The 115,343-nt window shown below is 35.3% G+C and carries 116 protein-coding genes (1 of these 116 running past the window's edge); 37 read left to right on the top strand and 79 right to left on the bottom strand.

Annotation, left to right across the window (positions count from 1 at the left end; all coding sequences use genetic code 11):
* The 36 genes from VK161_RS11240 to rpsL all read right to left on the bottom strand — a co-directional run.
* Nucleotides 1–1,387, bottom strand: partial view of a tetratricopeptide repeat-containing sensor histidine kinase gene (locus VK161_RS11240; RefSeq protein WP_324214877.1) — the 5' portion only. It extends 575 nt beyond the left edge of the window; the window shows 1,387 of its 1,962 coding nt (coding positions 1–1,387); the start codon lies at nucleotides 1,385–1,387; its stop codon lies beyond the left edge, outside the window.
* Between the two features lie 153 nt (nucleotides 1,388–1,540).
* Nucleotides 1,541–4,582, bottom strand: a complete 3,042-nt coding sequence (locus tag VK161_RS11235) for a DUF7619 domain-containing protein (RefSeq protein WP_324214876.1) — start codon at nucleotides 4,580–4,582, stop codon at nucleotides 1,541–1,543.
* A gap of 170 nt (nucleotides 4,583–4,752) precedes the next feature.
* Nucleotides 4,753–6,045 (bottom strand): phosphopyruvate hydratase, encoded by a 1,293-nt coding sequence (gene eno, locus VK161_RS11230; protein ID WP_324214875.1) that lies wholly within the window; start codon nucleotides 6,043–6,045, stop codon nucleotides 4,753–4,755.
* Between the two features lie 237 nt (nucleotides 6,046–6,282).
* On the bottom strand, nucleotides 6,283–7,404 hold the full coding sequence (gene carA, locus VK161_RS11225; protein WP_324214874.1) for a glutamine-hydrolyzing carbamoyl-phosphate synthase small subunit: 1,122 nt from the start codon (nucleotides 7,402–7,404) through the stop codon (nucleotides 6,283–6,285).
* A gap of 247 nt (nucleotides 7,405–7,651) precedes the next feature.
* Entirely contained in the window at nucleotides 7,652–8,179 is a 528-nt protein-coding gene (gene rplQ / locus VK161_RS11220; RefSeq protein ID WP_324214873.1) for a 50S ribosomal protein L17, read from the bottom strand.
* Nucleotides 8,180–8,209: 30 nt separating this feature from the next.
* Nucleotides 8,210–9,202, bottom strand: a complete 993-nt coding sequence (locus tag VK161_RS11215; protein ID WP_324214872.1) for a DNA-directed RNA polymerase subunit alpha — start codon at nucleotides 9,200–9,202, stop codon at nucleotides 8,210–8,212.
* Nucleotides 9,203–9,223: 21 nt separating this feature from the next.
* Nucleotides 9,224–9,829, bottom strand: a complete 606-nt coding sequence (gene rpsD / locus VK161_RS11210; RefSeq protein WP_324214871.1) for a 30S ribosomal protein S4 — start codon at nucleotides 9,827–9,829, stop codon at nucleotides 9,224–9,226.
* Between the two features lie 118 nt (nucleotides 9,830–9,947).
* Nucleotides 9,948–10,331, bottom strand: a complete 384-nt coding sequence (gene rpsK, locus VK161_RS11205) for a 30S ribosomal protein S11 (protein ID WP_324214870.1) — start codon at nucleotides 10,329–10,331, stop codon at nucleotides 9,948–9,950.
* An 8-nt stretch (nucleotides 10,332–10,339) separates the two neighbouring features.
* Nucleotides 10,340–10,714 carry a 30S ribosomal protein S13 gene (rpsM, locus tag VK161_RS11200; protein ID WP_324214869.1) on the bottom strand — a complete coding sequence of 125 codons (375 nt, stop codon included), beginning with the start codon at nucleotides 10,712–10,714 and terminating at the stop codon, nucleotides 10,340–10,342.
* A 2-nt stretch (nucleotides 10,715–10,716) separates the two neighbouring features.
* Nucleotides 10,717–10,833, bottom strand: a complete 117-nt coding sequence (gene ykgO / locus VK161_RS11195; protein ID WP_002987490.1) for a type B 50S ribosomal protein L36 — start codon at nucleotides 10,831–10,833, stop codon at nucleotides 10,717–10,719.
* Between the two features lie 12 nt (nucleotides 10,834–10,845).
* Nucleotides 10,846–11,061 (bottom strand): translation initiation factor IF-1, encoded by a 216-nt coding sequence (gene infA, locus VK161_RS11190; RefSeq protein ID WP_007136545.1) that lies wholly within the window; start codon nucleotides 11,059–11,061, stop codon nucleotides 10,846–10,848.
* Nucleotides 11,062–11,066: 5 nt separating this feature from the next.
* Nucleotides 11,067–12,404, bottom strand: a complete 1,338-nt coding sequence (gene secY, locus VK161_RS11185; RefSeq protein WP_324214868.1) for a preprotein translocase subunit SecY — start codon at nucleotides 12,402–12,404, stop codon at nucleotides 11,067–11,069.
* A gap of 12 nt (nucleotides 12,405–12,416) precedes the next feature.
* A complete protein-coding gene (gene rplO / locus VK161_RS11180) occupies nucleotides 12,417–12,869 on the bottom strand; it encodes a 50S ribosomal protein L15 (RefSeq protein WP_324214867.1) in 453 nt (150 codons plus the stop codon).
* 12 nt (nucleotides 12,870–12,881) lie between these two features.
* Complete coding sequence (rpmD, locus tag VK161_RS11175; protein WP_324214866.1) at nucleotides 12,882–13,064, bottom strand: 50S ribosomal protein L30; 183 nt, start codon at nucleotides 13,062–13,064, stop codon at nucleotides 12,882–12,884.
* An 11-nt stretch (nucleotides 13,065–13,075) separates the two neighbouring features.
* Nucleotides 13,076–13,600: a 30S ribosomal protein S5 gene (gene rpsE, locus VK161_RS11170; RefSeq protein WP_324214865.1), complete on the bottom strand. Its 525-nt coding sequence runs from the start codon at nucleotides 13,598–13,600 to the stop codon at nucleotides 13,076–13,078.
* A 6-nt stretch (nucleotides 13,601–13,606) separates the two neighbouring features.
* Nucleotides 13,607–13,960: a 50S ribosomal protein L18 gene (rplR, locus tag VK161_RS11165; protein WP_324214864.1), complete on the bottom strand. Its 354-nt coding sequence runs from the start codon at nucleotides 13,958–13,960 to the stop codon at nucleotides 13,607–13,609.
* An 11-nt stretch (nucleotides 13,961–13,971) separates the two neighbouring features.
* Nucleotides 13,972–14,514: a 50S ribosomal protein L6 gene (gene rplF, locus VK161_RS11160; protein WP_324214863.1), complete on the bottom strand. Its 543-nt coding sequence runs from the start codon at nucleotides 14,512–14,514 to the stop codon at nucleotides 13,972–13,974.
* A gap of 14 nt (nucleotides 14,515–14,528) precedes the next feature.
* Complete coding sequence (rpsH, locus tag VK161_RS11155) at nucleotides 14,529–14,927, bottom strand: 30S ribosomal protein S8 (RefSeq protein ID WP_324214862.1); 399 nt, start codon at nucleotides 14,925–14,927, stop codon at nucleotides 14,529–14,531.
* A 140-nt stretch (nucleotides 14,928–15,067) separates the two neighbouring features.
* Nucleotides 15,068–15,337 (bottom strand): 30S ribosomal protein S14, encoded by a 270-nt coding sequence (gene rpsN, locus VK161_RS11150; protein WP_014085011.1) that lies wholly within the window; start codon nucleotides 15,335–15,337, stop codon nucleotides 15,068–15,070.
* Nucleotides 15,338–15,340: 3 nt separating this feature from the next.
* Complete coding sequence (gene rplE, locus VK161_RS11145; protein ID WP_324214861.1) at nucleotides 15,341–15,892, bottom strand: 50S ribosomal protein L5; 552 nt, start codon at nucleotides 15,890–15,892, stop codon at nucleotides 15,341–15,343.
* Nucleotides 15,893–15,894: 2 nt separating this feature from the next.
* Complete coding sequence (rplX, locus tag VK161_RS11140; protein ID WP_324214899.1) at nucleotides 15,895–16,209, bottom strand: 50S ribosomal protein L24; 315 nt, start codon at nucleotides 16,207–16,209, stop codon at nucleotides 15,895–15,897.
* A gap of 11 nt (nucleotides 16,210–16,220) precedes the next feature.
* Nucleotides 16,221–16,589, bottom strand: a complete 369-nt coding sequence (rplN, locus tag VK161_RS11135; protein ID WP_007803649.1) for a 50S ribosomal protein L14 — start codon at nucleotides 16,587–16,589, stop codon at nucleotides 16,221–16,223.
* A gap of 2 nt (nucleotides 16,590–16,591) precedes the next feature.
* Nucleotides 16,592–16,849, bottom strand: coding sequence for a 30S ribosomal protein S17 (rpsQ, locus tag VK161_RS11130; RefSeq protein WP_023570336.1), 258 nt, complete (start codon nucleotides 16,847–16,849; stop codon nucleotides 16,592–16,594).
* A gap of 13 nt (nucleotides 16,850–16,862) precedes the next feature.
* The gene (gene rpmC / locus VK161_RS11125) at nucleotides 16,863–17,051 is read right to left on the bottom strand and encodes a 50S ribosomal protein L29 (protein WP_324214860.1); all 189 of its coding nucleotides are present in this window, start codon (nucleotides 17,049–17,051) and stop codon (nucleotides 16,863–16,865) included.
* 12 nt (nucleotides 17,052–17,063) lie between these two features.
* Complete coding sequence (gene rplP / locus VK161_RS11120; protein ID WP_324214859.1) at nucleotides 17,064–17,483, bottom strand: 50S ribosomal protein L16; 420 nt, start codon at nucleotides 17,481–17,483, stop codon at nucleotides 17,064–17,066.
* 19 nt (nucleotides 17,484–17,502) lie between these two features.
* Nucleotides 17,503–18,246 carry a 30S ribosomal protein S3 gene (gene rpsC, locus VK161_RS11115; RefSeq protein WP_324214858.1) on the bottom strand — a complete coding sequence of 248 codons (744 nt, stop codon included), beginning with the start codon at nucleotides 18,244–18,246 and terminating at the stop codon, nucleotides 17,503–17,505.
* Nucleotides 18,247–18,254: 8 nt separating this feature from the next.
* Nucleotides 18,255–18,665, bottom strand: coding sequence for a 50S ribosomal protein L22 (gene rplV / locus VK161_RS11110; RefSeq protein ID WP_324214857.1), 411 nt, complete (start codon nucleotides 18,663–18,665; stop codon nucleotides 18,255–18,257).
* Nucleotides 18,666–18,671: 6 nt separating this feature from the next.
* Nucleotides 18,672–18,950, bottom strand: coding sequence for a 30S ribosomal protein S19 (rpsS, locus tag VK161_RS11105; RefSeq protein ID WP_007136562.1), 279 nt, complete (start codon nucleotides 18,948–18,950; stop codon nucleotides 18,672–18,674).
* 10 nt (nucleotides 18,951–18,960) lie between these two features.
* Nucleotides 18,961–19,785 (bottom strand): 50S ribosomal protein L2, encoded by an 825-nt coding sequence (gene rplB, locus VK161_RS11100; RefSeq protein WP_324214856.1) that lies wholly within the window; start codon nucleotides 19,783–19,785, stop codon nucleotides 18,961–18,963.
* 9 nt (nucleotides 19,786–19,794) lie between these two features.
* Nucleotides 19,795–20,085, bottom strand: a complete 291-nt coding sequence (gene rplW, locus VK161_RS11095) for a 50S ribosomal protein L23 (protein ID WP_324214855.1) — start codon at nucleotides 20,083–20,085, stop codon at nucleotides 19,795–19,797.
* 6 nt (nucleotides 20,086–20,091) lie between these two features.
* Nucleotides 20,092–20,721 carry a 50S ribosomal protein L4 gene (rplD, locus tag VK161_RS11090; RefSeq protein ID WP_324214854.1) on the bottom strand — a complete coding sequence of 210 codons (630 nt, stop codon included), beginning with the start codon at nucleotides 20,719–20,721 and terminating at the stop codon, nucleotides 20,092–20,094.
* Complete coding sequence (gene rplC, locus VK161_RS11085; RefSeq protein WP_324214853.1) at nucleotides 20,721–21,338, bottom strand: 50S ribosomal protein L3; 618 nt, start codon at nucleotides 21,336–21,338, stop codon at nucleotides 20,721–20,723. Before rplC ends, rplD begins: the two co-directional genes overlap by 1 nt.
* A 97-nt stretch (nucleotides 21,339–21,435) precedes the next feature.
* Nucleotides 21,436–21,741 carry a 30S ribosomal protein S10 gene (gene rpsJ, locus VK161_RS11080; RefSeq protein WP_023579610.1) on the bottom strand — a complete coding sequence of 102 codons (306 nt, stop codon included), beginning with the start codon at nucleotides 21,739–21,741 and terminating at the stop codon, nucleotides 21,436–21,438.
* Between the two features lie 11 nt (nucleotides 21,742–21,752).
* A complete protein-coding gene (fusA, locus tag VK161_RS11075) occupies nucleotides 21,753–23,909 on the bottom strand; it encodes an elongation factor G (RefSeq protein ID WP_324214852.1) in 2,157 nt (718 codons plus the stop codon).
* Between the two features lie 10 nt (nucleotides 23,910–23,919).
* Nucleotides 23,920–24,396, bottom strand: a complete 477-nt coding sequence (gene rpsG / locus VK161_RS11070; RefSeq protein ID WP_324214851.1) for a 30S ribosomal protein S7 — start codon at nucleotides 24,394–24,396, stop codon at nucleotides 23,920–23,922.
* Nucleotides 24,397–24,421: 25 nt separating this feature from the next.
* Nucleotides 24,422–24,805 carry a 30S ribosomal protein S12 gene (rpsL, locus tag VK161_RS11065; RefSeq protein ID WP_293874503.1) on the bottom strand — a complete coding sequence of 128 codons (384 nt, stop codon included), beginning with the start codon at nucleotides 24,803–24,805 and terminating at the stop codon, nucleotides 24,422–24,424.
* A 280-nt stretch (nucleotides 24,806–25,085) separates the two neighbouring features.
* Here rpsL and VK161_RS11060 point away from each other — a divergent pair, with 280 nt between their 5' ends.
* From VK161_RS11060 to rlmB, 6 genes are all read left to right on the top strand, one after another.
* Nucleotides 25,086–26,732 (top strand): ShlB/FhaC/HecB family hemolysin secretion/activation protein, encoded by a 1,647-nt coding sequence (locus tag VK161_RS11060; protein ID WP_324214850.1) that lies wholly within the window; start codon nucleotides 25,086–25,088, stop codon nucleotides 26,730–26,732.
* A 93-nt stretch (nucleotides 26,733–26,825) separates the two neighbouring features.
* A complete protein-coding gene (locus VK161_RS11055) occupies nucleotides 26,826–30,014 on the top strand; it encodes a SusC/RagA family TonB-linked outer membrane protein (protein ID WP_324214849.1) in 3,189 nt (1,062 codons plus the stop codon).
* 47 nt (nucleotides 30,015–30,061) lie between these two features.
* Entirely contained in the window at nucleotides 30,062–31,462 is a 1,401-nt protein-coding gene (locus tag VK161_RS11050) for a SusD/RagB family nutrient-binding outer membrane lipoprotein (RefSeq protein ID WP_324214848.1), read from the top strand.
* Nucleotides 31,463–31,476: 14 nt separating this feature from the next.
* A complete protein-coding gene (locus tag VK161_RS11045) occupies nucleotides 31,477–32,235 on the top strand; it encodes an immunoglobulin-like domain-containing protein (RefSeq protein WP_324214847.1) in 759 nt (252 codons plus the stop codon).
* Between the two features lie 11 nt (nucleotides 32,236–32,246).
* Nucleotides 32,247–32,741 (top strand): lipid-binding protein, encoded by a 495-nt coding sequence (locus VK161_RS11040; protein ID WP_324214846.1) that lies wholly within the window; start codon nucleotides 32,247–32,249, stop codon nucleotides 32,739–32,741.
* A 67-nt stretch (nucleotides 32,742–32,808) separates the two neighbouring features.
* Entirely contained in the window at nucleotides 32,809–33,543 is a 735-nt protein-coding gene (rlmB, locus tag VK161_RS11035) for a 23S rRNA (guanosine(2251)-2'-O)-methyltransferase RlmB (protein ID WP_324214845.1), read from the top strand.
* A gap of 142 nt (nucleotides 33,544–33,685) precedes the next feature.
* On the opposite strand, the gene VK161_RS11030 is transcribed toward rlmB, so the two are convergent.
* Entirely contained in the window at nucleotides 33,686–34,450 is a 765-nt protein-coding gene (locus VK161_RS11030; RefSeq protein WP_324214844.1) for a rhomboid family intramembrane serine protease, read from the bottom strand.
* Nucleotides 34,451–34,667: 217 nt separating this feature from the next.
* Between VK161_RS11030 and VK161_RS11025 the strand changes: the two genes are divergently transcribed.
* Nucleotides 34,668–35,945, top strand: a complete 1,278-nt coding sequence (locus VK161_RS11025) for a replication-associated recombination protein A (protein ID WP_324214843.1) — start codon at nucleotides 34,668–34,670, stop codon at nucleotides 35,943–35,945.
* Between the two features lie 3 nt (nucleotides 35,946–35,948).
* Here the strand turns inward: VK161_RS11025 and VK161_RS11020 are convergent, their stop codons facing one another.
* Genes VK161_RS11020 through radC form a run of 6 tightly spaced genes read right to left on the bottom strand, consistent with a single transcriptional unit; the run spans nucleotide 35,949 to nucleotide 40,553 of the window.
* Nucleotides 35,949–36,722, bottom strand: coding sequence for a hypothetical protein (locus VK161_RS11020; RefSeq protein ID WP_324214842.1), 774 nt, complete (start codon nucleotides 36,720–36,722; stop codon nucleotides 35,949–35,951).
* Nucleotides 36,722–37,411: a YjjG family noncanonical pyrimidine nucleotidase gene (locus VK161_RS11015; RefSeq protein WP_324214841.1), complete on the bottom strand. Its 690-nt coding sequence runs from the start codon at nucleotides 37,409–37,411 to the stop codon at nucleotides 36,722–36,724. The genes VK161_RS11020 and VK161_RS11015 overlap by 1 nt, the downstream gene beginning before the upstream one ends.
* A 3-nt stretch (nucleotides 37,412–37,414) precedes the next feature.
* Nucleotides 37,415–37,897 (bottom strand): hypothetical protein, encoded by a 483-nt coding sequence (locus tag VK161_RS11010; RefSeq protein WP_324214840.1) that lies wholly within the window; start codon nucleotides 37,895–37,897, stop codon nucleotides 37,415–37,417.
* Complete coding sequence (locus tag VK161_RS11005; RefSeq protein ID WP_324214839.1) at nucleotides 37,890–39,179, bottom strand: ABC transporter permease; 1,290 nt, start codon at nucleotides 39,177–39,179, stop codon at nucleotides 37,890–37,892. The genes VK161_RS11010 and VK161_RS11005 overlap by 8 nt, the downstream gene beginning before the upstream one ends.
* 1 nt (nucleotide 39,180) lies before the next feature.
* On the bottom strand, nucleotides 39,181–39,831 hold the full coding sequence (locus tag VK161_RS11000) for an ABC transporter ATP-binding protein (RefSeq protein ID WP_324214838.1): 651 nt from the start codon (nucleotides 39,829–39,831) through the stop codon (nucleotides 39,181–39,183).
* 38 nt (nucleotides 39,832–39,869) lie between these two features.
* Nucleotides 39,870–40,553, bottom strand: a complete 684-nt coding sequence (radC, locus tag VK161_RS10995; RefSeq protein ID WP_324214837.1) for a RadC family protein — start codon at nucleotides 40,551–40,553, stop codon at nucleotides 39,870–39,872.
* 105 nt (nucleotides 40,554–40,658) lie between these two features.
* Here radC and VK161_RS10990 point away from each other — a divergent pair, with 105 nt between their 5' ends.
* The 3 genes from VK161_RS10990 (at nucleotide 40,659) to VK161_RS10980 (ending at nucleotide 45,190) form a co-directional block, all read left to right on the top strand.
* On the top strand, nucleotides 40,659–41,294 hold the full coding sequence (locus VK161_RS10990; RefSeq protein ID WP_324214836.1) for a DUF1287 domain-containing protein: 636 nt from the start codon (nucleotides 40,659–40,661) through the stop codon (nucleotides 41,292–41,294).
* A gap of 68 nt (nucleotides 41,295–41,362) precedes the next feature.
* Nucleotides 41,363–42,103 carry an outer membrane lipoprotein-sorting protein gene (locus VK161_RS10985; RefSeq protein ID WP_324214835.1) on the top strand — a complete coding sequence of 247 codons (741 nt, stop codon included), beginning with the start codon at nucleotides 41,363–41,365 and terminating at the stop codon, nucleotides 42,101–42,103.
* 12 nt (nucleotides 42,104–42,115) lie between these two features.
* Entirely contained in the window at nucleotides 42,116–45,190 is a 3,075-nt protein-coding gene (locus VK161_RS10980) for a WD40/YVTN/BNR-like repeat-containing protein (RefSeq protein ID WP_324214834.1), read from the top strand.
* A gap of 43 nt (nucleotides 45,191–45,233) precedes the next feature.
* Here the strand turns inward: VK161_RS10980 and bla are convergent, their stop codons facing one another.
* From bla to VK161_RS10965, 3 genes are all read right to left on the bottom strand, one after another.
* Nucleotides 45,234–45,950, bottom strand: coding sequence for a BlaB/IND/MUS family subclass B1 metallo-beta-lactamase (gene bla, locus VK161_RS10975; RefSeq protein WP_324214833.1), 717 nt, complete (start codon nucleotides 45,948–45,950; stop codon nucleotides 45,234–45,236).
* Nucleotides 45,950–47,305: a UDP-N-acetylmuramate--L-alanine ligase gene (locus VK161_RS10970; protein ID WP_324214832.1), complete on the bottom strand. Its 1,356-nt coding sequence runs from the start codon at nucleotides 47,303–47,305 to the stop codon at nucleotides 45,950–45,952. The genes bla and VK161_RS10970 overlap by 1 nt, the downstream gene beginning before the upstream one ends.
* A gap of 63 nt (nucleotides 47,306–47,368) precedes the next feature.
* On the bottom strand, nucleotides 47,369–48,055 hold the full coding sequence (locus VK161_RS10965; protein ID WP_324214831.1) for a tetratricopeptide repeat protein: 687 nt from the start codon (nucleotides 48,053–48,055) through the stop codon (nucleotides 47,369–47,371).
* A gap of 142 nt (nucleotides 48,056–48,197) precedes the next feature.
* On the opposite strand from VK161_RS10965, the gene VK161_RS10960 reads away from it, so the two are divergent.
* Together VK161_RS10960 and VK161_RS10955 are read left to right on the top strand one after the other, a co-directional pair.
* Nucleotides 48,198–49,682: a hypothetical protein gene (locus VK161_RS10960; RefSeq protein ID WP_324214830.1), complete on the top strand. Its 1,485-nt coding sequence runs from the start codon at nucleotides 48,198–48,200 to the stop codon at nucleotides 49,680–49,682.
* Nucleotides 49,598–54,700 (top strand): MG2 domain-containing protein, encoded by a 5,103-nt coding sequence (locus tag VK161_RS10955; protein ID WP_324214829.1) that lies wholly within the window; start codon nucleotides 49,598–49,600, stop codon nucleotides 54,698–54,700. Before VK161_RS10960 ends, VK161_RS10955 begins: the two co-directional genes overlap by 85 nt.
* 181 nt (nucleotides 54,701–54,881) lie before the next feature.
* On the opposite strand, the gene VK161_RS10950 is transcribed toward VK161_RS10955, so the two are convergent.
* The 6 genes from VK161_RS10950 to hpt all read right to left on the bottom strand — a co-directional run bounded on the left by VK161_RS10950 (nucleotide 54,882) and on the right by hpt (nucleotide 62,505).
* Nucleotides 54,882–57,032, bottom strand: coding sequence for a S46 family peptidase (locus VK161_RS10950; RefSeq protein ID WP_324214828.1), 2,151 nt, complete (start codon nucleotides 57,030–57,032; stop codon nucleotides 54,882–54,884).
* 318 nt (nucleotides 57,033–57,350) lie between these two features.
* A complete protein-coding gene (locus VK161_RS10945; protein ID WP_324214827.1) occupies nucleotides 57,351–58,640 on the bottom strand; it encodes a zinc-dependent metalloprotease in 1,290 nt (429 codons plus the stop codon).
* Nucleotides 58,641–58,708: 68 nt separating this feature from the next.
* Nucleotides 58,709–59,710: a GTPase ObgE gene (obgE, locus tag VK161_RS10940; protein ID WP_324214826.1), complete on the bottom strand. Its 1,002-nt coding sequence runs from the start codon at nucleotides 59,708–59,710 to the stop codon at nucleotides 58,709–58,711.
* Between the two features lie 88 nt (nucleotides 59,711–59,798).
* Nucleotides 59,799–61,025 (bottom strand): hemolysin family protein, encoded by a 1,227-nt coding sequence (locus VK161_RS10935; protein ID WP_414655425.1) that lies wholly within the window; start codon nucleotides 61,023–61,025, stop codon nucleotides 59,799–59,801.
* Between the two features lie 340 nt (nucleotides 61,026–61,365).
* Nucleotides 61,366–61,938 (bottom strand): adenylate kinase, encoded by a 573-nt coding sequence (locus VK161_RS10930; RefSeq protein WP_324214824.1) that lies wholly within the window; start codon nucleotides 61,936–61,938, stop codon nucleotides 61,366–61,368.
* 36 nt (nucleotides 61,939–61,974) lie between these two features.
* A complete protein-coding gene (hpt, locus tag VK161_RS10925; RefSeq protein WP_324214823.1) occupies nucleotides 61,975–62,505 on the bottom strand; it encodes a hypoxanthine phosphoribosyltransferase in 531 nt (176 codons plus the stop codon).
* A 292-nt stretch (nucleotides 62,506–62,797) separates the two neighbouring features.
* Between hpt and VK161_RS10920 the strand changes: the two genes are divergently transcribed.
* The 15 genes from VK161_RS10920 (at nucleotide 62,798) to VK161_RS10850 (ending at nucleotide 72,610) form a co-directional block, all read left to right on the top strand.
* Nucleotides 62,798–63,331, top strand: coding sequence for a hypothetical protein (locus tag VK161_RS10920; protein WP_324214822.1), 534 nt, complete (start codon nucleotides 62,798–62,800; stop codon nucleotides 63,329–63,331).
* Between the two features lie 31 nt (nucleotides 63,332–63,362).
* Nucleotides 63,363–63,602, top strand: coding sequence for a hypothetical protein (locus VK161_RS10915; RefSeq protein WP_324214821.1), 240 nt, complete (start codon nucleotides 63,363–63,365; stop codon nucleotides 63,600–63,602).
* On the top strand, nucleotides 63,599–63,898 hold the full coding sequence (locus tag VK161_RS10910) for a hypothetical protein (protein WP_324214820.1): 300 nt from the start codon (nucleotides 63,599–63,601) through the stop codon (nucleotides 63,896–63,898). Before VK161_RS10915 ends, VK161_RS10910 begins: the two co-directional genes overlap by 4 nt.
* A gap of 46 nt (nucleotides 63,899–63,944) precedes the next feature.
* On the top strand, nucleotides 63,945–65,102 hold the full coding sequence (locus VK161_RS10905) for a 5-(carboxyamino)imidazole ribonucleotide synthase (RefSeq protein WP_324214819.1): 1,158 nt from the start codon (nucleotides 63,945–63,947) through the stop codon (nucleotides 65,100–65,102).
* A gap of 65 nt (nucleotides 65,103–65,167) precedes the next feature.
* Complete coding sequence (gene purE / locus VK161_RS10900; RefSeq protein ID WP_324214818.1) at nucleotides 65,168–65,653, top strand: 5-(carboxyamino)imidazole ribonucleotide mutase; 486 nt, start codon at nucleotides 65,168–65,170, stop codon at nucleotides 65,651–65,653.
* A 23-nt stretch (nucleotides 65,654–65,676) separates the two neighbouring features.
* Nucleotides 65,677–65,904: a hypothetical protein gene (locus VK161_RS10895; protein WP_324214817.1), complete on the top strand. Its 228-nt coding sequence runs from the start codon at nucleotides 65,677–65,679 to the stop codon at nucleotides 65,902–65,904.
* Complete coding sequence (locus tag VK161_RS10890; RefSeq protein ID WP_324214816.1) at nucleotides 65,904–66,191, top strand: type II toxin-antitoxin system RelE/ParE family toxin; 288 nt, start codon at nucleotides 65,904–65,906, stop codon at nucleotides 66,189–66,191. The genes VK161_RS10895 and VK161_RS10890 overlap by 1 nt, the downstream gene beginning before the upstream one ends.
* A 58-nt stretch (nucleotides 66,192–66,249) precedes the next feature.
* Entirely contained in the window at nucleotides 66,250–68,280 is a 2,031-nt protein-coding gene (locus tag VK161_RS10885; protein WP_324214815.1) for a M3 family metallopeptidase, read from the top strand.
* A 477-nt stretch (nucleotides 68,281–68,757) separates the two neighbouring features.
* The gene (locus VK161_RS10880; protein WP_324214814.1) at nucleotides 68,758–69,264 is read left to right on the top strand and encodes a GbsR/MarR family transcriptional regulator; all 507 of its coding nucleotides are present in this window, start codon (nucleotides 68,758–68,760) and stop codon (nucleotides 69,262–69,264) included.
* A 56-nt stretch (nucleotides 69,265–69,320) separates the two neighbouring features.
* Nucleotides 69,321–69,638, top strand: a complete 318-nt coding sequence (locus VK161_RS10875) for a hypothetical protein (protein ID WP_324214813.1) — start codon at nucleotides 69,321–69,323, stop codon at nucleotides 69,636–69,638.
* The gene (locus VK161_RS10870) at nucleotides 69,635–70,456 is read left to right on the top strand and encodes a DCC1-like thiol-disulfide oxidoreductase family protein (RefSeq protein ID WP_324214812.1); all 822 of its coding nucleotides are present in this window, start codon (nucleotides 69,635–69,637) and stop codon (nucleotides 70,454–70,456) included. The genes VK161_RS10875 and VK161_RS10870 overlap by 4 nt, the downstream gene beginning before the upstream one ends.
* A 2-nt stretch (nucleotides 70,457–70,458) precedes the next feature.
* Entirely contained in the window at nucleotides 70,459–71,367 is a 909-nt protein-coding gene (locus VK161_RS10865) for a TIGR01777 family oxidoreductase (protein ID WP_324214811.1), read from the top strand.
* Nucleotides 71,364–71,708: a hypothetical protein gene (locus VK161_RS10860; protein ID WP_324214810.1), complete on the top strand. Its 345-nt coding sequence runs from the start codon at nucleotides 71,364–71,366 to the stop codon at nucleotides 71,706–71,708. The genes VK161_RS10865 and VK161_RS10860 overlap by 4 nt, the downstream gene beginning before the upstream one ends.
* Before the next feature lie 12 nt (nucleotides 71,709–71,720).
* A complete protein-coding gene (locus VK161_RS10855) occupies nucleotides 71,721–72,107 on the top strand; it encodes a hypothetical protein (RefSeq protein ID WP_324214809.1) in 387 nt (128 codons plus the stop codon).
* 53 nt (nucleotides 72,108–72,160) lie between these two features.
* Nucleotides 72,161–72,610 carry an SRPBCC family protein gene (locus VK161_RS10850; protein WP_324214808.1) on the top strand — a complete coding sequence of 150 codons (450 nt, stop codon included), beginning with the start codon at nucleotides 72,161–72,163 and terminating at the stop codon, nucleotides 72,608–72,610.
* A 60-nt stretch (nucleotides 72,611–72,670) separates the two neighbouring features.
* On the opposite strand, the gene VK161_RS10845 is transcribed toward VK161_RS10850, so the two are convergent.
* The 5 genes from VK161_RS10845 to VK161_RS10825 all read right to left on the bottom strand — a co-directional run bounded on the left by VK161_RS10845 (nucleotide 72,671) and on the right by VK161_RS10825 (nucleotide 77,412).
* Nucleotides 72,671–73,351: a hypothetical protein gene (locus VK161_RS10845; protein ID WP_324214807.1), complete on the bottom strand. Its 681-nt coding sequence runs from the start codon at nucleotides 73,349–73,351 to the stop codon at nucleotides 72,671–72,673.
* 273 nt (nucleotides 73,352–73,624) lie between these two features.
* On the bottom strand, nucleotides 73,625–74,371 hold the full coding sequence (locus VK161_RS10840) for a response regulator transcription factor (protein ID WP_324214806.1): 747 nt from the start codon (nucleotides 74,369–74,371) through the stop codon (nucleotides 73,625–73,627).
* Nucleotides 74,364–76,091, bottom strand: a complete 1,728-nt coding sequence (locus VK161_RS10835; RefSeq protein ID WP_324214805.1) for a tetratricopeptide repeat-containing sensor histidine kinase — start codon at nucleotides 76,089–76,091, stop codon at nucleotides 74,364–74,366. The genes VK161_RS10840 and VK161_RS10835 overlap by 8 nt, the downstream gene beginning before the upstream one ends.
* A gap of 43 nt (nucleotides 76,092–76,134) precedes the next feature.
* Nucleotides 76,135–76,554, bottom strand: a complete 420-nt coding sequence (locus tag VK161_RS10830; RefSeq protein ID WP_324214804.1) for a hypothetical protein — start codon at nucleotides 76,552–76,554, stop codon at nucleotides 76,135–76,137.
* A gap of 84 nt (nucleotides 76,555–76,638) precedes the next feature.
* Complete coding sequence (locus VK161_RS10825) at nucleotides 76,639–77,412, bottom strand: hypothetical protein (RefSeq protein ID WP_324214803.1); 774 nt, start codon at nucleotides 77,410–77,412, stop codon at nucleotides 76,639–76,641.
* Between the two features lie 199 nt (nucleotides 77,413–77,611).
* Here VK161_RS10825 and gcvP point away from each other — a divergent pair, with 199 nt between their 5' ends.
* The 5 genes from gcvP to VK161_RS10800 all read left to right on the top strand — a co-directional run bounded on the left by gcvP (nucleotide 77,612) and on the right by VK161_RS10800 (nucleotide 83,569).
* Nucleotides 77,612–80,455, top strand: coding sequence for an aminomethyl-transferring glycine dehydrogenase (gene gcvP, locus VK161_RS10820; protein WP_324214802.1), 2,844 nt, complete (start codon nucleotides 77,612–77,614; stop codon nucleotides 80,453–80,455).
* An 81-nt stretch (nucleotides 80,456–80,536) separates the two neighbouring features.
* Entirely contained in the window at nucleotides 80,537–80,911 is a 375-nt protein-coding gene (locus tag VK161_RS10815; protein ID WP_324214801.1) for a group III truncated hemoglobin, read from the top strand.
* 127 nt (nucleotides 80,912–81,038) lie between these two features.
* Nucleotides 81,039–82,097, top strand: coding sequence for a ketoacyl-ACP synthase III (locus VK161_RS10810; protein WP_324214800.1), 1,059 nt, complete (start codon nucleotides 81,039–81,041; stop codon nucleotides 82,095–82,097).
* Nucleotides 82,098–82,177: 80 nt separating this feature from the next.
* Complete coding sequence (locus VK161_RS10805; protein WP_324214799.1) at nucleotides 82,178–82,699, top strand: methyltransferase; 522 nt, start codon at nucleotides 82,178–82,180, stop codon at nucleotides 82,697–82,699.
* Between the two features lie 21 nt (nucleotides 82,700–82,720).
* Nucleotides 82,721–83,569: a glycosyltransferase family A protein gene (locus VK161_RS10800; RefSeq protein ID WP_324214798.1), complete on the top strand. Its 849-nt coding sequence runs from the start codon at nucleotides 82,721–82,723 to the stop codon at nucleotides 83,567–83,569.
* Nucleotides 83,570–83,624: 55 nt separating this feature from the next.
* Here the strand turns inward: VK161_RS10800 and VK161_RS10795 are convergent, their stop codons facing one another.
* Entirely contained in the window at nucleotides 83,625–87,014 is a 3,390-nt protein-coding gene (locus tag VK161_RS10795) for a DUF7619 domain-containing protein (protein WP_324214797.1), read from the bottom strand.
* Between the two features lie 303 nt (nucleotides 87,015–87,317).
* Here VK161_RS10795 and VK161_RS10790 point away from each other — a divergent pair, with 303 nt between their 5' ends.
* Together VK161_RS10790 and VK161_RS10785 are read left to right on the top strand one after the other, a co-directional pair.
* Entirely contained in the window at nucleotides 87,318–88,067 is a 750-nt protein-coding gene (locus VK161_RS10790; protein WP_324214796.1) for an ABC transporter permease, read from the top strand.
* Nucleotides 88,064–88,840 carry an ABC transporter ATP-binding protein gene (locus VK161_RS10785; RefSeq protein ID WP_324214795.1) on the top strand — a complete coding sequence of 259 codons (777 nt, stop codon included), beginning with the start codon at nucleotides 88,064–88,066 and terminating at the stop codon, nucleotides 88,838–88,840. The genes VK161_RS10790 and VK161_RS10785 overlap by 4 nt, the downstream gene beginning before the upstream one ends.
* Here the strand turns inward: VK161_RS10785 and VK161_RS10780 are convergent.
* From VK161_RS10780 to VK161_RS10760, 5 genes are all read right to left on the bottom strand, one after another.
* Nucleotides 88,826–92,587, bottom strand: a complete 3,762-nt coding sequence (locus VK161_RS10780; RefSeq protein ID WP_324214794.1) for a gliding motility-associated C-terminal domain-containing protein — start codon at nucleotides 92,585–92,587, stop codon at nucleotides 88,826–88,828. The two genes, VK161_RS10785 and VK161_RS10780, sit on opposite strands and share 15 nt — an antisense overlap.
* Before the next feature lie 59 nt (nucleotides 92,588–92,646).
* Nucleotides 92,647–96,093, bottom strand: a complete 3,447-nt coding sequence (locus VK161_RS10775) for a gliding motility-associated C-terminal domain-containing protein (protein ID WP_324214793.1) — start codon at nucleotides 96,091–96,093, stop codon at nucleotides 92,647–92,649.
* Between the two features lie 69 nt (nucleotides 96,094–96,162).
* Complete coding sequence (locus VK161_RS10770; protein WP_324214792.1) at nucleotides 96,163–97,224, bottom strand: mannose-1-phosphate guanylyltransferase; 1,062 nt, start codon at nucleotides 97,222–97,224, stop codon at nucleotides 96,163–96,165.
* Between the two features lie 127 nt (nucleotides 97,225–97,351).
* Nucleotides 97,352–97,954: a SprT-like domain-containing protein gene (locus VK161_RS10765; RefSeq protein ID WP_324214791.1), complete on the bottom strand. Its 603-nt coding sequence runs from the start codon at nucleotides 97,952–97,954 to the stop codon at nucleotides 97,352–97,354.
* Between the two features lie 2 nt (nucleotides 97,955–97,956).
* Nucleotides 97,957–98,634: an SDR family NAD(P)-dependent oxidoreductase gene (locus VK161_RS10760; protein WP_324214790.1), complete on the bottom strand. Its 678-nt coding sequence runs from the start codon at nucleotides 98,632–98,634 to the stop codon at nucleotides 97,957–97,959.
* Nucleotides 98,635–99,095: 461 nt separating this feature from the next.
* On the opposite strand from VK161_RS10760, the gene VK161_RS10755 reads away from it, so the two are divergent.
* Together VK161_RS10755 and VK161_RS10750 are read left to right on the top strand one after the other, a co-directional pair.
* A complete protein-coding gene (locus VK161_RS10755) occupies nucleotides 99,096–101,972 on the top strand; it encodes a sensor histidine kinase (protein ID WP_324214789.1) in 2,877 nt (958 codons plus the stop codon).
* Nucleotide 101,973: 1 nt separating this feature from the next.
* Nucleotides 101,974–102,717, top strand: coding sequence for a LytTR family DNA-binding domain-containing protein (locus VK161_RS10750; RefSeq protein WP_324214788.1), 744 nt, complete (start codon nucleotides 101,974–101,976; stop codon nucleotides 102,715–102,717).
* On the opposite strand, the gene VK161_RS10745 is transcribed toward VK161_RS10750, so the two are convergent.
* The 15 genes from VK161_RS10745 to VK161_RS10675 all read right to left on the bottom strand — a co-directional run bounded on the left by VK161_RS10745 (nucleotide 102,714) and on the right by VK161_RS10675 (nucleotide 113,708).
* On the bottom strand, nucleotides 102,714–103,355 hold the full coding sequence (locus VK161_RS10745; RefSeq protein ID WP_324214787.1) for a hypothetical protein: 642 nt from the start codon (nucleotides 103,353–103,355) through the stop codon (nucleotides 102,714–102,716). The two genes, VK161_RS10750 and VK161_RS10745, sit on opposite strands and share 4 nt — an antisense overlap.
* The gene (locus tag VK161_RS10740) at nucleotides 103,355–104,389 is read right to left on the bottom strand and encodes a D-alanine--D-alanine ligase (protein ID WP_324214786.1); all 1,035 of its coding nucleotides are present in this window, start codon (nucleotides 104,387–104,389) and stop codon (nucleotides 103,355–103,357) included. Before VK161_RS10740 ends, VK161_RS10745 begins: the two co-directional genes overlap by 1 nt.
* 25 nt (nucleotides 104,390–104,414) lie before the next feature.
* A complete protein-coding gene (locus tag VK161_RS10735) occupies nucleotides 104,415–105,125 on the bottom strand; it encodes an NRDE family protein (RefSeq protein ID WP_324214785.1) in 711 nt (236 codons plus the stop codon).
* The gene (locus tag VK161_RS10730) at nucleotides 105,113–105,601 is read right to left on the bottom strand and encodes a DinB family protein (RefSeq protein ID WP_324214784.1); all 489 of its coding nucleotides are present in this window, start codon (nucleotides 105,599–105,601) and stop codon (nucleotides 105,113–105,115) included. The genes VK161_RS10735 and VK161_RS10730 overlap by 13 nt, the downstream gene beginning before the upstream one ends.
* A 62-nt stretch (nucleotides 105,602–105,663) precedes the next feature.
* Nucleotides 105,664–106,053 carry a DoxX family protein gene (locus VK161_RS10725; protein WP_324214783.1) on the bottom strand — a complete coding sequence of 130 codons (390 nt, stop codon included), beginning with the start codon at nucleotides 106,051–106,053 and terminating at the stop codon, nucleotides 105,664–105,666.
* 51 nt (nucleotides 106,054–106,104) lie between these two features.
* Nucleotides 106,105–106,563, bottom strand: coding sequence for a YHS domain-containing (seleno)protein (locus VK161_RS10720; protein WP_324214782.1), 459 nt, complete (start codon nucleotides 106,561–106,563; stop codon nucleotides 106,105–106,107).
* 97 nt (nucleotides 106,564–106,660) lie between these two features.
* Nucleotides 106,661–107,098: a YHS domain-containing (seleno)protein gene (locus VK161_RS10715; RefSeq protein WP_324214781.1), complete on the bottom strand. Its 438-nt coding sequence runs from the start codon at nucleotides 107,096–107,098 to the stop codon at nucleotides 106,661–106,663.
* A gap of 11 nt (nucleotides 107,099–107,109) precedes the next feature.
* Complete coding sequence (locus VK161_RS10710) at nucleotides 107,110–108,006, bottom strand: hypothetical protein (protein ID WP_324214780.1); 897 nt, start codon at nucleotides 108,004–108,006, stop codon at nucleotides 107,110–107,112.
* A 1-nt stretch (nucleotide 108,007) separates the two neighbouring features.
* Nucleotides 108,008–108,427: a DM13 domain-containing protein gene (locus VK161_RS10705; protein WP_324214779.1), complete on the bottom strand. Its 420-nt coding sequence runs from the start codon at nucleotides 108,425–108,427 to the stop codon at nucleotides 108,008–108,010.
* 133 nt (nucleotides 108,428–108,560) lie between these two features.
* Complete coding sequence (locus VK161_RS10700; RefSeq protein WP_324214778.1) at nucleotides 108,561–109,598, bottom strand: Omp28-related outer membrane protein; 1,038 nt, start codon at nucleotides 109,596–109,598, stop codon at nucleotides 108,561–108,563.
* Between the two features lie 122 nt (nucleotides 109,599–109,720).
* Nucleotides 109,721–110,317 (bottom strand): peroxiredoxin-like family protein, encoded by a 597-nt coding sequence (locus VK161_RS10695; protein ID WP_324214777.1) that lies wholly within the window; start codon nucleotides 110,315–110,317, stop codon nucleotides 109,721–109,723.
* 157 nt (nucleotides 110,318–110,474) lie between these two features.
* Complete coding sequence (locus VK161_RS10690) at nucleotides 110,475–111,029, bottom strand: carboxymuconolactone decarboxylase family protein (RefSeq protein WP_324214776.1); 555 nt, start codon at nucleotides 111,027–111,029, stop codon at nucleotides 110,475–110,477.
* A 104-nt stretch (nucleotides 111,030–111,133) separates the two neighbouring features.
* Nucleotides 111,134–111,724 (bottom strand): Crp/Fnr family transcriptional regulator, encoded by a 591-nt coding sequence (locus VK161_RS10685; protein ID WP_324214775.1) that lies wholly within the window; start codon nucleotides 111,722–111,724, stop codon nucleotides 111,134–111,136.
* Between the two features lie 3 nt (nucleotides 111,725–111,727).
* Nucleotides 111,728–112,405, bottom strand: a complete 678-nt coding sequence (locus VK161_RS10680; protein WP_324214774.1) for a Crp/Fnr family transcriptional regulator — start codon at nucleotides 112,403–112,405, stop codon at nucleotides 111,728–111,730.
* Between the two features lie 166 nt (nucleotides 112,406–112,571).
* Nucleotides 112,572–113,708, bottom strand: coding sequence for an acyl-CoA dehydrogenase (locus tag VK161_RS10675; RefSeq protein WP_324214773.1), 1,137 nt, complete (start codon nucleotides 113,706–113,708; stop codon nucleotides 112,572–112,574).
* Nucleotides 113,709–113,801: 93 nt separating this feature from the next.
* Here VK161_RS10675 and VK161_RS10670 point away from each other — a divergent pair, with 93 nt between their 5' ends.
* Nucleotides 113,802–114,866, top strand: coding sequence for an anhydro-N-acetylmuramic acid kinase (locus VK161_RS10670; protein WP_324214772.1), 1,065 nt, complete (start codon nucleotides 113,802–113,804; stop codon nucleotides 114,864–114,866).
* Between the two features lie 50 nt (nucleotides 114,867–114,916).
* On the opposite strand, the gene VK161_RS10665 is transcribed toward VK161_RS10670, so the two are convergent.
* Nucleotides 114,917–115,343: T9SS type A sorting domain-containing protein (locus VK161_RS10665; RefSeq protein WP_324214771.1), on the bottom strand; the 427-nt coding region annotated here is incomplete at its 5' end.

Raw genomic sequence — 115,343 nt, 5'->3', positions numbered from 1 at the left:
CTAAGCAATTGAATACAAAATGCGGATTCATTTGTAAATGCAAGGCTTTCTGCTCGTATTCGGCTAATTCTTTTTGAAGAGTTAGGGTTTTCTTCAGTTGAATTCTATTGTAAATTAAAAATCCTATTCCGAAAAGCAATAAACCAAACAATAGAGCAAAAAACAATTGCATTGTATTGCGTTTGGATTCTTCTTTAAGTAGGATTTCTTTTTTTTCCAATTCTTTTTTATGAAGCGCTTCTTTCTTGTCAAATTCGAAATTCATTTCGGCTTCAACACTTTTTCGGGTAGTTTCTTCATTAACCAAACTGTCTTTTGCTTGATTGTACAATTTGTAATGCACTAAAGCCAATGTTGGATTGTTTTGCTTAGAATAGCAATCACTCAGCAGTTTTTGAGAAAGCATACGTTGCTCTAAAACACCTAATTCGTTAGCCAATTGCAGTGCTTTTTGTGCCATTTGAATGGCTTTTTGAGTCTGATTTTGTTCCAAGTACAATTGCCCTAAATGAAGATAGGTATCGGCAACACCAAATTTATCATCAATAGTTTGAAAAGTTGTAACTGCTGAATTCCAGTTTTCTATCGCTTTACTCGTATTTTTTGTTTCTTTAAAAAACAAGCCAAAATTATTGTACCATTCGCCCAAAGCACGCGGATTCGGATTTGCATCCAAACTTTTCTTAGCCTTTAGATAGTAATCAAAAGCCTTGTCGTAACTTTTCTGTTTTAAATAGGAATTGGCAATGTTGGTGAGTGTAATTCCAATATTGGGATCATTGAGTGTTTCCTGTATCTGCTGTGCCTTGAGGAAATATTCGAGTGCTTTAAAATCGGACGCTTGAGATTTGTAAACAATTCCGATGTTGTTGTACAATTTAGCACATTTGGAAGCGTCTTTTAAATCTTCGTAAATTTTGACTGATTTCAAATAATAGTGCAATGCTTTGGAATAGTTGCTTTGTTCAGAAAAAACAATTCCCATGCTACCAAAGGCTTTGGCTAAACCTTTTTTTACGTCGGTTGCATATTTGGAATTGGAATCTTTTTCATCTTCAAAAAGCTCTGATGCTGAAGTAAAATTTTGAAGTGCGATTGGGTAGTTTCCCGAGATAATATTTGCATTCCCAATGTTGAGATAGGCATTTCCTTCGGCTACTTTGAATTTAATTTTTTGAGCTAACAGAAGTGCTTTTTGTGCAAATTGCATCATCTTTTTGGGGTCAGACGTTTTGTATTCGTCGGCAATTGCATTTAAGATTTGGGCTTTATCAATATCATTTTTCGTCCGATTCAACACATTAGTCAAGCTATCTATTTTACTATTCTGTGCATAAATAGAAAGCGAAAATGTGATAAAAAAGAGTAAAACTAATTTTGATTTCATTGAATTGAAATGGATACTCAAAGATACTACTTCCTTAGTGTGAAAAAAGAGCAAATTAGAATTTGAGGGTTTTGAATGAGAATTTGATGCATTCAAATAAAAAACCTGACCAATTGAGAATTGGTCAGGCATATTCTGAAGGCAAATTATAATTTATTCCTTTATGATTTTTTCAATTTTAGTCCCATTTTCAGTGGTGACTTTCACAAAATAAATTCCGTTGGTATAATTCGAAACATCAACCGATGATTGAGAATCGTTTGCCAGTTGCGTCATTAAAACTCGTCCTTGAACATCGTATAATTCGATGGATTTGATAGTGTTATTGCAGTTGACATTGATACTGTTTTTTGTCGGATTAGGTGCAATCACAACTGAATAATCCGTTGCAAACTCTCCATTAGAAAGCGTTTGAAAAGTGGTTGATGTGGTATTCGTTTCGATTGGAAAATTATAATCAAAATAAATATTGGCGTTGTTAGTTACTGTGTTTCCTTCTACCAAAGTGGATTTGGTTTTGATTTTGAAGACAACATTTCCGTGTTGATTCGAATCCAAATTAATATCATCAAAAATAAACTCTACTTTGTTTCCTGCAATTCTGGTTTCCATCGGATGAGAAGCATTCAGAACTTGTAGTGTTGACACATCAAATTTAGTTGCATCAATCATGTCTTTTACCACTACAAAAGTAGCCGGGAAAGTTCCCGTATTTTCAAAATTGATGTTGTAATGCAAAAAATCACCGATTTTTGAAGTGGAAACCACATCTCCTTCTAAACAAACTTTATTATTAGGGTCAAAAGAACCAACTACGATTTGACTAAATGTAAAAGTGTTATCGAAAGGTAGTTCATCTCCAGAAATTGGATTTATTACTGCTGAATAACTCAAAACATCACCAATATTTACAGCGGGTGTATCTGTAGGTGAATTGACATTCAAAAGAATCGTAAAGCTTCTACTTTCAAAAGGTAGTAAATTGCTATAATTCCAATTCAAATTTCCGGTACTTTGAGAACTTATAGCCAGTGTTGATGAGATATAATCCATGACTGAATCATCATATTGGAAATTAATACTACCCGATATCGTTTGATTACCCTTGTTTTTAAATATTATTTCATAACTAGCATCAAAACCTGGTCGTGCAAATTCTATTGGGACAATGACTATTTCAACATCAGTATGAACTCCATTTGCAGCAATACAAAAGTTTTGAGTTTGCGTACTACCATCTACAATAGGAAAATTAATTGATGTTGATGATGGTGTAATTGTAAAATAGCTTGGATTCTCTAACTGTGAGGTCAATGTATGATTTCCTGAAGCGGTATAGAGTGAATACAAGCCATTAGTATTTGGGAAAACCTCGCTGGTGATTGTGTCGTTGGTTAATTTCAAATGAACACTATTAGGCAGTAGAGCATCATTCGAATCACATCCGTTGAAATCGCCATCAAATCGAACTTCACCCGCAACTGAGTTATAAATTCCACCTGGTGTAAAACTACAATACGTACTTACTAATGCTGAAGGAACAAGTAATTGTAAATTAGCCACTTGAACTTCATCAGCACAGATATAAACCAAATTAGGATTATTATTAATTGTAATTGGCGACTCTATTTTTCCGTTTTTAATAAATAATGACGATAAGTTATTATAACTACAATTCAATTGAACGAGTTTGATCTGATTCGACAAATCAAGAGTAGTTAACTGATTATTGTTGCATCTGACTTGAGTCAATTCTGAGTTTTGAGTTAAATCTAAAGCAGTCAATTGATTGTTTGTACAGGTCAATAGATTCAACATTGTATTTTGACTTACATCTAAACTTGAAATGGGATTATAGCTACAATTCAATGAAGTCAAATTAGGACAGTTACTCAAATCCAAAGAAGAAATAGAATTGGAATCACAATGCAAAGACCTTAACTGCAATTTATCGCTTAAATCCAAACTACTAATTTGATTTCCTTCGCATTGTAAAAGCACTAAATCGGGGAAAAAAGACAAATCCAAACTGGTTAAATTATTGCTGTAACATTTCAAACCAGTCAACTTAGTTAAATTATTAATACTCAATGATATTAATGGATTTGCCGCTGGTGCAAATTGGGTTAGATTGTTCAAACTACTTACATCAATTGTTGTTAAATTATTTGACTGTAATTCAAGAATTCTTAAGTTAGTTAGGTTGTTTACATAAAGAGATGAAATATTACAGTTGGCTAAATTGAGTGTCTGCAAATTACTTAAGTTGTAAAAAGCATACTGACTAAAAGTAGCGAATTGATTGTCTGAAGCAAATAAGTAAATTAAATTATTGAAAGCTTCAATACCAGTGATGTCTGCTATATTATCAGTTGATGAATAAGTGTCCAAATTCAAATAATAAATCTTACATGCTTCCGACATTTGAATTTCTCCATCACCATTAAGATCAATTATTGCCGAACTATTGCCTTGTATGTTGTCTCCTGCTATTCCGTTCGACCAATTTGCCGATAATAAAATGGATTTAAAATTGGCATCAGGAATTGTTACTATTGAATCGGGTTGAACATTAAGATTGAAACTTGCTATTTTATAACAACCCGTACTAGGATTTTGAACTCTAAAATAAATGGTCTCATTATAATATACCGTGTAATTTCCTATATTAGTTATAGGATTCTCATTATTAATTGCATCAAAATAATTGGTGTAATAAATAACATCATAATATACAGGAGTATTAGTATTTATTACATTAGACTGATCGTACAAATTGAATTCTGCAATGCCATCATATGGTTCTTCATAAACATTTAGCTGGGATAACATTCTAAAATCAGGTAGTTCATTAACGCCCAAAGTTAGGCTTGTAAGTGAAAAATTAGTTGTATTAGCATTTTCCCATACTCTTACATAAATGGTTTGTGAAAAAGCAGTTGTATTGACAAAACTTGCTGGCGATGTAATTTGATTTTGGTCGTTTTCTGCATCATTGAAAGTTAAATAATAAGCAACTGTGTAGTCTGAAGAATTTAAACTTCCCAATATCTCTGTACTCTTTGATGTTAAGTCATAACTTTCAAAACCATCTTCATTTTGATCACACGTTTTTAGAGGAGAAGGATTAGTAATTGAAATTTGGGCATTAAGAACGCCTGTTAACAACATCAAAAGCAGTAGTATTTTTTTCATAGTCAATATATTACAAAGTAAATATAGAAAAAATAGTACAAAATGGTGTTGCGAATGAGTATTTAATGATTTTGAATGAGAATTTGATTTGGAACGCGTACCAAACGAATAAAAAAACCCTTTCAGAATGTAAAACTCTCAAAGGGTTGATATAAAAACGTTTATTAATTTTATTTCTGTTTGAATGCTTTCAATCCAGGGAAATAAGCGGTGTTCGCTAGTTCTTCTTCGATGCGTAACAATTGATTGTATTTGGCCATACGATCCGAACGCGAAGCCGAACCCGTTTTGATTTGACCACAGTTCAACGCCACGGCTAAATCAGCAATGGTGTTGTCTTCGGTTTCTCCGGAACGGTGCGACATTACCGAAGTATAACCTGCATTGTGTGCCATGTTTACGGCTGCAATCGTTTCGGTCAAGGTACCGATTTGGTTTACTTTTACTAAAATCGAATTGGCAATTCCTTTTTCAATTCCGGTTGACAAACGTTCCACATTAGTTACGAATAAATCATCTCCTACTAATTGTACTTTATCACCAATTAATTCGGTTAGGTATTTCCAACCGTCCCAATCGTCTTCGTACATTCCGTCTTCAATCGAAATGATTGGATATTTAGAAGCCAATTCGGCCATGTATTCGGCTTGTTCTCTTGAAGTTCGTACTTTTCCGTTTGGACCTTCGAATTTTGAATAATCGTATTTTCCGTCTACATAAAACTCAGAAGCAGCACAGTCTAAAGCAATCATTACTTCGTCACCAAATTTATAACCTGCATTTTCAACAGCCGTTTTAATTGTGTCTAAAGCATCTTCAGTTCCACCTGCTAAATTCGGAGCAAAACCACCTTCGTCACCAACTGCAGTTGATAAATTTCTGTCGTGCAATACCTTTTTCAAATTGTGGAAAATCTCCGTTCCCATTTGCATAGCATGCGTGAATGAAGTTGCTTTTACAGGCATAATCATGAACTCTTGAAACGCAATGGGCGCATCCGAGTGTGAACCACCGTTGATGATGTTCATCATTGGAACAGGTAATGTATTAGCTGAAACTCCGCCAACATAACGGTACAATGGCAACCCTAATTCGTTCGCAGCTGCTTTGGCTACTGCCAAGGAAACTCCTAAAATAGCATTAGCACCAAGATTGGATTTATTTGGAGTTCCATCCAATTCAATCATGGTTTGATCAATATGATTTTGTTCAAAAACCGACGTTCCTAATAATTCAGGAGCGATTTTAGAGTTGACATTATCTACGGCTTTCAAAACACCTTTTCCCATATAATTTTTTCCGCCATCGCGTAGTTCAACTGCTTCGTGCTCACCTGTTGAAGCTCCACTCGGAACTGCAGCGCGACCTAAAACACCGTTTTCAGTTACTACATCTACCTCGATGGTTGGATTTCCTCTTGAATCCAAGATTTGTCTTGCGTGTACTTTAATTATAATACTCATTAGTTATGATTTTATTAATTTTTAATTCGCTTTTTTGTCAATACCACAAATTTAAACAATCTAAAAAACACCGATTCACTAATTCAAAAAAACTTATAAACGCAAACGATTTAGTGATTTTTTTGAGCGAATGGCTTGGGCTTCTTTGCAATCCATTTTCCTGCTTTCCCTCCAAGTTGTGTTCCCGAAGTTTCGGGCACACAAGCTTTCCGTCCTATCAGGGCTAAAAAACAAACCTTAAACCTCTTGTAACCTTTTGGCTTTTTCGATATTGGCAATGAATTCATCAAACAAATAGGATGAATCGTGTGGTCCTGGACTGGCTTCAGGATGGTATTGTACAGAGAAGCAACTTTTTGATTTCATTCGCATTCCAGCCACCGTGTTGTCGTTCAGATGATAATGGGTAATTTCTAAATCGGTGTGATTTTCTAATTCTTCTCTGTTGACTGCAAATCCGTGGTTTTGAGAAGTGATTTCACCTTTTCCTGTCAAGATATTCATCACCGGATGGTTAATTCCGCGGTGACCATTGAACATTTTATACGTTGAAACTCCGTTGGCCAAACCGATGATTTGATGACCCAAACAAATTCCGAAAACAGGTTTGTCGGAAGCAATCATTTGCTGAGCCGTTTCAATTACTTGCTCTAACGGTTCAGGATCGCCCGGACCATTGGATAAGAAGTAACCATCGGGTTCAAATGCTTTTAAATCGGAAAAAGGAGTGTTGTAAGGATATACTTTGATGTAACAGTCTCTTTTGGCAAGGTTGCGTAGAATGTTGCGTTTGATCCCTAAGTCGAGAGCTGCAATTTTGAAGGTTGCCTTTTCGTCACCGAAAAAATACGGTTCGGTAGCCGATACTTTTGACGCCAATTCCAAACCTTTCATATCGGGAACGTTGGCGAGTTGTTGTTTTAAGTCTTCTATTGAAGTTCCATCTGTACTGATTACCGCGTTTTGTACGCCGTGATCACGGATGTAACTTACTAAAGCGCGAGTATCGACATCAGAAATGCACACTAAATTTTGCTTTTCGAAGTAATCGTAAAGATTACTTTCTGAATCGGGACGTGAGTGATTGAAGCTAAAGTTTTTGCAAACTAGTCCTGAAATCATGATTTTATCCGATTCGACTTCGTTGGCATTGACACCATAATTTCCAATGTGTGGATTTGTGGTTACCATGATTTGTCCGAAATACGATGGATCGGTGAAGATTTCTTGATAACCTGTCATTCCGGTGTTGAAACAAACTTCTCCGAAAGTAGTTCCAGCAATTCCGATGGATTTTCCGTAGAAAATGGTTCCGTCAGCGAGTAGTAAAATGGCTTGTGGTCGTGTTGTGTACTTCATTGTTTTGTGTGCGTAGTTAGTAGTGGTACAAATTTAAATGATTCACTATAAAGTCTAAAATTGATTTATTAAAGTTTATAAACATTCCTAAAGTTGTTATTCAGCCCCGATTGAAGTGGATCCCGATTTTTCATCGGGAGGAACGTAAAGCGGGACAACTGTTGCAAAGAACATCAGTATTTTTGCTGCATAAAAAAAGGATAAACTTAAAAAAAGTTTATCCTTTATAGTTACGAGAGCGTTTTCATTATTCTGCGCTTTCTGTAGTTTCTTCTGAAGAAGTCTCTGGAGCCTCAGGCGCTTTTGCTTCTGGTGCTGGAGTAGCTTCTGGAGCAGGAGTTGACTCTGCTTTTTTCGCTTTACCACCACGACGGCTTTTTGATTTTTTCTCTTCTTTTTTACCACCGTTGTATAGTTCGTTGAAGTCAACTAACTCGATCATGGCCATATCAGCGTTATCTCCTAAACGGTTACCCATTTTGATGATACGTGTATATCCACCTGGACGATCTCCTACTTTTGCAGCTACTTCTCTGAACAATTCGGTAACACCGTATTTGTTACGTAAGTAAGTGAAAACGATACGTCTATTGTGAGTTGTGTCTTCTTTTGACTTAGTGATTAAAGGCTCAACGAATTGTTTAAGCGCTTTTGCTTTAGCCACAGTAGTGTTAATACGTTTGTGCTCGATAAGAGAACAAGCCATATTAGCCAACATAGATTTTCTATGTCCTGTCTGTCTGCTTAAGTGATTGAATTTTTTTCCGTGTCTCATTTTAAATTCTTTTTAATTTGGATAAAGCGACTAGTCTTTATCTAATTTATATTTTGATAAATCCATTCCGAACGTTAAGTTTTTGTTGGCAACTAATTCGTCTAACTCAGTTAGCGATTTTTTACCGAAGTTACGGAACTTCATTAAATCGTGTTTATTAAAAGAGACTAGGTCTCCTAATGTATCAACTTCAGCTGCTTTTAAGCAATTTAGTGCTCTTACCGACAAGTCCATATCAACAAGCTTAGTTTTAAGCAATTGTCTCATGTGTAATGATTCTTCGTCGTATGAATCGGTTTGTGCAATTTCGTCAGCCTCAAGAGTGATTCTCTCATCAGAGAATAGCATGAAGTGGTGAATTAATACTTTAGCTGCTTCTGTTAGAGCATCTTTTGGATTGATTGAACCATCCGTTTTGATTTCAAAAACTAATTTTTCATAATCGGTTTTTTGTTCAACACGGAAATTTTCAATAGCGTATTTCACGTTAACCACTGGAGTGAAAATAGAGTCAGTAAAAATAGTTCCCATAGAAACATTTTGCTTTTTATTTTCCTCAGCTGGTACGTAACCTCTACCTTTTTCGATGGTTAATTCCATATTGAAATTAACTTTGCTTTCAAGATTACAGATTACTAGTTCTGGGTTCAATACTTGAAAACCAGAGATGAATTTTTGAAAATCACCAGCAGTAATTTGTTCTTTTCCAGTGATTGAAATGGTAACTGATTCATTATCGATATCTTCGATTTGACGTTTGAAACGCACTTGTTTAAGATTAAGGATAATTTCAGTCACGTCTTCTACTACACCAGAGATTGTTGAAAACTCATGCTCAACACCTTCAATTTTGGTTGAAGTGATAGCATAACCTTCTAAAGCAGAAAGTAAAACTCTTCTAAGTGCATTACCAACGGTCAATCCGTAGCCAGGTTCTAAAGGTCTGAATTCAAACTTACCTTCAAAATCGGTTGAATCGATCATGATAACTTTATCGGGCTTCTGAAAATTAAATATTGCCATAATTTAGACTACTGTCAATTATTATTTGTTGTACAACTCTACGATTAATTGTTCTTTGATATTTTCTGGAATTTGCAAACGAGCTGGAACAGAAACAAAAGTACCTTGTTTGGTATCATTATTCCAAGTAATCCATTCGTATACATTATTAGAGTTTGCTAATGAGCGCTCGATAGATTCTAACGATTTAGATTTTTCACGAACTGCAACAACATCACCTGCTTTTAAGTGGTACGATGGAATGTTTACTAACTCTCCATTTACAGTGATGTGTCTGTGAGAAACAATTTGTCTCGCTGCTCTTCTTGAAGAAGCGATACCCATTCTGTATACAACATTATCTAAACGAGCTTCACATAATTGTAAAAGGATTTCACCTGTTACACCTTTAGAAGCAGCTGCTTTTTCAAAAAGGTTTCTAAATTGTTTTTCAAGAATACCGTAAGTGTACTTCGCTTTTTGCTTTTCCATTAACTGTACTGCGTATTCTGATTTTTTACCTCTTTTTTTAGCCATACCATGTTGGCCTGGAGGATAATTTCTTTTTTCGAAGGCTTTGTCTTCTCCGAATATTGCTTCGCCGAATTTACGAGCAATTTTTGTACTTGGACCAGTATATCTTGCCATTTTAAATTGTTTTTAGATAGAGATTATGAATTCAGGTCAAATCCTTCGATAATCTGGTTTCTATCTTTTGTTATACTTACTAAAATTTATAAAGATGTTGAAATTAAATTCAACAGCATTATACTCTACGTCTTTTAGGAGGACGACATCCGTTGTGTGGCATTGGAGTAACGTCGATGATTTCGGTTACTTCAATTCCTGAATTGTGTATTGATCTGATAGCAGATTCTCTTCCGTTACCTGGACCTTTAACGTAAACTTTTACTTTTTTAAGACCAGCCTCTAATGCTACTTTTCCACAATCTTCTGCTGCCATTTGAGCTGCATATGGAGTATTCTTTTTAGAACCTCTGAAACCCATTTTACCAGCTGAAGACCAAGAGATAACTTCACCTTTCTTATTAGTCAAAGAAATGATAATGTTATTGAAAGTGGCATTAATATGAGCTTCGCCTGAAGATTCAATAATAACTTTACGTTTTTTTGTACTTGCTTTAGCCATACTACTTATTATTTAGTTGCTTTTTTCTTGTTAGCAACAGTTTTTCTTTTACCTTTTCTTGTTCTAGAATTGTTTTTAGTTCTTTGTCCACGTAATGGAAGACCTGATCTATGACGAATTCCTCTGTAACAACCGATATCCATTAAACGTTTGATGTTTAATGAAGTTTCAGAACGAAGTTCTCCTTCAATTTTGTAGTACGATACAGCATCACGGATTGCTCCAATCTGATCGTCATTCCAATCTTGAACTTTAATATCTTGGCTAACTTGAGCTTTTTCTAAAATCTCAATAGCTCTACTTTTACCTATTCCGAAGATATAGGTTAGTGCTATAACACCTCTCTTGTTTTTAGGTACATCTACCCCTGCTATTCTTGCCATAATTATCCTTGTCTTTGTTTAAATCTAGGATTCTTTTTGTTGATTACGTATAATCTACCTTTTCTTCTAACGATAATGCATTCTGCACTACGTTTTTTTACTGATGCTCTTACTTTCATATTATATAGCTATTAGTATCTATAAGTGATTCTTGCTTTTGACAAATCGTAAGGACTCATTTCTAGTTTTACTTTGTCACCAGGTAACAACTTGATGTAATGCATACGCATTTTTCCAGAAATGTGAGCGATAACGATGTGTCCATTTTCTAACTCTACACGAAACATTGCATTCGAAAGTGCTTCGATGATTGATCCGTCTTGTTCTATTGCTGATTGTTTTGCCATAAAAATTAAGCTACTGCTTTTCTATTTTTACCACTTTTCATTAAACCATCATAATGTTTATTCAGCAAATACGAATTGATTTGTTGAATAGTGTCAATTGCAACTCCTACCATAATAATTAATGAAGTTCCACCATAGAACATTGCCCATGATTGTTGTACACCAATACTAACTACAAAGGCTGGGAACACAGCAATTAAAGCTAAGAATAATGCACCAGGGAAAGTAATCAATGACATGATTTTATCTAAATAATCAGAAGTTTCTACACCGGGTTTAATACCTGGTATGAACCCGCTGCTTCTTTTCAAATCATCAGCCATTTTATTAGTTGGAACTGTAATTGCTGTGTAGAAGAATGTGAAGATGATGATCAACAAGGCAAAAACCACATTGTACCAAACACCAAACATATTACTAAAAGCACCTGCAATAGATTGAGAAGCTTCAGACTTAGACAATCCAGCTAAAGCTGCGGGAATGAACATAATTGCTTGAGCAAAAATGATAGGCATTACACCTGCAGAGTTTAACTTAAGTGGAATCCATTGTCTGTTACCTCCATCTTGTTCAAATTCACCTGTAGTCGTTCTACGAGCGTATTGTACTGGAATTTTTCTGATAGCCATCACAAGTAATACACAAGCGATGATCACCAATAACCAAACAATAACCTCAATAACTAATAACATTGGACCTCCGTTATTATTAGTAACTCTTGAAGTAAACTCTTGAGTTAACGACTGTGGTAAACGAGCTAAAATTCCAACCATGATTAAAAGTGAAATACCGTTTCCAATACCTTTATCAGTGATTTTTTCACCCAACCACATGGCAAAAATTGTACCTGTAGTTAAGATTAAAACTGAAGAAAATAAGAATGGAAATGAATCTGCTCCTAGTAAAAATGCATCACTTGGAACCGTTCTGTACAAGTTGTAAATGTAGCTTGGTCCTTGAAGAAGAGTGATACCAATAGTCAACCAACGCGTAATCTGGTTGATTTTCTTTCTACCACTTTCTCCATCTTTTTGCAGTTTTTGCAAATACGGAATAGCAATACCCATTAATTGTACAACGATGGAAGCTGATATGTAAGGCATAATTCCCAAAGCAAAAATAGATGCTTTTGAGAATGATCCACCTGTAAACATATCAAGAATAGAACCGATACCTTCTTTGGTTTGACCTTCTAAGTTCGCCAATTGAGTTGCATCGATACCCGGAAGAGTAACGTGCGATCCAAATCGATACACTAGAAGTAACCCTAAAGTAATAAGAATTCTATTCTTTAGTTCTTCAATTTTCCAAACATTTTTGATTGATTCAATAAAATTCTTCATATAGTCAGAAAATTATAATGTTACTGCTTCTCCACCAGCAGCTTCGATAGCAGCTTTTGCCGTTGCAGTAAATTTGTGAGCTGTTACTTTTAATTTTGATTTTAATTCACCTCTACCTAAAACTTTTACAAGTTCATTTTTAGTAGCAAGACGAGCAGCAACCAATACCGAGAAATCTACAGTATCAGTAACAATTCCGTTGTCTACTAATGATTGAAGCGTGTCAAGATTTACACCTTGATAATCAATTCTATTAATATTTTTAAATCCAAATTTAGGAACACGTCTTTGAAGTGGCATTTGCCCTCCTTCAAAACCGATCTTTTTAGAATATCCTGAACGAGATTTAGCTCCTTTGTGACCTCTTGCAGCAGTTCCACCTTTACCTGATCCTTCTCCTCTACCTACTCTTTTGTTTTGGTTGTGTGTAGAACCTTCTGCTGGTTGTAAGTTACTTAAATTCATAGTTTATTGCTATTATTTAGCTTCTTCTACAGAAACTAAGTGTTTTACTTTATTTACCATTCCAAGGATAGTTGAAGAAGCATCATGCTCAACAGTTTGTCCTAATCTTTTTAGACCTAAAGCCACTAATGTTCTCTTTTGTGTTTGAGGACAATTAATCTGACTTCTTACTTGTTTTACTATAATCTTTGCCATTTTTCCTTGAATTAACCTTTAAATACTTTTTCTAAAGAAACACCTCTTTGTTTAGCCACTGTATGAGCACTTCTCATTTGAAGTAATGCATCAAAAGTTGCTTTTACCACGTTGTGTGGATTAGATGATCCTTGAGATTTTGATAATACATCGTGAATACCTACTGATTCCAATACTGAACGAACAGCACCACCAGCAATAACTCCTGTACCGTGAGATGCAGGCATTAAGAATACACGCGCTCCACCAAATTTACCTTTTTGTTCGTGAGGAACTGATTGACCACTCAAAGGAATTCTAACTAAGTTTTTCTTTGCATCTTCTACTGCTTTTGCAATAGCTTCAGAAACATCTTTAGATTTTCCTAACCCGTGTCCAACTACTCCGTTTTCATCACCTACAACAACAATAGCAGAAAAGCCGAAAGCTCTACCTCCTTTTGTCACTTTGGTAACACGATTTACACTTACCAAACGATCTTTTAATTCAAGACCACTCGGTTTTACTAACTCTACGTTTTTGTATTTATGATACATAATTTCTTAGAATTTAAGTCCAGCTGCTCTAGCGCCTTCTGCTAATGATTTAATACGTCCGTGATATAAATAACCTCCTCTATCGAAAGTTACAGTTTCAATCCCAGCTTTTAACGCTTTTTCAGCAACAAGTTTACCTACTTCAGTTGCAATTTCTACGTTTGTCCCAGTTAAATTAACTCCTTTATCTCTTGATGAAGTAGCTAACAATGTAACTCCATTGACATCGTCAATAAGTTGGGCATAGATTTCTTTATTACTTCTGAATACAGAAAGTCTTGGTTTAGTAGCAGTACCGCTAACAATCTTTCTAATTCTAAACTTGATTCTTTGTCTTCTTTCAGATTTTGATAATGACATAATCTCTATTTTTAAGCTGATTTACCTGCTTTTCTTCTTAACTCTTCTCCTACAAACTTGATACCTTTACCTTTGTATGGCTCTGGTTTACGGAAACCTCTAATTTTAGCCGTAATTTGACCTAAAAGTTGTTTGTCATGTGACGTAAGTTTTACGATAGGATTTTTACCTTTCTCAGAAATGGTTTCCAAGGTAACTTCTGGAGCTACTTCTAAAACAATATTGTGAGAAAAACCTAAAGCCAAATCAAGTTTTTGACCTTGATTAGACGCTCTATATCCAACACCTACTAATTCTAACTCATTTGTGAAACCTGTAGATACACCTAAAATCATGTTATTGATTAATGATCTGTATAAACCGTGTTTCGCTCTATGATCTTTACTATCAGAAGGTCGTTCAACAATAACTTGACCTTCTTCAACTTTTACTGTTACATCTGCGTAATCTTGTATAAGTTGACCTAATTTTCCTTTTACAGTAACTGTGTTTTCGTTAACATCAACAGTTACACCTGCAGGAATTGAAATTGGATTTTTACCTATTCTTGACATTGTTTAACTGTTTTTTAGTATACGTAACAAATTACTTCTCCACCTACATTTAATTGCTTAGCTTGTTTTCCTGTCATCAAACCTTTTGATGTAGAAACGATAGCAATTCCTAATCCGTTAAGGATTCTAGGTAACTTTGAAGCACCTGCGTACTTACGTAAACCTGGTTTACTAATTCTTTGGATATCTTTAATTACTGACTCTTTAGTATCTTTATCATACTTAAGAGCGATTTTGATAGTTCCTTGAACGGTACTATCATCAAATTTGTAGCTTAAGATATATCCTTGATCGAATAAAATCTTTGTGATTTCTTTTTTCAAGTTAGATGCTGGAATTTCAACCACTTTGTGATTGGCTCTCACTGCATTTCTAACTCTCGTAAGATAATCTGCAATTGGATCTGTATACATATTTATTAAATTGTGGCAACGGTTTTCAACAGAACTATTCTACTGAACCTGAAGCCATTAAACTCTTATTTTAAAGCAGATAATTGCACGTTCCCGGCAAAAATCCGGCAAATGTACAATTATCTGCTGAAATATACTAACTACCAGCTAGCTTTTTTTACACCTGGAATTAATCCTTGGTTAGCCATTTCACGGAAAGTTACACGTGAAATACCGAATTGACGCATATACCCTCTTGGTCTTCCTGTTAATTTGCAACGGTTGTGCAAACGAACTGGTGAAGCATTTTTCGGTAATTTTTGTAGGCCTTCATAATCTCCAGCTTCTAATAAAGCTTTTCTTTTTTCAGCATACTTTGCTACCGTTTTTTCTCTTTTCACCTCGCGGGCTTTCATTGATTCTTTAGCCATATCTTAATTCTTTTTAAAAGGTAAACCTAATTCTGCTAATAATGATTTTGCTTCTGTATCTGTGCTTGCAGTAGTAACAAAAGTAATGTCCATACCTGATATTTTGTTTACTTTATCAATATCAATTTCTGGGAAAATGATTTGCTCCAAAACACCTAAGTTGTAATTACCTCTACCGTCAAAACCAGTTGACTTAATTCCGCTAAAATCTCTAACTCGTGGTAAAGCTGAAGTAATAAGTCTATCTAAAAACTCATACATTCTTTCACCTCTAAGAGTTACTTTAGCACCAATCGGCATTCCTTTTCTTAGTTTGAATGACGCTACGTCTTTTTTGGAGATAGTTGCTACTGCTTTTTGACCTGTAATTTTTGTTAGTTCTTCTACTGCGTAGTCCACTAATTTTTTATCAGATACAGCTGCACCTACTCCACGGCTAATAACAATTTTTTCCAATTTAGGAACTTGCATTACGTTTTTGTAGCCGAACTCTTCTTTAAGAGCAGCAATTACTCTACTCTTATATTCTTCCTTTAGTCTAGGTATATATGCCATAACTATAATACTTGATTAGATTTTTTTGAAAATCTCACTTTCTTATCTCCTTCCACACGTACTCCTGTTTTTGTAGCTTCTTTAGATTTTGGATCTATTAAAGACAAATTAGAAATATGAATTGGAGCTTCTTTCTTCACGATTCCACCTTGAGGGTTTTTAGCACTTGGTTTAGTGTGTTTAGACACCATATTAGTACCTTCAACAATCGCTTTGTTATTCTCACGGTCAACTTTAAGAACTTTACCTTCAGCACCTTTATGGTCACCAGCAATAACTCTTACTACGTCGCCTGATTTGATTTTTAACTTTGTCATCATTAATCGAATTAAAGCACTTCAGGTGCTAATGATACAATTTTCATGAATTGTTTTTCACGAAGTTCTCTGGCAACCGGACCAAAAACACGAGTTCCTCTCATTTCACCTGCAGCATTCAACAATACACATGCGTTATCATCGAATCTGATATAAGATCCATCAGCTCTTCTCACTTCTTTTTTGGTACGTACAACAACTGCAGTTGAAACAGCACCTTTTTTTACGTTTCCGTTTGGTGTTGCGTCTTTAATTGAAACTACAATTTTATCTCCAACAGAGGCATAACGACGTTTCGTTCCTCCTAAAACACGGATAGTCAAAACTTCTTTTGCTCCTGTGTTATCTGCTACTTTTAATCTTGATTCCTGTTGTACCATAACTATTTCGCTCTTTCAATGATTTCAACTAATCTCCAACATTTAGATTTTGATAAAGGTCGTGTTTCCATGATCTTTACTGTATCACCAATGTTACAGTCGTTTGTTTCGTCGTGTGCAACGTATTTTTTAGTTTTTAACACGAACTTACCGTATAAAGGGTGTTTTACTCTACGAGTTTCAGAAACAACAATAGATTTTTCCATTTTGTTACTGGTTACAACACCAATTCTTTCTTTTCTTAAATTTCTTTTTTCCATCTTTTCAGCGAGATTATAGTTCTCTTTTGCTTAATTCAGTTGCCAATCTTGCTACCGATCTTCTTACAAATTTAATCTGTAATGGGTTTTGGATTGGTGAAATCGCGTGAGCCGTTCTTAGTTCGGCATATGTTTTTTTTAACTGACTAAGTTTTTCTTGTAACTCAGCTGTAGACAGACCAATAATTTCTGATTGTTTCATAATTTATAGATATTATGCTTCGAAATCTCTAGCAACAACAAACTTAGTTTTAACTGGAAGCTTTTGAGCAGCTAAGCGTAACGCTTCTTTAGCTACTGACAAAGGCACACCTCCAACTTCAAACATAATTCTTCCGGGTTTAACAACGGCAGCCCAATATTCAACGGCTCCTTTACCTTTACCCATACGTACTTCAAGAGGTTTCTTTGTTATAGGTTTATCTGGGAAAATGTTGATCCATAATTGACCTTCTCTTTTCATAAAACGAGTAGCAGCAATACGAGCTGCTTCGATTTGGCGAGAAGTTAAAAATGCTGAATCCAACGATTTGATTCCAAACATTCCACTCGAAAGCATGTGTCCTCTTTGAGCAACACCTTTCATTCTACCTTTTTGTACCTTACGGTATTTTGTTCTTTTAGGCTGTAACATTTTTCTTTAATTTAAAAAATTACTTTCTTTTACGAGGGTTTGATTTACCATTTGGTTTTCCTCCTCTTGGAGCATCACCACCTTTACCTGCAGAAGCTTGTTTTTTATCCATTCCAACAAGTGGAGATAAATCACGTTTTCCGTAAACTTCACCTTTCATGATCCATACTTTGATACCCATTCTACCATATGTAGTGTGAGCTTCACCAAGAGCATAATCAATATCGGCTCTGAAAGTTGATAGAGGAATTCTACCTTCTTTGAACATTTCAGAACGTGCCATTTCAGCACCATTCAAACGACCTGAAATCATCACTTTGATACCTTCTGCATTCATACGCATTGCTGCTGCGATAGCCATTTTAATAGCTCTTCTGTATGAAATACGACTTTCAATTTGACGAGCGATACTTGTTGCAACTAAATAAGCATCTAACTCTGGTCTTTTAATTTCAAAGATGTTGATTTGAACCTCTTTGTCAGTAATTTTCTTAAGCTCTTCTTTCAACTTGTCTACCTCTTGACCGCCTTTACCAATAATGATACCTGGACGAGCCGTAGTGATAGTAACGGTTACAAGTTTCAAAGTTCTCTCGATGATTACTTTCGATACACTAGCTTTTGATAAACGAGCGTGGATGTACTTTCTGATTTTGTGATCTTCAGCGATTTTGTCACCGTAGTCATTACCACCATACCAGTTTGAATCCCATCCTCTAATGATACCAAGGCGATTTCCAATTGGATTTGTCTTTTGTCCCATACTGTTTATTAATTACTTTGTGTGTTATCTAATTGTCCTAATACGATAGTAACGTGGTTAGAACGTTTTCTAATTCTGTGTGCTCTTCCTTGTGGAGCTGGGCGAAGTCTTTTCAACATCATTCCACCATCTACAGTGATTGTTTTAACAAATAAGCCTGCTTCTGCAACATTACCTTCACTATTTTTTTGCTCCCAATTGTTGATTGCAGATAATAATAGTTTCTCTAATTTGCGTGAAGCTTCTTTTGAGCTAAATCTTAAAATATTTAAAGCTCTTTCCACTTTCTGACCTCTTACCAAGTCTGCTACTAAGCGCATTTTTCTAGGCGAAGTAGGGCAGTTATTCAATTTCGCGAAAGCAATAGACTTATTAGCCTCTTTTCTCGCATCTGCTGTTTCTCTTTTACGAACTCCCATTGCTTCTTATTTTTTACCTTTATTTTTTGCTCCAGCGTGACCTCTAAAAGATCGTGTTGGTGAAAATTCTCCTAATTTGTGTCCTACCATGTTCTCAGTTACATAAACTGGAACAAATTGACGACCATTGTGAACTGCGATAGTTTGCCCAACGAAATCTGGTGTAATCATAGAAGCTCTAGACCAAGTCTTAACAACTCCTTTATTTCCTCCAGCTATATTTTCTTGAACTTTTTTATCTAATTTATAGTGTACAAAAGGTCCTTTTTTTAATGAACGTGCCATGTCTATCTAATTATTTCTTTCTGCGTTCAACAATATACTTATTACTCGGGTTAACTTTAGAACGAGTTCTATACCCTTTTGCAGGAAGACCTTTTCTAGAGCGTGGGTGACCTCCAGAAGAACGTCCTTCTCCACCACCCATTGGGTGATCAACAGGGTTCATTGCAACTGGTCTTGTTCTTGGTCTTCTTCCTAACCATCTACTTCTACCTGCTTTACCAGATACAATTAATTGGTGATCAGAATTTGAAACTGCTCCAATAGTTGCAGTACAAGTTAACAAGATTAATCTTGTTTCACCTGAAGGCATTTTAATTGTAGCATATTTTCCGTCTCTCGCCATTAACTGAGCAAAAGTACCTGCACTTCTAGCGATTGTAGCACCTTGACCTGGACGTAATTCAATACAAGAAATAACAGTTCCTAAAGGAATTTTACTTAATGGTAATGAATTTCCAATTTCTGGAGCCGCATCTTCACCAGATACAACAGTTTGCCCAACTTGTAAACCATTCTGAGCAATAATGTACGTTTTTTCTCCATCAGCATACCAAAGTAATGCGATAAAAGCCGTTCTGTTTGGATCGTACTCGATAGATTTTACTGTAGCAGGAATTCCAGCTTTAGTTCTTTTAAAATCAATGATACGATACTTTTGTTTGTGACCACCGCCTGTATAACGCATGGTCATTTTTCCTTGACTATTTCTACCTCCTGAGTTATTTTTCGGTGCGATTAATGAACGCTCCGGCTTATCAGTTGTAATGGCGTCAAAACCATTCACAACTCTAAAACGCTGACCCGGGGTAATAGGTTTTAATTTTCTTACTGACATCTTATACTTCTAGATATTGTTGTAAAAATCGATTGTTTCTCCTTCTTGTACTTGTACAATTGCTTTTTTGTAAGCAGCTGTCTTTCCACTGATTAAACCACTTTTAGTGTATTTAGTTGATCGATCTGGTCTTACGTTCATTGTATTAATTGCTACAATATTTACTCCATAAGCTGCTTCAATAGCTTTCTTAATTTGTATTTTGTTAGCTCTTCTGTCAACAACGAAACCAAAGCGATTTGAAATTTCACTTTCTTTGGTTATTTTTTCAGTAATTATAGGTTTAATTATGATACTCATGGCCTATTACTTGCTTAAATTTTCTTCAATTCCTTCTAAAGAACCCTCTAAAAGCACTAAATTATTCGCGTTTAAAATTGCGTAAGTGCTTAATTCCGAGTTAGTTACCACGTTAGAAGCCTTTAAATTGCGTGACGACAAATATACATTTTTATTTGAATCGCCCAACACTATTAAAGATTTTTTATTTTCTAATCCTAAAGCACCTAAAAATGAAATGAATTTTTTAGTACTTGGAGCTTCGAATGTAAAATCTTCAACGACTACCAAATTGTTTTCTTTTGCTTTTAAAGAGAAGGCTGATTTACGAGCCAAACGCTTTAAACTTTTGTTCAATTTGAAAGAGTAGCTTCTTGGTCTAGGTCCGAAAATCGTACCACCACCTTTGAAAACTGGACTTTTTGCACTACCTGCACGAGCGGTACCAGTTCCTTTTTGTTTTTTAATCTTGCGCGTACTACCAGCAACTTCAGCTCTTTCTTTAGCTTTGTGAGTTCCTTGTCTTTGATTTGCTAAGTATTGCTTAACATCAAGATACACTGCGTGATTATTTGGTTCTATACCAAATACTGAATCCGAAAGTTGTACTTTTCTTCCAGTTTCTTTTCCGTTGATATCTAAAACTTTTACTTCCATTACTTCTGAATGATTACATAAGAGTTTTTGTGTCCAGGAATCGCTCCTTTAATCACAAGCAAATTCTTTTCAGAAACTACTTTCAAAACTCTAAGATTTTGTACTTTAACATTTTCGCCTCCCATTCTTCCAGCCATACGCATTCCTTTGAATACTCTAGATGGATAAGAAGAAGCTCCTACAGAACCTGGCGCTCTTAAACGGTTATGTTGACCATGCGTTGCTTGTCCAACTCCACCAAATCCGTGACGTTTAACAACACCTTGAAAACCTTTACCTTTGGACACACCTTGTACATCCACAAATTCACCTTCGCTGAATACATCCACAGTGATGTTATCACCTAATTTGTACTCTTCTTCAAATCCTTGGAATTCAACGACTTTTTTCTTAGCAGAAGTACCCGCTTTTTTAAAGTGACCTAAGTCTGCTTTAGTAGCATGTTTTTCTGTTTTGTCATCGAAACCAAGTTGAAGAGCTTCATACCCGTCAACCTCTTTGGTTCTGACTTGGGTAACGACACAAGGTCCAGCTTCGATTACAGTACAAGGAATATTTTTCCCGTTCTCATCGAAAATACTGGTCATGCCGATTTTTCTTCCAATTAACCCAGACATAATTATTATTTATTGATTATTAAAAATAGTGATTTGTAATTAGCAAATAGTGATTAGTTAAAACCAACCACCATTCACTTTTACCAATAACTGAAACTTATACTTTAATTTCTACTTCTACACCACTTGGCAACTCTAATTTCATAAGAGCATCAATTGTTTTTGAAGAAGAACTGTAGATATCTAACAATCTCTTGTAAGAACTCACTTCAAATTGCTCTCTTGATTTTTTGTTAACGTGTGGAGAACGCAACACAGTAAAAATCTTTTTGTGAGTTGGTAACGGAATTGGACCAGTTACCACTGCACCTGTACTTTTTACAGTTTTTACAATCTTTTCAGCTGATTTATCAACCAACATGTGATCGTAAGACTTTAATTTTATTCTAATTTTTTGACTCATCTTGTTAAAAATTAAGCGTTACCTTTTGCTTTTTTGATTACTTCTTCAGAAATGTTTGAAGGAGTTTGTTCGTAGTGTGAAAATTCCATTGTAGAAGTTGCTCTACCAGACGAAAGTGTTCTTAATGTAGTCACATAACCAAACATTTCCGATAATGGAACGTGAGCTTTGATGGTTTTTGCACCAGCTCTATCACCCATATCATTCACTTGACCTCTTCTTCTATTCAAATCTCCCACGATATCACCCATATTTTCTTCAGGAGTAATCACTTCGATTTTCATAATTGGCTCAAGGATAACCGCACCTGCAGCTTTTGCCACTTCTTTATAACCCATTTTCGCAGCTAATTCGAAAGAAAGAGCATCTGAATCCACTGGGTGATACGAACCGTCTAACAAAGTTACTTTTAAGCTATCTACAGTATATCCAGCTAATGGACCTGTCTTCATAGCTTCTTTGAAACCTTTTTCAACAGCAGGAATGTATTCTTTAGGTACGTTACCACCTTTAACTTCATTAACAAACTGTAATCCAACTGGAGTTTTACCATCCACTTCGTCAGCCGGCTCTAAACGGAACACAATGTCACCGAATTTACCACGACCACCCGATTGTTTCTTGTACACCTCTCTGTGTTGTGCTGATTTTGTAAATGCTTCTTTGTACTCAACTTGAGGCTCACCTTGGTTTACTTCAACTTTGAATTCACGTTTCATACGATCCACAAGGATGTCTAAGTGTAACTCACCCATACCTGAAATAATCGTTTGACCTGAAGCTTCATCAGTTCTTACAGTAAATGTTGGATCTTCTTCAGCTAATTTTGCTAAAGCCATACCCATTTTATCCACGTCAGCCTTAGTTTTAGGCTCGATAGCGATACCAATTACTGGATCAGGGAATTTCATTGACTCTAGAATAATTGGGTGTTTTTCATCACACATTGTATCTCCAGTCTTGATATCTTTAAATCCAACTGCTGCTCCAATATCACCTGCTTCGATGTATTCGATTGGGTTTTGCTTGTTAGCGTGCATTTGGTAGATACGAGAAATTCTTTCTTTGTTTCCAGAACGTGTATTCAAGATATACGAACCAGCATCTAAACGCCCTGAGTAAGCACGGAAGAAAGCTAAACGACCTACGTAAGGGTCAGTAGCGATTTTGAATGCTAAAGCAGCGAATGGCTCTTTTACATCAGGACGACGTAATATTTTGGTTTGATCTTCTTCTAATAAATCAGCATCATCAGGATGAATACCTTCGATACCTTCTTTATCTAAAGGAGAAGGTAAATATTTACAAACTGCGTCCAACATAAATTGAACTCCTTTGTTTTTAAATGAAGAACCAGCAATCATAGGAATGATAGCCATATCAATTGTAGCAGCTCTTAAAGCAGCATTGATTTCTTCTTCAGTAATTGAATTTTCATCTTCCATGTATTTATCAAGAAGACTTTCATCGTAAGTTGCAATCTCCTCGATAAGGATTGAACGATAATGTTTTACATCATCCACCATGTCAGCAGGAATATCAACAATATCAAAAGTTGCTCCTTGAGTAGCATCATGCCAAACAATTGCTTGGTTTTTTACTAAGTCAACCACACCTTTGAAATCATTTTCTTCACCAATTGGCAAAGTGATAGCAACTGCGTTTGATTTCAACATGTCTTTCACTTGTTGACAAACGTTTAAGAAATTAGATCCTTGACGGTCCATTTTATTAACGAATCCCATACGAGGCACTCTATATTGATCCGCTAATCTCCAGTTAGTTTCTGATTGAGGCTCAACACCATCAACCGCACTAAACAAAAATACTAAACCGTCCAATACACGCAACGAACGGTTTACCTCTACGGTAAAGTCAACGTGCCCAGGAGTATCAATAATGTTAAAGTGATAGGGTTTTGATTCTGGTAAAATATTACCTTGTTGAGTTGGAAAATTCCACTCACAAGTTGTTGCCGCAGAAGTAATAGTAATACCTCTTTCTTGCTCTTGTGCCATCCAGTCCATTGTTGCAGCACCGTCGTGTACTTCACCAATTTTGTGCGACTTTCCAGTATAGAATAATATACGCTCAGTAGTTGTAGTCTTTCCTGCATCAATGTGAGCAGCGATACCAATATTTCTTGTGTATTTTAAATCTCTAGCCATTTCTTATGAATTAAAATCTAAAGTGAGAGAATGCTTTATTCGCATCTGCCATTTTGTGAGTATCCATTCTTTTCTTAACTGCTGCACCTTCTTCTTTAGCTGCTGCTAAAATTTCACCTGCTAGTTTAGAAGCCATTGATTTTTCGTTTCTTCTTCTTGCATAAAGAATCATCCATTTCATAGCCATAGAGATTTTTCTATCTGGACGAATTTGCATTGGAATTTGGAATGTAGCTCCACCTACTCTGCGACTACGCACTTCTACGTGAGGCATAACATTAGTTAAAGCATCTTTCCATACTTCTAATGACGATTTCTCATCATTGTTCTTTTTTGTCTCTACAATCTCTAAAGCATCATAAAATACTTTGAAAGCTGTAGATTTCTTACCATCCCACATTAAGTTGTTTACAAAACGTGTTACTAACTGATCGTTAAATTTTGGATCTGGTAAAAGTGGTCTTTTCTTTGCCGCTCTTTTTCTCATGTCTTTTCTTTAAAAGTTTTTAAAATTACTTTTTAGCTTCTTTTGGGCGTTTAGCACCGTACTTAGATCTTCTTTGTGTTCTTCCTGCTACACCTGATGTATCAAGCGCACCACGCACAATGTGGTATCTAACTCCTGGTAAATCTTTTACCCTTCCGCCTCGCACTAATACTATCGAGTGCTCTTGTAGATTGTGTCCTTCTCCTGGGATGTAAGCATTCACTTCATTTCCATTAGTCAAACGCACACGCGCAACTTTACGCATTGCAGAGTTTGGTTTTTTTGGAGTAGTAGTGTAAACACGCGTACAAACACCTCTTCTTTGAGGACAAGAATCTAAAGCAACCGATTTACTCTTCTTAGTGACTTGAGTTCTTCCTGTTCTTACTAATTGTTGAATTGTTGGCATAATTAAATACTAAAATTTCTTTATTTATTAAATTCCCGCTTTTTTCGGGGTTGCAAATGTAGTAATTATTTTTAATAAAAAAAATCATAATTAATTAATTTTCAAGAACATTTCTGAACAACTCAAAAAATATATTAAACTGTGAATATTTGCGTTATTTTTACAATCCAACAAACTAAAAAATAAATTATCCTTTAGCCCCGATGGTATCAAACGGTCGTGCTTTGCTAATAGTGAGAAAATAAATTAAAAATAAAAGCCAAACCATTCGCTCAAAAAAATGAAAAAACTTTTTGTACTTATTATTTCATTGTACCACCTAACTGGTTTTGGGCAAAATTATTATTTGACCGTAACTGGATTAAAAGAAAACGAGACAAAAACGATTGATTCGATAGGTTATCAGCAAAAGTTCACGAAAGAGAGTCTAATTCTTGACGAAGTAAATCAACTTACAGAACAACTTCAAAAAAAAGGATATTTAGAATGTCAAATCATTTCCAATTCAAAAGCCAACGACTCCACTCATCATTATCAATTTGAATTAAAAAAACGCATTGATTTTATTCATATATATATAGGTGACAAATGGAAGCTTATTTCGGAGACAAAGTCTGACACAATAAAAATGCGCTTTCACGAAAGTGAAACTTACTTAATAAATATTTCTAAGAAAATTGAAAATAAGGGATTCTCTATTTCAAAAGTGCAGTTGAAGAACATCACAAAGAAAAACAACAGCTTGATTGCCGAATTGTTTATTGAGTTAGACACAAAAAGAGTAGTTAACAACATCATAATAAATGGATACGATAAATTTCCAGAAGGCTTTAAGAAGAATATTTTAAAAAAGCACAGAAACAAAACATTCAACAAAGAGAGTTTAGAAAAAATAAGCAATGATTTTAAAAGTATTTCATTTGTCAAACAGACTAAATATCCTGAGATATTATTCAATCCTGACACCACAAAGGTATATGTGTACATTGAGAAGAAAAAAAATAATTATTTTGATGGCTTTCTGGGGTTTAGTAATTCTGATAAAAAATTGATATTAAATGGCTATGTAGATTTAAGCCTTAATAACATTTTAAATACCGGTGATGAGTTTTCAATTAAATGGAGAAGCGACGGAAAAGACCAAAAAAATTTCAACTTAGACATTGAACTACCATTTGTATTCAAAAGTCCAATTGGCTTAAAATTACAACTCAATATTTTTAAACAAGACAGCACTTTTCAAAACTCAAAAACCGACATTAATCTGGGCTATTACCTGAACAATAAAAGCAAAATCTACGTAGGCTATCAAAGTACAGAGTCAAGCGACATCGGAAATCTTAATTCAACTTTACTCAACGATTTCAATAATTACTTTTTCACCTCGAGCTTTGATTTTAAAAACTCAAAAGAAGATCTGTTATTTCCTGAAAAATCAAGTTTAAATCTTAAAATTGGTTACGGAAAAAGAGAATCAAAAATTGATTCAAGCAATCAATTTTCTGGAAGCATCAACTTTAATTATGTTTTAGATCTAAATAAAAAAAACAGCTTGTACGTTTCCAGCCACAATTACTTCTTGCAAAGTGATAGCTACTTAATTAATGAATTATTTCGATTCGGAGGAATTAAGTCAATCAGAGGATTTAAAGAAAATAGTTTACAAGGTAGTCAAGCTAACTTAATTCTTACTGAATACCGCTATCGATTTTCTCCAAATTTTTACATGCATTCTATAGTTGATTATGGATATTATAAGGACAATTCTACTGAATCAAGCAACAATCCGTTAGGTGTTGGAATTGGATTCGGTTTGCTAAACAATGGTGGTAAACTCAATTTTATTTATGCTAATGGAATTGATAACAAGCAAGTTGTAAAATTATCAAATTCAATTATTCACATAAGTTTTAAAAGTTATTTCTGAATAATTCTGTTAAATTTAATTTTTTTTCAATATATGATTGGTTTATTAAGATTTTTTTAAGATTTTTGTTTAACTAATTCAAACCAAAAAATAATGAAAACAAAGTTTAATTTATTTCTAACACTACTTATGGTGTTTTTTGTGCAAATTACATTTGCACAAGACAGGGTTGTTTCTGGTGTAGTATCAGACAATCTTGGTTTACCTTTACCTGGGGTAAACGTTCTTATTAAAGGAACAAAAACAGGTGTTCAGACTGATATTGATGGCAAGTATGCTATTAAAGCAAGTCCAAACCAAACATTAGTGTTTAGTTATGTCGGATTTAAAGAACAAGAAGCAAAAGCAAGTTCGACAAATCTTAACATTAAAATGGAATCCAATGCGGTTGAACTCGAAGGTGTTGTTGTTACAGCTTTAGGAGTAAAAAGACAGAAAAAGGCATTAGGGTATGCTACGTCGAATGTCTCCGGAAAAGATTTAACTGAGGTAAACAATACAAACCTTTTCGAGTCATTATCTGGTAAAGTAGCTGGAGTTGACATTACTGCTCCCGCTCAAGTCGGAGCTGCTTCAAAAGTTGTTATTCGTGGTTTTAATACCTTAGGTAACAGCTCACCTCTTTACATCGTTGATGGAACTCCAATTACAAACACTTCATCAAGTGGTATCGGAAACACTAGAAGCTTTGATGCTGGAAATGGAATCAGTGATATCGATCCTAACAACATTGAAACTATGACCATCTTAAAAGGAGCTGCTGCATCTGCATTGTATGGTTCAAGAGCCGGACAAGGTGTAATCGTTATTACAACTAAAAGCGCTAAAAACAAATCTAAAATCTCTGTAGAAACTAATCATTCTGCAGATTTTTCTGAGGTGGCTAGAGTTCCTCATTTACAAAACAGTTTTGGTCAAGGTTGGAATGGAAAATCATGGTCAAACTGGGCAGGTCAACCTGGAAACACAACAAGTAATGAAAATGGTTCATGGGGTCCAGCCTTCAATGGAGAAATTAGACCATGGGGATCAATTATTGACAATTCTCAGCTCATTAAACCTTACATTGCTCTTGAAGACAACTTCAAGGACTTTTTTGATAAAGGAAGTACATTTTCAAACAGTGTGAGAGTAAGCGGTGGAGGTGAAAATTCAAATTTTTCTGTTAGTTTTGCCGACGTTAATTCTGACGGTATTGTACCTACTAACTCTGACTCATTCAAAAGACAAACTTTTTCAGTTAATGGAGGTATGACAGGTCAAAAATTAAACTTCAAAGCTAGTCTTAATTATGTTAAAAAAGATCAAAATGCGGTTAACACTGGTCAAGGTGCTGATGCAGGAGAAGGAAATACCGCTACTCAAGAGCTTCTTCAAATACCAAGAGATGTAAGCATTGTAGATTTGGCGGATTACACAAATAATCCTTTCAACAATAACGACTACTACTTTACTCCATATGCAACCAATCCATATTGGGTTTTAAATGAAAACAAAACATTTATTGATGGTAATCGTTTTTATGGAAACACAAACATCTCATACAATTTTACCAAAAAATTATCTTTGAGCTATCAAATTGGAGGTGATTATAAAATGGAAAAAGTTAAATCGTATGGGGCTGTTGTGAAATATGCACCAAACACACCTCAATCGGATGGTGGTGCTAATGAGATAGTAGGTGGTGTAACCGAAACTTCAAATGAAACTGTTGAATACGATACAAACTTAATCTTAAATTACAGCACTGATTTAACAGAGGATATTACGATTTCACCTTTCATCGGATTCAATACTAATGAAAGAAAAAATTCAACTTTACAAGCAAGTATCACAAACTTAGATATACCTTATTTTTATGAGTTATCTAATTCTTCTGTCAAACCTGTTGTTTTTCAAAATGATTTATTAAGAAGATCCTATGGCGTTTTTGCTTCAGTTGAAACATCATATAAAAACAAATTGTTCTTAACTTTAACAGGAAGAAACGATTGGACATCTACTCTACCAAAGGGTTCAAACTCTTATTTTTACCCTTCTGTTAGTTTAAGTGGAATAGCTTATGACAACTCTTCAAGTAAATACTTAAATTATTTAAAATTAAGAGCTGCATATGCTAAGATAGCTAATGATACTGGAGCATATCAAGTTGAATCAGCATTAAGTCAAGGAAATGCAGGTTTAGGATTTGGTAATATTTTATTACCAATAGGAGGAGTTAACGGATATGAATTTAATGGAAATTTGGGTAATGCAAATTTAGTTCCTGAAATTACCACTGAACTTGAAGTTGGATTTGAAGCAAATTTTTTCTCTAAAAGATTTAACATAGACGCTTCATTTTATAACAAAAAAACAAGCGATTTATTAGCAAACATCCCTTTAGCTACTTCAACAGGATTTCAAACAAGAACAGCAAATATTCTTGATGTAACTAATAAAGGAATTGAATTATTAGTAAATATTATCCCAGTTAAAACAACCAACTTCCAATGGGATATTACTACAACTTTTACAAAAAACAGATCTGAAGTTACTGATATCATTGATGGGTTAGAAAAACTACAACTTGCATCAAATTATGCTGTAAGCTTCAATGCAATCAAAGGTCAACCTTTAGGTGTTTTTAGCGCTTTTACTCCAATGCAAAATGCAGCAGGCCAATACATTGTTGACGAAAACGGATATTACGTTGTAAGTGATGATGAGCAACAAATTGGAACTTCAGAAAGAGATTTCATTATGGGATTCAAAAACAGAATTTCTTATAAAAATGTTACATTATCTTTTGGAATTGATTGGAAGCAAGGTGGAGAAATGTATTCGTACACTAAACGTCTTTCTCATTTTACAGGAAATGGTATAGAAACTATTTACAATGATAGAAATCCTTTCATTATCCCTAACTCTGTTATTGATAATGGTGATGGTACTTACTCTGAAAACACAACTCCAATTACATTTGAGGGAATAACCGATTTTTACAATACTCAAAGTAACCCAGGAATTGAGCAAACTCACGTTATTGACAAAACATTTGTGAGACTTAGAGACTTGTCTTTCACATATAATTTTTCACAAAAATTATTAAAAGGAACTGGATTATCAAACACATCTATCAGTATATATGGCAAAAATTTAGCTTTATGGACACCTGATGAAAATCCATACATTGATCCTGAATTATCAACTTTCGGTACAGGTTTATTTAGTGAACAAGGAGAATTTGGAGCAAATCCATCTCAACGTTCATATGGTGTAAGTCTTAAATTAACATTCTAAAAATGAAAAAAATGAAAAAAATAATAGTAAGTCTTTCTGTTCTAGCAATGTTATTTGTTAGTTGTAATACAGATTTAGACATTAATCGTGATCCAGATTTGTTGGATCCTGATGACGCACCTCTTTCTGCTCAATTACCCGCTGGTATCATTGGAATCATTGGTTCAGAAGGTGCTGGTATGGCAATTTTTGGTGGATTTTGGTCACAATATTGGACACAAAGTAACGCAGCTAATCAGTTCAAAGATATTGACAATTATTCAGCTGGAACTGCCGATTACAATTTCATTTGGGATGGAATGTTTGATGCCCTTGGAGACATTAGAAACGTTAAGCGTAGAGCATTAGAAGAAGGAAATTGGAAATATTATTTAATTGCAACTACTTTAGAGGTTCAAGCTTCTCAAGTGCTAACAGATATGTATGGAAGCATTCCTTACAAACAAGCAAGTAATAGTGCTATACTTAACCCAACATTTGATACAGGAGAACAAGTATATGAATACATGATTGAAGATCTTGACGATGCTTTATCTAGAGATTTAGATGAATCGGTTGGAGAAGTGCCTGGTAATGATGATTTAATTTACGCTGGTGATATGGATAGCTGGGTTAAATTTGCCAATACTCTTAAATTAAAAATCTTCATGCGTCAAACAAATAGCTCAAGAGCAGCTATCGCCAATGCAGGCATCCAACAATTACTTACAAGTGGTGCTGATTTTCTTACTGATGATGCAGGAATGAATCAATTTACTGATGCAATTAACCAAAGTAATCCTTTGTATGAATATGTAGTTAGAAGATTAAATGTTGCAACAAATTTAAGAATGAGTACAACACTTTCATCTTTCCTTGTTGAAAATGCAGACCCAAGAAGAAATGCTTATTATGAAGCAGGAAATTCTTTAAATCAGGGTGATTTCAACAGTACTGCTGGTGCCGGAACTATAGCTGTAGTAAAATTAAGCGCAACAACTCCTGCTCTACTAATGAGCAAAGAAGAAAGTCTTTTTTTACAAGCTGAAGCAATGGAAAGAGTTAATGGTGGAGTTGGAGCTCAAGCTCTATACGAAGCTGCTGTTAATGCTAATTTTACCAGATTCGGATTAAGCTCTGGCTCTTTATTAAGTGGAGCATATGCTTACCCAGTAGCTGGAACTTTTGATCAAAAATTAGAAGCAATTATTACACAAAAATGGGCAGCGAGTTTCCCTGGAAATGGCTTTGAAGCTTTCTTTGAAATAAACAGAACTGGATATCCAAGAACTTCAACTGTTCCTCAATCCAACGCAGCATATGTTCCTGGTCAATTGGCTTACTCAGTAACAGGTACAACTAGCGGTTTATTCCCTAAGAGAATTGTATATCCATTAAGTGAAAGAAATGGAAATGTTAATGCACCAAATCTAATCCCAGTAACAACACCAGTATGGTGGGATAATTAAAAAATAAAAAAATCATGAAAAAAATAGTAATTATTTTATTAGTCGCTAGTGGCTTATTTTCCGCTTGTGATAGTGCACCAGAAACTGCTAATGTTTCCAAGGTAACAAATTACCCTATTATAACCGTTTTAGGAGATGACCCACTGTTTATTCCAAAAGGTAGTACATATACTGATCCTGGAGCTATAGTTATGGAGGGTGAAAATGAAATTGAATATGAAACCTCTGCGGAAGGAAATTATAGAGGAGAAACATCCGTTAATACTGATGTTGCAGATGAATATACAGTTTCGTATACTGCAGTTAACGTAGATGGATTTACAGCTAAAGCAACCCGTAAAGTAATTGTTTACAGCACTGGTGATTTAGTTAATAGTATTGAAGGTGTTTACAGATCAACTACTAGAAGAAATGGTAGCTTGTTAAATCCTGCTCAAGGTAGTTCAGTAAATATGGAATACATTTATATTTGGAAAAATTTAGATGGAACTTATGAAATATCTGATGCTTTTGGTGGATGGTATACATTAGGAAGAAAACTAGGCATTCCATACGCTACTCCAGGAGGAACAATTAATGCGATAAGCATTCCAGGTAATTCATTCACATTTCCAGGTAATCCATTAACCAATCCTGGATTTGGAGGAACTGCCAACATTACTAGTCTAACTGTAGATCCTGCAACACACAAAATTATCTTAACATGTGCATGGATTGCACCACCAGCAACAAGTTATAACTTTGAAGCTACTTTAACTCAAGTTCAACTCTAAAAAAAATGAAAATGAAAATAATAAAAAATAGTTTGATAAAAGTACTTTTTGGAATCTTGTTATTCACTTCTTTCACATCATGTGATGAAGGCGGAGATCCAGATCCAGGTATGACAAATACAGGTCAATTTGCTGGAGATTGGTTTATAAATATTACCGATTCCAATGGAGATGTGTATGATGAACATGTTTTACATTCAACTTACAACACTTCTGCTAATGATAATACCATGTGGATTGACGATCATGAAAATGGGTATTGGATTAAATGTAAAATTACAATTGATGAAAATGGTAACTTTACAGCAACTAATGCTGAAAACCTAATCGATGGTAGTTTTGTAACCATTACTGACGGAAAAATCGAAAAAGGAGCTGCTGTATCTCAAGGCGGACACACAGTTGATAAAATCTCTTTCCGTGCTCATTTTGACTATGATGCACCAGGTTATGACCTGATTTATGAAGGTCATAAAAGAACTGGTTTCATAGAAGATGAATACTAATTAATCTTATTCAGTTTTATACAAACCGCTACTCAAAAAAGTAGCGGTTTTTTTATACCTTTACGCCATGGAAAAAGAAAATCAAATTTTCGGAATAAGAGCAATAATTGAAGCTATCAACGCAAAAAAAGAAGTTGATAAGGTGTTCATACAAAGTGATGCTCAAGGCGATTTAATGCAGGAACTAATCAAGACTTTAAAAAAGAACAGTATTAATTTCTCCTACGTTCCGATTGAAAAATTAAACCGTTTGACATCTAACAATCATCAAGGCGCCGTTGCTACCATTGCTCCTATATCATTTGTTAAACTTGAAACTTTAATAGATTCTGTCATAGAAAGCGGAAAAAAACCTCTATTTCTTATTCTCGATCAATTAAGTGATGCACGAAACTTTGGTGCTATCATTCGAACAGCAGAATGTACTGGAGTTGACGGAATCATAGTACAAAAAACTGGCTCAGCTCCAGTAAATGGTGATACCGTTAAAACTTCAGCTGGTGCTGTTTTCAATGTACCTATTTGCAAAGTAGACCACATCAAAGATGCCCTATTCTATCTTCAAGGAAGCGGAATCAAAACCGTTGCTGCAACCGAAAAAACGACTAACACCATTTACGATATTTCATTAAACGAGCCTGTAGCCATTATCATGGGAAGTGAAGACCGCGGCATCAATCCGTCGGTACTTAAAATCGTTGATGAAATGGCAAAATTACCTATGTTCGGAAGTATTGGTTCACTCAATGTTTCTGTTGCTTGTGGCGCTTTCTTATACGAAACCGTTCGACAAAGACAATAATAGTAAGAATTTTTTGAAGCAAATAGCTTGGGCTGTTTCAGCAATCCCTATTCCTGCTTTCCGTTACAATAAAAAAGGCTGCCGGTGTTTGGCAGCCTTTTTTATTTTCACTACAATCAGGGCTAGAATAGAATCAAATGGCTTACTTGTCATCTTCCCTATTCTCCTTAAAAGTATAAATATATCGAATGGGTTCTGAAACAATCTCTTCATACTCCACTATAATTTCTTCTGGTTTTGGAGGATTCACAAAATTACCATTCTCATCAAATCGTCTCATAAATGCATCATTGGAAGGATCAAAATCAGGTTTTTCCCATTCGTATCGAATTTCTTCCACATAATCAGGTGTTTTGAATCGTACCGCAAACACAAATCCTGAAACCAATCCAGCCAAATGACCTTCCCATGAAATCGTCTTATCAACATCAGGAAAGACATACCAAATCATTCCGCCGTACATTACAACCACTGCAAATGACAAAGCCATTAATCGATAATACTTGGTCATCAATCCTTTAAAGAAAATAAATGACACTAGCACATAAATCAACCCACTTGCGCCTATGTGATACGATTGACGACCGATTAACCATGTAATCAATCCTGAGAGTAAAACCCCAAAAAAAAGTACTTTTAATGAAACATCTCGATAGAAATAAATTAATGCTGTAGTTAAAATAAAGAGTGGTAAAGAATTATTGGCGATATGCCCTAAATTACCGTGCAAAAAAGGGCTCAGAACAACACCTTTCAATCCCGATACTGTTCGAGGTAAAATTCCAAAAACACTCAAATCCTCATTCAAAACATTCTCAAAATAAAACACACTCCATATTAAAATCAACAAGAAAGTAGGAACAATCCATACAGAAGGTGTAAATTTAAAATAATGATAATCGTTCAAAGGATTTGATTTTTAATTGTTACAACAGAATATCAAAAATACAACCATTAATTTTTTTATGCTATTTTGTCAGTTTTAATTTGAATACTTCAAGGTGAGATAATTAGAAAATTTTCGAAATTCAGTCATAATATAATTAAATTTGTAACAGTTCAACTGCAGCTATTTTTTAAACAAACACACTAACTCATTTCAAATTTCCAAATTTTCAAATTAGATGGAAGCACCACTTGCAGAACGCATTCGACCTCAAAAATTAGAAGATTACATCAGTCAGTTGCATTTGGTTGGTCCAAATGGCTCATTAACTCAACAAATCTCTCGCGGTATAATTCCGTCCATGATTTTTTGGGGTTCACCAGGTACCGGAAAAACAACACTTGCTCAAATAATCGCCAAACAAAGTAATCGCCCTTTTTACGAATTAAGTGCCATAAACAGTGGTGTAAAAGACATTCGTGAGGTAATTGAAAAAGCCAAACAAAGCGGCGGATTATTCACTGCCAAAAACCCTATTTTGTTTATTGACGAGATCCATCGATTCAGCAAATCACAACAAGATTCATTACTAGCGGCAGTAGAAAAAGGTTGGGTAACTTTAATTGGTGCAACAACTGAAAATCCGAGTTTTGAAGTAATTCCAGCACTTTTGTCACGTTGTCAGGTGTACGTCTTGAATCCGTTTACCAAAGACGATTTACTTTCTCTTCTGAATCGAGCAATGAAAGAAGACACCCATATTGCATCCAAAAAAATAAAAATAAAGGAATCCGAAGCTCTCTTGCGACTTTCGGGTGGCGATGGACGCAAACTATTAAATATTTTTGAACTGGTTGTAAACGCAAGTCCTGAAGGTCAAATTACCATCACCAATGATAAAGTAATGGAATTGGTGCAACAAAATACCGTTTTATACGACAAGACAGGTGAACAACATTACGACATTATTTCGGCCTTTATCAAATCCATTCGCGGAAGCGATCCAAATGGAGCTGTGTATTGGCTGGCTCGAATGATTGAAGGTGGTGAAGATGTAAAATTCATCGCACGACGCATGTTAATTTTATCCAGCGAAGACATAGGAAATGCGAATCCAACGGCATTCATAATGGCCAATAACACCTTCCAAGCAGTCTCAACTATTGGAAACCCTGAAAGCAGAATTATTTTGAGTCAGTGTGCGATTTATTTAGCAACTTCTCCTAAAAGTAATGCTTCCTATATGGCTATTGGTGAAGCACAATCATTAGTAAAACAAACTGGTGATTTACCTGTTCCGATTCACTTGCGAAATGCTCCTACCAAATTAATGAAAGAATTGGGTTATGGTGAAGAATACCTTTATTCTCATAATTACGCGAATAATTTTATCGAACAAGAATACTTGCCCGATGCTGTGAAGAATAAAATCTTGTACAATCCTGGAAACAATTCGAGAGAAAATTCAACTCGCGAATTTCTAAAAAATCGATGGAAAGATAAATACGATTATTAAATGTTATAGCTTCACATTCACTTCCTCAGAAACTAACTTATCGTTTTGATAGTACTCAAAAAACCAACCTCCATTTTTAGCTATCAGAACACCTTGAATTGCACCTTTAACAGCTGAGTAAACGTTTTTATCGGAAGTTTTGTAGATTTTATAAATTACCTTAGGCTCTGAATCAATCAATTGATAACCATTTGAAATGGGTTGCGCAAATAATAAAGTGGTCGAATTTAATTCACTCACTGGAATTGCTGTAAGTGAAATTTCTTGGATAGTTTCCTTGCCTTTCTCTTCTTTCTTTTCTTCAACAACAACTGTTTTCGACGGAATCGTTTCAACTAATTGCGATTGAGGCTTGTACTTGTGATTAATAACAGATGTAAATGAGTTAAAAGCACTTCTCAGGGCTTCGTTGTAGGCTAAATTTAAATCTTTCTCTCTGCTTTTACCTTCTTCGGATGTCGCTACCACTTTTCCATTGCAATCCTTTATCACCACCTTAACTTTAGTAAGAAACAAAGTGTTATTTTCAATCAAATCAACGTATACCTTATTACAATTGGAATTGGCGAAATCAGTAGGAAATTCTTCTGAACTAAGATAAGTCTCAAACCCATATTTTTGCAGATACATCTTTGTCAAAATATTCAATCTATTGAAATCGTCATTTTTAAAAATACTGAACTTAGCTGGAACTAATGCGTACTTATAATCGTCTAAACTTTGAGAAAATCCAAAAGTTGAAAAAGCAATAGTTAGTAAAAAGACTAATTTTTTCATTATAATATTTTTTTTAATTCAATCAATTGATGAATGGTTGGGACGGTTAAAGTTACTTCTTTTTTTTCTGGATTAAAATAAACCGCTTCTATTCCGAAGTCTAAAGCTCCTTTTACATCGGCATCTATGCAATCACCAATCATAATCGAAGTTGATTTTGACGCCTTAGAAATGGATAATGCATGCTCATAAATCTTGGGATGTGGTTTTTTAACTCCAGCCATTTCTGAATTGGTTACTGTAGAAAAATAGTGTGACAATCCAGAATTGTGAATCTTTTTGTATTGAACATCCGAAAACCCGTTGGTGATAATATGCAATTTATACTTTTCAGAAAGATAATCTAAGATTTCTGTTGCTCCTTCAAAAAGCCTATTGTTTTCGGGCAAATAGGTAATATAATCTTCAGACATTTGATGAATCTCTTCATCTGAAATGGAATAATTCAACGCATCGAATGAATCTTTCAATCGCTTGTAACGCAATTCTTCATGTGTAAGTAAATCCACTTGATACAGCTTCCAACACGCCTGATTGATGGGTGCGTAAATTTCAACAAAAGAAGAAGTATTTATGGATGGATATTTGTCACGGAAGATTTTATCAAAAGCCAATTCCGAATTTTTATCAAAATCCCAAAGCGTATGATCTAAATCGAAAAAAATATCGGTTATCCTTCCTTGAAACATAGATTAGTTTCCTTTCACTATTACTACATCATCAACGTTATAAATCCAGTCGTCAGCATCCGTTTCGTTGTATCTAAATGTGCCTTCAACAGTTACGTATTGATCGGTTTTTAATTTAGGTGTAGCTCCTCTGAATTTCAAACCAACAATACTTTCTGGTCCTGCTTTTCCGCAGAAAAAACAAGCAGCAAAAACATTTTTACTTATGGCATAGGTTTTACTGTCAATGGGCACAATAAATCCAGAAATCAAAACTCTCTTTTTCCCTTTGGCTTTTACTTTATCATTGACAACAGGAAACTGAACTTCTCCGTATTTAGGATGTTTTCTCTTCTCGTATTTGATTTCTGCTAATAATTTCCAAGTGATTGTATCTCCTTTTACAACAGGTGTTGTAAATGCAGTTGACACTTCTTTTTTACTCGAAAAACTTAGGAAAATCAATCCTAAAACTAAAACTATCGATAATTGAATTCGATTACGCATTGGCTAATGTTTTTGAAATATTTAATTTATATGCTTTTATTGCCGGAATCAACGCAGCAATAATTCCTACGACCATTGTGGCTAAAAATAACGCCATTTCTTTGTCCCAAACCAACTCCAACGGATTGAATGCCATTTTAAAATCGTCTTCTGCTGTGTTGGAGATGAATTGCAATGCAAACCTACCAAAAATTGTTCCAAATACAAATCCAACGAAACACAAAATCAAGCTTTCCATCATAATTAAGGAAAGTAACTGAGTTCTACTCGCTCCGTTAATTCGCATCAAAGCAAATTCGTATTTTCGTTCTTTAAGTCGGTTGTACAATGCGATAAAAATTGAAATTCCAGATATCAACATGATTGCATACGCCAAATACTGCAATGCGGTTAATCCGACACCAAAAAGACTAAAAATTCTATTGACTTCAATGGCAGGTGAAGCGGCTTGCATTTTGGTATTTTGAGCAATAATTCTCGGCCACATCACAATTCCCATTTTATTTCTAAATTTCAACAAAACCGCTGTGATTTCCATATTGGGCTCGTCTAATGTCATGTCTTCATGATGTTCATGATCGTGTTCGTGATTGCAAGCTTCGGAGTGAACGTGCTCGCCTTCTTCGTGAACGTGACCTTCTTCGCCGTGAGCTGGATTTTCTTCTTCATGACTTCCGTGCATTTGCCAAACACTCGGAATGGTGCACAAAATCAAATTGTCAACTACACTTCCAGTCTGAGTAGTAATTCCGGTGATTTTATATTTGAAATCTTCATGGACTTCACCTTCGGCGGCATCACCATGCGAACCAAAAAAAGTATCACCTACTTTTAAATTGAGTTTGGTTGCAATTTCACTTCCAATCACCACTTCAAAGTTTTTCTCAAACAGTTTCCCTTTCGCAATTTTGGCTTTGTATTTATCCAAATAATCCGAATTGGTACCGACAATTTTGAATCCGCGATAATTGTCGCCAAATGCCAACGGAATCGCTTTTTCAATAAACGGATGATTCATCCAGACTTTGGCCGAATCGTAACTGATGTTTCCTGTAGGATTGTCAATATGGTATACCGATGATAGAATCAATTGCATCGGACTTCCTTGCGCGCCCAAAACCAAATCTACTCCATCGATATTACTTGAAAATTTCTCTTCAAATTGCTTTTGCAACAAAATCAAAACCGTAATAATGGCAACGCTCGAGGCCAATAAAATAACACTTAAAAGAGTGTTCAAAGGTTTGAACCAAATATTTCTCCAAGCTAACTTTGCTATCATATTAATTGAGATGAATTTGTTTGGCGAATTTATTTTTCAATCGTTGATCGTGAGTCACAATAATCAGCGAGGCGTTGTAGTCTTTAGCTAATTTTTCGAGCAAATCGGCTACTTTCATGGCATTTTCGTCGTCCAAACTCGAAGTCGGTTCATCGGCCAAAAGTAATTTTGGTTCGTTGATTAAAGCTCTGGCAATGGAAACGCGCTGTTGTTGACCAATGCTCAACTGCGATGGTAATTTGTGCATTTGTGATTCTAAATCCAAATCAAGAAGCAGTTGTTTTGCTTTTTCAGTTGCTTTTTTTCCTGAAGCCAACCACGAAGCCAAAACTACATTATCCAACACCGAAAGCGAAGAAATAAAATGCGATTGCTGTAAAATCAAACCGATGTTTTTGCCTCTGAATTGGTCCAATTTTTTTTCTGATAATTGGGAAACATTTGTATCATCAATTGAAATCTCGCCTTTTTTAGGACGAAGCAAACCCGCCAAGAGATGCAATAAAGTAGTTTTCCCTTTACCGGAATTTCCAGTAATCAATAGTGTTTCCGACGCATTACATTTCACATCTGGAAATGCAAACTGAGTGGTGGCGTTGTAAAAAAAAGTAACGTCTTTAGTAGCAATCATAGCGTATAAATAGAGTTGCAAGTTACTGAATTGAACTCGATTTTTTTCTTACTATTTTCTTAAAAAATGCCTTCATCGTTAAAACTGTAAAAACCATTTTCTGTAACAATAATATGGTCTAATAAATTGACATCCAATTGTTGTGCTGCCAGTTTGATTTTTTTGGTAACCTGAATATCTTGTTCACTCGCCATAAGCTTACCCGAAGGATGATTGTGCGTAAGAATAATTCCAGTAGCATTATTCTCGAAAACGGTTTTGAAAATGAGACGAACATCTACAATTGTGCCGGTAATTCCGCCTTTACTCAACTGCGATTTGTAAATTACTTTGTTGGAATTATTCAAATACAAAACCCAGAATTCTTCGTGCGGCAATTCGCCAATAATAGGCTGCATGATTTCAAAAACGGCTTTACTTGAGGTAATTTTTGTGAGTTCGACTGCTTCTTCAGAACGTCTTCGTCTTCCTAATTCTAATGCTGCAGCAATGGTTATTGCCTTGGCCTCACCTATTCCTTTGAATTGAGTGAGTTGTGCGATGGATAATTTTCCGAGTTGATTTAAATTGTTGTTTGTAGAAGCAAGAATGCGTTGACACAATTGAACGGCACTTTCATTGCGTGAACCTGAACCGATTAAAATAGCAAGAAGTTCGGAATCAGATAAAGTTGATTTGCCTTTGAGGAGGAATTTTTCGCGTGGACGGTCGTCTTCCGCCCATTGATTGATTGGTGTGTACATAATTTATTGGCTTTTAGTCTAACAAAGAAACCAAATTTTATTCTTCAATCAAAATAAACAACATCAAAAACACGTTGTAACTCAAACTCTTTTAAACCATTAGCTATGTTACGTATTTATACTCCACTTCTTATCTTGGTTGTATTTTTAAGTTGTAAAAAAAGTGAAACTCCACTAGTAATAAAAAGTTCAACTGACGTTACCACAATAGAAAATCCAACAACTTTCGAAGAAAAACTTTCCAATGCTGCGCTATCCATAATTGATGCGAATATTGCTTACACACCCGATTATATTTCGATAAAATACCCCAACGGAGACGTACCTGCAACTACTGGAGTGTGTTCGGATGTTGTTATCCGTGCCTACAGAAAATTAGGAATCGATCTACAAAAAGAAGTGCATGAAGACATGAAAGCCAATTTCTCAAAATACCCAACTAAATGGGGATTGAAGAAAACAGATACTAATATTGATCATCGAAGAGTACCCAATTTAGAGGTCTTCTTCACCCGAAAAGGAGAAAAACTTGCCATTTCTGAAAATCCAAACGACTACAAAACAGGTGAATTAGTAACATGGATGATTGGCGATAAACTTCCTCATATCGGTATCATCACTCATAAAAAATCAGCTGATGGTAAGCGACTATTAATTGTCCACAATGTTGGTGGCGGTCAAGTTTTAGAAGATTGTTTATTCAACTACAAAATTGTGGGGCATTTCAAGTACATGAAATAAAATTGCTTAAACTGTAACATTTTAAATAATTTAGCTACTTATTTCATTATTCATTTAAAAAAACCATTATGAAAAAACTATCCTTATTGTTAAAAACAGTAGTGTTCTCTTTAGTGTTTATCAACGTTCAAGCTCAAACAGCAGACGAAGTGGTAAACAAATACATCGAAACCATTGGTGGAAAAGAAAAACTAGAGAAACTAACCGGTCTAAAAATGGAAATGGTAGCCAATTACCAAGGTATGGAAATTCCAGTTGCAGTTACCACTACCAAAGACGGAAAGATGTTAGTCAAAATCAATCTAATGGGAAAAGAAATGACGCAAATGGCTTTTGATGGAACTTCAGGTTGGTCAACTAATATGATGACTATGAAAGCTGAAAAAATGACTACTGAAGACATTGATAACATGAAAAAATCGGCTGGAAAAGATTTTCCTGATCCGTTTTTAAACTACAAAGACAAAGGATATGCTGTTGAATATGTTGGAAAAGAAACCAAAGAAGGAACAGAATGCCACAAAATTAAACTAACTAAAACACCTGTTACAGTAAATGGCGAAAAGGTAGAAGATGTTACTTTTTACTACTTTGATGCTGAAAACAATGTAATCGTATTAACAGAATCTGAAGTAAAAGAAGGTCCAATGAAAGGACAAATGGTGACTTCTACAGCATCAAATTACCAAGAAGTAGAAGGAATTTATTATCCATTCACATTGAACCAATTCGGACAAGAAATGACAGTTAAAAAAATCACTCTAAATCCTACTATCGATCCTAAAGAGTTAGAGTTTAAAACTGAATAATCCGTTAGAATTATGAAAAATTTTAAATACATAGCATTCGCCAGTTTAGTAACTCTAATGGTAAATGCTCAGGAAGATATTGTCTTAAAAGGAAAGGAATTATTTGGTGATTTGAGTGCGCGACAAATTGGCCCAGCCATTATGAGTGGGCGAATTTCTGACATCGCTCAACACCCAACCAACAACCAAGTCATCTATGTTGGTGCTGCTGGTGGTGGTGTTTGGAAAAGCGGTGATGGTGGAGCAAGTTTCTCACCGATGTTTGACAAACACAATCAATCCATAGGTTGTATTACGGTTGACCCCAACAAACCTGACAATGTAATTTGGGTTGGAACGGGCGAAACGTGGACGCGAAATAGTGTTTCTGCCGGAGATGGAATTTACAAATCTACTGATGGTGGTTTGAACTGGACGAACATGGGTTTACCAAAATCGGATCGAATTTCTTCCATTGTAATTGACCCAAGAAATTCAGACAACGTTTGGGTTGGTGTTTTAGGCGCACTTTGGGGCGATAGTGATGAAAGAGGAATTTACAACTCAAAAGACGGTGGAAAAACATGGAATAAAGTATACGGAATTGACAACAAAACGGGCTGTTCTGATTTGGTGATTGATCCAAAAAACCCTGATGTAATGTACGCTAGTTTCTGGGAATTCAGAAGAACAGCATGGTCATTTAACTCAGGTGGATTGAATTCGTGCTTATTAAAAACGACTGATGGTGGAAAAACATGGAATAAAATTCACACTGGTTTCCCTTCCGGAAAATTAGGTAGAATTGCCATTGCTGTAGCACCATCAAATCCTGATATTTTGTACAGTGTTTTGGAATGTGAAAAAGACAATCAAAAAGGGTTATACAAATCGACAGATGCCGGAAAAACGTGGAAACACTTAAACAGTGATTTTGCTCTGGTAGTGCGTCCTTTTTATTTCTCTCGAATTGTAGTAGACCCAAAAAATCCTGATATTGTTTACAAAGGTGGATTGAGTGGCTCAATAAGTCGCGATGGTGGTTTGACTTTCAAAAACCTAGGCGCAATGCATGCTGACATTCACGATATTGCCATTGATATGAACGATACCAACCGAATTTATTGTGCAACTGATGGTGGCTTGTACAGAAGTTGGAATAACGGAAGTACACTGGATATTGTTCGCTGCTTACCTGTTTCTCAGTACTATCACATTAGTGTTGATGATGCTGAACCGTACAATATTTATGGTGGTTTACAAGACAACGGTTCTTGGTATGGACCGAGTAAAAGTGATGGCGGAATTGAAGCACGTGATTGGGAAAGCGTTGGCGCAGGAGATGGTTTTAGAGTATTAAAACATCCGACCAAAAAAATCATTTACAGTGAAATGCAAGGTGCTGAAAATGTATGGCGCTATAATTTAGATACTAAAGAATTAAAAACAATTCAACCATTACAAGAAAAAGGAATGGCAAAATTGCGTTTCAATTGGAATACGCCTATTGTAACCGGAATTCACAATCCGGATCGCATATATGCTGGAAGTCAGTTTGTTCATGTTTCGGATGATATGGGTGCAACGTGGAGAATAATTTCTCCCGATTTAACTACCAATAATCCTGTAAAATTGAATCAAGAAAATTCAGGTGGTTTATCAAAAGACAACTCGGGAGCCGAAAATCATTGTACTTTATTTACCATTGCAGAATCTCCAAAAGACAAAAATGTGATTTGGGCTGGAACCGATGATGGAAACGTTCAAGTTACTCAAGACGGTGGAAAAACATGGTTAAATGTGACTGCTAACATTAAAGGATTGCCTTTAAACACTTGGTGCTATCATATTGAAGCAAGCAATTTCAACGCAGGAAGTGCGTATGCCGTTTTTGATGGTCATACTAAAAATGATTACCAAGCATATGCATTCAAAACAACCGATTTTGGAAAAACTTGGACATCTATTATCACTAAAGATATTGACGGCTTCACAAGAAGTATTCAAGAAGATTATGTAAACGAAAATCTATTATTTTTAGGAACAGAAAAAGGATTATACATCACCGTTGATGGTGGAAAAAACTGGTCAAAATTTGAAAACAATATGCCTGCTGTTCCCGTTTTTTATCTCGATTTACATAAAAAAACTAACGATTTAGTAATGGCTACTCACGGTCGTGGAGTTATTATTTTGGATGATATTAGTATTCTAAGACAAGTAACTCAAGACGTAGTCAAAAAAGACGTTCATTTCTTCCAAACTAAAGCATTTCCTAAAATTGAAAACTCAAGCTTTGGTGGTACTGCATCTGAATTAGAATTTGTTGGACCCAACCCAAATGATGCAGCTCAGATTGTATATTATTTAAAAAAGAGAAATACATTTGGTAAAATGGAACTCGAAATTCAAGATGCCAATGGTAAAAGAGTAGTTAAACTTCCTGCTGCCAATCAAAAAGGGATTAACATTGTGACATGGGCTTTCACCGAAAAAGGTCCAAAAGGCGCACAAGGAAAGACCATCGATTTTAGTGGTTTTACTACTCCGCGTGCTCCAGCTGGAAAATACAAAGCCATTTTAACCAAAGGAAAAGAAACCTACACTCACGAATTTGAGATTACAAATGATCCAAAGAGTGCTATTTCTATTGCTTCTCGCGAGGATCAATACAAAACTACTCGTATGTTATTTGACAAAGTACAAGAGTTAGCTTACATCGTTTATCAAACAGATGAAATGATTAAAGTTTCAGATGAATTGGCAACTAAAGTTCCTTCATTGAAAAAAGGAAACACTAAAATTTCATCCGAATTGAATGCGTTGAAAAACACTATGGTGGTAACTACAGGCGATAATTATGTTGGTGCAGCCGAAAAGCAATTGAGAGAAAAATTAGGTGCTATTTATTCTTCAGTGGCAGGACAATTTGATGCTCCTTCTCCATCGCAAAAAGCGAATATTGAAAGCGTGATGGATTTATTCAACACAGCAAAAACTAAATTTGAAAGTTTAAAATCGAGTTATTTAACAAAACTAACCGATGCAGCTACTAAAAATGGAGTTGCGTTTAAACTGAAAACAATGGAAGAGTTTTTGGCAGAATAACTATAAAAAGCATAATAAAAACTCCCTTTTCAAGGGAGTTTTTTTATTTCAAATAGTTCTTAATCAATTGCAAAGTATGCCGTACCGATTTTTTGCTTTTCCAACTTTGATGACCCGGAATAATGTATTTTGGCTTTCGAAACGTATGAAGTACTTTTTCTGTTGACGTTTCCCATTCATTTACATTGGCATCGGATAAATTACCTAAATCAGTTGCTTCTGAACTTTTAATAAAACACCCTCCATATAATAGTCTTTCTTTTTCAAACCAAATCACTATATTATCTGGAGCATGACCTTTGCCGGGGTAAAACGTTTTAAAACTGTAGTTTCCCACTTTAAAAACGGTGTCATTTTTAAATGTAAAACTGGGTCTTTTTTCACCGTGAACCACACATAAACTGTCCGTTTGTTTGGAGGTATAAGTAGCTATTCCTTTAGAATTATAAATATCCAACGAACCGGTTCGGTCGGCATGAAAATGAGTCGCAATAGACATAACCACTTTTTTGTGGTGTTTTTTAAAGATACTATCCAATAAGGGTAATGCTTGATTTGCATCCCAAGGCGAATCCAACAACACTACTCCATCGTTGGTTACCACATACATTCCATTGGCAGCAACCAAACTGTTCTTGAACAATTGAAAAGTCTCGTAAATATAAAAATCGCCTGTAAGATGAGTGATTTTTAACGCAGTTGAGTTTTGTCCCAATGATAATTGAACGAAAAACAAAAGTATAAGAATACACTTTTTCATTACTCTACAAGTCCTTTTACCTCATCAAAATTCAATCCGCCGTAATTTCCTGAACTCATCAAAAGCAAAGCTGAGTTGTCTAGATTTTGAGAGAATAAAAAGTTCTTAAAATCGGCCGAGTTGGTATAAATAATTAAATCGTCGCGTTGAAACGATTGGGCAATTTGCTCGTACGTTACTTCTTCCAACTGTTTGATTTTTACTGCGTCGGGCGAATAAAAAACTACAGCAACATCAGCTGCATCAAGTGCGCCTTGGTATTCTTTTAGAAATTCGGCATTCAAACTACTGTAAGTATGCAGTTCCAAACAAGCAATTAATTTTCGATCAGGATATTGATTTTTAACGGCTTTAGTTGTGGCCGAAACTTTACTGGGTGAATGCGCAAAATCTTTGTACGCTACTTTTCCTTTACCTTCAGCAATTTTTTCCAAACGCTTACTTGCACCTTTGAAATTGGCAATTGCCTCGTAAAAATCGGCTTCATCAACACCCATATTTTGACAAATCCACTTGGCTCCAGCTAAATTATTGAGATTGTGAGCACCAAATACTTCTATTGGCATTGGTCCTTCTGGAGTATCCAATAAAGTCACTCCATTTTCTACGGAATAACTTGGTGTTTGATACGGAATTTTACGAATGGTATTGGTCGATTCTTCAGCTACTTTTTTAACGGTTTCGTCTTCTTCATTGTAGACTAAAATGCCGCCTTTGGTAATTTGATTCACAAAAATTTCAAATTGCTCTACGTAGTTTTCAAAAGTTGGAAACACATTGATGTGATCCCATGCAATTCCGGATAACAAAGCAATATTAGGTTGATACAAATGAAATTTCGGTCTTCTGTCTATTGGTGAAGAAAGGTATTCATCGCCTTCAAGAACTATAAAATCGTTTTCATGAGTAAGATGCACCATGGTGTCAAAACCTTCTAATTGTGCGCCCACCATATAATCAACTTCGATATTGTGGTAATGCATCACGTGTAAAATCATCGAAGTAATGGTTGTTTTTCCGTGTGAACCACCAATTACAACCCGTGTTTTAGTTTTGGATTGTTCGTATAAAAATTCGGGATACGAATAAATTTTTAGCCCTAATTCTTGAGCCTTCAACAACTCAGGATTATCGGCTTTAGCATGCATTCCGAGAATGATGGCTTCAATATCCGCAGTGATTTTTTCGGGAAACCAGCCCATTTCAGAAGGCAGCAATCCCTTTTTTTCCAATCGCGATTTGGAAGGTTCAAAAATAGCATCATCGCTTCCAGTGACTTGATATCCTTTACTGTGTAATGCCAATGCTAAATTGTGCATGGCTGCGCCACCAATGGCTATAAAATGTGTTCTCATTATTGTTTATGGCTTTTGGTTTATTGTTTATAATTTCAAACTAAAAACAACAAACTATAAACATTATTTTTCAAATTGTTCTTTTAATTTATTTGCTTTTGTTTTGTCTTTGATTTTATTCAAATACAAATTGTATAACTTCTGAAATGTAGTTTTTGAATTACCTATTTCGTGGGCTTTTTTGTAATTGGCTTCGGCTTTAGTATTGCGTGAAAAATATTCATCGATATAGCCTTTTGCCAGATAACCATCTACTTTGGACAGCAGCATAAGTTCGTCGGCGTATTTCTGAGCTTTCTTTTCGCTTCCGCCGACAATTCCAGGCAATTCGATGTATAACATGACCAAAGCCCAACGCGAATCGATGTGTTTGGCGTCCAATTTGGCCGAAGTGAGAAAAGCCGTTTCAACATCGTCTATCAAACTAAGTGCTTTGAATTTATTTACCGATTTTGCTTTCATTCCTAAAGCGCCACCGTATTTGTACCAATAATTGGCACTTTTCGGATTGTGCTCTTTTAGCTTCTTGTAATGAGTTATGGCATCATCCCATTTTTTTTGATGACCGGCAATATCGCCCAAATATTCGATGGTTTTGTAACTGCTAGGATTTGACTTTAGGAAATTTTCAAACAGCACTTTGGCTTGTTCAAATTTGTCTTGTTTATATAATTTCTCTGCCTTTTCAAAATCGGTTTCAGCCATTACGGGAAAGGTTGTTAGAAGTAGTAAAATCAGTAGAAATCTCATAATTCATTTAGTATTTCCCAAAAGTAAGAAAATGGTTTTTAGTACGTTTTAATTTAACTAAAAAATTAGTAAATTGTAAAACATTAATCATTCTTCCCAACCTTTTTACCGAAGTACTACTCTATACAAGAAAGCTCTAATTATGAAAAAAATTATATTCCTTTTGATCCTCTTGACTTTTTTTATTGGAAATTCTCAAAACTATGAAAACCAATGGGCGAAAGTTATTCAATATGAAAACGATTTGAAAGTAAAATCAGCAAATGAAGAAGTTGAGAAAATCTATAAAAAAGCGGAATCTACTCATAATGAAGTACAATTGATTAAAACATTTTTCTACAAATCAAAATATTCTCAAACACTAGAAGAAGACAGTAAAAGCAAAATCATTTCCAATTTACAGAAACAGATTCAAGAAGTCTCAACTCCTTCAAAGGCAATTTTAAACCTTATTTATGCTAAGATTTTAAGAGATTACAAGCGAAACAACTATTATAACATTGAAAGAAGAACCCAACTTGATTCGACAGAAAATGCTGATTTTTTAACTTGGACATTAAAAGATTTTGAGTCGATTATTAATAAAACATATTCAAATTCACTGGAAAATGAAATAATTCTGAGACGAACACCTTTGAGTAATTATGAGCAAATTTTTGATTTTTTTTCTCTTGAAAATTTCAATTCAACGACACTGTATGATTATGTATTGAAAGAGAACATCGATTATTACAAATATTTAATTCATGATTGGGAATTGTCCGAAGATGCAAAATCAAAAATCACAAAACCTTTATTGGGATTGGATACTGAATTCAAAACTTTGAATTTTGATACTATTTCAAACAATTCGATACAAAAAGTAGTGCAATTGTATCAGAAAACGGATGAACACAGTAAGATCAATGAAATGGATTTGGATCGAATACTTTTTTGCGAAAGAGAAATTATTAAAGACAAAAATATTTTGCTAAAAGTTTTAGATAATTTTCAAAAAAGAACAGATGATTCGTTGTTAATTCAAAAAATTCAGTTTGAAAAAGCAATTATTTTTGAGAGACAAGCTTCAAAAGAGAAAAATAAATTCCATAATGCTAAAGCAGTAGCCGTTCTAGACAGCATCTTATCTTCCGAAAAAAAATCAAACGCATTTAAAAAAGCTGCTCAAAAAAAATACCAAATCACATTACGAGAATTGGATATTGAAATGCAAGGCTATAGTTATGAAAAAGAAAACACGAGAGCTTTTGTAAGCTACAAAAATATTGATTCAATAAAAATTTCGTTTTATAAAGCGCCATACAGCAAATTCAACGCTTTAGTTGAAAAAGACAGCATTGTAAACGATTTTATTTTGAAAAACAAAGCGCACTTGACTAAAACCTATCGCTTGATAAATCTCAAAGATTATTTTGAATATACAACTGAAATAGTGTTGCCTAATCTTGAAATTGGAAATTACATTGTTGTTATAACTGATCTGAACGATAAAGAAAAAAAATCAGGCATTTACTACGAAAAATTTCAGTTTCTAATATTAGTATGTTGGCTCATGAAAGTGATTCAAAAGTTTTTTATCAAGCACTTAACAGAAAATCAGGAAAACCAATTGAAAATTGCATTTTGAAATTTGGCGATTTTTCTATTGTAACAAATGATGAGGGAATTGCTCAATACAACATTTCCAAGGAAAATAAGTCAAAATTCAATGAGAACAGATTCCACGCAATTAAAGATAATGACACTATACCAATCAATAAGACTTACTTTCAAACTCAAGAGCGATACAACCCTAATGCAAATAGAGATATTATTGCTAAAGTCCGATTTTATTTAGACAGAGCAATCTACAGACCCGGACAAACCGTATATTTTAAAGGAATTGCGATACAAAGAAAATCGGATATTTACAGCATAATTTCTGGCTTATCTCTAAAAGTAATTATTAGAGATGCCAATAGTCAAGAAGTCCAAAAATTGAATGTAATTACTAATGAATTTGGTTCTTTCTCAAGTGAATTTGTAATTCCAAAAAATTCATTGACTGGCAATTACACCATTGATGTTGATGAACCTGATGACTATGAGAATGACAGCTTATACAATATTGAAGAAGAAGACCATCCTGTTTGGAGTTACGGCGGAGTACAAAACACGTACACATCATTTAAAGTTGAAGAATACAAAAGGCCAAAATTTGAAGTTAATTTTAATCCCGTAAAGGAAACCTTCACCATCAACCAAAATGTTACAGTCAACGGAAATGCAAAAGCCTTTGCTGGAAGCTCGATCTCAAATGCTGAAGTTGAGTACACTGTTGTGAGAGAAACTTTTATGAAATGGGAAGATTATTGGCCTAGTGAAACTGAAACCATCATTACATCCAACACCAAAACTGATGCAATGGGAAACTTCATTATTGATTTTATTGCAGTTCCAGATGATGAGTATGAAGACGAAACTGACTCCTACTTTTCTTATAAAGTTACAGCAGATGTTACAGACATCAACGGTGAAACCCATTCTAACACAACTACAATCAAAGTTGGCAGTAAATCGATGATAATCAAAGCATCTGTAGACGAAAAAATCATTTCAAATAATAAAAACAGCATCCTCTTAAGCAGTAAAAATCTGAATAATCATTTTGTCCCTATTGAAGGAGAAGTTAAAATATTTTACCTAAAACCTTTTGAAAATAAGTTCAAGAATAGAAAATTCAAAAAACCTGAAATTGAATCTATTTCTAAAAGTGAGTTTAATCAATTATTCCCTTACGAAAACAATGAGGATGAATTAGAAAAAAACACCAAAGGGGAAATGGTTTTTTCGAAAAAAGTAAACACTAACTTCGACAAGAAAATTGATTTGGATTTTATTGCCAAAAGCCAATCAGGTGATTATCGTGTGGAGTTTTCAGCAATTGACCCTAATAATAAACCGCTCAATTCCATTTCATTTTTCAAATTATTCAATGCCAATGAACCCAATACTTTCAGCAATGAATTAATAACAATAACCCAACTCAACCAATATCCTAAACTTGATGGATATATAAAAATAAGAGTTAATTCTGCTTTCCCAAACATGTATGTTTCTTGTATTGGTCATTATCAAAACACCATTTTTTATGAAAAACAAATTCAATTATCTCAGTTTCAAAACGAACTAACTATTCCAATCAGTAAAGGAATAAAAAATAAATTTGAAGTAGTTTTCGAAATGGTTTATGAAAACCAATATCATAAATACGCCACCGATGTTTATTTAAAAGAAGAATTACCTAAAATCACCTTTGATGTTGAAAGTTTTAGAGACAAACTTGTTCCAGGAACAAATGAAACATGGTCGTTTGAAATCAGAGAACACAATTTGAAAACTGAAATGGAGGTTTTAGCAACCATGTACGATAGTTCACTCGATCAATTTGTAAAAAAAGATTGGGATAAGCTCATTAACACTACCTTTTCTCAATACAACTACTATGGCAAATCGAAACTGGCTTTTGAAACAGTAAATTTCAATCTCATTTTTGGTGAACCTGGAATGAACAAAGTTGAATTGCGCAATGAGGAAACTAAATTAATTTGGTTTGGATTTGACTTTATCTCTACAAGAAAAATAGCCGATGACATTAGCTATAAATCACAACTGTACAACAAATCCAAAATGCCAGACAATGCTTTTCTAATTTCAGGTATTGTTTCCGATGCAAAAGGAGCTTTACCTGGAGCAAATGTAGTGGTCAAAGGTAGTTTACGCGGCGTTCAAACGGATATGAATGGAAGATATGAAATTCATGCTGCAAAAGGAGAACAATTAGTTTTTTCATTTATCGGAATGCACGACAAAAAAGTTACTGTTTCATCCAAAATCATCAACGTTACACTAGAGGCAAATAAAAACGTTTTGCAAGAAGTAGTAGTGGAAGGCTATAAAACTAAAAGTATGAAGAAATCTCTTGCATACTCTACTACGTCTGTATCAGTAGGAAGTGATTTAGCTATGGCATTTGACAATGATGACAATGCAAAATTAATACGATCTTTCAAGGGGCAAGTTCCAGGATTAGAGGTAAATTATTCAAAAAATTCAACCGGTGAGTTTTCTATTAAAGGCACGCTAAATTCGGAAGGAAAGGAGAAAGTTCTTTATGTTGTTGATGGTGCCATACTATCGGAAGATGAATTCTTAAAAATCAATCCGAGTAGCATTACCAATGTCACAGTATTAAAAGAGACCGCAGCAATAGCTATTTATGGATCTAAAGCTTCAAATGGGGCAATAATAATCACAACCAACAAAGGTTTGGATGAACTTTCTCAGGTAAAAACTCGAACCAATCGTAATGAAACTGCTTTCTTCTTTCCGCAATTAAAAACCGACAAAGAGGGTAAAATTCAATTTCAATTCAACTCTCCAGAAGAATTAACTCAGTGGAAATTTAGAATGTTTGCACACACCAAAAATGCCAATATTGGCTATTACGAAAATAGAGTTTTAACCCAAAAAGAACTGATGATTTTTCCAAACATGCCAAGATTTTTCAGAGAAAGAGACACAATACAAATTTCGGCCAAAGTAGCTAACCTGACTGCCAAAGTAAAAAATGGAAACGCTATGCTACAATTGTACGACGCATCTACTATGGAAAGAATAGATAACCAGACAATGAACACAGACTATGTAAAGAATTTTAGCATTTTACCATCGGGAAATTCAGTAATTACTTGGAGAATAACTATTCCTGAAGGAATACATGGTATTCAATACAAAATCGTAGCAAAGTCCGAAAACTATTCTGATGGAGAGGAAAGCATTATTCCTGTTCTAACCAATAGAATGTTGGTTACAGAAAGCATTCCGATTTGGGTAAGAGAAAATTCGAAAAAAACATACACTTTTGACAACCTGAAGAACAATACTTCAAGTACTTTAAAAAACCATCTTTTTACCATAGAATATACCAGTAACCCAACTTGGTTAGCCATTCAATCGTTACCCTATATTATGGAATACGAACATGAATGTGCTGAACAGACATTTGCTCGTTTTTATGCTGCCATTTTGGCTTCAAAAATCATCAATAGTAATCCGAAAATCGCAAATGTTTTTGAAAATTGGAAAAATTCGGGAAAACTTACTTCTAAATTAGAAGAGAATCAGGAATTAAAATCACTTGTTCTGGCCGAAACACCATGGTTAAAAGATGCTGAAAGCGAAGAAGAGAAAAAGAAAAGTATTGCATTACTATTTGATTTAAACAAAATGAAATTGTCCATCCGCTCTGCTTTTGAAAAACTCGAAGACAAGCAAAAATCATCAGGCGGATTTGCTTGGTTTGAAGGTGGCATTGAGAGCAAATACATTACAAGACATATCATTACTGGATTGGGACACTTGAATAAACTTAGAGCAAATCAAGACATTGATTTCAAAGAAATAACATACAACGGATTACGCTATTTAGATAAGGAATATGAGGCAGATTATGAGCAATCTAAAAAAAGTAAATGGTATAATTCGTTCAACGATATGCATTATTTGTACATGCGTAGTTTCTTCTTAGATACCAATCCAATATCAGAAAAGATCAAAACAATAAGCACCGAACAAATCGGAATAATAAAAACAGATTGGAAAACGTATTCTCTATACAACAAAGGAATGGCTGCTCTTATTTTGCATCGTTTTGGGGAAACAGCGTCGGCAAAAACAATCATAGAAAGTCTAAAAGAAACTTCTTCTAATAATGAAGATTGGGGAATGTATTGGATAGAAAACAAAGCCGGTTGGTATTGGTATCAAGCGCCAATTGAAATTCAAGCACTATTGATAGAGGCATTTACAGAGGTTAATAATGACATGAAATCGGTTGATGCTATGAAAGTATGGTTGCTAAAAAACAAACAAACTAAAAATTGGCCTACAACTAAATCAACAACCGAGGCTATTTACGCTTTGCTACTTCAAGGAAGTGACTGGCTATCAGTAAAAGACAATACCATTATTCGATTAGGAGATAAAACCATAAGTACAAAAAAACTCAGTGAAAACGATAAAGAAGCAGAGACAGGTTATATAAAAACAAACTGGAAAGAAAGCGAAATTACCAATGCAATGAGTGAAATTTCTATTGAAAACAAATCTAAAGTTCCGTGTTATGGTGGAATATATTGGAATTATTTTGAAGATTTAGATAAAATAAAAACTAATGAGAAAAACAATTTACAAGTTTCCAAAGAATTGTATTTAAAAAAGAATACTATTGAAGGTCCAATTCTAACACGAATAACACCTAAAAATCAGTTACAAATTGGGGATTTAGTTACAGTTCGACTTATAATCTCATCTGTTGAAGATATGGAATACGTACATTTAAAAGACATGCGTGCCTCGTGTTTCGAACCTGTAAATGTCCTTTCTAAATACGAACAAAAAGACCTAATTAGTTATTATATGAGTACAAAGGACGCCGCAACTCATTTCTTTTTTGATCGAATCAATAAAGGCACCTATGTTTTAGAGTACGACATTAGAGTAAATAACAGTGGTAGCTTTTCGAATGGGATAACATCAATTGAAAGTATGTATGCACCTGAATTTAAAAGCCATTCTAAAGGAATACGAATTGAGGTTAAATAAACCCACACTATGACTTACATTACTTTTATAAAAAAGGCGGCTAGAAGCTGAAACATAAATTGCAGAAACTTCTCATCCTCTGAAATTCGAAATAGATACTCATAAAAAAAAACCGACTTAAATTACTAAGTCGGTTTTTTATTTATACCTAACAGGTTTTGAAAACCTGTTAGGATAGGTATTATTTCACTAAAGTCATTTCGTCTACGATGTGTTTTGCACCCGAATAATTTTCGATTACCCAAAGTACGTAACGAATATCAACGTTAATGGTTCTTTGCAAGTTTTTGTCAAAGATTACGTCGCCTGCCATCGCTTCAATGTTTCCGTCAAAAGCCAAACCGATTAATTCACCTTTTCCGTTCAATACTGGCGAACCTGAGTTTCCACCTGTAATATCATTATCCGTTAAGAAGTTCACGTGCAATGAACCGTCTTTATCAGCGTAACGACCAAACTCTTTATTTTTTTGCATGTCTAAAATACGAGTTGGCAAGTCAAATTCTTGATCTCCTTTTTTATATTTTTTCACCTGACCTGCTAAAGTGGTGTAATTATTTATAGTTGCATCATTTCTTTTATCTGCAGGTAACGAACGAACTTTTCCGTAAGTCAAACGCAACGTTGAGTTAGCATCTGGGTATTTGATCGCACCAATTTTAGATTCTCTTAAACCTTCTACCAATAAACGGAACGAAGCGGCGTAATCATTTTGAGCTTTGGTGATTTCATCCGAACGAGTTCCGAAGTGAGTTGTCAAATCGTTAGACAAAGCATACAAAGGATCATTCGTTAATAACGCTTCATTTGGCAATTGTAAAAATGCATTGATACGATCTAATGAAGTAAAAATACTCAAGTCGAAAGCTGCGTTAACGTATTTTGTAAAATCATTGTTGTTTTCATCGCCAATTTTCTTCACCATCGGAGCAATTGCATAGCCAGTAGATTTAGTTGCGTACACATTCAATTGCGCTGCCAATAAATCTTTTTCAGCAGGAATGTGTAATTCTTTATACATTTCCTGAGCCATTTCAGTGATTGCTGGAGCCATTTGAGCACGTTTAGCAGCATCTGCTTTTACGTATAAATCCAATTGTCTTCCTAAGCTTCTTGAAATAGTTCCGAAAGATGTAGTTCTGAATAATTGTTGTAAATAATTATCGTGGCGCGATTTTTCATTGGTTAAAGCATAAAACTTATTGATGTTTGAAATCACGTTGCCGTATTTTTCTTTATTGGCTTTTTTGTTCGCCCACTTATCAAATTTTGCTTCTTGAGCAGCTTTTGATTTTGCAGTTCCAAATTTAGTCAACGCATCAATCATACCTTGACGGTTTTTCCAATAATTAGCAGTTGAAGCGTATTTTGAAGCATAAACCAAACGAAGAGCATCGCTTTGATCCATGTATTTTTTCATTTGATCCATTCCAGTTTTTGCACCTTCAACCCAAGCAGGATAAGCAAATTTTACGTTTTGCTCAATTCCACCAGCAGGCATCCAACGGTTGGTTCTTCCTGGGTAACCTAAAATCATAGCGAAGTCATTTTCTTTTACTCCACCTAAATTCACAGGTAAATAATGTTTTGGTTTTAAAGGAACGTTATTTTCAGAATAATCAGCTGGATTTCCGTTTGCATCAGCATAAATTCTGAACATTGAGAAATCAGCGGTGTGACGTGGCCATTCCCAGTTATCAGTATCTCCTCCAAATTTTCCTAAACTTTCAGGTGGAGTTCCTACTAAACGAACGTCTTTGTAATCTTGATACACAAAATAGTAGAATTCATTTCCTTGAAAGAAAGGACGAACCGAAACAGTGTATTTCCCACCTTCGTTGTTTTCTTTTTCAATAGCAGCGATTTCAGCGTTGATTGCTTTTTCTCTGTCTGCTTCTGACATCGATGGATTTACTTTTGATAAAATACGTTTAGTACAATCGTCCATGCGAACGAAGAAACGCACAAATAAACTCGATGGTTTTAATTCGCCTTTTTTATTAGCTGCCCAATAACCATCTTTTAAATAATTCTTTTCGGCAGTTGATAATTCAGCAATAGCATCATAACCACAGTGGTGATTGGTCAAAACTAAACCGTCTTTTGAAATTACTTCAGCAGTACATCCACCGTTGAATTGTACTATAGCATCTTTCAAACTGTGATTGTTGATGCTGTAGATTTCTTCTGCTGTTAATTGCAATCCCATTTTTTGCATATCACGGTGATTCAAACGTTCGATGAACATTAAAAACCACATTCCTTCATCGGCTTTTACACTTGTAGGAACAAGCATAATTCCGACGATTAAGGATAAAATAATTTTTTTCATTTTAGTAAAATATAAAGTTAATTGTTGTTAGCTAATAGTCTATCGATTTCGCAATTTGTTACAGCCATCTTTAGAATATTCCCCAAAAAGGTGGTGCGAAGGTATTGTTTTTTTGAGTATTTACTAAAAATAGAGCCCAAAAACTATTTCTATACGTTCAATTTTAACTTTATTTTGGGAAAATGAAAACCTGTTTTGTAATCCAACTTTCTCTTACTAATTACAAAAACATGTATTTTTTATTTAATGAATGAAAAACAGAAATAAAAAAAGGGTTTCAAAATTTGAAACCCTTTTTTTATAGATTGCGATAAGAAACTAGTGGACTAAAATCTTTTTAGTTAGTGTAGCTCCGTTACTTTGAATAGTTACATAATACAAACCACTTAGTGTGCTATCTAATTGAATGTTTTGAACTAAGTCTGTTGTTTGATTGAAATCGGAGTTATAAATTTCCCTTCCTAAAGCATCGATAATAGTAACTGAATAACTGTCTGTAGCTTCCTTTAACTGAATTGCAAAAGTTCCTTTATTAGGGTTAGGTGCAATTGAGAAATTAGACGTTACAAAGTCATTGTTTGCTAAAACATCCGTTTCTAATTGTGATGCGATAGTGTTATACCATGCTGTCATTCTGGTAGCTTGACCCGCTGTAAACATATACATACAAGCATCTTGCACATAATCCATATAATTCATGGTTAATTGAGTTGCTCCACAGTCGGTAAAAACAGTGCCTGGCTCGACACAGTCGAAAAATGGAGTATCGGCAGGAGGAGTATCACAAACTCTATCACCAGAAGTAGCACAATTACTACCATCACAAGCATCAAAAGTATGGTCTAAATTAAAGAAATGTCCTAATTCGTGAGTTAATGTTCTACCTAAATTATAAGGTGCTCCTGGCACAAATCCTGAACAAGAAGTTGGTGTTCCTGTCATAGTAGCACCAAATGCATTATTGTCAATTACAACAGTCATACCAGACGCTGGAGAACCTCCAAGTGGAGAATAGCCTAAAATTCCTCCAGCAATGTTACGTACTACTAAATTACAATAACCCGCCCAAGTAGAATCTGTGTCAGCATTTGATAAAAAGTCAGTACCAAAAGTTACTGCAGGTTGTCCGTTTACTGGAAAACCAAGACCAGAACCAGTTGGATGATTTTGAGTAGCTATTTCAAAAGACACATCCATTACACCAATATTTACACCTGGATAAAATTCACTTGCAGAATCCCACAATGTAATGTCTGAATTAGTTGCATTGTAATCTGCATTTAAGATGTTCACCTGTCTTTGTGCCAAAAGTTTTAAACAATCGCGTAAAGAAACATTAGCTGCTGTTGCTGTTACTGAAGGAAAATGTACAGCAACCGGAATTCGGATGGTTACGTTAGGAGCATTTACTCCTTGTGCATTTTTTGATTGTTGTAACAACTCAAGTCGTTGTAATTCAGACTCAAATTGTTGTTGCAAATCAAGGTATTGTTGTCTTAACTCAGGATTTGCCATCATATTTTGCATGTATTCTTTTGTACCACAAGTACGTTGTTGAGCAAAACTCAACTGCACTACAAAAAGTGCCAATAGTAATTTAATTTTCATAAAAAGTAGTTTATTTTTTTGCAATTTTACGACTTATTATTAATTATCAAAAAATAAGTGTCCGATAATTAATTATTTAACATTTGCCAAAGTTGATCTTTTAATTCTTGCAAGCCTTGTTGTGCAACAGATGAAATAAATAAATACGGAACTCCTTTTAGTTCTTTGTTCAACAACTGTTTCATTTCGGCTTTGAGTTCGTCATCGAGCATATCGCATTTGGAAATGACCAGCAATTTATCTTTATCTAGCATCTCTGGATTGTATCTGCGTAATTCATCCAACAGAATTTCATATTCTTTTTTGATATCATCGGCATCGGCTGGAACTAAAAACAATAAAGTTGAATTTCGTTCAATGTGTCGTAAGAAGTAATGCCCTAATCCTTTTCCTTCTGCCGCACCTTCTATAATTCCGGGAATATCGGCCATTACAAACGATTGAAAATCGCGGTAAGCGACAATTCCTAAATTGGGTTTTAAAGTCGTAAAAGGGTAATCCGCAATTTTTGGTTTGGCTGAAGTCAACACCGAAAGTAAGGTCGATTTCCCTGCATTTGGGAAACCCACTAAACCAACATCGGCTAGTACTTTTAATTCCAAAATCACATCGTGTTCTTCGACTGGCATTCCGGGTTGAGCATAACGAGGCGTTTGGTTGGTTGCGCTTCTAAAGTGCCAGTTTCCTAAACCTCCTTTTCCTCCTTTTGCTAGTATTTTCTCTTCATCGTGTTCCGTAATTTCAAACAGAATTTCGCCCGTTTCCATGTCTTTCACAACCGTTCCCAAAGGCACTTCTAGGTACTTATCTTCACCATCGTGACCTGTACTTCTACTGCTCCCGCCATCACCACCGTGACCTGCTTTTACGTGTTTGGTGAATTTAAGATGAAAAAGTGTCCACAGATTTTTATTTCCTTTCAGAATTACGTGACCACCGCGACCACCATCACCGCCATCTGGACCGCCTTTTTCAATGAATTTTTCACGGTGTAAATGCGATGAGCCTTTCCCTCCTTTTCCGGATGAAACATATATTTTTACATAGTCTACGAAATTACCTTCTGTCATTTTCTTAGTATTACTGCGTCAGTTCGCTGGCGCTTGTGTCAGTCGCAGTTTTCAGTTTCTGTGACTGATTACTGAGACTGTAAACTTTTTATTTATCTTTTAATGTTGTGATTAAAACTTTATCAATTTTAACACCATCCATGTCCATTACTTCAAATTCGAGTTTGTTCCAGATGAGTTTTTGCCCTTGTTTTGGAATCACTCCTAATTCGGTTACAATCAAACCGCTGACTGTAGTTACTTCATAGTCGCCAGTTAGATCATCCATATCAAAATACGTTAGGAAATCGTGCAGTGAATAATGCCCGTCAACCAACCATGTTCCGTCTTCTCTGGCAATGATTTTGAATTCGTCTTCATAGAAATCAGCAGCATCACCTACCAAAGCTTCTAATATATCATTTAGGGTAATAATTCCTTGAAAAACTCCATGTTCATCAGTCACCAATGCGTAATGCACTTTCGAAATTTTAAAATTCTCTAAAGCTTTGTAGGCGGAAGTATGTTCAATAAAATAAACCGGATCTTTGGTGATTTTTTTCAAATCAAAATTACCTTTTTCGAAGCTAGCAAATAAATCTTTCAACAAAACTACACCTTCAACATCGTCTAAATTATCAGCACAAACTGGATAAACCGAGTGTAATTCTTCTAACACTTTGTCTTTTATTTCCTGAACCGAATCTTCATATGAAAGATACACTATCGAATTTCGGTGCGTCATTAATGAGTTAACTTTACGATCACCAATATGAAAAACGCGTTCCACAATATCTTGTTCAATTTCCTGAACTTCTCCTACTTCAGTTCCTTCTTTAATGATGGCTTTGATTTCTTCTTCGGTAACTTTTCCGTCGGCCGTAGGTTTGATTTGTAATATTTTAAGCAAAAAATCAGTTGAAGTAGTTAACAACCAAATAAATGGCATGGTTACTTTTGACACCAATTTCATAGGAACTGCAACCGCTTTGGCTATGGCTTCGGGGTAATTCAATCCAATTCGTTTTGGCAATAATTCGCCCAAAACCAAAGAGAAAAAAGTTAGTGTTACTACTACAATTCCTACTCCAATACTTTCTGCATAAGGCTTTAAAACTTCAAAACTACCTACAAAAGCTTGCACATCGGAAGTGATTTTATCGCCAGAATAAATACCGGTTAAAATTCCGATTAAGGTAATTCCGATTTGAACAGTTGAAAGAAATTCGTTGGGTGAATTGGCCAAATCAAGAGCCACTTTGGCATTACTATTCCCTTTTTTGGCAGCGGTTTCCAAACGGTTTTTTCGAGCTGAAATCAAGGCGATTTCCGACATGGAGAAAACACCATTCAAAAGAATTAAAAAAAGAATTATTAAAATTTCCATAGTTTAAAATTACAAAAAAAGAGCATAAATCCTAGTTCGGAAATAGCTCCTTTTCTGTGTGCAAATATCAGAAAAAAAATTGAATGCTCGAAATTTATATTAGTTGTCTTTTTTAAAGCTTTTAGGATTGAATTACTTATGCCCTAGCCCAGATTGAAGCGGAAAGCCCGTAAAGTAAAAACAACCTAATTTTGTTGTTAAAAAAGGGCGACCAAAGAAGCCTTTTTTTTGACGTACAAAATGGTTGTTTTTACTGCGGACATGCAGCGGAAAGCTGGATTAGCTTCTATTAAAACTGATCAAAAACGCGGTTCAATCGCTCGGTAACTTCTTCGATAGTTCCGATACCATCAACAGCATAGAATTTGCCTTGATCTTTGTAATAGCTCATCAATGGTGCCGTTTTTTGGTTGTATTCGTCGTAACGGTTTCTGATTTTCTCTTCGTCTTGATCATCGGGTCTTCCTGAAGTTTTGCCTCTTTCTAACAGACGAGCGACTAAGATATTGTCATCGGCTTCTAAAGCTACGGTTGCGGTAATAGTTTGCCCTTTTGATTCTAAAAACTGGTCCAAAGCAGCAGCTTGTGCTAAAGTTCTTGGGAAACCATCGAATAAAAATCCGGCCGAATGTGGGTTTTTATCGACTTCACTTTGCAACATTTGAATGGTTACTTCATCAGGAACCAAATCACCTTTGTCCATGTAAGTTTTGGCCAATTTTCCTAAATCCGTATCATTTTTGATATTGAATCTGAAAATATCACCCGTTGATAAGTGTGTTAAATTGTATTTTTCTTTTAAAAATTCAGCTTGTGTGCCTTTTCCTGCACCTGGTTTTCCGAAAAGAACGATGTTGATCATTTTTATTATTTTGAATTTTAAATTATAAATTTTGAATTATTGTGCTAATTGGTAAACGTCGGCTAAATTTCTTCCCAAACCATCGTAGTCTAAACCGTAACCTACAATGAATTTATTTGGAATTCGGATGCCCACATAATCGATCTTGATGTCTTTTTTATAGGCTTCGGGTTTGAAAAATAAAGTAGCAATCTTGAGGTGCTTAACCTTTTTTTCTTTGAAAATGGCTTTTAATTCTTCGATAGTATTCCCCGTATCTACAATGTCTTCAACGATAACAACGGTTTTGCCTTCTAAATTTTCGTTGATACCGATGAGTTGTTTTACATCGTTGGTAGTTTGAGTTCCTTCATAGGAAGCCATTTTCATGAAACTCACTTCACACATTCCGCGGTAATGCTTCATCAAATCGGCCATAACCATGAACGAACCATTTAAAATCCCGACAAAAACCGGAACCTCATCAAAGAAATCGTCGTCCATTTGTTTGGCCATATTGGCAATTGCGAAGTCAATTTCTTCCGAAGAAATAAACGGTTCAAAAGTTTTATCGTGAAGGTGTATCATGTTGTGTTGTTTTAAAAAATAAAGGAGCAAATTTACGAAGTAATAACTATTTAATAACAAGTATTTTGACTTTTTTGCTAATTTGATATAGTGAAGTTGTTTACACTTTTTCAATTGGCTGCAAAATTGTATTTTTATCCCATATTTCATCTTTTTTTAATTCCGTAACGCTGCTATGCAATGAAAAAAAGCTAAAATCTAGAACAAAAACCCTAATTTTTATCTTTGATCCGTTCGGCCTTTGGCCTCGGGTCGCTTCAATCAAAAAAGCTTAAACAACTTCATTTACCAAATGAATGCAGAATTTTACAATCAAATAGCCCAAAGTACAGCACATCGAAAAAGTAGAGATGACAATAAAGATTTCATTTTTGCTCATCCCAACTATTTGAAAGAGTTGACCGAAATTGCCTTTAACACCAAAGATAAAAACCACCACAAAGCGTGTTGGATTTTAGAATTAGTGTGCGAGGAACAATTGGAACTTTTTATTCCGTTTATTGATGATTATTGTAATTCATTGGCACAACAACACTCCGATTCTGCCCTTCGTTCGATTTCAAAAATCGGATTGTTTTTGGTGAAAAGTAAAAAAATAAAACTCACCGAAACGCAAGAAGAACAACTAATCGAATCGGGATTGGATTGGCTCATTCAAACCACTAAAGCCGCCAACGCAGCCTATACTATGCGTTTTTTGTATGTTTTAGGGAAAAAACATTCGTGGGTAAATGATGAACTACGAGAATTATTATCCCGCAATTTCAGCGATCAAACTCCAGGATATCGTTTTGCTGTGAAAGACATTTTGAAACGGTTAAAATAATTTTTATATTTGATAAAGAAATAAATGCGACATGACTACTCAAGAAAAAAAACGCTTCATCTTAGAAAAAATTAACGAATCCAATTCAGATGATTTTATATCAAAAATTTATTATGATTTGGTTCGAGATGCAACTTGGGATGAGACAGAAGAAGGTAAATCAATCATTAATGCTTTATTAGAAAAATCCCAACAAGATGTTGCCAACGACAAAACGCATTCGTTTTCTGATGCCTTGAATGATATTAAAGAAAAATATGGTTTGAAATGATAGTAATCCAAATTTCAAGCCTAGGAAAATCATCCTTAGCTGATGTTTCTGAATTTGTTCTTTTTATTTGGAACATCAAAGTACTACAAGATTTCATAGATTTAATTGAAAAGTCCTCAAAACAACTCAAAGAAAATCCCAATTTAGGAATTCCATTCACAAAAAAAATTCGCAAAATTGTACTTCATAAAAACGCATCAATGTATTATGAATACGATGATAGTAATAAAATAATCACTATTTTACTCTTTATTGACAACCGACAAAATCCAAAAGATTATTTAAAGTTGTTGTAATGACTTTTAAATGTTGTTTATCTTTGTGCCACAACAACTACAACGAATGAACTATTTTTCTTCTGATTTTAAATTAGGAATTCTCGGTGGCGGACAACTCGGCAAAATGTTGCTGACCGAAACACGTAAATTCGACATACAAACTTTGGTACTCGATCCAAGTGAAGAAGCGCCATCACGATTTGGTTGCAATGCCTTTTACCGCGGCACTTTATTGGATTACGACACCGTTTATCAATTTGGTAAAATGGTAAATCTCTTGACCATCGAAATTGAAAACGTAAACCTAGACGCTTTGGATGCTTTAGAAAAAGAAGGTGTACCGATTTTTCCATCGCCCAAAACTTTACGACTGATTCAAAACAAAGGCCGACAAAAAGATTTTTATGTTGAAAACGAAATTCCGACTTCACCTCATCAACGATTTGTAGACATTAATGATTTGAAAAAATCAATTGCCAAAGGCGAACTCGAATTTCCTTTCGTGTGGAAATGCGCACAATTTGGTTACGATGGAAACGGAGTGAAAATTGTTCGTTCGGCCATCGATTTAGTGGATTTACCCGAAGTAGAATGCATCGCCGAGCATATGGTACCATTTAAAAACGAATTGGCCGTAATTGTAGCGCGATCGGTTTCAGGCGAAGTCAAAACCTATCCTGTGGTGGAAATGGAATTCCATCCCGAAGCGAACCAAGTAGAATACGTAATTTGTCCGGCGCGAATTGATTCAACAGTAGCTCAAAAAGCAACTGAAATAGCACTCAAAGTTTCGGAAGCTTTTAATCATATTGGTTTATTGGCAGTAGAAATGTTCCAAACCGAAGACGATGAAATTCTAGTAAACGAAGTCGCACCTCGTCCACACAATTCAGGTCATTACAGCATTGAAGCGAGTTATACTTCGCAATTTGAAAATCATTTGCGCGCCATTTTAAACTTACCTTTGGGTACTACCGATAGTAAAGTAGCCGGAATTATGGTCAATTTGGTCGGTGAAGAAGGCTTTTCCGGACCCGTAATTTACGAAAACATCGAAAAAATAATGGCCATAGAAGGCGTAACTCCGCATATTTACGGCAAACGCGAAACAAGACCATTTCGAAAAATGGGACACGTAACAATAGTGAATGAAAACATGACGGAAGCGCGAAAAGTGGCGGAAAAAGTGAAGAATAGTATTAGAGTGATTAGTAATAAGTGATTAGTTGCTTTATGTAGAAACTACTTTAAACCTGTAAACAATTTAAACAACATTAAACTAAAACAATGAGCAAAGTAGCCATCATCATGGGAAGCATTTCCGACATGCCAGTCATGCAGGAAGCCATCGACATCTTAAAAGGATTTGACATCGAAACCGAAGTGGATATTGTTTCGGCACACCGAACGCCTGAAAAATTATTCGATTTTAGTACGAATGCTCACATGCGAGGCATTTCGGTTATAATCGCTGGTGCTGGTGGCGCGGCGCATTTACCCGGAATGGTCGCTTCGATGTCGCCATTGCCCGTAATTGGTGTTCCAGTAAAATCAAGCAATTCGATTGACGGTTGGGATTCAGTTTTGTCAATTCTTCAAATGCCTGGTGGCGTTCCAGTCGCAACGGTGGCATTAAACGGAGCCAAAAATGCTGGAATATTAGCTGCGCAAATCATCGGAAGCCACGACAAATGTGTTTTAGACAAAATCGTTTTGTACAAAGAAAGTCTGAAACAAGCCGTGATGAAAGCTTCAGACGAATTGAAAAAATAATTATCTTTGAAAAAAAGAAAACTATGGACATTCAAACATCTAAAATCGAGTTAGCCAAAGTTATTTTGGATATTGAAAATCCAAAATTGATTGAAGAAATCATCAACTTAATTCAATCAAAATCAACTTTAACCGAAAAACAAAAATTGGCTATCGACGAGGCAATTCACTCTTTAGATAATAAAGAAGGAATTAGTCACAATCTTGTCATGGAAGAAACCAAAAATCGCTATTCAAAATATTTCAAATAATGGAAATTATTTGGTCACCACAAGCCAAAAAAGATTATTGGCAAAACATTGATTATTTGGAGGCTGAATGGACATTTCAAGATGTAGTTAATTTCGTTGAAAAAGTTGAAAAAACTTTTGATTTGTTGACTAAAAACAATGTTGAATTCATTTCTACCAACTACAAAAAAGTCAATAAAGTAGTCATTACCAAACACATTACACTTTATTACAGATTGAATTCAAACACCGTTGAATTACTTCGATTTTGGAATACCTATCGAGATTTAGAAAATTTTAAACTTTAATAACCGTCTAATAAGTCGTAAGGACAAGACGCGACTTGTCCCTTCAACAAAATATATTATGAAAATACTTACACAAACATTTCAAACCACACACAATACTGCGCCTTTTTCGCAAATCAAAATAGACGATTACCAACCCGCTTTTGAAGTCAATTTAGCCAAAGCAAGAGCTGAAATTGACGCGATCACTTCCAATTCAGAAGCACCCACTTTTGAAAATACTATTGTTGCCTTGGATTTTGCCGGACAAGAACTCGATCGATTATCGTCGATTTTCTTCAACTTGAACTCGGCCGAAACCTGCGACGAGATGCAAAAAATTGCGCAAGAGGTGTCGCCTTTGTTGACCGCATTTAGCAACGACATCTCCTTGAATGAAGATTTATTCAAAAGAGTAAAAGCCGTTCACGATCAAAAATCTGATCTGAATTTGACTCCCGAGCAAGCCACTTTACTTGATAAAAAATACAAAAGTTTTGCACGAAATGGTGCGTTACTTCCTGAAGATAAAAAAGCACGCTTACGCGAAATTGACACTGAATTGGCCAAATTAAAACTGACTTTTGGTGAAAATGTTTTGGCCGAAACCAACAACTATCAATTGCACATAACCAATGAAGCTGACTTGAAAGGTTTACCTGATGGCACCAAAGAAATGGCGCGCTCATTGGCCCAATCAAAAGAATTGGAGGGTTGGATTTTTACCTTGGATTTTCCGAGTTATTTGCCGTTTGTAACCTACGTTGACAACCGCGAATTGCGAAAAGAAATGGCGATTGCCGCAGGCAAAAAAGCTTTTCAAAATAACGAATACGACAACAAAGAAATCACTCTAAAAATTGCTAAACTGCGCCACGAACGTGCCACATTATTGGGTTACGAAACGCATTCACATTTTGTATTGGAAGAACGCATGGCGCAACATCCGGATAAAGTAAAATCGTTTTTGAATGATTTACTAGAAAAAGCCAAACCTGCAGCACAAAAAGAATTTGCCGAATTGACTGCTTTTGCTAAAGAACTTGACGACATTGAACAGTTGGAAAAATGGGACGGCGCCTACTATTCGGAAAAATTAAAACAAAAATTATACAGTTTGGACGACGAGTTATTGAAACCTTACTTCAAACTCGAAAATGTGTTGAACGGTGCTTTTACAGTTGCCGAAAAATTATTCGGAATTACCTTTAAAGAAGTCTTCAACATCGATAAATACCACGACGATGTGCAAACTTTTGAGGTATTGGATTTTGAAGAAAATTTAGTTGCCGTTTTCTACTCCGATTTTTTTCCAAGAAAAGGAAAACGTAACGGTGCTTGGATGACATCATTCAAACCACAATACATTAAGGACGGAATTAACGAACGACCACACGTATCAATTGTCTGCAATTTCACTCCGCCAACAACAACGAAACCATCGTTGTTAACTTTTAATGAAGTTACAACGTTGTTTCACGAATTTGGTCATGCGTTACACGGCATGTTAGCCAATACAACCTATCCGAGTTTGTCGGGCACTTCGGTATATTGGGACTTTGTGGAATTACCAAGCCAAGTGATGGAAAATTGGTGCTACCAACCCGAAGCTTTGGCGTTGTTTGCTACGCATTACGAAACCGGAGAAGTGATTCCGCAACATTATGTAGAAAAAATCAAAGAAAGCGCCAGCTTTTTAGAAGGAATGGCAACCTTGCGTCAGTTGAGTTTTGGTATTCTAGATATGGCATACCACAGCAACAATCCGAACGGAATTACCGACATCAAAGCCTTTGAAAAACAAGCGATGGAAATTGCTACGTTGTATCCTGATGTAGAAGAGAATTGCATGAGTGTGTCGTTTTCGCATATTTTTCAAGGCGGTTATTCGTCGGGTTATTACAGCTACAAATGGGCCGAAGTATTGGATGCCGATGCCTTTGCGTATTTTGAAGAGCAAGGTATTTTTAATAAAGAAGTGGCGACTAAATTCAAAGATAACGTGCTTTCTAAAGGCGGAACTGAGTTGCCAATGGAATTGTACAAACGTTTTAGAGGTCATGAGCCAACTGCCGATGCGTTATTAAAGAGAGCGGGATTGATTTCCTAACAGGTTTCCAAAACCTGTTAGGTATTTGGAAAAAAGACTTTTAGGCAAGTTGGACTTCTTGGATCATAAGACTTTGTGACTGTAAGATTGTGAGATTATTAGAATTTTAGATAGAAAACCGGAGTTTTGGCTTCGGTTTTTTTATTACAAAATTCTTTGTAAAAAAAAAGTTGAATATTGATTCTAGGTTCGCGTTAAGGATTGAAGCGGCATCTTTTTGTGCAATACAATGGAACAAAAGATAGAGCGGAAAGCCTGACCCAATTGCTGCCACAATTTTTCAATTCAACTACCTATATCTGCAATTGGGTAACGCCCAAAAACAACTATTAAAATCAATTATTCATTACTTTTTTTTATCTGTTTTATACCTAACAGGTTTTGAAAACCTGTTAGGAGAAGAAACTTTCATTTTTTTTTGAAAGTTTAAAAACTTTTAATTACCTTTGTTTCATCAAAAGCGAAAAGCGAAACAAAATGGACTACAAAGAAGCTAAAAATAAATTCGTACAAACTTGGGGCGCGCTGGGCAGTCAATGGGGAATTAACAAAACCATGGCTCAGATTCACGCGTTGTTGATGGTGTCGCACGAAGCAGTTTCTATGGAAGACATTATGGAAGAATTACAGATTTCAAGAGGCAATGCTTCGATGAATTTACGTGCTTTGATGGATTGGGGAATTGTATACAAAGAATACAAAGCAGGCGAACGACGTGAATTTTTTACGGCCGAAAAAGACTTGGACGAATTGGCGGTTAAGATTTCGAGAGAACGCAGCAAACGTGAAATCAAACCGGCATTAAAAGTGTTGAAAGAAGTATCATCTATCACTTCTGATAACACTGCCGAAGAAAAACATTTTGTGGATCAAACTACCAAATTGTACGATTTTGTATTGCAAGCCGACAATGTGCTGGATAAAATAACCGAATACAAAGACAATTGGTTGGCGCAATTGCTTGTCAAATTCATGAGAAAGTAAAAAAAATTTAAACAAAACTTTCATTTTTTTCTGAAAGTTTAAAATAAAGAGAAATCATGAGAGCATTAAAAGTCTTAAATAGTATTGCGATTGGAATTCCGATTGTGTTTTTATTGATTGCTACTGTAGATGAGAGTTTTTTGTTTTATGCAGCTCTTTCAACAATGGTAACTGGTTTTATTCAATTACTCACTGGATTTTATTATTGGTCAGAATATTCTGAAAGTAAAGCGATAAAAATGTACTTCTTCTTTGTTGCACTGTTTTTTGTTTTACTCACAACTCCAATTCCAATTGAATGGTTTGTGATTTTGCCACCAGCACTTTGCATTTATTTATCTTATTTGGTTTACTCTTTACAATCAGAATCATGAAAACGCTAAAAAATCAAACGCTATTGTACGACGAAGAATGTCCAATGTGCAACTTATACACCGCAGGTTTCATCAAAGCCGGAATGATGGATAAAAACGGAAGAAAACCTTTTGAAGCCATCACAGAAAACGAACAACAATTCGTCGATATCAATCGAGCCAGTAACGAAATTGCATTAGTCAATCATCAGGACAAAACGGTCATTTATGGTATTGACAGTTTGCTTACCATTATTGGTCATTCTTTCCCTTGGATGAAAAAAGTGGGAACAACTCAACCGATTTATTTTCTTCTTAAAAAACTTTATAAATTCATTTCTTACAACCGAAAAGTGATCATCCCGAGTCGTAAAAAAGAAAATAATCCTTTGCAATGCGTTCCCGATTTTAATTTCACGTATCGCTATTTATACCTTGTATTCGCAACGGTAATTACAGTATTGACATTGTACAAATGCGCTTCACTATTGACACTATTACCCGAAGCAAGTATGATAAGAGAAATTCTCTTAGCCACGGGACAAATTGCATTTCAATTGTTGTTTTTGACTCGATTGGATTATAAAACAAATTTAAATTACATCGGAAATTTACTCACCGTTTCACTCATGGGTGCTTTGATTTTGCTTCCAATGATTATTGCAAACGAGTTCATCGCTATACCACAATTGGCAATTTTAGGCTGGTTTGGAATGACGGTTGTTTTGATGGTTTTGGAGCATTACCGAAGAATAAAAATCTTACAATTACCTTATTATTTAACTGCCACTTGGATTGCCTATCGAGTACTTGCCTTGCTCATCATTCTAAATTTTTAATTATGAAAAAAATAGTTATTGCTGCTGGAACCGGATTTTTAGGAAGTGTTTTGGTGGATTATTTTCAAGAAAAATGCGACGAAATGGTAATTCTGACGCGCGGAAAATCAAAAGTAGTTGGAACAATAAAGTACGTGAATTGGAACGCCAAAACCTTTTCCGGTTGGGAAACCGAATTGGAACAAGCCGATGTATTGATTAACCTTGCCGGAAAATCAGTCGATTGCCGCTACAACGATGCCAATAAAGCCGAAATTTTAAATTCACGAATCGACAGCACCAAAGTTCTAGCTCAAGCGGTTTTACAATGCCAACAACCGCCAAAACATTGGTTGAATTCGTCTACCTCAACCATTTATCGTTTTTCTTTGGATAAACAGATGGACGAAACGACAGGTGAAATTGGAGATGATTTTTCGATGAACGTAGCGAAAGCCTGGGAGAAAACCTTTTTTGAAACTGAAACTCCACTTACATTGAAAACAGCCTTGCGAACCTCAATCGTATTAGGCAAAAAAGGCGGCGCATTTGTACCAATAAAAAACTTGGTCAAATTAGGTTTTGGTGGCAAACAAGGTAAAGGAAATCAATTCATCAGTTGGATTCACGAAACCGATTTTGCACGCGCATTGGAGTTCATCTTGGAAAAACAAATGACTGGAGTTGTGAATATTGTTTCTCCTACTCCAACACCCAATAAAGTATTCATGAACACCTTGTGCAAAAAACTAAAAGTGCCGTTTGGATTTCCGATTTCAAAAATGATGTTAGAATTCGGAGCCAAAATCATCGGAACTGAAACCGAATTGGTTTTGAAAAGCCGTAACGTAGTTCCGAAACGATTAGTCGAAAACGGTTTTGAGTTTCACTATGGCGAATTGGACAAGGCTTTTAAACATTTAACGTCATGAATCTCAATATTCTTGGTTATGTCATTTACCTCTTCATTACGACTTTAATCATCGTCAAAGTGGGGAAAATTTGTTACCAAAACGGGAACATTTACGTGGCTGAACTTATTCCGAATCACATGGATTTGTGTCACAGAACCAATCAAATTTTATTATTAGGTTATTATCTACTGAACATTGGTTATTGTGCAATGACCTTAATTTCGTGGAAAACAATTAACTCATTCTCACAATTAATTGAAGTGATTGCTTTCAAATCGGCCACCATCATTGCCATCATAGCCGTAATGCATTACATCAACATTTTTATACTTACTAAATATATTCAAAAATTAATTTAAATACTCATACTTATGGAAACTACAAAAATTTTAATCGGTTACGCCATTTACTTACCTGTTGCTTTGTTTTTAACCTATTACGTTTCAAAAACACTTTTTAAAAACAGTAAAATATACATGATGGACATTTTTAAAGGAAGGGAAGAAATTGCAAACGCGACCAACAAACTCTTTGAAACCGGATTTTACTTACTTAACTTGGGTTTTGCCTTACTAATTTTAGAAATGAATCTGTACGAAGACAGTTATCAATTATTGATCGAAAAACTGAGTTATAAAATAGGCGGATTTACTATTTATTTGGGAATTATGTTGTTTTTAAACCTGTATTTTTTCTTCAGAGGAAAACGAAAAGCTCGAGAAAATCAAGCTGAAGAACGCATTGTTTTTAATGGATAAATAAATAATCCTGACAAGTCTTAAAAACCTGTCAGGATTGAACAATAAACAAAATGACTTCAATTCATCTGATAACTCGAATAAAAGCACCTGTACAAGACGTTTTTGATGCTGCGAGAAACATCGATTTGCATCAAAATTCAGCTTATCAAACGCATGAAAAAGCCATTGCTGGAAAAACTTCTGGCTGGATTGAATTGGGAGAAACTGTCACTTTCAAAGGAAAACATTTTGGCATTTATCTCACACATACAAGCAAAATCATCAAAATGGAAAAGCCTCATTTCTTTGTTGATAAAATGATAGAAGGAAAATTCAAATCGTTCAAGCATCTCCATTTTTTTGAAGAAAAAGAAGGTGTAACAATAATGACTGACATTTTAGAATATGAAACTCCGTTTGGGTTTTTCGGTAAACTTTTTGATCGATTACTTTTGAAAAACCATTTGGAAAAATTTCTACTCGAGCGCAATCAAATTCTAAAAGAAAATACAGAAATTTAATTACCTAAAACACGAAAACCCTAAACATGTGCTTAGGGTTTCTTTGAAGTGTGCTAAGGTTTATCCGTTTCCTTTTACAGACCACGAAAATGTTGGAGTTAGGGTTCCGCCACTGCAATCAATTTGAGCGGTATATTTTGCCGTCGGATCGTAGGTAAACCAAATGTTGGAAGGCGTATCCGGACCACCGCCAATTCCTAAAACTAACATTACGGTATCACCAGGTTGCAATGGAGCATCTGAGTTGGTGAACAAATCGCAAGCCATAGTTTGACTTTGGCAAACTGGAACTTTATTTCCGCTGTAAATTTTGCTTTTGGTCCACGCATTGCTGAATGGTGGTGTAAAATAATACATGGTAAAATTGGCAACATAACCGCCACCACACGACAAATACATTTCAAATGTATTGATACTTTGCAAATTTAGGCCATTGTTATTGGCTGCTCGTGCGGATTCATTAGCTGACGGTAAGAAAACTAAATTGGCTTTTTCTCTCAGTTTGCTATCGTATTCACCTAAATCAGATAAATACCGTAAAGCTCCAAGTGCCCAAAAAGGATGATCACTTTCTAAGATGGTTGACATCAACTTTTCACGTCCTACTTCTTGGTCGGCCGCTTCTAAAATTTCTTGAATTGAACTGTTTTTTGAATCGTCATTAATGATTGCTAAAGTTTCTGATGCTCCCAACTGACGCGCTAATTTTGCTGCATCTAAGCGTTGATTTTCTGTGTTCATAATTGTTGTTTTTTAATTGTTTATACTTAATTTTCAAAAATCATCACCATTTAAATCTCATCAATCAACCCATTAGAAATTGATGAATTGTGCTGATTTCTGTAGTAAAACTACTTTTGATTGGGATGCAAATGTTTGAAAATGACACCAAAGCATTATTCATTGTCATGAAACAAGTAAAATGCGGTACAAGATTTTTATAAAGTGAATAGACACAAAAAAATCTTCCAGAAACTGAAAGATTAATAAGTAACGATTAGCTTAAAAAACTCTTTATTTTAAAATGCGGAATTTCTGAATGAAGTCTTTGTACTTATCACTCAAAGTGACTCTGTGGTTTCCTTTGAGGAGAATGAGATTATCGGCTACTAAAATCTCCGTTATTTTATCGGTATTGATGATAAAGTTTCGATGCGTTCGAGTGAATTTTGATGGATCTAAAAGGTCGATGATTTTGGTTAACGAAATGAGAATCACAAATTTTTCTTGTTCGGTGATTACATTGCAGTAGCGTTCTTCAACTTCGATGTAAACAATATCGGTAATGGCAATTTTCTTTAGTGAATCTTTCTTTTTGATGAATAAAAAATCGTTACTGATGACGGTATTTTCTTTTTCCGTGACAAAAACATTAGTTTGAGCGTAGAATTTTTCGACTGCCATTTCTACGGCGTATAAAATTTCCAATTCATTGAATGGTTTTAGTAAAAAACTAAATGGATGCGTCAATTTGGCGCGTTCAAATATCTGTCGATCTTTGGAAAACGTCAGAAATACAAAGGGTTTACAAGCGTTCGGAACTATATTAATCGTTTCAGCAAAGGTGATGCCATCGGGTTTTCCATCTAAAAAAATATCGATGATGACCACATCAACCGAATGCGCGTAGAAAAGAGTTAGTGCTTCATTATAACTGGCTGCAACACCAACCACATGATAGCCATTTTTTTCTAAAACTTGAGTCAATTCATCGCGTTCCAGCGGATTGTCTTCAATAACAAGTACGTTGATGCTATCCATGATGTTCAGATTTCAATAAAGATACACAAATTTTGGTTCCGATGTTTTCTTGACTTTCGATGGCTAATTTTCCGCCGTTTTTGGCAATCATTGATTTGCACAAATGCGTTCCCAATCCGCTTCCCATAATTTCTGAATTCCCTTTTTTGGAAAGTAAAACCGATTCTTTCAGTAGTTCTTCTTGAATTTGAGTACTCATCCCAATTCCGGTATCTTCTACTATCAAAGTACAAAATCCATCATCTGAATCTTTGGTATAAATTGATATTTGACCATTAGGCTTCGAAAATTTTATGGCGTTGTCTAACAAATTTCTGAGTATGATTTTAAACGAATCCAAATCAACAAACACAAAAACATCTTTGGAAACGACATTGGAAAATGTAATTTTCTTATCCAAAAAAAGCGGTTTGTAGTTGAATTCGATTTGTTGAATTACGGAAAACAAATGCTGTGATTCCTGATGGAAATACAACTGTTTGGTTTGGAGCAAAGCCCAATTAAGCAAATTATCCAGCAAATTATAAGCACTATTGGCAATGGAACTGTTGGTATGAAGCAGTTGATCTAATTCGGTAAAATTTTTAGATTCTAAATTGGCTATCAATTTTACATTACTCGTTTTTAAGGCGTTTACAGACGACCGCAAATCGTGACTGACAATCGAAAATAGTTTGTCTTTGGTCGCGTTCAATTCGTCTAATTCTTCTTTTTGAGCCAGAATAATTTTATTTCTTTTGACTTTTTGTCGGAAAAAATAAACCGAAGTACCCAAAAGCAGCAACAACGAAAGTGACGAATAAAACAAGCCGTTTCGCTCGGCGATTTTAATTTTATTTTCGGCTTCCAATAACGTGATTTCTTTTTGTTTCTGCTGAACCGCGTGTTTCTTCTCGAGTTGAGCAATGGCCCACACTTTGTTTTGATCGTTTAATGAATCCTTCCATTGCTCCATTTCTTTTCGATACAATAAAGCTTTGGTAAAATTCTTTCTGTTTTCTTCCACTACCGCCATATTTTCGGCGGCATTTTGTTTGAGCTCAAAACTGTTGATTTTTTTAGAAAGTTGGTAGGCTTTTTCAAAATACGGAATCGCTTGGTGGTCTTGGTATTGTTCGTAATAAAGGTTGGCCAAGTCCATATACGAACTAATCATTTGAGTTGTATCTTTCTCTTTTGAATGTAAATCGGAACTTTTGATCAAGTAGTGTTCGGCTTTTTCAAACTGTTGGGTATGAAAATAACAGAGTCCGAGATTGTGGTAAAACGAGCTTTTATCGATATCGTGATGACTTGTTTCATCTTTCTCAACAGCATCTAAAAAGGTAATGGCTTCAGTATATTTGTTTTGCTTGAGAGCAATTATTCCGCTTGCAATTTTTATTTTATACCGAAAAGGAAAATCATTAGAAATGGATCTAAATTCTTTTTTAGACTCTAAAAACAACCCTTTGTTCAAGAAACTGATTCCTCTGAGATAATGAGTAAAATCATTCAATTGAACCTCTTTTTGGGAACTATTCAATTGCTTCATAGTATACACTAAAACCGAATCCCATTTTTTTCTATTGTAGTACAATTGGGCTTTTTTGAAGTTCAATTCGTCAGCGTGCCTTTGGGCAATCTTCTTCATTTCTGCATCAAAAGTCAGTTTTCTATTGGATTCTTGAGCAGGAATTTGAATTGAAAAAAAAACGCATAAAACAATAAGAAACACCATTTTTTTAATCATGTTTCGAAATTCAAAAAAAGGTAATTTTGGCTTAGCAGTTGGTTGCATCCGGTACAACAACGATTACGGTTGTCACAGTTCCTCTTGATGTTCGCGGATCATTATTTTGTAGATAAACGGTTACATCTGCGAGTTCTTGCAAAATATACGAAGCCTCAAGATACCAAGCCGTATAGTGAGTGGGCACTTTTGAAGGTAAATCAAAAACTACATAAAAATCGGTATTGGTAGTTTCATCGATAGAAAAAACAGGTGATTTGGTATAATCACTGTCAATCAATACCATTATCCTAAAAAAAATAGTGTAAGACCCATCTACTTCTTTGGTTGAATAAGCGGTAACGGTGGGCGCAATAGGATACAACGCTCCTAAACTTGACGGTGTAACATAGGTTGCCGATAATCCGCTATTTAGCGCAATAATTTTACTATTAATTTCTCTAAGTCTCATGATGCATAGGTTTTTGGTTGGTTCTTCAAATGTACTTCAAACCACCAAACCAAAACCCCGTATAAACACCTGATTTTTATCACTTTACTTTTCAGCAAACAACAAAATCATCCATACTATCGGAATACTTTCTACCCAAAACAAAGTGTAATACTCATTCCGTTTTAATGAGGTAAAATGAATGGCCAAAACGGTAATTACACCAACAGGAATCACTATTAAAGATGAATTTTCTTTTAAAAACTCTAAGACTATAAAGGGAACTACCAATAGTATTCCAAATAATTTTACTTTTTGAATTCCGAATCGTTGCGGTAACGTATTCATGGTTTTACAATCGGTTTCGCTGTCGATAATTTCGAAAGGAATGAGCAAGCTGATTAAAATCAAAAACCGCTGAATTAAAGTTAAATAATAATCCCAAACGATTGGTTTGTAGAAAATATAAGGAATATAGACGGTGATAAAAGTAACTACAGAGCTTACAACAAATAATTTCAGCCAACCAAATCGTCTTAAAAGCGGATAGATTGCGACAAAAAAACCCGAAAAAACAATCGAAATTTGAATGGTTTCATTCATCATAAAAAAAAGAGGAATCATTCCGATTGCGGCAAGTAAACTAACGAACAAAATTCCGTAATACTTAGTGCTGTGAAACTCTCTTTTGTAAAAAATAATGTAGTATTTGAGAAAATTATAACCCAACACCGTTCCAAAGAAAACACAAGCTGGATAAACAAAGTGGTTGAGTAAATTTGCCGAGATTGTGGTTACGTAAACCAAACTCATCACTGCCAATGCAACATGAAGGGAAGATTGTAGGTAAAAATCAAAAAGTTGCCTCGCGAATTTCATTCTACAAAACTAATCAATCGAGTTTGGACACAAAAAGAAATTCTGTTAATAAATCGGCATTTTGGTTGAAAAATTCTCAAAACATTACGTCTTGTTTAACGTAAAATTAGAAGTATAATAATTACTTTTGTTGGCACAAAAACAAACCCGATTTACATCGGAACAAACACAACTAAACACACTTAGAACCATTACTTTAATGAGAACAGACGCATTTGCATTACGCCACATAGGTCCACGTGAGAGCGACCTACAACATATGTTTAACACCATCGGTGTTGAATCAATGGATCAACTGATTTACGAAACCATTCCGGATGATATTCGTTTGAAAAAAGACTTGGAATTGGATGCACCAATGACCGAATATGAATACCTAACACACATTCAAGAATTAGGTAAAAAGAACAAAGTTTTTAAATCATACATCGGTTTGGGTTATCATCCAACAATTGTTCCTGCCGTTATTCAACGCAATGTTTTTGAAAATCCAGGTTGGTATACCGCTTACACGCCTTACCAAGCCGAAATTGCTCAAGGTCGTTTGGAAGCCATTTTGAATTTCCAAACCACTATTATTGAACTAACCGGAATGGAAATCGCCAACGCTTCATTACTGGATGAAGGAACTGCTGCCGCTGAGGCAATGGCATTATTATTTGACGTTCGTTCTCGTGATCAAAAGAAAAATAACGCCAATAAATTCTTCGTTTCGGAAGAAATCCTACCGCAAACATTATCAGTTTTACAAACCCGCTCTACTCCAAAAGGAATTGAATTAGTGGTTGGAAATCATGAAAATTTTGATTTTTCATCTGACTTTTTTGGTGCCATTTTACAATATCCAGGAAAATTTGGTCAAGTAAACGATTACACAAAATTCATAGCTACTGCTAATTCAAAAGAAATAAAAGTGGCTGTTGCTGCGGATATTTTATCTTTAGTTAAATTAACTCCACCTGGAGAAATGGGAGCTGCAGTTGTTGTTGGAACTACGCAACGCTTCGGAATCCCGATGGGTTACGGCGGACCACATGCTGCTTATTTTGCTACTAAAGAAGAATACAAACGTTCGATGCCCGGAAGAATCATCGGTGTTACTATTGATGCTAACGGCAATCGAGCATTGCGCATGGCTTTAGGTACACGTGAGCAACACATCAAACGTGAAAAAGCAACATCCAACATTTGTACAGCTCAAGTTTTATTGGCTGTTATGGCCGGAATGTACGCTGTGTATCACGGACCAAAAGGATTGAAATACATCGCCAATAAGGTTCATGCTTCGGCGGTGACTTTGGCCGATGCTTTGAATAAATTGGGTGTTTACAATACTAACACCGCATTTTTTGATACAATTTCAGTTAAAGCAGATGCTTCAAAAGTAAAAGTAGTAGCTGAAAAGCAGGAAGTAAATTTCTTTTATGTAGATGGAGAAACAATTTCCATTTCGGTAAACGAAACTACTTCTGTTGCAGACATCAATCAAGTCATTTCAATTTTTGCTGAAGCGACAGGAAAAGATACTTTTACAGTTTCTGAATTGGCTTCAACTACTAATTTCCCAAGTTCATTAGAAAGAACATCGTCGTTCTTGAAACACGACGTATTCAATAATCATCATTCGGAATCGCAATTGATGCGTTACATCAAAAAATTAGAGCGCAAAGATTTATCGTTGAACCATTCGATGATTTCGTTGGGTTCATGCACGATGAAACTCAACGCTGCTGCCGAAATGTTGCCGTTATCAATGGCCAATTGGAACAGCATCCACCCGTTTGCTCCTATCGAACAAGCCGAAGGCTACCAAATTATGCTAAAAAAATTAGAGCATCAATTGAATGTAGTTACTGGTTTTGCTGGAACAACATTACAACCTAATTCGGGTGCACAAGGCGAATATGCTGGTTTGATGGCGATTCGTGCGTATCATTTATCGCGCGGTGATGATCATCGAAATGTGTGTTTAATTCCATCTTCGGCTCACGGAACCAATCCTGCTTCGGCTGCGATGGCCGGTATGGAAATCATCGTAACCAAAACCATGGAAAACGGAAACATCGATGTAGAAGATTTAAGAGCAAGAGCCATTGAATACAAAGACCGATTGTCGTGTTTGATGGTAACGTATCCATCAACACACGGCGTTTTTGAAAGTGCCATTATCGAAATTACTGATCTTATCCATGAAAATGGAGGATTAGTGTATATGGACGGTGCCAATATGAATGCGCAAGTTGGATTGACCAATCCAGCAACTATTGGCGCTGATGTGTGCCACTTAAACTTACACAAAACATTCGCAATTCCACATGGCGGTGGCGGACCAGGAGTTGGACCAATTTGTGTAAACGAAAAGTTAGTTCCGTTTTTACCAACCAATCCTATAATTCCAACAGGTGGAAATCAAGCGATTACTGCTATTTCTGCTGCGCCTTATGGTTCGGCTTTAGTATGTTTGATTTCGTACGGTTACATCACAATGTTGGGTGCTGAAGGTTTGAAAAAATCAACTCAGTTTGCCATTTTAAATGCCAATTATATGAAAGCGCGCTTAGAAGAACATTATCCTGTTTTATACTCAGGAGAAATGGGACGCGCCGCTCACGAAATGATTTTAGATTGCCGTGCCTTCAAACAACAAGGCATTGAAGTAACCGATATTGCCAAACGTTTAATGGATTATGGCTTCCATGCTCCAACTGTTTCGTTTCCAGTTGCTGGAACTTTGATGGTAGAACCAACAGAATCAGAAGACCTTGCTGAATTGGATCGTTTTTGTGATGCATTAATTTCCATTCGTAAAGAAATTGCCACAGTAACAGCAGACAATCACAACACGGTATTACACAACGCTCCACATACGTTAGCAATGTTAACGGCTGATACATGGAATTTCCCCTACACTCGCGAACAAGCAGCGTATCCATTGGATTATATTTCAGACAACAAATTCTGGCCAAGTGTGCGTCGTGTAGACGATGCGTACGGCGATCGAAATTTAGTTTGCTCTTGTGCTCCGATAGAAGCGTATATGTAAAATTTTTGTTTCAAGTTTCAGGTTTCAAGTTGTAAAGATCAACTTGAAACCTGAAACTTTAAACTTGAAACAAAATGATTTATGAACGACATCCAAAACCAAGACGATTTATACCTATTAGTCGACGAGTTTTATAAAAAACTACTGGCCGATGATTCCATCAGTTATATTTTTACCGATGTAGTGAAGATTAAACTAGAAGAACACTTACCCATTTTAGTTACTTTTTGGTCGCAAGCCATTTTAGGAACTGGCGGTTACACCAACAATTTGACACAAATTCATTTGGATGTCAATGCCAAAGAATATTTATCGCCCGAACTATTTAAAATTTGGTTGCATCACTTTTACACCACAGTTGATGAGAATTTCAAAGGTGAGAAAGCTGAGCAAATCAAAACCCAAGCCTTGAGTATTGCTACTATAATGCAGATTAAAATTGCTCAACAAAACTAAAATAATTATTACATCACTAATTTTAGTCACTTTTTTTTACACTATTCACAATAGTTTGCAATTAATTGGGAAAACTGATTCCTATATTTTTTTTTATCGATAATTTAGTACAACTATTAATCATACAATGAATATAAAAATTACTGGCTCTGGAAGTTATATTCCAACCGAAATAGTTTCCAATATCGATTTTGCACAACATGTTTTTCTGAATGATGACGGAACTCCTTTTCCGCATCCAAACGACGTTGTTGCACAAAAATTTTTAGAAATAACTGGTATTCAAGAACGTCGTTATGTAACCGACGATTTGAATACCTCAGACATTGCATTCATTGCGGCTCAAAAAGCCATAGCCGATGCTAAAATTGACCCAGAAACTTTAGATTACATCATCTTTGCTCACAACTTTGGAAATGTAAAAAAAGGAGCCATTCAAACCGATATTTTACCCAGTTTAGCTACACGTGTAAAGTTTGACTTGCGTATAAAAAATCCAAAATGCGTTGCCTACGACATGCTTTTTGGCTGTCCAGGTTGGGTGGAAGGTGTGATTCAAGCACAAGCATTCATCAGAGCAGGAATGGCAAAAAAATGTTTGGTGATTGGAGCCGAAACTTTATCACGAGTGGTTGACTTGCACGATCGCGATTCGATGATTTATTCGGATGGCGCCGGAGCGACCATTATTGAAGCTACTGAAGATAAAGGCGGAATTCTAGCGCACGAAACAGCAACTTACGCCTACGACGAAGCTTATTATTTACACTTTGGCAATTCGTTCAACAAAAACCACGATCCCGATGTGCGTTACATCAAAATGAACGGTAGAAAAATCTACGAATTTGCTTTGAGTAATGTTCCACTTGCGATGAAAGAATGTTTGGACAAAAGTGGCATCGACGTTAGTCAAGTAAAGAAAATACTCATTCACCAAGCTAACGAAAAAATGGATGAAGCCATTATTCAACGTTTTTATCGTTTATACAAACAAACCGCACCCGAAGGAATTATGCCAATGAGCATCCATAAACTCGGAAACTCAAGTGTAGCAACGGTTCCAACACTATACGACTCGCTAGTGAAAGGCAAAATCGAAAACCAAGAATTGCACAAAGGCGATGTCATTATTTTTGCTTCCGTTGGAGCTGGAATGAACATTAATGCGATTGTGTATCAAATGTAACTTTTTCAAGTTTATAGTTTGTTGTTTATGGTTAATAGTTAATTTTGTGCAACCATAAACAATAAACGACAAACTGTTCAATGTACGAAAAAACATTTCCAAATAAACGCTTCAAACTTACTTTAGAATTTTTACAAAAACACATTTCAACGTCGGAAACGATTTTCGATTTGGGTGTGCCGAATCCGTTTTCTAAAATCATGGAAGAAAATGGGTATACCGTAAAAAATACTAAAGGAGAAGATTTAGATAACGATCAAACTGCTTTACATACGGAAAGTTACGAGGTATTTACCGCTTTCGAAATCTTTGAGCATTTACTCAATCCGTACACCGTTTTACAAAACGTAAAATGCGACAAAGCACTGATTTCAATTCCGCTTCGTTTGTGGTTTTCACCTGCCTATCGAAGTAAAACTGATATGTGGGACAGGCATTACCACGAATTTGAAGATTGGCAACTCGATTGGCTTTTGGAAAAAACCGGTTGGAAAATTGTCGATCGAATAAAATTCACACATCCGGTTAAGAAACTCGGATTCCGACCGTTATTGCGTTATTTTACGCCACGGTATTACATGGTTTACGCCGAAAGGAAATAGTCGCAGTCTCAGAAAACAGCCATGAAGTACTATATTGTCATTCCGTCGCATAACGAACAACATTTTGTTGCTCAAACCTTACATTCTTTGGTGGAGCAAACGGTTTTACCATCAAAAGTGGTGGTCGTGAATGACAATTCTACTGACAGAACGGAAGAAGTAATTAATGCTTTCGCCAATGAACATTCGTGGATAACTTTGGTTAATTCTACTTCGGACGCGATTCATTTACCCGGAAGTAAAGTCATACAGGCTTTTCAAAAAGGATTCGAAACGTTGGACAACGACTATGATTTTATTGTAAAAGCCGATGCCGATTTGATTTTTCCTTCGAATTATTTTGAAACCATCATCCAACATTTTCAATCGGATGAGCGAATTGGAATGGTCGGCGGATTTGCTTACATAGAAAAAAACGGCGAATGGATTTTGGAAAACCTAACCGATAAAGACCACATTCGCGGTGCGTTCAAAGCCTACCGAAAAGAATGTTTCAAACAAATTGGCGGATTAAAACCTGCTATGGGTTGGGATACTGTTGACGAGTTATTATGTAAATTTTACAATTGGAAAGTCGTTACCGACCAATCGTTACAGGTAAAACATTTAAAACCTACAGGCGCCAACTACAATAAAACCGCTCGTTACAAACAAGGCGAAGCTTTTTACACTTTGGGCTACGGATTTTTCATCACAGCAATAGCTTCAGCTAAATTGGCAATGATGAAGAAAAAACCGCTTCTTTTTATCGATTACATTAGAGGATTTTGGAAAGCTAAAATGGCAAACAAACCATTATTAGTTACTGATGAACAAGCAAAATTCATTCGCAACTACCGTTGGAAAAAGATGAAAGAAAAATTGTTTTAAAAAAATCCAAATTCAATAATTCGAATTCGGATTTTTTAAGTTTAAAATCTATTATTTATTCTTTACTGATCTTAATGACTTTGCTTTCACCTAAACTGGTAATTTTCAGAAAATAGACTCCTTTGTTTAGTGATGAGAAATCAATTTCAGTTTGCAAATCATTTACTTCTTTTCTCAACACAACTTGTCCTAAAATAGAATTCACTTCTATTGTATCGATAATAGATTCATTGGATAGGTATAAATTGTTTTTAACCGGATTTGGATAGTATTTCAATTGATTAAATACTGAAATAGCATTTCCTAAACTGGCTACAAACTCTGTAGTAAATACCTCGGTTACTATTGGCGGATTAGTGTCAAAATAGATGCTTGCAAAATTGGGAATAACATCACCAACTGCATAGCCTGGCTTGGGTTTTATTTGAAAAGTCACATATCCTTTGCCTGTAGTAGTTCCTTCAATAGATGGAGGTAAATTGATTCCGTTGAATTTCCAAGTTAAATTGGTTCCTATTCGTTCCAAAATATAATCTGCACTTGCATCAATCATTTTTAAAGATGAAGGTTCCAACTTATCATCTAAAACATCTGTAATTTTTACAAAATTAGCACTAGCTGTTCCTGTATTTTCAAAACGAATGGTGTACGTCAAATAATCATCTGGAGTAAAACTTGAAAACAGTATTTTACCACCGTGAGATTCTTTCTTGTCATTTGGATCATACGGGCCAACTACTGTTTGAGTTAAACTGGAAGTATTATTTCCCGGAAGTACATCTCCAAGAGGCATTGTTATAGAAGCAGAACTGGTAAGTTGATCGCCTAAATCTGTAGTTGGAAAAGTGGGAACTAACATTTCTATAAAAATATAACGCGTTTCATAAGGCAATAAATTAGTGAAATTGAAGGTAAATCCGGTTCCATTTATTATTGCATTAGGTTCAGATGTACCAATTAGGGTAACAGCACTAGGTTTTGTATAGGTTATTGTTCCCGAAGGCACTAATTGATTAGAGTAATTTCTGTAAATGATATAATCGTTATATACTTCACCCAAACGCGGAGAAAAGCAAAACGGAATTACATGAACGGACAAATCTTGATAAGGAATGGCATTAATTGGAAAATTTTTAGTTGCTATTCCGGAACCCGTTGGAACTGTTACATTTGAATACGAAGTCGAACAAGAATTATAGATATAATAAGGTGTATCAACATTATAGGTCAAATTATAAACAGTAGTTGGATCCGATTCATACAAGTATTGTGGTGTAGAAGCATAAATGTTGTGAACCACACCTCCATTGATTGAATAGTCATAATTTCCGTAAGGGAAACTTACTTCCAAACCATTTTGGTTTCCATTGGAATCAGAATCAATAAATGCGTTAAGTTTTAAACCATCACTAACATTTAAAATTATAGGCAACAGACCAATTGATGACTGATCATCGGTGTATGCATTGACCGTAACACCATTGTAAATTCCTTCAAACGTTGAGTAAAAATTATTAGCAACAACTCCGTTGGAAAGATCGGTTTGAGTAATGATGTAAAACGCTTGAAAGGTTGTTGTATCGGATGTTCCAACTGCAAGACTAGCAATTGGTCCGCCTGTAAAATTAGTTACATTAGCTACCGAAGTAACTTCAACGTTAGTCACGGGAGCATTTCCTATATTTGAAACCGTGTAGGAAATAGTAATTGCATCGCCAACATTGGTAAAACCGTCACCGTTCAAATCAAAATAAGCTGCAGTATGACTCACTGTTAGTGGTGATTTTACATATAGATAAATAGAGCTTGTGTGGCAATAGGTCGGATTAGCTACTTCGCAAGCGTTGTAAGTTAATTGATAATAACCCATTGGTGTTGAAGAAGGAATAGTAAGTTGACCTTGAGCGCTCAATGTAGCGCCAATAGGGTTTGCATCTAATGTTAAAACCGCATCTGTTGCATTTAAAGGTAATCCATGCAATAAGTCGTTGGCCAATACATTAAAATTCCCTCCTACACCAAAAACGGCTTCTATCGAATCATATTCCAAATGAATATTATATATATCATGCAAATCAATCAGAAGTGTTGTTGTAGTGTTAAAAGTTGTAGTAGAAGTATTTGTAACTACAACTGAAAAATTTTCTGTTGATTCTTGTAATGTATCCATTAATGCTTCTATTGGAACCATTACATACATTTGTCCTGCTGGAATTGTAACAGTTGTAGTAACTGAAGTAAAATCACTTGTTCCTGCTGTTCCCGTTTGAGTAGTGACTTGCAAAACCGTGTTGGTTGATAACGCATCTGAAATACCCACAATAACATTGTAAGTATCTCCTTCATTAACACCATAACCTCCATCGTCGGCAAAAACTACTAAATCGGGCAATCCATCATTATCTTTAATTGACACCTCCGACACAACCGCTATGTTTGTTGTATTTCCTGAAGCAACCGTTGCGTTTAATGTGAACTTTTCAAGAGGTTCATCAATGATATCATTTGTAGTAGGAATTGCTATTGTTGTTGTTCTACTTCCTGCCAATATGGTATGTGTAGCAGTAGTTGATGTGTAATCGGTTAATGATGCTGTTCCGGGAGAAGTCGCAAAATTTATAACCACATTAGAATTGTAAGGTCGATTTAAACGAGCCGAAACAGTTGCTGCTTGACCTTCATTAACTAAAGTACTATCAATTGAAACTGTTGGTGTGGTATCGTTATCTAACAAAGAAACTGTTTTAGAAAAAACCGAATTAGTTGTGTTTCCGCTAATCACGCTAGTTGTTAGTATAAAATCTTCATCAGATTCAATTAAAGCGTCGTCAGTAATTGAAATACTTGTTCCTGCTAGAGTTTGACCTGCTGGAATAGTTAGTATTGTATTGATAGCCGTAAAATCAGCTGAACCAGCTGTTCCATACGAACTAACACAAGTAAATGAAATGTCGGTATTAAAAGGATTTGACAAACTATAGCCTACAGATAAATTTCCGGCACCTTCATATTTACTGAAAGAACCATTTGAATATAAGGTCGGAATTGTGTCATCATCTGTGATGTAAATATAGCTGTAATTGGAAGCATTGGATGTATTACCGGTAGTCACAGTTGCCGTTATTCTGAAGTATTCATTTTCTTCTGGAAGCGGATCATTTATGGTATTCACATAAAAAATTGAACTCATAGTCTGACCTGCAGGAATGGTTATTATTGTGTTGATTGCTGTAAAATCAGAGCTCAAAGCGGTTTCCGTTTGAGTAGTTACTGTTGTTGAAATTGGTGTTGCAATTGCACCTGATATTGCCAATCTACAGGCTACAGAATTTCCTTCAATAGCATTACTTGATGAAGGATAGTTGAAATATAAATAGGGATTTTGAGAAAATACAGTATTTAAAAACAACAATAATAAAGCAGTAAAAAAATGGTTCTTTTTCATGTTTTTTGGTTCTTTTGTTACAAAGTAGATGTAAAGTAAAGAAAAGAGTTGCTTTAAACAATCTAAAAATTAGAATTTGATGGTTTTGAATGAGAATTCGTTTTTTTTGAAAAACTGCGTTAGGGATTACCTTTCGGTCTGTTCGGCCTATGGCCTCGAGTGAAATGAAAATCCTTTTGTGCAATGCAATGGAACAAAAGATTGAAACGAATAGCCCGACCCGAAGGGAAACGCCCAAAAAAACTATAACTACATACTGTAAAACTCATAACTTCTCACTATTTTTGACCATATTCTAAAATTATGATGCTCGTACGCTATTTATCGCAAATAGGAAAATACTTTTTGATGCTGAAAGAAGTCTTCAACAAACCCACTAAATGGAGTGTGATGCGCGGACTTATTTTCAAAGAAATTGATGACTTAGTTATTGATTCTCTTGGGATTGTGGCCTTCATTTCGTTTTTTGTTGGTGGTGTAGTTTCGATACAAACAGCGCTTAATTTAACCAATCCATTGATTCCGAAAGAGTTGATTGGATTTGCAACGCGTCAATCGGTGATTCTAGAATTTGCACCTACTTTTATTTCCATTATCATGGCGGGAAAAATGGGTTCGTTTATTACGTCAAGTATAGGAACCATGCGTGTTACTGAGCAAATTGATGCGTTGGAAGTAATGGGAGTAAACTCGTTGAACTATCTGGTTTTTCCAAAAATTATTGCACTTCTACTCTACCCTTTTGTAATAGGAATCGCTATGTTTTTAGGAATTTTAGGTGGTTGGATGGCTGGAGTTTACGGCGGATTTACCTCAGCAGACGAATTCATCAAAGGGATTCAAACCGATTTTATTCCGTTTCACATTGCGTATGCATTCATCAAAACAACTGTTTTTGCGATGATTTTGGCAACCATTCCATCGTTTCATGGTTATTATATGAAAGGTGGTGCTTTGGAAGTGGGAAAAGCCAGTACTGTTGCCTTCGTATGGACTTCTGTAGTAATAATTTTGGTTAACTATATACTAACTCAATTACTTTTAGCAAAATGATAGAGGTAAAAAATGTTGAAAAATCGTTTGGCGAATCGAAGGTTCTAAAAGGAATTTCTACCGTTTTTGAAACCGGAAAAACCAATTTGATCATCGGACAAAGTGGATCGGGAAAAACTGTTTTGCTGAAATCATTATTGGGAATTTTTACACCAGAAGTCGGAACTATTTCGTTTGATGGCAGAATTTACTCCGATTTGACTGCAGATGAAAAACGAGAATTACGCACTGAAATTGGAATGGTATTTCAAGGAAGCGCATTATTCGACAGCATGACAGTTGAGGAAAATGTAGGTTTCCCATTGAAAATGTTTACCACTAAAACTCCGGCTGAAATTAAAGAACGAGTTGATTTTGTAATTAATAGAGTGAATCTTATTGACGCCAATCACAAAAAGCCATCTGAAATTTCGGGTGGAATGCAAAAACGTGTGGCGATTGCTCGTGCGATTGTAAACAACCCTAAATATTTGTTTTGCGATGAACCTAATTCAGGTTTGGACCCGAAAACGGCAATTGTAATTGATAATTTGATACAGGAAATCACTCAAGAATACAATATTACAACGGTGATTAACACGCACGACATGAACTCGGTGATGGAAATTGGCGAAAAAATCATCTTCCTTAAAAACGGGATTTTGGCTTGGGAAGGCACCAAAAAAGACATCTTCAAAACGGATAACGAGGCGATTGTTGACTTTGTATATTCATCAAATCTGTTCAAAAAAATCAGAAAAGCGCAGATCAAAGGTGATTTAGCGGGCGACTAAAACCCAACCGTGTTTTTCCTCTCCATTAGCTAATGTTAGTATGTAATAATAAGTAGCAGCTGGAAGAAATTCGTTGTGCATGTTTTGTCCTCTCCAACTATTTGAATAGTTGTATTCTTCGTAAACTAATCGTCCCCAACGACTGTATACTTCAAATTTATCGATATCAAAGCCTGATAAATCAAAACTGTCGTTACTACCATCATTGTTGGGTGTAATTATATTAGGAAAATCACACAACGCACTTGCAATATCGATACTTTTTGTTTCCGAACAATTATCATTATTGGTAACTGTCACCGAATACGTTCCGATTTGTTGATTGGTAATTACAATTTGACTATTAGTGCTACTGAATGCACTTGGACCTGACCAAAGATACGTTACAGAAGACGGATTAAATGAATTTTCTATGGGCAGGATCCGTATTGTAAATTCTGTTCCATCACATAATGATTCTAAGACAAAATCGGGATTAGGATTAATCTGAATGGTAATTGAAGCTGTTGTTTCACAACCGTTAAGCGATACTTTTACGGTATATTCACCTTCGTTGGCTTCAACTGCATTTGCAATAGTTATGTTTTGATCATTGGATGAAAAACTATTTGGACCTGTCCATTCAAAAACAGCATTGGGTTGATCATCAATTTGTAATTGTATTGTATCATTGTTGCAATACACTTGGTTTCCACTAATAACTGGAACAGTTGGTCCAGCATTATAATTGATGACTACTGTCGATTCATCTTCAGTCCCACACAAACCATTTACGGTATAATTAAAGATGTATTGTCCGTAATTGGCTCCCGTTGGTGTCCAAGAATTTCCATTTAAGGTTCCGCTTGAAGTTATTTCTTGCCAAATTCCTCCATTATCAAAAGTGCCATTCAGCAGATTAAATAAATTAATTGGTGCTGATGTTCCGCAGATTGTTAATGTGCCATCTTGACCAGCATTGGGTGTATCAACATCATTTACTACAAAAGAAATAATTTTATCAATACAAGACAAAGTGGATGTTGAATAGATTCTAACGTAATAAGTGCCCGGTGAAGTAACTGTTGAAAATGGGTTAAACGTCAAACTATTTGTTGTACTCAGAATAGTAGCGGTATCAGTTCCTTTCCACCATTGATAACTTAGATAAGAAATCGCGGGAACGCTTAGCTGCCCGATTTCGCCTTCACATAAATTACTTGGCTCTATTTGAGGTTCAGGAAGCGTATTTAAATCAATTAATTTATTTAAAATATTACCACAAGAATCTAGAATTTGGAAATTATAAATCGCCGGCTCTAAACCCGTAAAAAGATTTGAATCTCCATTATTAACAAAAAACGGAACACCATCTTTTGAAGTAATCGTATACACAAATGGTGCAACACCAGATGCAATTATAACTACTTCTAAACTTCCAGAATTACAAGAAATAGTATAACCTGAATCGATATTTAAAGCGCCGGTAAAATCAAATGTTTTAATCACTTCTATACACGATTGAGTAAGATAAAATCCATTTTGATAAATTCTGTAGACAATTAGAATTCGAAAAGTACCTGTAGTCGCAATGTTATAATTAATTGATGAATTAATTAAAGAATACGAATTGAGGTTATTAGGATCAGAATTTTCTGGATATGGAATACCGGTTATTGGATGCACCCATTGATTATTTACTGCATCATATTTTTGTAACCAAAATGTTTGTCCTGCTGCTCCATTATTAGGATATTGCAAATTAACATCAAACGAACCACAATTGGGTATAATCGTTGAATTATCAGTACCAACAAAGCCTGTTAAAGCGATTGTTACATTTCGTTCAACATTACACTCATCTTTACTGTAAAACGTATAGCTTCCTACTGGCAAGGTATTCATACAGAAAAAACCATTACTTGCTATATTGAAAGAAACATCATAAGGTAAAGTAAAAGGAAAACTAGCTGGAGCTGCAGTAATTATAAATTCTAAAAACGCACCGTTTGGAGAAATAAAAACAACAGAATCATAATCGGGTCCACATCCTCTAGCTTGAAGAAAAACAAGTGGTCCTTGTGATACTATTACTGGAACTACCGCAATAACTTCTTTAACATTTCCACATTCGTCAGTAACTACTAAAGTGTATTCACCTGATGGAAGATTTTGGATAAAACATCCCGAATTATTTATTGTTGAGGATGCATCATAAGGTAATGGAAAAGTAAAATTTGCAGGCGCTGCTGTAATAATTACTGACACAAATTGACTATCGCTAGTCAGCCTAATTGTCCCATAGTTTGTAGAGCAACCTGCTAGATTATTGGTTTCTACTTCTATTTCTAATCCATATTCGGGTATCGTAACTGGGATAGAATACGTATTCCCACAAATACCAATTCCTTGAAAAAGATAATTCCCCGGAACAAGTAACAAAGAATAGTTATTATTTACTATGTCACCTGTTGCGTTAAATGGAACCTGAATACCCGAAGAATCTGGAGCTTCAACTATTATTACTGTGAGGATATCTTCAATTATTATTTGGTAATTTCCAGTACAAGGAATTTCTATTAAAATATATTCTGTTTCGGGTTCCTCTATTACAAATGTTTGCGCAAAAGTGTATCCGCAAGAATCTGTAATTTCTACAGTATATGATCCTGTAGGCAGATTCTGAGAAGGTGATGAATAATTTATCGGAAAAGTTGTAAACGATCCTGAAGCATTTGAATTAAAATCACCAGGATTAAAACCAACTGGTGCATCAGTGAAATTTACTTGATACGGAGGCAACATGTTACAAATGCCATCTATGAGTAAATAATTACTACAGTCAATTCCAATTCCACCCGACAAATTAAATATCGATGGAGCAGCAATCACGTTTCCGAGAACTTCTGTTTCAAAGTTGCAAGGACCAGTAATAACCACATCATAACTGTATTCTGGTACATTATAGAAAGGTATGGTATAGTTGGATAAAAATAATGAAGGACTTCCAGATGTAATGGTTTCATTTATTACGATTGGAGCTCCACCACCTGGAGGATAAATGGTTATTTGAATCTGTAATGGATAATGAATACTATTTCCTGCCTGAGGTGCGATTTGGAGTGAAATCTCTCTTGTTCCACAATCCACTAAAACACAGGTTTGAGAATCATCTTGACCAACTACAACAATTAAATCGGGCTCCTCTAATTCTTGGATTGTATGAGTTTGAACCACACCATCTCCACAGGCATCATTTACTCTAATATCATAAGTTCCAGCAATTAAATTTGGGAAAAAACCAGAACTTTGTGGTGGAACTGTTATTGGTCCGGCAATTATTTCGAATGTAACTGGAGTACCATCAGTAACTTCAACCGTGATACTACCTAGTGTAAAACAACTTGCGGGTTGGCTGGATAAAGAAAAAACAAGTGGTACTCTTAAGTCTAAAATTTCAATATCAACTTGTTGTGAATTACTTAAATTTCCTAGAGATTGTGTTGCAATTACCCTATAAAGTCCAGAACTCAAACCCGTCAAATTGACATCAGTAACTACCGCTACTGGGTTTGTTAAGTTAGGATGCAAATAAACCGAATAAATAATTGTAGCTCCAGAAGTTGTATTGGTTGTTGTAAAACTCAAACTTCCGTTTCCTGTGCACGTCTCATCTGTTTTGGTAACTGATAACGTGAAATCGGTTAATTGTGCAAACGCAAATTGAGTAAATAACAAAACGAGCAATCCTAGAAAAAGTTTTTTCATACAGACAACAAATAAGATTTCATAAATGTACAAAAAAACTTAATGTTCTGAAAACTAATTCACTTCACTCCAGAAACCAAAACCCAACCTGTCTTTGTAGTACCATCATTCAGCGTTAGTAAAAAGTAGTAAGTTGATTCGGGCAATAATCCTTCGTTATTATTTTGACCGTACCAATCCTTTAAATAGTTTTCTTTTTCATAAACTTTTCTTCCGTAGCGGTTGTAGATTTCCAATTTGGCTACATCAAATCCTGATAAATCAAAAGTATCGTTGAATCCGTCATTATTAGGAGTAATCACGTTGGGAATTTCACAATATGTTCCTAAAACGGTTATTGTTTTTGAATCCAGACAACCAGTAACATTGATAACTTCAACCGTATAATCACCCACTTCATTTCCGGTAATATCAATTGGATTTCCAGTTTCATTAAATCCGTTAGGTCCAGTCCAATTAAAAGTGGCTAAAGTCTCGTCAAAAGAATCATTCACTACTATAGCCGTCAATAAAAAACGGGAAGCAACGCAGGCTTTCTCTAATTCAAATTCGGGCAACGGATTTACAATCACTTCTATTGATGACGAACCCGATTCGCAACCATTGACAATCGCTTTAACAGAATAAATTCCATTTTGTGCGGAAGAAATAGAATTAATTTGTGGATTTTGCTGCGTAGATGAAAAATTATTAGGTCCAGACCAAACATAAGACGCATTAGAAATTGAAGAAGCAAATAAATTCAACTGTTGTCCATGGCACAAAATAGGATCAACAGAAGCTACAGGAACATCGGGAATAGGCTTAATTTCGATAATTATCAATGATTCATCAAACAAATCGCAATTCCCTTCAACTCTATAGGCAAATTGATATGTTCCGGGTAAAACTGTTGATGAATCCCAACTTGATCCACTCAACATTCCGCTTGTAGTTACTTCCTGCCAAGTTCCATCTGTGGTAAAATTTCCTTGAAGCAGCGAAAACAAATCAATTGTTCCTTGATTTCCACAATACGAAAGTGAAACATCATTTCCGGCTTGCGGATTGAATCCTTCTGAACTAATGGTAAAACTCAAAACCGAATTCAAACACGAATTTGGATTTCCGTTGTAAACGATACTAACATAATAGGTTCCTGTATCAATTGCGGCATTAAAAGGGTTGAAAACCAGTGTATTTGTTGTACTTAAAATCGTACTTGAATTGGTTCCTTTCCACCATTGATACTGTAAAAAATCAAAGTTTGGAACACTCAATGATACCGGTTGACCTTGACAAATGGTTGATGGAGTGATTTCGAGCGGATTGGGAATATTAACTTCAAATGAGCTATTCAAAATATTGCCACAAACGTCTTCTACCTGAAAATTATAGACTGCTGCTGCCAATCCGGTAAACAAATTTGATGTTCCGTTTTGTACCAGAAATGGTTGGCCGTTCTTTAATGTAATCCGATACAATAAAGGTCCGAGACCAACTGCATTAACCACAACTTCAAATGTTGTATTGCATGAAATACTGTAAATATCAATAATATCGGGCTGACCATCGTATTCAAATTCGTGAAGCACTTGCAAACAATTTTGAGGAAGGCTATTTCCTGTTTCAAATTGCTGGTGCTTTTTTATCACTCTGAATTGCCCCGTAAATGTCAGATTGTAAGTCGTAGCATTATTGGGTAATAAATAAGAATTCAACGGTGTTGGATTGTCTCCATTAGTATACAAAACTCCGGTTCCAGGATGTCCCCAAGAATTGGATAAAGGATAAAACTTCTGCAACCAAAACGTATTTACACTGGTAGAATTATCCGAATATTGAACTTGTACGTCAAATGACCCGCAGTTGGGTGTTTCTTGAATGGAGATTACTTCTTGATAATCAGGTATAGTAATGGCAATTGTACTTGGAGCATCGCAGGCATTAGTTACTGTAAAAACATAATTCCCTGAAGGCAAATTATTCAATGTAAATTGATTATTAGAAATGATTAACGATGTAAAATTTTGAGGAAGAGCACCAACATACTCGCTAGGAGCAGCAATGAGTTGCACCGAATTCATCTGACCTGCTCCGATAATTTTTAAACTTCCCTTATCATTAATACAACTTTTCAATACTTCAAAAGTTGGCGGAAGATTCACAGGGTTTATAGTTGCAGTAATTGTAGATGGATTCAAACATACATCCACCACATTAAAAACATACGTGCCAGCAGGTAAATTCTCCAACACAGCAACATTAGCATTATTAATTGTTGCTGTAAAATCATACGGCAGATTCCCAACATAACTTGGAGGAGCCGAAACCAATACAATTTGTGTAACATTATAAAAAGCCAACGATCCTTGATTACAAGTCAATCCGTAAACAAATGAATACGGAGGAAAGTCTTGTGATTGAATTTGAACGGTATAGGTTCCTTGTCCACCACACAAACCTGTAGCGTTAAAAACATAAGTCCCAACAGGTAATGGCTGACTCACATAACCACCCAAAACGATCTGAGAAGTCAAATTTTCAGGTAATGCATTCGGATAGCCTGCAGGTGCAGAAATGAGTTCTAAAGCGCTAACATTGTTAAATCTTATGATTTTTGTAGTACAACTGACATTCAAAAGAGTATAAAATACATTGGTCGATAAATTGTTAATAGTACCATTTAATGTATAGGATATTCCACAGCCATCAACAATTGTAAAAGAATAATTATACGGTTGTTGGGAATAAAGCTGAACAGTTGTTGAGAATTGATTTCCCGAATTCAAGGTTGAATTGGTTACTACTGTTCCTCCTGTTGGCGGATACACTGTAGTTTGAATTTGCAATGGATATTTAATAATTCCAGTTGGTGAAACTAAATTAAAACCAAAACCAATTGAAACATTTGTACATCCAACAGCTGCTGGTGTTATCAATTCAAATTCTAAGGCTGGACTCGCACTCTGAACAGTATGGGTTTGCACAACTCCTTCTTCACAAGCGTCAAAAGCACGAACTTGGTAGGTTCCTGCGGGTAAACCTGTAAAAATATTGGATGATTGTAAGGGTCGTATTTCTGGACCTGAAAAGAGTTCAAATTGAACAGCATCTCCTGTTATTTCGGTTACAGTAATCACACCATCAGAACCACAAATTTCTTTTTGACTCGTGACTTGGTACGTCAAATCGATTACATCATCTTCAATAATAGCGTCTTGAAATTGGGTTCCGCTTTGGTTACCCAAACTCTGTGTAGCAACCACTCGATACGTTCCTGCGCCTAAACCGGATAATGAATTGGCACTCAAAACAGAAATCGGAGTTGTAAGATTGGGAAAAAGGTAAATCGAATACACAATGGTTGAGCCGGGAACTGTGTTCGACACATCAAAATTCAAAGCACCATTGTTTGGACAGGTTTCGTTGGTAGCAGTTACATTTAGGTTAAAATTTGACAATTGAGAATACCCTAAATGGAAAAACAGCAACAAAACCAAAACAAATTTTAGTCTTATTTTCATAGCAGCAATTTTTCTATTTTAACTTAAAAAATCAAAATAGTACCGTGAAGATAATTATTTTTTTGAAAACTACAGATTATTCGCCAAAGAAGTAATGCGTTTGATGTCTTGTTCTTTGCTTTTTGGGTAAATTAGCAAGACACCTTCTTTATCAACAATAATGTAATCGTGTAAACCATCAATTACAATAATCTTATCAGCATCCGAACGAACAATGTTATTGGAAGCATTTTCCAAAATAACTTTCGCATTAATTACGCCGTTGTTGTTTTCGTCTTTTTCGATTTTGTCGTGCAATTGTCCCCAAGTTCCAAGGTCGTTCCAATCAAAAGTAGCTGGTAAAACATAGACATTGGTTGCTTTTTCCATTACAGCATAATCAATCGAAATATTTTCGGCTTTATCGTAATGATCGGTAATGAATTGCTTTTCTAAATCAGTATTGTACGCTTCGTAACCTTGTAAGAACAGAGCATTCATCTGAGGTTGAAATTTTTCAAACGCTGCTGTAATCGACTTGGCACTCCAGATGAAAATTCCGCCATTCCATAAAAAATTTCCCGCTTCTAAAAACGATTTCGCGGTTTCATAATTGGGTTTTTCACGAAATTGATTCACTTTTTTGATGGCGTTCGAATCGGCTTTATCGTATTCAATATAACCAAAACCCGTATTCGGAAATGTAGGTTGAATTCCCAAGGTCATCAACGCATTTTCAGTGGCACAATAATCAAAACACGATTTTAAATTTTCGGCAAATGCCACTTCATCTTCAATCCAGTGATCGCTGGGGGCAACCACCATAACGGCATCTGAATTTTGCTTTTGAATTTTGAGCGAAGCATATAAAATACAAGGTGCTGTATTCCGCATGGCGGGTTCTAATAGCACTTGTTCAGGCTTCAACAACGGCAATTGTTCTAAAACGATGTCATTGTAACGCTCGTTGGTCAGCACCAAAATGTTTTCGGCTGGAACTAATTTTGATAAACGACTGAATGTCTTTTGTATCAACGTACTTCCTGCGCCTAACATATCGTGAAATTGCTTTGGAAATTCGGTTGTAGAAACAGGCCAAAATCGAGATCCAACTCCACCCGCCATTATAATTGCGTAATAATTCTTGTTCATTTTTAGTTGCTGAGTTACTGAGTCCCGATAGCTATCAGGAGAGTAACTTCTTTTTTTATTAGTGATGCAAATATATTTATAATTCGCAGTAATCCATTGAAGAAACCAAACAATTAATTTTCCTTTTCTAGCCCGGAATTATCTCTACTTCTGCATTTGCATTGAACAAGTACACCTTACCTGTTTTGATTTCCAAACATTCGTAGCGTTTTACTCGAAGTCCTTTTTTCTGAAAAATACGTCCGTTTTTGATTCGGAACAAACTACCACTTGGTACTTCGTGTATGAAGTGGATATCGGTTTTCCGTTCGTCAAATTGCTTTAAAGCAAAGGCCAATCGTGCATCGGTATCACTGCTCGCAGTTGGATTTCGGAAATGATTGGCTACTAAAGGCAAAACTGAATGCGGAAAAATTTCAGGACGAATGAAGGGAATCATCAAGCGTTGAAACGTCATTTTCCATTCGTTGCCGTGCGGCTTAATCAATCGGCCGTACTTTTCATACGCCACCAAATGAGCAATTTCGTGAACCAAAGTAATTAGAAATCGGTACTTGTTCAAATTGGCATTAACCGTAATTTCGTGTTTACCATTCAATGCTCTTCGGTAATCACCATGACGCGTCTGACGTTCGTTGACAATCTTTAAATGCACCGAATTGGTTTTGATGAGTTCAAAACAAGAATGAACAGCGTGTTCGGGCAAATATTTAATTAAAACCTCACTCAAAACTATGGCGTTGAACTAGAAACCTGAAGGATTTTTCCGTTGTAGAATTGATTTCCTGTCAAGGCAAAATTGAAAATATAATCGGCCATTGCTTTGGCTGAAATGGGTGCTTGATAACCCGGAAACGCTTCTTGGAGCATTTCGGTTTGAACCGCACCTAATGCCAAAACGTTGAACGCAATTCCTTGTTCTTTATATTCTTCAGCCAACAATTCGGACAAGGTAATTAACGCACCTTTGCTGGAACTGTATGCTGAAAGTCCAGCGAATTTCATACTTCCTTGAATGCCACCCATCGAACTTATCGAAACTACATGACTGCCTTTTGATAAAAACGGAATGCAAATTTTGGTCAATTCGGCCACAGCAAAAACATTCACTTTATAGACGTTTTGAAATTCTTCTGAAGTGATTTGAGTAAACGGTTTATGCAATAAACTTCCAGCATTATGAATCACAACATCCACTTTTTTCCAAGTTTGAGTAATGAAATTTTCCACCTGAACTAGTTCGTCTGTATTCGAAATATCAATAGCCAAACAAGTTATATTGGGATTCTCAATTAATTCTTGAGGCGTTTTTCTGGAAATGGCAAGAACTTGATGACCTGATTGAGCAAATTGCAATGCCAATTCATAGCCAATTCCACGCGAAGTTCCTGTTATGATGATGTTTTTCATCCGTTAAAAGTATTGATTTTTTGGTAAAAATAGGAAATAAAAAATCCCGAAAGAAATTTCGGGATTACCCAACAAACTAAAATTAAAAAAACGTGATTATTACGATACCAATTGCGAAATAAATCGCAAAAATTAAAATTTCTAATCGGTACTTGTGTAAAGTCAATAAGAGTAGCTTCATTACTATTCTTTATATTTTTATGTCTCCTTCAGAAATAAGGATTTACGCAATGAACGAAATCATATCATTACTGAGTTATGCATTGTATACTTCGCATCAGTGCTTATTCAAAATTAATTCAATAACTAAAATCAATAGTTTAGAAAACACAAACGATGTAAAATAATTAGTAACTGACACCAAAAGAAGCATAAGTGATTTTGAATAATTCATAAGTGCAATTGGTTTTACTATTTTGTAATTTTATTATTAATACTTTTACTTTAATCTTTAGAAAAGAGTGCAAAAAATTCATCTCATAGTGGTATTTCTGTCCTGCCAAATTCTTTTGGCACAAGAACCTTTTTACATCAATTATTCTACTAATGATGGATTTCCGACTTCAATGGTATATTCTGTTTCTCAAGACAAAGAAGGGTTGTTATGGTTTTGCACCGATTCAGGATTAGTGAAGTACGACAGTCGTTTTTTTACCGTTTACAACACCAACAATGGTTTGACTGACAATGAAGTGTTTCAGATGAAAACCGATTTCAAGGGAAGAACTTGGCTTTTAACCCTCAACGGAAAACCATCCTACCTTTACAAAGGCGTTTTTTACAACGAAAAAAATTCTGCCTTAATCAGAAGAATTGCGGGAACAAGTTTGATGGTAGATTTGTTTCAAGATCATCAAAACAATTTACATTTTGCTTTTCGCGATGGTTATATCGCAACGGTTTTACCTGATGATCGTGTAGTAAAAAAATTCAGTTCATTTTCTTCCATAAACGGAATTTGGCTCAATACAACCGGGACAAATATTCTTCACGGAAAAGGAATTGTCAACCTTACTCAGAATAAAAAAATACTTTATAAATCTTCGGGTGAATACTTCCGAACGTACCATCAAGACGGAGTTACCTACTTTAGTGAAACCAACAAACTCTTTGAGATTGATTCGGATAATAACTTCAGAAAAATTGCTGAAATTCCTGAGAAAATCGAAATCATCAACATATTAATTCAAAAAAATAAAATATGGGTTTGCAGCCGTTCAGGTCTTTTTTTATTTGAAAATAATGTACTTAAAAAGCAGTTCTTTGAAAATTACGCTGTTTCCGGTTTACTTCAAGATTTTGAAGGCGGTTATTGGCTGACTACCTTGAAAAATGGAGTCATTTATGTGCCATCCTTCGAGGTTTTTGTGGACAAAATCAGTGCTGAAAATAACAACCTTAAAATAAATTGCATCAGTATCAAAGGAGATGAAATTTGGCTTGGCAGTGACCGAAATGATTATTATGTAAAAAAAGGAAAGTCATTTACTAAAAACATCATTTTATCCGACAATCCGAATCGGGTTGATCAAATTACCAATATTCGTTTTTTTAACAATGAAACGTACATCATCAGTAAACTTGAAATTGTAAAAATTGATTCAAAAGGAGTCAAAAAAAACTGTGGTTTTAGTGGCGATGATGTATTAATTGACGATGGAACTATCTTTATTGGTTCTACTTCTACATTCAAATTTTCTGCTAAAAACATTGACGAAATTGACATTCATAATTTTTCTCCTTACATTTTAATTAAGAAAAGAGGAACGGTACTTTCGAAAGGAGAAAATACAATTTGGATTGGAACCAACTACGGATTGTACAGCTATTCCAAAGAAGATTCGGTGGTGTTTTGGGGAAATCGAAGTCCAAAATTAGAAACATCAATTAAGGATTTGTTGTACGATAAAGAAGCAAAAACACTGATCGTCGCTTCAAGTTCAAAGGGAATCATTGCCATAAAAAACAATTCCGTCATACAAAAATTAAACTCCACCATCGGATTCAACAGTACGATTTGCAATACCATAAAAAAAATTGCTCCTAATTATTACCTTATCGGAACCAACAACGGTTTGAACTCTTTGAGTATTGAAGGAAATGCCTTTAAAGTACGAAATTTAAACTCTTTTTTGGGCATCAAAAATAAGAAGATAAATGATATCGAATTCCACAACAATTTGATTTATTTGGCCACTGACAACGGATTACTTTACTTTAATTTAAAAGACATTGAAGCGAAAAAAAGCATTCCGAAATGCCAAATTATTCACCTAAAAAACAACAATAAAATTATTAGTGACAAAAAGCCTCAATTCTCTTATGACAATAGCGACATCAGTATACAGTATGGCGGAATTTCATACATCAATCAAGGTAATCTCACTTATTATTATCGTCTTAACTCAAAATCAGATTGGTCAGCGAGCAATGAAACGCAAATCAATTACAAATCGTTGTCGCCAGGAAAGTATACTTTTAGTGTGTATTGCTCGAACGGATTCGGAATCAAAAGTAAAACTCAGACCATTTCCTTTGAAATTTTACCACCGTTTTGGCAAAAGCTTTGGTTCTTGCTTTTAGTAACGTTTCTTCTATTATCTGGAATTTATTTTTTCGTCAAAAACCGTTTGAAAAAACAACAAAAGCGTTTTGAAGAAGAAAAGAAAACCATTCAAATTGAACGAGACAAAGCCAACCTAGAAAAACAAATGGTCGAATTGGAGCAAAAAGCGTTGCGAATGCAAATGAATCCGCATTTTATCTTTAATGCTCTCAATACAATTAAAGGTTATTACACCGAAGGAAATTACATTAACGCAAGTACTTATATTTCGAAATTTTCAAAACTTTTACGCAAATTATTGGAAAGTGAAGAGCAAATCACCACTCTTGATAATGAAATTGACATGTTGCAGCTGTACATTGAACTCACGCAAATTCGTTACGAAGGCAAATTTGATTTTAGCATTGTTGTAAGTAATGATTTGAACAAAGAAGATATTTTGATTCCGAATTTACTTTTGCAACCGTTAGTAGAAAACGCTATTATTCATGGTTTGGGTCCGAAAGAAGAAAAAGGATTTCTAAAAATCGAATTTGTGATGAACGATGAGAACCTGATTTGTTGTGTAGACGATGATGGAATTGGTCGAGACGCAGCACTAAAAAAACAAAAAAATAAGGAACACAATTCTAAAGCGATGGAGATTACAACCGAACGATTGAAACTATTTGATCCACGTTCGACCATGAAAATTATTGATAAATTTGATGATCATCAAAAAAGTATCGGAACACAAGTAATCATAACATTACCCTTAAAATACAACTGGTAAAATGAGAACCCTAATTATTGAAGACGAAGCTCAAGCCATTTCTGCTCTCAAATCGGAGTTGAACTACCATTGCCCACAAATAGAAATTGTTGGTGAAGCAAAGTCAGTAAAAGAAGCGATTGAAATCATAAAGCAATTGCAACCCGAATTGATTTTTCTCGATATTCAACTTTCTGACGGATTGGGTTTTGACATTTTGACGGCTTACAAAGAGCATACTTTCAAAATCATTTTCACTACTGCTTACAGTCAGTATGCCATCAAAGCGATTAAATTCAGTGCTTTAGATTATTTATTAAAACCCATCGATTCTGAAGAATTAAAAGACGCAGTCGCAAAAGCACAGGAACATCCAAAAGATAATGATTTGGCAAAAATTGAAACGTTGATTTCCAATTTTAAATTAAAATCCGATCGAAAAAAAATCGCCTTGCAAACTTCAGAAGGCATTTCGGTGTATGAAATTGACACTATTTTACGATGCAGTGCCGAAAGTAATTATACGTGCGTCTATTTTGTCAATGGCAAAAAATCGCTTTTTTCCAAAACACTCAAAGAGTTTGAAGAATTGTTGGAAAATTCAGGTTTTGAACGCATCCATCACTCGCATATTATCAACCTGAATCATTTGGTGAATTTCATCAATAAAGATGGCGGATATGTAGTAATGAGTGACAAAAGTACGTTGCCCGTTTCCCAGCGAAAAAAGACAAACTTAATCAATGCTTTGAATAATTTAACCTAATGTTTAAGATGTTTTTTGTAAAACGAAAATGCCTGAAACAATCCCAAGCCGACAAACACAAGCGGAATGATGATTTTCATCAAATATTTGGCAAGAAAATCGGTTTGATTGGTAACGTAATCCAACGAAAGAATAAGTGCTAACATTCCGGCAAAGGTTCCAATTAACGTTCCAATCACGTAAAAGTATTTTCGTGATTTTGAAATCTCGATGTACTTGCCGTTGAGCAAATACAAATTCCAACCCGTCCAAAACGGAATTTGAATAAAATTAAGGCAACTCAAAATAACACCAACAACATAAGGCGAATAGTTGATGTATTTCTCTAAAGTCGAAGTTTCAGTGGTTTCTTTTGATGCGCTGGAATAAAAAACATACGCCAAAACAAACATAAAAATCACCGAAAATCCTTCAATGAATTGAATGAGTTTTTTGTTGTTCATCAATTGATTGGCAAAAATCAGCGTCAAATAAATCACCACACATTCGATGGAAATCACTCCCAATAAATAGAAAACAGTTTCATTCAAACCCAATTGTTTGAACACTTCGTAACCTACAACATTTAAGTAACCCAAAGGTATTGAACCAATGAAGCTGACTAAAAATCCGACGAATATGTTTTTGAGGTTTTGCATTAAAAGTTAACAATCTTATTACTTTGCTCCAAATGCAATTTATATTCTTTCATTCCGTCTTTATGATTCAAATACGGAAAACCGCGCTTGTGATTGGCTACGCTAATTTGATACATATACGTTATGTGTCGCGCTAATTCTTTCCATGCAAAAAAGATCGAATGCTTCGGATCGTAAATGTGCGTAGGTTCGCTTGCAGCTCCATTTACCTCAACAATTGAGAAGTTTTTTCCTTGTTCCAATTCATTCCAATTGTGGTACATCACATCCAATCGACCGAAATAAAACTCCGGAATTTGAAGGCAAATTTCATTGAACACATCGGTTAACTGCTGTGATATTTGAGCACTGGCATCGATGAATTTTGCTCCGCGAGCGTGATTGCCATACGGAACCAAATTGCGCTTCTCGCCTGCTTTCAACACTTCATTCAGTTGATTTCCGTATTCACGTTGCAAGGCATTCAATTGCAATTCATAACGCGGATTGGCTTTGATCAAATCAACCATTGTTGCCGTTCCGTTTCCTTCTACAATCAAATATTCTTTGGCTACTATTCCGGTAATTCTACCTTTTTCTTCATTTGGAAAACGAACATAGAAAACTCCGACTTCATTCTCGTACGGAATCAAATCTTGGACTAAATAATCAAAATTGGCTTTGGTATGATACGATTGCAACTCTTCTAAAGAATTGATTTTCTTCACCGCTGAACCGCGCAAACCGATATCGGGTTTGGCAATAAAAGGAAACTGAATTTGTGATTTTTCTAGGATGGCAATCACCTTTTCAAAATCGATGTTCTCGTGAATTAAATCGGTTTTAGGATAGTATTGTGGCGGAATAATATCATAGATTTCCTTTTTACTTTCGGCCATGAATCCACCGTTTTTAATCGTCGGATTGCACGCGTTAAAGAAGAAAATCGTACGTGCTTTGATGGCGTAAAAAGTCCATAAAAAATAAATAGGAATATAGACAATCTGAAACGGCCAATATTCCCAATGGGTAAGTTTGTGAAGAAATAGTCTCAAGTTTCAGTGTTCAATTTTAATGTTATTAGCAAATAACAAAGGTTGTTTCGCTGTTTTTTTGATTTTGTAAATCGTAGTGCGAAAGTACAACTTTATTTTCTTCAATTACTGTTTGAGTGATGCTGAGCGTTTTTAATTCATTGTTACGGTTAATGACCAAGCCATTTTGCTCATTGTGCTCTTCGGTATACCGATGAAAATGATGCATTTCGTTACTTGAAATGGTGCTTTTATCCTCTAAAAACTGATGAAACAATTGCGCTCTGTGTTCGCGAATATCTTTAGGATACAATGTTGAGGAAGACCAAATGTGTTTCTGGTCTACATCCAATTTCAACGTAGATTTTTCAATTTCGTTCCAACGTAACTGATGCAATGCTCCTTTTTCAAAAAGCACTAATGTAAACGGTTCGATGTTGTTTAGATTAATTTCGTTCCAAGCTTGCACAACCGAATTCGAACTGATTAAATCGAGGACAATTAATCCGCGACTTTTTCGATACGATGGTTTGAGTTGGTGTTTTTCTTCAGCGCCATTGAGCAATACCAAAACGGTTCCGTTTTCATTCACGGCATACCAAGTTCCGCCTGCTTTTTGATCTTTGGGAAAAAAAACATTCTTATTGTTGATTCGATAATTTCGGGGTTCAATGGCACTCGGACGGTGTACTTTTTCATCACGATTGGACGTGATTATTGTTTTTCCATTAGAAGAGACAAAACTTACTGTGCACATTGCTTTCTGTATTCAATTGTAGAACGTGCCACACCAAAATTTTCATCAATAACAATAGCATCGTTTTGTAAAACGGCTACTTTTATCAAGGCTTGGTGGTGAATGCAATGCTCTAAATTGTATAACAATTCGCGGTTGTAGTTACTTTCAATTAATAATTCTTCTCCATCTACAATTTGTTGCAATTGTAAATTTTTATTGGGTCGATCCAATTGATTTAAAACAGCAATTATGCTTTCTTTTGCGAAATCGGTGTCCGTTTGAATTCGGTAATCGCGGTTTCGTTTATCGTAATTCACCACTCCACTTTCGTATTGATTTTCAAGACATTGAAACATTTCAACAATGTGACGTGTATGTTCGCCAATAGTTGCATTACTCAAACCGTGACACGGACAAGCATAATCGTCATTGGAAAGTTGCGATAATAAATCGGTTAGTTCATTTAAGGTTTTCTGGATAGACGGAATTAACATAGGGCGCGATGATGGTTCTTTATGATGTACGATTTATTTTTTCAAACGGTTTCAACTGACAATCAAATTCTAAATTTCAACAATTCCGGAATTCGTTCTTTTTGATTGTAAATCAATACTAAGCAACAAAGAAACGTAATTATTGCCAAAATAAAAAGTGTGCCGCCATCGTTTTTCACTTCAATTCCTAAAATTAACAAATGGGACAGTAAAGCGCCAGCCATAGTTCCGGCTCCAATGATTGCTCCGAGCAATGTAGTACGCGGAATTAATATCAAAATTGACGCTATTAATTCGACAACACCTGAGCCTATTCGGCCAAAAGGTTCAATTCCTAAGGTCGAAAAAATGTACACACTTTCTTCGGCACCCGTAAATTTAAAATACAATGTTTGTAATAAGATGACTACTGCTACCAGCTTAATAATCCAGATGAATAATGGGTTTTTCATGGTTTTCTGTTTATTGTTTATGTTTTGTTGTTTTTAACTTGATTGTCATTTCTACTTGATGATTTTTGCCCAATTGGTATCTGCTTTTTTCTTGAGATTGGTTTCGTCTTTGTTCCAACTTTTTAAAGTGTTGTTGAAATAAGCATTGTAAAATAAGTACAACTTACCTTCGATGATTTTAAACGTTTCAGGATCAATTTCTACTTTTTCATTATTTGCGCCCATGGCATACGCACACCAGCCGCCGTATTGTGGCTCGTAAGATGACGGACTTTTTGCAAAAGCATCTTTATTGGCTTGCGAAGAAAAATAGTAAATTACACCTTCATAAGTAGAGGCCAATTCTTTTTTACCTTTTACCGCTTTTTTCTGTTTGAAGTACGCCACTGGATCATATCCTTGAATGGCTACTTTTTTTTCCAGATTGAATTCGGCCGCTCTTTTAGTCGCAGTTTGAGCGAAAGTAGTTAGTGATAGTAAAGTGACTACAATTAGAATTAATTTTTTCATGATGTATTGTTTTAGTATTATTATGATGCAAATATAAATCTGCTCGAAATTAGCTTTTGTCTGCTAGTTTACATTTAATTGAAAAAAGAATGAAAATTTACGATTTTTTTACTTCTTCCCAGTTTTTATTGGCCTTTTCAATTCGTGCTGACTGCTCTTTCAGCCACATTTCCTTAACTTTTAGATTGTAATTCAAGTACAATTTACCATCAACAATAGTAAAAGCTTCTGGTTCAATTGGAGCTTTGTAACCGTTTGACATTCCGTAGGCACAATAACCACCATATTGGGGTTCGTACTGAATCGGATTACTCAAAAATAAGGTTTTGTTTTTTTCAGATGAAAATTGATAGACTACTCCATTGTGAGTGACCGAAAATTCTTTTGTGCCTTTTAGGGCTTTAGCAGTTTCAAAGTACGCCACAGGATCAAATCCTTGAAGCGCTATTCCCTTCTCTTGATTATATTCAGTAGATTTTTGAGCTTGAGTAGTAATTGACAGTAATGCAATTAAGATAAAAATGATTTTTTTCATGATTGAGAAAATTAAAATGCAATTCGGTAGTGAACACTAGCCACAAAGCCGCGAGTTAATCCATCGGGACGGATTTCTCTGACTACAAACGGCGTTGCAAGTGACAATTCTAAACTGCTTTGTTTGTCTAATTGATAATTGGTGACTAAGTTTCCGTTGATGGTTAAACCATCCGAATTTTCTATGGTTTGGCGCTGACCAAAAATGTTTTCGTAGCTGTCTTCGCCTAAGTGATAAATGAATAAAACATTAGGTTTGAATGTGAGTTTTTCTTTGCTTGTTTTGAAAGTATACGTGGTACGAAACAAGGCGTCTGATTTTCGTTCGAATAAATTCGTTGAAGGAAAATCGGTAGTTGCAGAATATTCAACAAAATAGGAATTCTTGTTATTGTTAAAAACCGGAATTTGTAAAGCCGAATTGAAATCCCATTTCTTATACTTTAAATTGGCTCCCAAAAACAAATCGAATGTTCCTAAACTCGCTTGATAATCCAAAGGCAAAGAGAAATCATTGATCTTCAAATTGGACGCTGTAAAAGGAAATTTCCAACCTGTAAGTACACTCCATTGTTTATTCTTTTTTTCTTTGAATGTATAATTCCCTATCAAATAAGCATCTCCAAATGAAGCTCGAGTTCCGAAACTTCCATTCGCAGAGGAAAAAGTAACTTTGGCACTAAGAGCAATTTTTTCATTGAATTTTCGAGTATAGGAAATGTAAGGTGAAATGTAAGTGACATCAGCTTCACCGACACCATAAATAGTAGCCAACTCGATACTGTTTTTGTGTTCTTTTTCATTGGATTGAAATGCAGTCCCGATGGTGCAAATTCCGGCATCGCTACACCCTTGAGCTGAAGTGAAGAAATGAACGAATAACGTCAAAATAACGGTTAACTTTTTCATATTAAATTTCGTTTAAAAGTGCGATTGCAAATAAATGATTGTACTGTTGACAGTGAATGAGAACGTATTTGTATTCGTTCAAATTCACTTGTTGCGGAATCGAATAAACGGCTGTGGGAACCATATTTCCGAGATTGACAAATTCGGTTGGTGAATCGGATTTGGACAAATAAACTTTCAAATCGGGTCCGCTCGAAATGCTAAAACCATCTAATTTTAGTTGAAATTGATTTCCGTTTTGATAGACTTTTGGCCCACCAGCGACTGTGATTCCTGAAGTTGGACTAAAAACTCCTTGAAATTTTAATTCAGATGAATCGGAAATTGTGGTTGATCGGAGTTCGTTTTTGGTTAAATCGCCTTCTATTTCGCAAGAAGTCAATACAATCAAAAGCGAAAGAATTAAAAATGTTGTTTTCATAATTATTATTTTTTTATTAAATAAGGACTGAATTAAGCAATTGTGAGGTGGTTTATATTGCCTTTTATTTTAGAAATTAATTACTAAAAATCCCACCGAAATGGGATTTAAAGAAACAATCAAAACAAAACAATCATAGACTTTCTAAAATTTGTGTTTCGCCGAGTGACGCTTGTCTTACATTCAAAACTGAATTGTTGGTAGTGTCAATTAAAAATGCCACAAGCTTTACGTTGTTTGGATTCGACACGTATGAAGGCAAATTAAACGAATAATCTTTTGTTATTATTTCACCTAAAGCAACAATGGGTTCACCAGAAGTTGGAGTAACAATCGATCGCAATACACCATCGTATTCAAAATTTTGAATCACACTTGAACCTCCATACAAATTGGATGAATAATTGGATTGAGAGTGAATCAAATTATCTTCCACTACATACACAACTAATTTAGTTTGTAGTGCCGTATTTCCGAATCCTAAATCAACCGACATTGAAACAACACCCGATGTTACACTCGAATTAATAGCTAATCCTACCGCAGAACTCGATTCAATTTCATTGATAACTTGACTTACATTAAGGTATTGTGGAGCAGACCAAGTTAGAGTTCTATTGATTCTTCCCATTGGAACTCCATTAATATTTTGCTCTTCTGCCAACGTGTTTCCGTGAGAAGTAATAAACGGATCATTTCCAAAAAGATGAATCTGAACGGATACTTCTTTATCGGTTTGTTGTTTGAGTAATTCTGTTCCGTAAAGTATTAACGGACAATTTCCACACCATGTTCCTGAATATTCTTCGACTAAAACGCGGTGTACAAATTGACTTACTGTCGTTTGTGGATTGACAACATTAATTTCAATTGTATTACTTGTGGTATTTTGATATACAGCTTTGATGGTATAGCTTCCTTCAGCAGGAAAAGTGTAGGTATTTGATGGAAGTTCGATATTATTAACATAAAATACACTCTGAAGCGTAACGTTAGTTGATGGGTTAGAAAATGCCGAAAAAGTGACTGTCTCTCCCACAACCGTTTGGTTTTGGCTGACATACAAAGTGATGTTTGACGCATTTTGATCAATAACTACAGCGTCTGAACATGCCGTAAACACTATAACGAGCAACAACATGACTGATTTTACTATTGCATTTGTTTTCATAATTTCTTTTTTTTTGTAAAACTAATACACGCTCTTCTTTGGATTTGTCAGTTACATGACAGTTGATTGGAAAATTACCCATACAGCAATGTGACTAAAGTTTTCTAGTAGAGAGAATGATTCTATTTCAAGGCCTTAGCTGCTGAGAGCAATAATTCAGATGAAATTCGATTCTTAAAATCGGGTGTGATGTGCTCAAATTTGATGCTTCCGTCTTTATCTATAATCAAAACCGTTGGCACGGGAAGAAAAGATTGATTTAACCCATCGGAACCTTTCGTAATAATTGGTAAATAATTCTCTGGTGATTGAAAAGCAATACCCACTGCTTTTGAAAATTCGCCTTTGCTATCGGATAATAAAGTGTACTTCAGTTTTTCTTTTTCGGTTGTGCTCTGCAATTGTTTTGGTGCATCTGGGCTCACGGCTACCAATTGATATCCTAACAGGAGCAATTCGCTTTCGGCTTCCGACAGAGCCGATAATTGAACATTGCAATACGGACACCATCCACCACGGTAAAAAACAAGAATCGTTTTTTTCCCAAGTAATACGGAGGACAAATCGATTTTTTTATTTTCTGATGAAGTCAACGTCATCATTGGAATTTTTTCGCCAATAAGTAATGGTGAAACATCAAAAGCCGTTTTGGGCAAATCGTTTTGAGCTGATAAGGTCTGGATTACAAGTACAAAAGTGGCAATTAGTAGCTTTTTCATAATTTCTTTTTAAAATTTTATCATTTCAAAAATAAAAACTGTGAGCTGGGGTATTTGTCAGCTAGTTTACAATTGAGGAGAAATTTAAGAAAAGACTGAAAAATACCGTACTTTCCAATCTTTTCCTTACAGGATAGAAATATTCATTCTATCTGAATTATAAACTCGGAACCTCAGGCCAGTCTACTGGAATTTGAGTGATATTATGAAAATAATTACTAATGATTTTATCACCAACAACCATAATAATATCGACTAAATTAGCCTTATTGTATCCTGCGTTAAATAATGTAGTTAACACTTTTTCAGATGGTCTGCCACGGTTAATAGCTACTTCTTTTACAAATTTTGATAACGCATCGTATTTGGTATCGAATGAAATTTGAGCTCTTCTGATTTCAATAATTTGCTCATCAGAAAAACCGTGCATTTTAGAAATAAAAGTATGAGCCGGAACGCAATATTTACAATCATTTACCTGACTTACCACCAAATTAATAATTTCTCTCTCTTTGGCTGTTAAAGTACTTTTTCGGTTTTGCAAGGTGAGATAATCTCCTAAAGCTGTTTCGTTGTAAGCAAAAGTGGCATACAAATTGGGAACTTTACCAAAATTTTTGGTCATCATATAGAAGATGCCTTGATTGTTTTCAGAAACTTCGTCACGGGTTGGAACAGTGAAGTGTACTACTTCGTTTTCTTGTGTATTCATCGTTTTAATTTTTAATTTGTTAAACATTGTTTTGAACAAGACAAAATTGCGATGAAACGTTAAGAAGGGAAATGAAGTAGATTAGGAAATTAAGTTGAACTAGTTCAAGATTTCTTAGAAATTCTTTTGTTTCGTATTTTAGAGAGGAATTCTGTTGACATTCCCAAGTAAGACGCCAAGGCATATTGAGGTACACGTTGAACTACTTTCGGGTATTTTTCAACAAATTCCTCATAGCGTTCTTCGGCTGTTTTACTCAAAGCGGATAACATTCGCTTTTGAAGAAATGCAAATGATCTTTCAGTTATTATTCTGAAGAATTTTTCAAACTTTGGATTTGTTTCTTTCAGTAATTGTTCCGCATTGTAGTCTAATTGAATGATAACTCCATCCTCTAACGATTCTACAAAAAGTGTAGCAGGTTGTTGAAATATATAACTGTTATAATCGGAAATCCACCAATCATCAATAGCAAAAGCGATGGTATGATCTTGCCCTTCATTGCCTATTAAATAAGCACGAAAAGTTCCTGAAACAACATACGTTCTGTATTTACAGACAAAATCAGGTTGAACAATGTATTGCCTTTTTTTTACTTTAACAACCTTAACGAGAGAACACAAATAGTCTTCTTCCTCTTGAGTAAGATCAATATAGCGCTTAAAATAATTCACGAAAAATTGAAATTCTTGCATTCGCTACAACTTATTAATATCGTCGATGATGATTTCTTTACGGGTGTAGTAAATAAGGTTCTTTTCTTCCAATTCATTGAGTAATGAAGTAGCTGTTTGTCTAGAAGTACAGATGATTTGTGCAATATCGTTTTGGGTAAGATAGTTTTCAAGAGTCACTTTATTGCCTTCTATTTTGCCTTCGCGTTCGGACCAATCTTTCAAAAAAGTAATCAGTCGTGTTTTGGCATCTTTCGACACTAAATTGGCGTAATTATTTTTGATGCGTTTCATCTTCAACCCTACAAATTTGGTATAGGATAAAGCTAAGGTGGGATTTCGAACCAGTAAATCTTCAAAATCGGAAAGCAAAAAACTACAAATGGATACTTCATCGGTGAGTGCTTTTGCGTATTCGTTAACCTCATTGTCTTTTTCTAGTGATAATTCGCCAAATAAATCGCCTTTCTGAAGAATTTCTTTGATGGTTTCGTTGCCTTCATCGTCAACAGAAACAATTTTGATATTGCCTTTTTTGAGCAAAAATATGCGTGGCACATCCGAAGAAGAAAAATAAATTACGTCGCCTTTTTTGGCTTTTTTAAAACCCGTAATAATGCAGAGTTGCTTGATTTGCGACATACTCAATGTCCAAAACAATTTATGATCACGCAAATACCAGTATTTTAATTCTTCGTACATTGGAAGTTGTTTAGGTAAATGTAGTAAATTTTATTTTTCAAACCATTAAGAAATTAATTTTCATTAAGTCAAAAATAATTTTAAAATACTTCCTTATTTTTATAAAACAGAAAAACCATTAAGAAACTAATATCTTAATGGTTTTTACATTATATCTTCTGGGAAATTAAACCAATCCTCTTGATATTACAATGCGTTGAATTTCGGAAGTTCCTTCATAAATCTGAGTAATTTTAGAATCACGCATCATACGCTCAACGTGGTATTCTGCCACATAACCGTTTCCACCGTGAATTTGAACGGCTTCGTTAGCCACTTCCAAAGCAATTTCAGAAGCATATAATTTAGCCATCGCTCCAGAGTGTGCGATGTCTTTTCCTTCGTCTTTTTCGCAAGCAGCTTTCATAACTAACAAACGAGCAGCAGTAACTTTCACGTACATATCAGCTAATTTGAAAGCAATGGCTTGGTGATTGAAAATTTCTTTACCAAATGCTTTTCTCTCTTTCGAATATTTTAAAGCGATTTCGTAGGCTCCAGTGGCAATTCCGAGTGCTTGAGAAGCAATTCCAATGCGTCCGCCGTTAAGCACATTCATTGCAAAGCTAAAACCAAACCCATCCTCGCCAATTCTATTTTCTTTGGGAACTTTCACATCCGTAAACATTAAGGAGTGTGTATCGCTTCCGCGGATTCCCATTTTCTTTTCTTTTGGACCGATTTCAAAACCTGGCCATCCTTTTTCCACTATGAATGCGTTGATTCCTTTGTGTCCTTTTTCAACGTCCGTTTGCGCAATTACAAGATACGTTGAAGCGGTTGAGCCATTGGTAATCCAGTTTTTGGTACCGTTTAACAAATAGTGGTCACCTTTATCAATTGCTGTTGTTTTTTGCGAAGTTGCGTCACTTCCTGCTTCAGGTTCTGAAAGGCAAAAAGCTCCGATCACTTCACCTTTGGCAAGTGGCACAAGGTATTTCATTTTTTGTTCCTCGCTACAGTATTTTTCCATTCCCGCACAAACTAACGAGTTGTTCACCGACATGATGACAGCAGCAGAAGCGTCAACTTTTGCTATTTCGGTCATTGCCAAAACGTACGATACACTGTCTAAACCAGCGCCACCGTATTTTGGGTCGACCATCATTCCTAAAAAGCCCAATTCAGCCATCATTTTCACTTGCTCAGTTGGAAATTTTGAGTGTTCGTCTCTTTCAATTACACCTGGTAATAGTTCGTTTTGAGCAAAATCTCTGGCTGCTTGCTGAATCATTAAATGCTCTTCGGTAAGATTAAAATCCATATTTTTGATAAAATAATTAGTACATTTTTTGTTTGAGACTTCAAAAGTAACCTATTTTTGACAAAATTTCAAACGATTTCGTAAATTTAGATTATGTTTAAAGATTCGTATAAAGTGATGGGTGTGATGAGTGGAACTTCGCTTGATGGTATTGACTTGGCGTACATTCATTTTACTATAAAAAACCAAAAATGGTCGTTTGAAATTCTCAAATCAACCACGGTTTCCTACCCAATGGATTGGTTAAACAAATTGAAGATTGCAGTTGGTTTTTCAAAAGAAGAGCTGAGTACTTTGAATGAAGAATACACTGATTTTTTGGGAAATACCATTCATAATTTCATTGAAAAAAACTTTATTTCTGAACTTGATGCTGTTTGTTCGCACGGACACACTATTTTGCATCAACCACAAAATGGTTTCACTTTACAGATTGGAAATTTACCTAAAATTTCAAGAATTATTAATCAAACAACTGTTTGTGATTTTCGAGTTCAAGATGTAGAATTGGGTGGACAAGGCGCACCTTTGGTTCCGATTGGTGATCGAATTTTATTTTCAGAATACGATTATTGTCTGAATTTAGGTGGATTTTCGAATGTTTCTTTTGAGGATAATGGAAAGCGAATTGCTTTTGATATTTCGCCTGTCAATACGGTTTTGAATTTTTATGCGAATACTTTTGGTTTGAATTATGACGATAAAGGTCAGTTGGCGCGTTCGGGAAATTTGAATAACGATTTGCTAAATGAATTGAACAGTTTAGAATATTACAGAAAATCGTATCCAAAATCGTTGGGATTTGAGTTTGTAAAGGAAGTAGTTTTACCATTAATAGAACGCTTTTCGATTGATAGCAAAGACAAAATGCATACTTTTATTGAACACATTGCCATTCAAACGGCATTCGCATTACCCAAAAAAGAAGGAAAATTATTGATTACGGGCGGTGGCGCTTACAATGATTTTTTGATTGAGCTCATGCAAGTACACTTACCTAAAATTTCCATTACTATTCCTGATGCTAAAACCATTGAATTCAAAGAAGCATTGATTTTTGCTTTGCTTGGTGTTTTGAAACTACGAAATGAAATTAATGTTTTGAGTAGTGTAACTGGAGCGAAATACGACCACAGTAGCGGATGTATCTACCAATAAAAAAACCTTCCCAAAATTGAGAAGGTTTTAGTATTTAATTCTAAAAGAGTTTATCTTTTAATCACTCGAAGTGTTTTTACTTCATCACCTTGAGATACAATCACATTGTACACTCCCGATGGATAAGTAGCTCCGATTTGTAGTTCAGAAATAGTGGTTGCATCCACTTCTCTGCTTTCTACCAACTTACCTAAGATATCGTATACTTTCACTTGGATGCTTTCTTCTGTTGAAGCGGTAACTTCTAATCCGAAACTTTCTCCAAATGGATTTGGTGATACAATAGCACTAAATGCTAATGCAGGTTTTGTTGTTTCGGTTGCTCTTGCTGAACCAGGAGTAGTAAGTGTACATACTTTTCCGAATGGTCCAAACACGCCTCCAATTTCGATACTTACTTGTACTGAATAGGTTTCTCCTGCTACTAAGCCCGGAACGGTGTTCAATGCAAACGAACGAAGTGGTTTGTCAAATTGA

This window comes from Flavobacterium sp., assembly GCF_035299245.1.
In the GTDB taxonomy this organism is placed as follows: domain Bacteria; phylum Bacteroidota; class Bacteroidia; order Flavobacteriales; family Flavobacteriaceae; genus Flavobacterium.
The sequence above is the reverse complement of the archived record's forward strand: the minus strand, read 5'-3'. Positions and strand labels throughout refer to the sequence as shown.

Excerpts from the sequence above, each read along its gene's own strand:
- VK161_RS10675 (WP_324214773.1), bottom strand. The coding sequence starts at position 113,708 with ATGGATTTTAATCTTACCGAAGAGCATTTAATGATTCAGCAAGCAGCC.
- purE (WP_324214818.1), top strand. The coding sequence starts at position 65,168 with ATGAGCAAAGTAGCCATCATCATGGGAAGCATTTCCGACATGCCAGTC.
- rpsD (WP_324214871.1), bottom strand. The coding sequence starts at position 9,829 with ATGGCAAGATATACTGGTCCAAGTACAAAAATTGCTCGTAAATTCGGC.
- rpsG (WP_324214851.1), bottom strand. The coding sequence starts at position 24,396 with ATGAGAAAAAGAGCGGCAAAGAAAAGACCACTTTTACCAGATCCAAAA.
- VK161_RS10785 (WP_324214795.1), top strand. The coding sequence starts at position 88,064 with ATGATAGAGGTAAAAAATGTTGAAAAATCGTTTGGCGAATCGAAGGTT.
- hpt (WP_324214823.1), bottom strand. The coding sequence starts at position 62,505 with ATGATACACCTTCACGATAAAACTTTTGAACCGTTTATTTCTTCGGAA.
- carA (WP_324214874.1), bottom strand. The coding sequence starts at position 7,404 with ATGAAGTACACAACACGACCACAAGCCATTTTACTACTCGCTGACGGA.
- rpsH (WP_324214862.1), bottom strand. The coding sequence starts at position 14,927 with ATGTATACAGATCCAATTGCAGATTATCTTACGAGAGTTAGAAATGCA.
- VK161_RS10845 (WP_324214807.1), bottom strand. The coding sequence starts at position 73,351 with ATGAACACAGAAAATCAACGCTTAGATGCAGCAAAATTAGCGCGTCAG.
- VK161_RS10725 (WP_324214783.1), bottom strand. The coding sequence starts at position 106,053 with ATGAAAAACCCATTATTCATCTGGATTATTAAGCTGGTAGCAGTAGTC.
- VK161_RS11055 (WP_324214849.1), top strand. The coding sequence starts at position 26,826 with ATGAAAACAAAGTTTAATTTATTTCTAACACTACTTATGGTGTTTTTT.
- VK161_RS10730 (WP_324214784.1), bottom strand. The coding sequence starts at position 105,601 with ATGTTAATTCCGTCTATCCAGAAAACCTTAAATGAACTAACCGATTTA.
- rpsS (WP_007136562.1), bottom strand. The coding sequence starts at position 18,950 with ATGGCACGTTCATTAAAAAAAGGACCTTTTGTACACTATAAATTAGAT.
- VK161_RS10840 (WP_324214806.1), bottom strand. The coding sequence starts at position 74,371 with ATGGATAGCATCAACGTACTTGTTATTGAAGACAATCCGCTGGAACGC.
- VK161_RS10800 (WP_324214798.1), top strand. The coding sequence starts at position 82,721 with ATGAAGTACTATATTGTCATTCCGTCGCATAACGAACAACATTTTGTT.
- obgE (WP_324214826.1), bottom strand. The coding sequence starts at position 59,710 with ATGACAGAAGGTAATTTCGTAGACTATGTAAAAATATATGTTTCATCC.
- rpsM (WP_324214869.1), bottom strand. The coding sequence starts at position 10,714 with ATGGCAAGAATAGCAGGGGTAGATGTACCTAAAAACAAGAGAGGTGTT.
- VK161_RS10735 (WP_324214785.1), bottom strand. The coding sequence starts at position 105,125 with ATGTGCACAGTAAGTTTTGTCTCTTCTAATGGAAAAACAATAATCACG.
- secY (WP_324214868.1), bottom strand. The coding sequence starts at position 12,404 with ATGAAGAATTTTATTGAATCAATCAAAAATGTTTGGAAAATTGAAGAA.
- rplQ (WP_324214873.1), bottom strand. The coding sequence starts at position 8,179 with ATGAGACACGGAAAAAAATTCAATCACTTAAGCAGACAGACAGGACAT.
- rpsJ (WP_023579610.1), bottom strand. The coding sequence starts at position 21,741 with ATGAGTCAAAAAATTAGAATAAAATTAAAGTCTTACGATCACATGTTG.
- gcvP (WP_324214802.1), top strand. The coding sequence starts at position 77,612 with ATGAGAACAGACGCATTTGCATTACGCCACATAGGTCCACGTGAGAGC.
- VK161_RS11060 (WP_324214850.1), top strand. The coding sequence starts at position 25,086 with ATGAAAAAACTTTTTGTACTTATTATTTCATTGTACCACCTAACTGGT.
- rpsL (WP_293874503.1), bottom strand. The coding sequence starts at position 24,805 with ATGCCAACAATTCAACAATTAGTAAGAACAGGAAGAACTCAAGTCACT.
- rpmC (WP_324214860.1), bottom strand. The coding sequence starts at position 17,051 with ATGAAACAATCAGAAATTATTGGTCTGTCTACAGCTGAGTTACAAGAA.
- VK161_RS10855 (WP_324214809.1), top strand. The coding sequence starts at position 71,721 with ATGGAAACTACAAAAATTTTAATCGGTTACGCCATTTACTTACCTGTT.
- VK161_RS11020 (WP_324214842.1), bottom strand. The coding sequence starts at position 36,722 with ATGAAAAAATTAGTCTTTTTACTAACTATTGCTTTTTCAACTTTTGGA.
- VK161_RS10750 (WP_324214788.1), top strand. The coding sequence starts at position 101,974 with ATGAGAACCCTAATTATTGAAGACGAAGCTCAAGCCATTTCTGCTCTC.
- VK161_RS11040 (WP_324214846.1), top strand. The coding sequence starts at position 32,247 with ATGAAAATAATAAAAAATAGTTTGATAAAAGTACTTTTTGGAATCTTG.
- rplX (WP_324214899.1), bottom strand. The coding sequence starts at position 16,209 with ATGACAAAGTTAAAAATCAAATCAGGCGACGTAGTAAGAGTTATTGCT.
- VK161_RS10915 (WP_324214821.1), top strand. The coding sequence starts at position 63,363 with ATGACTACTCAAGAAAAAAAACGCTTCATCTTAGAAAAAATTAACGAA.
- VK161_RS10760 (WP_324214790.1), bottom strand. The coding sequence starts at position 98,634 with ATGAAAAACATCATCATAACAGGAACTTCGCGTGGAATTGGCTATGAA.
- VK161_RS10895 (WP_324214817.1), top strand. The coding sequence starts at position 65,677 with ATGGACATTCAAACATCTAAAATCGAGTTAGCCAAAGTTATTTTGGAT.
- VK161_RS10775 (WP_324214793.1), bottom strand. The coding sequence starts at position 96,093 with ATGAAAATAAGACTAAAATTTGTTTTGGTTTTGTTGCTGTTTTTCCAT.
- VK161_RS11045 (WP_324214847.1), top strand. The coding sequence starts at position 31,477 with ATGAAAAAAATAGTAATTATTTTATTAGTCGCTAGTGGCTTATTTTCC.
- VK161_RS10790 (WP_324214796.1), top strand. The coding sequence starts at position 87,318 with ATGATGCTCGTACGCTATTTATCGCAAATAGGAAAATACTTTTTGATG.
- rlmB (WP_324214845.1), top strand. The coding sequence starts at position 32,809 with ATGGAAAAAGAAAATCAAATTTTCGGAATAAGAGCAATAATTGAAGCT.
- VK161_RS10870 (WP_324214812.1), top strand. The coding sequence starts at position 69,635 with ATGAAAACGCTAAAAAATCAAACGCTATTGTACGACGAAGAATGTCCA.
- VK161_RS10955 (WP_324214829.1), top strand. The coding sequence starts at position 49,598 with ATGTTGGCTCATGAAAGTGATTCAAAAGTTTTTTATCAAGCACTTAAC.
- rpmD (WP_324214866.1), bottom strand. The coding sequence starts at position 13,064 with ATGGCAAAGATTATAGTAAAACAAGTAAGAAGTCAGATTAATTGTCCT.
- VK161_RS10965 (WP_324214831.1), bottom strand. The coding sequence starts at position 48,055 with ATGAGATTTCTACTGATTTTACTACTTCTAACAACCTTTCCCGTAATG.
- VK161_RS10825 (WP_324214803.1), bottom strand. The coding sequence starts at position 77,412 with ATGAAATTCGCGAGGCAACTTTTTGATTTTTACCTACAATCTTCCCTT.
- VK161_RS10830 (WP_324214804.1), bottom strand. The coding sequence starts at position 76,554 with ATGAGACTTAGAGAAATTAATAGTAAAATTATTGCGCTAAATAGCGGA.
- VK161_RS10810 (WP_324214800.1), top strand. The coding sequence starts at position 81,039 with ATGAATATAAAAATTACTGGCTCTGGAAGTTATATTCCAACCGAAATA.
- VK161_RS11050 (WP_324214848.1), top strand. The coding sequence starts at position 30,062 with ATGTTATTTGTTAGTTGTAATACAGATTTAGACATTAATCGTGATCCA.
- VK161_RS10680 (WP_324214774.1), bottom strand. The coding sequence starts at position 112,405 with ATGTACGAAGAATTAAAATACTGGTATTTGCGTGATCATAAATTGTTT.
- rpsK (WP_324214870.1), bottom strand. The coding sequence starts at position 10,331 with ATGGCTAAAGCAAGTACAAAAAAACGTAAAGTTATTATTGAATCTTCA.
- VK161_RS10930 (WP_324214824.1), bottom strand. The coding sequence starts at position 61,938 with ATGATCAACATCGTTCTTTTCGGAAAACCAGGTGCAGGAAAAGGCACA.
- VK161_RS11005 (WP_324214839.1), bottom strand. The coding sequence starts at position 39,179 with ATGATAGCAAAGTTAGCTTGGAGAAATATTTGGTTCAAACCTTTGAAC.
- VK161_RS10945 (WP_324214827.1), bottom strand. The coding sequence starts at position 58,640 with ATGAAAATTAAATTACTATTGGCACTTTTTGTAGTGCAGTTGAGTTTT.
- VK161_RS10705 (WP_324214779.1), bottom strand. The coding sequence starts at position 108,427 with ATGAAAACAACATTTTTAATTCTTTCGCTTTTGATTGTATTGACTTCT.
- VK161_RS11025 (WP_324214843.1), top strand. The coding sequence starts at position 34,668 with ATGGAAGCACCACTTGCAGAACGCATTCGACCTCAAAAATTAGAAGAT.
- VK161_RS10970 (WP_324214832.1), bottom strand. The coding sequence starts at position 47,305 with ATGAGAACACATTTTATAGCCATTGGTGGCGCAGCCATGCACAATTTA.
- rplE (WP_324214861.1), bottom strand. The coding sequence starts at position 15,892 with ATGGCATATATACCTAGACTAAAGGAAGAATATAAGAGTAGAGTAATT.
- VK161_RS10720 (WP_324214782.1), bottom strand. The coding sequence starts at position 106,563 with ATGAAAAAATTAATTCTAATTGTAGTCACTTTACTATCACTAACTACT.
- VK161_RS10990 (WP_324214836.1), top strand. The coding sequence starts at position 40,659 with ATGTTACGTATTTATACTCCACTTCTTATCTTGGTTGTATTTTTAAGT.
- VK161_RS10920 (WP_324214822.1), top strand. The coding sequence starts at position 62,798 with ATGAATGCAGAATTTTACAATCAAATAGCCCAAAGTACAGCACATCGA.
- VK161_RS10695 (WP_324214777.1), bottom strand. The coding sequence starts at position 110,317 with ATGAAAAAGCTACTAATTGCCACTTTTGTACTTGTAATCCAGACCTTA.
- VK161_RS10670 (WP_324214772.1), top strand. The coding sequence starts at position 113,802 with ATGTTTAAAGATTCGTATAAAGTGATGGGTGTGATGAGTGGAACTTCG.
- infA (WP_007136545.1), bottom strand. The coding sequence starts at position 11,061 with ATGGCAAAACAATCAGCAATAGAACAAGACGGATCAATCATCGAAGCA.
- VK161_RS10905 (WP_324214819.1), top strand. The coding sequence starts at position 63,945 with ATGAACTATTTTTCTTCTGATTTTAAATTAGGAATTCTCGGTGGCGGA.
- fusA (WP_324214852.1), bottom strand. The coding sequence starts at position 23,909 with ATGGCTAGAGATTTAAAATACACAAGAAATATTGGTATCGCTGCTCAC.
- rplF (WP_324214863.1), bottom strand. The coding sequence starts at position 14,514 with ATGTCAAGAATAGGTAAAAATCCAATTTCAATTCCTGCAGGTGTAACT.
- rplP (WP_324214859.1), bottom strand. The coding sequence starts at position 17,483 with ATGTTACAGCCTAAAAGAACAAAATACCGTAAGGTACAAAAAGGTAGA.
- rplO (WP_324214867.1), bottom strand. The coding sequence starts at position 12,869 with ATGAATTTAAGTAACTTACAACCAGCAGAAGGTTCTACACACAACCAA.
- VK161_RS10715 (WP_324214781.1), bottom strand. The coding sequence starts at position 107,098 with ATGAAAAAAATCATTTTTATCTTAATTGCATTACTGTCAATTACTACT.
- VK161_RS10850 (WP_324214808.1), top strand. The coding sequence starts at position 72,161 with ATGACTTCAATTCATCTGATAACTCGAATAAAAGCACCTGTACAAGAC.
- VK161_RS10890 (WP_324214816.1), top strand. The coding sequence starts at position 65,904 with ATGGAAATTATTTGGTCACCACAAGCCAAAAAAGATTATTGGCAAAAC.
- VK161_RS10805 (WP_324214799.1), top strand. The coding sequence starts at position 82,178 with ATGTACGAAAAAACATTTCCAAATAAACGCTTCAAACTTACTTTAGAA.
- rplW (WP_324214855.1), bottom strand. The coding sequence starts at position 20,085 with ATGAGTATCATAATTAAACCTATAATTACTGAAAAAATAACCAAAGAA.
- rplB (WP_324214856.1), bottom strand. The coding sequence starts at position 19,785 with ATGTCAGTAAGAAAATTAAAACCTATTACCCCGGGTCAGCGTTTTAGA.
- VK161_RS10860 (WP_324214810.1), top strand. The coding sequence starts at position 71,364 with ATGAATCTCAATATTCTTGGTTATGTCATTTACCTCTTCATTACGACT.
- rplN (WP_007803649.1), bottom strand. The coding sequence starts at position 16,589 with ATGGTACAACAGGAATCAAGATTAAAAGTAGCAGATAACACAGGAGCA.
- eno (WP_324214875.1), bottom strand. The coding sequence starts at position 6,045 with ATGAGTATTATAATTAAAGTACACGCAAGACAAATCTTGGATTCAAGA.
- rpsQ (WP_023570336.1), bottom strand. The coding sequence starts at position 16,849 with ATGGAAAAAAGAAATTTAAGAAAAGAAAGAATTGGTGTTGTAACCAGT.
- rplV (WP_324214857.1), bottom strand. The coding sequence starts at position 18,665 with ATGGGAGTTCGTAAAAGAGAAACAGCAGATGCGAGAAAAGAGGCTAAT.
- VK161_RS10835 (WP_324214805.1), bottom strand. The coding sequence starts at position 76,091 with ATGGTGTTTCTTATTGTTTTATGCGTTTTTTTTTCAATTCAAATTCCT.
- VK161_RS11010 (WP_324214840.1), bottom strand. The coding sequence starts at position 37,897 with ATGCGTAATCGAATTCAATTATCGATAGTTTTAGTTTTAGGATTGATT.
- rpsE (WP_324214865.1), bottom strand. The coding sequence starts at position 13,600 with ATGTATCATAAATACAAAAACGTAGAGTTAGTAAAACCGAGTGGTCTT.
- VK161_RS10865 (WP_324214811.1), top strand. The coding sequence starts at position 70,459 with ATGAAAAAAATAGTTATTGCTGCTGGAACCGGATTTTTAGGAAGTGTT.
- VK161_RS10885 (WP_324214815.1), top strand. The coding sequence starts at position 66,250 with ATGAAAATACTTACACAAACATTTCAAACCACACACAATACTGCGCCT.
- VK161_RS10985 (WP_324214835.1), top strand. The coding sequence starts at position 41,363 with ATGAAAAAACTATCCTTATTGTTAAAAACAGTAGTGTTCTCTTTAGTG.
- VK161_RS10815 (WP_324214801.1), top strand. The coding sequence starts at position 80,537 with ATGAACGACATCCAAAACCAAGACGATTTATACCTATTAGTCGACGAG.
- VK161_RS10745 (WP_324214787.1), bottom strand. The coding sequence starts at position 103,355 with ATGCAAAACCTCAAAAACATATTCGTCGGATTTTTAGTCAGCTTCATT.
- VK161_RS10960 (WP_324214830.1), top strand. The coding sequence starts at position 48,198 with ATGAAAAAAATTATATTCCTTTTGATCCTCTTGACTTTTTTTATTGGA.
- VK161_RS10880 (WP_324214814.1), top strand. The coding sequence starts at position 68,758 with ATGGACTACAAAGAAGCTAAAAATAAATTCGTACAAACTTGGGGCGCG.
- rpsC (WP_324214858.1), bottom strand. The coding sequence starts at position 18,246 with ATGGGACAAAAGACAAATCCAATTGGAAATCGCCTTGGTATCATTAGA.
- rplR (WP_324214864.1), bottom strand. The coding sequence starts at position 13,960 with ATGTCATTATCAAAATCTGAAAGAAGACAAAGAATCAAGTTTAGAATT.
- VK161_RS11235 (WP_324214876.1), bottom strand. The coding sequence starts at position 4,582 with ATGAAAAAAATACTACTGCTTTTGATGTTGTTAACAGGCGTTCTTAAT.
- VK161_RS10770 (WP_324214792.1), bottom strand. The coding sequence starts at position 97,224 with ATGAACAAGAATTATTACGCAATTATAATGGCGGGTGGAGTTGGATCT.
- VK161_RS10690 (WP_324214776.1), bottom strand. The coding sequence starts at position 111,029 with ATGAATACACAAGAAAACGAAGTAGTACACTTCACTGTTCCAACCCGT.
- VK161_RS10795 (WP_324214797.1), bottom strand. The coding sequence starts at position 87,014 with ATGAAAAAGAACCATTTTTTTACTGCTTTATTATTGTTGTTTTTAAAT.
- VK161_RS10780 (WP_324214794.1), bottom strand. The coding sequence starts at position 92,587 with ATGAAAAAACTTTTTCTAGGATTGCTCGTTTTGTTATTTACTCAATTT.
- rpsN (WP_014085011.1), bottom strand. The coding sequence starts at position 15,337 with ATGGCTAAAGAATCAATGAAAGCCCGCGAGGTGAAAAGAGAAAAAACG.
- VK161_RS10950 (WP_324214828.1), bottom strand. The coding sequence starts at position 57,032 with ATGAAAAAAATTATTTTATCCTTAATCGTCGGAATTATGCTTGTTCCT.
- VK161_RS10710 (WP_324214780.1), bottom strand. The coding sequence starts at position 108,006 with ATGAAAAAGTTAACCGTTATTTTGACGTTATTCGTTCATTTCTTCACT.
- bla (WP_324214833.1), bottom strand. The coding sequence starts at position 45,950 with ATGAAAAAGTGTATTCTTATACTTTTGTTTTTCGTTCAATTATCATTG.
- VK161_RS10980 (WP_324214834.1), top strand. The coding sequence starts at position 42,116 with ATGAAAAATTTTAAATACATAGCATTCGCCAGTTTAGTAACTCTAATG.
- VK161_RS11015 (WP_324214841.1), bottom strand. The coding sequence starts at position 37,411 with ATGTTTCAAGGAAGGATAACCGATATTTTTTTCGATTTAGATCATACG.
- rplC (WP_324214853.1), bottom strand. The coding sequence starts at position 21,338 with ATGTCTGGGTTAATTGGAAGAAAAATCGGCATGACCAGTATTTTCGAT.
- rplD (WP_324214854.1), bottom strand. The coding sequence starts at position 20,721 with ATGGAAGTAAAAGTTTTAGATATCAACGGAAAAGAAACTGGAAGAAAA.
- VK161_RS11215 (WP_324214872.1), bottom strand. The coding sequence starts at position 9,202 with ATGGCAATATTTAATTTTCAGAAGCCCGATAAAGTTATCATGATCGAT.
- VK161_RS10935 (WP_414655425.1), bottom strand. The coding sequence starts at position 61,025 with ATGTCGGAAATCGCCTTGATTTCAGCTCGAAAAAACCGTTTGGAAACC.
- VK161_RS10700 (WP_324214778.1), bottom strand. The coding sequence starts at position 109,598 with ATGAAAACAAATGCAATAGTAAAATCAGTCATGTTGTTGCTCGTTATA.
- VK161_RS10685 (WP_324214775.1), bottom strand. The coding sequence starts at position 111,724 with ATGCAAGAATTTCAATTTTTCGTGAATTATTTTAAGCGCTATATTGAT.
- VK161_RS10910 (WP_324214820.1), top strand. The coding sequence starts at position 63,599 with ATGATAGTAATCCAAATTTCAAGCCTAGGAAAATCATCCTTAGCTGAT.
- radC (WP_324214837.1), bottom strand. The coding sequence starts at position 40,553 with ATGTACACACCAATCAATCAATGGGCGGAAGACGACCGTCCACGCGAA.
- ykgO (WP_002987490.1), bottom strand. The coding sequence starts at position 10,833 with ATGAAAGTAAGAGCATCAGTAAAAAAACGTAGTGCAGAATGCATTATC.
- VK161_RS10875 (WP_324214813.1), top strand. The coding sequence starts at position 69,321 with ATGAGAGCATTAAAAGTCTTAAATAGTATTGCGATTGGAATTCCGATT.